Source organism: Enterobacter sp. PTB (assembly GCF_051130085.1).
Taxonomy (GTDB): domain Bacteria; phylum Pseudomonadota; class Gammaproteobacteria; order Enterobacterales; family Enterobacteriaceae; genus Enterobacter; species Enterobacter ludwigii.
The window spans coordinates 1-113,328 of sequence record NZ_JBDKEE010000002.1 but is presented as its reverse complement, the minus strand read 5'-3'; the positions used below and the strand labels follow the sequence as shown (position 1 = coordinate 113,328).

Sequence of the window (113,328 nt, the reverse complement as noted above, 5' to 3'; positions counted from 1 at the left end):
CGCTCGCCTTCCTGACGCGTGAGCTGGTCTTGCCGGTCGAAAGCAGCGCCCTGGATAATGTCGATATTATTGATATTCCGGTCTTTTCAGATAACAGCGCCGATGCACTGAATCAGGCTAAATGCCAGTGGTTGCTGGAGCATTATCGCCAGCAGCTGCAACCGGACGTGCTTGTTATCTGCAATGCGACAGCCCAGCACGAGCAAACGGCTAAAAAAGCCCGGGTGCTGATGAACTGGGTCAAAGAGACTCAGCCGGTTGAAGAATCCGCCCTGCCGGGGCTGGTGTGGGCGATTACGCCTCACGACGCACGTTTTACCACCCGTCAGAACCTTGATGAAACGGTCCAGCACCTGTTGGGCAAACCGGGTGTGCGCTGGGGGACACTGCAGGCGCTGGACAGCCACAGCATGCAGCGCGTGATCGAGTGGTTGTCTCAGGCCACGTTACCCGCTCAGCGGCAGAAGCGTCTTAGCACGCTGAAAGCAATGCTGCGCCAGGAACTCTCGGCCCTGATGAAGGGGTATCTGGCACCGCTGGTTGAGGAACCCGGCGCCAGACGAACTCAGGCCGAAAACATGGTGCGCGTGCTGCAAAGCTCCGCCGCCCGCCACGGTGAACTGCTTGAAGGTCTTCTGCCGCCGCTTAAAGCCTTTGAAACCCTGCTGGCCGTTCAGCAGCCCCGCGAGGAGCAGGTGAACGGACTGTTTACGGATACCATTGACCTGTTTGCCGAGCATGCCCAGGAGAACGCCAGTCCATTCCAGACCAAAGACAAAGCTCGCCTGGCACATAAAGTCTGGATAAACCATCTGCGCCAGTGGAGCCGCAACGATGCCACTGCCGCGCGCCTTGGGCTGGAACCCGCTGTTTTGCAGCAAATTGCCGACGTTCTGGTGGTGGCCAGCTACCGACTGAACCTGCCACAGCAGTTGCAGAACATCGTTGAAACCGACAAGAGCAGCGCTGCTCAACTGCATGCCGTGATGGGCAACTTCATTGGCTGGCTGGGCTACGATCGGACACCCGCAGAGGCACGCCCGGCGAGCCGCATCCGTAAAGGCCAGGCAATCTTTGTCACGCCGGTGGTCAACAGTACCGCGCCGCGCCTGACGCGTCTGGGAGAACAACCCGTACATGCGGCAACGGTGTATGTCTATGACTGGCTGGTCGCCCTCTATAGCCGGGCAATAGAGAACATCGATTTCCACCACCCGCACGATGTACAGCCTGCCGCACGCCAGGCCTTACAAGCCCTGTTACGTTAGCGCTCCTGGCCCGCAGAGATGCGGGCTATTCTTTCAGGTCGTGGTCATACACTCTGCTAACGTCTGCGCCAGTGCCGACGGATTTTCCCAGGACATGGAGTGTCCGGCCGCTGGGATGATTTTCACTTCAACGCCCCGCTTTTGCAGAGAGTCCACATCATCATCAGGCAGGGACCACTCGCCGAAAATCAACGTCACCGGGCAGCGCAGAGACAAAAACTGAACCTCCCATTCCGGCTCTACCCCTTCCACCAGGCTGGACGCGCCACGCCACACGGCATACGGCGCATTGCTTTGCAGACTGCCCGCCCAGGGTGAGGTTTCCGCACTGAGCAGCGCATCAAACCCCTGCTCCAGGAACTGTTGTTCCGTCTGTGCAGCGATAGAGCGGCTGAACATGCCCCCCCCGGCGTGAAAATTGGGTTCCGACACCATCAACCCTTTTACGCGTGGCGCCATCAGTCCTGCTGCCTCGATAGCAATGCTGCCACCCATACTATGACCATATAGCCAGAAGCTATCGAGTTTGAGATGGTCCAACAGTTCAGCCACCACTCGCGCCTGCTCGCTGGTGCGATAACGATACTGCACGGGTTTGTCGCTGTAACCGCTGCCCGGGAGATCGATAAGAATGGCTCTGCGCGCACCAAACCGGGCGTCAGAGACGATACGAGGATATTCATAAGAAGAGGCGCAGCCTAACCCGTGAATAAACACCACAGGATCGCCAGAGCCGGGAAGATCGTGCCAGCGCACAACGCAGCCGGCCTGCTGCGAGTAAAAACTGTTCATAAGCACTCCTTTAACGATTCACTGTGTATTTATACAGTCTTCGTGTCTGGAATGCTATGTTCATCTTTTAAAACGGGAAGCGTGCTTCAGAAAAGCGAGATCAACAGCGCAACGGGAAAGCTCATTGGCCAGGTTGAACCCACCAGAAAAGCACTGAGCAGTCGGATACGTTTGCGGTCTTTAGAGAGGAACCAGGTAATTAATGCACAGACAGAAGCCATGATTGCGTAAAAAACCAACATCTTTTGATACAACGTCATTCTGTTTACCAGAGCCGAAAAAATAACCGCACGCAATATGCGTTATATGTTGATACAGATCAAGTTTTTTCGTTACAGAATAACCATTTGAATACTATGGATAATATACTGAAAGGAGAGAATGCCCGGCGCTGAATGCGACCGGGCATGGGGGCTTAGTGCTTTATCATCACGTGGCGAACAACGGTATAATCTTCAAGGCCGTACACCGACATATCTTTGCCGTAGCCGGATAACTTCATCCCGCCGTGCGGCATTTCGCTCACCAGCATAAAATGGGTATTAACCCAGGTGCAGCCGTACTGCAGACGCGCGCTCATCCGGTGGGCACGCCCTACATCGCGGGTCCAGACCGATGACGCCAGGCCGTACTGCGAATCGTTCGCCCATGCCAGCACCTGCGCTTCGTCATCAAACTCGGTGACACTTACAACCGGGCCAAACACTTCACGCTGAACGATAGCATCGTCCTGTTTTGCCCCTGCCAGAAGGGTTGGCTGGAAATAGTAGCCTGCCCCCTCTTTTTTGCTGCCGCCGGTCACCACGCGAATATGGCTCAGGGCTTTAGCCTCATCAACCGCCTTACAGACGCGTGAAAGATGGGCTTCGGAACTGAGCGGGCCCAGCTCGGTGGTTTCCTCCTCCGGCGCACCCATTTTCAGGCTCGCCACCGCGGCACCCAGTTTTTCCACCAGCGCGGCACAAACGCCTTTCTGCGCATAAATACGACAGGCTGCCGTACAATCCTGCCCGGCATTGTAGAAACCGAAAGTACGTACCCCTTCAACAACCGCATCAAGATCGGCGTCGTCGAAAACGATAACCGGGGCTTTGCCGCCCAGCTCCATATGGGTGCGTTTAATCGAGGACGCCGTGTGTCCAATAATATGTTCGCCGGTGGCAATAGAACCGGTGAGCGACACCATACGCACCTTTTCGTGGCCGGTCAGCGGATCGCCGACCGTTTTTCCGCGGCCAAACAGAACGTTCAGAACGCCTGCCGGGAAGATGTCTTTCGCCAGTTCCGCCAGCTTGAGGGCCGTCAGTGGGGTAATCTCCGAAGGTTTGATCACCACACAGTTACCCGCGGCCAGCGCGGGTGCCAGCTTCCATGCCGCCATCATCAACGGATAGTTCCATGGCGCAATGGAGGCGACCACGCCCACCGGATCGCGGCGTATCATCGATGTGTGACCGTCAAGATATTCGCCGGCGGCCAGCCCGTTCAGGCAGCGGGCGGCGCCGGCAAAGAAGCGGAAAACGTCGACCACAGCCGGAATTTCATCTCCCAACGCACAGTGCAGCGGCTTACCGCAATTGAGCGATTCGAGACGGGCAAATTCTTCGCCGTGGGCTTCAATCACGTCAGCCAGCTTCAGCAGGCACTCGGCACGCGTTTTAGGCGTGGTTTGTCCCCATTCAATGAATGCGCGATCGGCGGCCTGGACCGCCGCGTCGACCTGCGCTGCTGACGCTTCAGCAATCTCCAGAAGTACCTCTCCGGTGGCAGGGTTATAGACCGGCTGTTTTTCCCCGTCCCCGGCGACCAGTTCACCATTTATCAGCAGTTGTGTTTGCATAGCATTGTCCTGTTGAAATCAATGTTATTTCCCGCTTCCGGCACTGTTTTCGCCGTCGCGGGTTAGCCACCAGGCTCCCAGAATGGGTAGGGTTGTGACCAGCATCACCAGCAATGCGACGACGTTGGTGACCGGCACGTCGCGCGGACGCCCGAGCTGATTAAGCAACCACAGCGGTAACGTGCGCTCGTGTCCCGCGGTAAATGTTGTGACGATGATTTCGTCAAACGAGAGTGCAAACGCCAGCATCCCCCCGGCCAGCAACGCCGAACCGAGATTCGGCAGGACCACGTAACGGAAGGTTTGCCAGCCGTCGGCCCCCAGATCCATTGACGCCTCGACCAGACTCCAGGAGGTGCGTCTGAAACGGGCAATCACGTTGTTAAACACCACCACCACGCAGAACGTGGCGTGACCGACCACGATGGTGAAAAAACCCGGCTCAAGGTCAATGGTTTTAAATGCCGTCAACAGCGCCAGACCGGTGATAATCCCCGGTAACGCAATCGGCAACAGCAGCAACAGCGAGATCGCATTTTTGCCAAAAAACGCGCTTCGCCACAGCGCCGCTGCAGCAAGCGTGCCAAGCACCAGCGCGATAGCCGTCGACAGCGCAGCGATTTGAAGTGACAACGTCACTGATTCAATGATGTCGCCACGCCCTGCGGCCACGGTGAACCACTTCAAGGTCAACCCCTGCGGCGGAAAACTGAACGCGGCGTCTTCGGTGTTAAAGGCGTAGGTCGCAATAATCAGCAGCGGGAAATGAAGGAAGATAACGCCTCCCCAGGCTGCCACTTTGAGGAACAACGGTGCGCGTTCAGAGTGCATCGAATGCTCCCAGACGTTTCACGAACGCCAGATAAAGCGAGATGAGGACAATTGGTACCAGGGTGAAGGCCGCGGCCATGGGCATATTGCCGATAGCGCCCTGCTGGGAATAGACCATATTGCCAATAAAGTACCCCGGCGGCCCCACCAGCTGTGGAACAATGAAATCGCCCAGCGTCAGGGAAAAAGTGAAGATTGACCCTGCGGCAATGCCCGGGATTGCCAGCGGCAAAACGACGTAACGAAAAGTCTGGTGTGGTCGCGCGCCGAGATCGGCTGAAGCCTGCAGTAACGACGCGGGCAGCCGCTCCAGCGCCGCCTGTACCGGCAGGATCATAAACGGCAGCCAGATATAGACGAACACCAGAAAACGCCCCAGCCCGGAGGTAGAAAGCGTGTTTCCGCCAATGGCCGGTAGCGTAAGGATCGCGGTCAGGATCGGCTCCAGCCCCAGGTGACTCAGAAACCACTGCGCTACCCCGTCTTTCGCCAGCAGCAGCGTCCAGGCATAGGCTTTAACAATATAGCTGGCCCACATTGGCAGCATCACGGCAATATAGAAGAACGCCTTCCACTTGCCGCGGGTGTAACGTGCCATGTACCAGGCCATCGGAAACGCGAGGATAGCGCTGGCGATGGTCACCGCAATGGCCATCATCAGCGTACGCAGGATGATGTCATAGTTTGCCGGATTAAAAAGCGCCAGGATATTGGCAAACGTCAGTTCCGGCGTGACCGCCATGGTGAAATCGTCAAAGGTATAAAACCCTTGCCATAAAAGCGTGAGAAGCGATCCCAGATAAACGATGCCAAACCACATTAGCGGCGCGAGCAGCAGCAGGAACAGCCCAAGCGATGGCTTACGCCAGAACAGTGCGGTAAGGCGGCTCATGCGGCTACGGTGGGCAGGAGGCGGCGCGACATGCGTGTTCATGTCACCTCTCCTCTTGCAGGCGAACCATGGCATCACGTGACCACGACGCCATCACCGCCTGCCCCGGCGTCACGCCGCTCAGCGTTGCGGCATCGCTAAAATTGGCCTGGCTGACCAGCAGTTTTGCACCGTCAGCGAGTTTTAGTTCAAGTCGCGTTGCCGCCCCCTGATACTGTACTGCCTGCACCACGCCCTCAACCTGAACCTCACCGCTCTCATTGAGGCGAATATGTTCCGGTCGTAAAGAATAGATGCCTTCCATCCCGCACACGTTGTGTGCCATACCGGCGTCAAACACGTTTGAGGTCCCGACAAAGCTCGCCACGAAGGGCGTTCCTGGACGCATATAGAGATCGCGCGGGGTGTCGACTTGCTCAATGCGGCCATTATTGAAAACCGCGACCCGGTCAGACATCGACAGGGCTTCCCCCTGATCGTGAGTGACGAAAATAAAGGTGATGCCGAGCTCCTGCTGCAGCTTTTTCAGCTCGAACTGCATCTGCTCACGCAGTTTAAGATCGAGCGCGCCGAGCGGTTCATCCAGCAGCAATACCCGGGGTTCATTGACCAGCGCCCGCGCGATGGCGACACGTTGACGTTGCCCGCCGGAAAGCTGCGAAGGCTTACGCGTGACAGCAAAGCTTAGTCCCACTTTTTCCAGCGCTTGACGCGCCTGCGCATGCCGCGTTTTCTTGTCGATACCTTTGACCATGAGCCCGTACGCGACGTTGTCGAGGATCGACATATGCGGGAACAACGCATAATCCTGGAACACGGTATTCACATCGCGTTCCCAGGGGGGAAGTGCGCTCGCCTCTTTACCGAAGATTTTGATTGCGCCGCCTGACAGCTGCTCAAAACCGGCTATCAGACGCAGGCAGGTGGTTTTGCCGGAGCCCGAAGGCCCCAGCATGGAGAAAAACTCTCCGTCATGAATAGCAATGGTGACCCCATCCACCGCCCGCACGTCACCGTACAGACGGGAAACGTCATTAAACTCTACTGCGTACGTCATGTTCTGCTCCTGCGATTAACGGCCGCCCATGATGGCGATGTAATCCTGTGTCCAGCGGCTGTAAGGAACGAATTTGCCGCCTTCTGCAATCGGGGTTTTCCAGAACATGATTTTGTCGAAATAGTTGTAGCCGTTCGTTTCGCAGCCTTTATCGCCGAGCAATGTGCTGGCTTTACACCCTTCCGGTACCACGGGCAGCGAGCCAAACCAGGCCGCCAGATCGCCCTGCACTTTAGGCGTCAGCGACCAGTTCATCCATTTGTAGGCGCACATCGGGTGCTTGGCCTGCGCGTGCAGCATGGTGGTGTCCGCCCAGCCGGTTACCCCTTCTTTCGGGAAAACAGTGGCGACAGGCTGGTTCTCCGCTTTCAGGGCATTGGCCTGATAGGGCCAGGCGCTGGAGGCCACTACGCCTTCATTTTTAAAGTCGCTCATCTGAACGGTGGTGTCATGCCAGTAGCGGTGGATCAGCGCATGCTGGTCACGCAATACCTTCAGTACGGCGGCATACTGTTTTTCTGTTAGCTGGTACGGGTCGGTGATACCCAGCTGCGGCTGCGTGGCTTTGACAAACAGCGCCGCATCGGCGATGTAAATCGGGCCATCATAGGCCTGCACGCGGCCCTGATTGGTTTTACCGTCAGGTAAATTCTGTTTCGTAAAGACGACGCTCCAGCTGTCCGGCGGCGTCGGGAACGTTTTGCTGTTGTACATCAGCAGGTTTGGCCCCCACTGATACGGCGTGCCGTAGACGTTGCCGCCGACGTTAAACCATTCACCTTTGACGATCCGCGGGTCGAGAGTTTTCCAGTTTGGGATAAGGTCGGGGTTAATCGGCTGAACGCGTTTCCCCATGATCAGGCGCAGTGAGGCATCGCCCGAGGCAGTGACCAGATCGTATCCGCCTTTCGCCATCAGGCTAACCATTTCATCCGAGGTGGCCGCGGTTTTAACGTTCACCGCGCAGCCGGTCTCTTTTTCGAACTGCGTGACCCAGTCATAATTTTTATCGGTTTGTCCCCGTTCGATGTACCCGGGCCAGGCAATAATATCCAGTCGTCCTTCCCCGTCGCCGATTGCCTTCGGTGGCTCTGCGGCGTGCGCTGTCATGAGGGTCATGCCGAGCGCGCACAGGCTGCTGCGGGCAAATTTTTTGCTCATAAGAATTACTCCTGTCGCAATGAAATTTAGCGGCAGCCGTGCCGTAAAAATATCTCCCTTATTAAACGTAGACCGCGCAAATGCGCCGCACCGTGCGGCTTAAAGAAATTTCATCAAGGTGTGACCGAGGGCGCATTCCCCGTTAACTGGATTATAGACAAGGAGTTAGCGTTGAGAGGCGGTATGCAGATTTCCTATGATGCGGTACTGCGGAATATTCGCCCTACCGCCATCAGGATAAGGAATGATTATTTTAGAAAGGTGCGGAGATTATTATTCGAGCATGCTGCTAATTAATTTCCCTAACTGAATCACAGCCTGTTCTTCCCGCTCCCCCCACGCCCAGGAGGTATTAAACCGGAAGAACGGTGTCCAGGCGTCAGAGGTCGAAAACATCTTACCGGGGGCAATACTGATGTGGTGCGTTAGCGCTTTCTCGCTCAGCAGCCCGGCATCCAGCTGCGCCGGGAGTTCCAGCCACAAAAAATAGCCGCTGTCGTTGTGATGAATTTTGACGCCTGCCGGCATATGGCGCAAAAGCGACTGCCACGCCTGCTGTTTGCGTTCGGCCAGCGTGCGGCGCAGGCGGCGAAGATGGGCGTCATAGCGTTTTGTCGCCAGGTAATCCACCAGCGCCAGCTGCATGGGTGAACTGGTCGATAAGGTGCTCATCAGCTGTAGCTGCTGAATGCGTCGCGCATGTTTACCTGCCGCCACCCATCCGATGCGAAACCCCGCCACCAGACATTTCGAGAAGGACGAGCAGTGCAGCGTCATATCGTCACGATCCCAGGCTTTCGCTGGCAGGGGTTTCTCCCGGCCAAAATAGAGTTCGCTGTAGACATCATCTTCGATCAGGGTGACGTTGTGCCTGGCGAGAAGCGCGACCAGGTGCGCTTTTTTCTCTGCGCTGAGCGTGAAGCCGAGGGGATTTTGACTGTTGGTCATGAGCCAGCAGGCTTTGACCGGATACTCATTGAGCGCCTGCTCAAGCGCATTCAGATCGATCCCTTCGCGGACGTCCGTCGCCACCGACAGCGCTTTGAGTTTCAGGCGTTCAAGCGCCTGCAGTGCACCATAGAAACAGGGGTTTTCGACAATCACCCAGTCACCAGGCTCGGTAACGGCCTGCAGGCTAAGATTCAGGGCTTCGAGTGCGCCTGCGGTAATGACAATCTCATCCGGCGAGATATTCATTCCCTGCTGCGCATAGCGGCGGGCAATGGCGTGGCGAAGGTCAACGTTACCTGGAGGCAGGTTTTCAATTACGCTCATTGCTGTGGCGGTTTTACTGACATTGGCCAGCGAACGGTTAAGTTGCTGCAGCGGGAAAAGCCGGGGGTCGGGGAAGGCAGAAGCGAAAGGAACCACCGACGGGTCGCGGCTGGCCTGTAATACGTCGAAGATATAGGTGTTGATATCTACCACTTCGTCCCGCATCACCTGGGCAGGCGGCGCAGGTTGGTGGGCGGTCGGGCGCGAGGCAACGTAATAGCCCGACTGCGGCCTGGCGACGATACGCCCCTGGCTTTCCAGCATCTGATACGCGTGGCCCACGGTCATAAAACTCATGCCGCTGCTCGCGACCTGCTCTCGCAGAGAAGGCAGCTTATCGCCCGGCAACCATACGCCAAGCTCGATCTGCGAGATAATTTGTTGCGCCAGACGCTGGTATTTTTTCATCAGATTCTCCTTATGACCGACAGTGTATATCAGCAGGAGAAAAAGAGAAGATTTTGCTAACTGTTATAGTTAGCCAGATGCATTACTTACGCAGTTCGGTGACGTTACGCTGAGCGTGGCGGGCAGCGGCCAGATGATCGAGGGTAATCATCGACGATTTGCAAAAAATGCATTTTGCACCGAACGGGTTTTTCTCAGACACATCAAAAGCTGAGGTACGGTACTGCGAACCATGGCAGCATGGGCAGCGGAAATGGATATAAGAAGTCATAGGATTCTCCTGTAAACGTAAAAACGTTAATTGCTTAATGGGCCCTTCAGGCGATAGTGGTTTGAAACAAAAACTAATCGGAGTGTAGAAAAAGACCCAAGAGAGGCTGCGGAGAGGCACAACGTGATGAGAACTGCTTTATAAAACTACGTCAGATGTTTATTTGGACTCAAACCCAGAGAGTCATTAACGCATGTTGTTGATAACAAGGCAAGCTGTTTAATGCATAAATATCATAAAAATAATTTTTTTATTCTTTCACGCAAGCTATATCAGATGTGCAAAGCGTGATGTTTTCATGAACTGTTATAGGTAAATTTCGCTTTTCTGCGTCTGATACTCGTTATTTCGCCCCTATACCATAACAGCACACCGTTTGACATTGAGGTTGTGCATGTTTGGTTTAGATGCTTTTCATCTTGCACGGATACAGTTTGCCTTTACCGTATCCTTCCACATTATTTTCCCGGCTATTACCATCGGTCTGGCGAGTTATCTCGCTGTGCTAGAAGGCCTGTGGCTGAAAACCAAAAACCCGGTCTGGCGTTCGCTGTACCATTTCTGGTCGAAGATTTTTGCCGTTAACTTCGGTATGGGCGTGGTCTCCGGGCTGGTCATGGCCTACCAGTTTGGGACCAACTGGAGTGGGTTTTCACAATTTGCCGGCAGTATTACCGGCCCGCTCCTGACCTACGAAGTGCTTACTGCCTTCTTCCTCGAGGCAGGATTCCTCGGCGTTATGCTGTTCGGCTGGAATAAAGTCGGGCCGGGTCTGCATTTCTTTGCAACCTGTATGGTGGCACTGGGGACCATTATCTCAACCTTCTGGATCCTCTCATCAAACAGCTGGATGCAGACGCCACAGGGCTTTGAAATCGTCAACGGACAGGTGGTGCCGGTAGACTGGTTTGCCGTGGTGTTTAACCCCTCCTTCCCGTATCGCCTGCTGCATATGTCGATAGCGGCCTTCCTGAGTAGCGCCCTGTTTGTCGGCGCATCCGCAGCCTGGCATTTGCTGCGCGGAAACAACACCCCCGCCATCCGCGCGATGTTTTCCATGGCGCTGTGGATGACCCTGATTGTGGCTCCCCTTCAGGCGATGGTGGGTGATATGCACGGGTTGAACACCCTGAAGCACCAGCCCGCCAAAATAGCAGCCATTGAAGGCCACTGGGAGAACCCACCGGGTGAACCCACCCCGCTGCTGCTGTTTGGCTGGCCGGATATGGAACAGGAGCGCACCCGCTTTGGGCTGGAGATCCCGGCGCTTGGCAGCCTTATTCTGACGCACAGCCTCGACAAACAGGTTCCGGCACTGAAAGAATTTCCAAAGGAAGACCGGCCAAATTCCACCATCGTCTTCTGGTCATTCCGCATTATGGCGGGCTTAGGCATGCTGATGCTGTTGCTTGGGGTAACGGCGCTCTGGTTACGTTATAAAAAGCGCGTGTACGCTTCGCGTCCCTTCCTGTGGTTTGCCCTCCTGATGGGACCCACCGGGCTGATTGCCATCCTGGCCGGATGGGTCACTACCGAAGTGGGCCGCCAGCCGTGGGTCGTCTACGGGCTTCAGCGAACAAAGGATGCGGTTTCTGCGCATGGTGACTTGCATATGAGCGTGAGTCTGCTGGCCTTCTTCGTCGTCTACACCTCCGTATTTGGCGTGGGTTACAGCTATATGGTCCGCCTGATTAAAAAAGGACCTCAGCCTCATGAATCGTTTGCCACCGAGTCCGATGGACGTCCCGCACGCCCGCTTTCTGCCGTTACTACTGAACATAAGGAGCAACCATAATGGGTATCGATCTTTCCATTATCTGGTTTGTTATCATCGTCTTTGCCACGCTGATGTATATCGTGATGGATGGTTTTGACCTGGGGATAGGTATCCTGTTCCCGGCTACGCCTGATGCCGACGATCGCGATGTGATGGTGAACAGCGTTGCGCCGGTCTGGGACGGCAATGAAACCTGGCTGGTGCTCGGCGGTGCAGCGCTGTTTGGCGCATTTCCGCTGGCCTATGCGGTCATTATTGATGCCCTCACTATTCCGCTGACGTTAATGCTGATCGGACTTATTTTCCGGGGCGTGGCATTTGAGTTTCGTTTTAAAGCCACGCCGGCACACCGCCCTTTCTGGGATAAAGCGTTTATTGGCGGCTCGATCCTGGCGACCTTTACCCAGGGCATGACGGTGGGCGCGGTGATTAACGGCTTTAGCGTCACCGGGCGTGCCTACAGTGGCGGACCGTTCGACTGGCTGACCGTTTTTAACCTGTTCTGCGGCGCAGGTCTGGTGGTGGCCTACGCGCTGTTAGGCTCGACATGGCTGGTGATGAAAAGCGAAAACGCGCTGCAACAGCGAATGCGACGGGTATCCAGAACGCTCCTGACCCTGTTTCTGGTATTCATTGCAGTAATCAGCCTCTGGACGCCACTGGCGCAGCCGGCCATCGCCGCGCGCTGGTTTACCCTGCCGAATCTCTTCTTCCTGCTGCCCGTGCCGGCGCTGGTGGTGATCCTGAGCCTGTGTCAGTGGCGTTGCCTGAAGAACCCAGAGAGCCATCATCTGCCGTTTATCCTGACGTTAGGGCTGATTTTTCTCGGCTTTAGCGGACTTGGGATCAGCATCTGGCCGCACATTATTCCCCCGTCAATCACGCTCTGGCAGGCGGCGGCTCCGACACAAAGCCAGGGCTTTATGCTGGTGGGCGCGTTGTTGATCATTCCCGTGATTCTGGTCTACACCTTCTGGAGTTACTACGTGTTTCGCGGAAAAGTACAGCATGGAGAGGGTTATCACTGATGCAACAACCTTTCTGGAAAAGAGTCATGTGGCTGGCCATTATCTGGGGCGGCAGCGTACTGGCACTGGCGGCGGTCAGTATGCTCTTTCGCATGTTAATGACGGCCGCAGGGTTTAAGTCGCACTGATCGTATTGCGGGCAACGCCAACGTTGCCCGGTACCCGCCCGCACTTTCAGATAAACCCCATTAACGCACGGCAGAGTATCGTTACACTGAAAAAAGATTCACAGTATCTATCGTCTGAGAAGAAAAATGAAAAAGCTCATTGCGTTAAGTGTTATCAGTCTTGTCCTCACCGGGTGCGTTAATCCTGGTAAAGCCTCCGTTCAGCCGGACCAACTTAAGAGCCACCGTTTTGTGCTGGAGAATGTGGACGGGAAAGCCGTTAAGGCCACGACAACGCAACCAGAGATCAGCTTCAAAGCCCTGTCTGATATCAGTCTGGTTAATAACATTAGCGTTTCCGGCGTGATGTGTAACACGTTTAACGGACAGGGGAAATTGTCCGAAGGTGAGCTCAAGGTCAAAACGCTCGCCATGACGCGCAAGCTCTGTACCGAACCACAGTTAAACGAACTGGATCAGGCCATTGGCGACATGCTGCGCAAAGGGGCGCAGGTCGACCTGACTGAAGACCAGTTAACGCTGGCGACAGCCGATAAAACGCTAATGTTTAAGCGTGCGGAGTAATCAGTAGTTTCCGCAGGATCCTACGGCAAGCGACTGTTCACTGCAGCGTTTGCCGTTTGGCAATGCGCACATCCCGATAGCTGAGCCGTCAAGCTGGCGGGCAACAGACAGCGAGCCGCCAATCATCGCGCAGTTGGCTTGTCCGGAGCTGGACATCGCCGCTTTCATTCCCGGCGTTACGTGTGCCGCCGTTGCCTGCTGAACAGGTTCACTGCTGCATGCCGATAATAATAACGCGGCACACCCGACCCAAAATGCTGAACGCATGCTCTCTCTCCCCCATTAATAATGCGAAACCTATGCATAATAGGCATCACATGCCGTGTCGTCGAGAGCGAAAGTGCGTATTTATGCGCTCCTGAAACAATTTCTCGCAATTTTTTCGCCAAAAGATTGATCTACTCATTGATGTCGAGAATACCGAGGACACAAAAGCGAAAATCGTAAAATCCGACCTTTGCTAAACTAAGGGAATAATATTCAAAACCCGTTGTGTTTTTTTCGGGCTCCTTTTTTTGCGCAATGTAAGGGTGTTGTCCTATGCAAACTATTGACGGTAATGGTGCAGTCGCGTCCGTCGCGTTTCGCACCAGTGAAGTTATCGCCATCTACCCAATTACGCCAAGTTCTACGATGGCCGAACAGGCCGATGCCTGGGCGGGCAACGGACTGAAAAACGTCTGGGGCGACGTCCCAAGAGTCGTGGAAATGCAGTCTGAGGCTGGCGCTATCGCGACCGTCCACGGGGCGCTGCAGACCGGTGCTCTGTCGACGTCATTCACGTCGTCGCAGGGATTATTGTTGATGATCCCGACGCTCTATAAACTGGCAGGACAACTCACCCCGTTTGTGCTTCACGTTGCCGCACGAACCGTTGCGACACACGCCCTCTCCATCTTTGGCGATCACTCAGACGTGATGGCCGTCCGCCAGACCGGTTGCGCCATGCTGTGCGCCAGCAGCGTTCAGGAAGCACAGGACTTCGCGTTAATTTCGCATATGGCGACGCTGAAGAGTCGCGTGCCCTTTATTCATTTCTTTGATGGTTTTCGTACCTCTCACGAAATCAATAAAATCGTTCCGCTGGCTGACGACACCCTCCTCAATCTTCTGCCGCAGGCGGAAATCGACGCACATCGCGCCCGTGCGCTGAACCCGGAACACCCGGTGATCCGCGGGACATCGGCCAACCCGGATACCTATTTCCAGTCCCGGGAAGCAACGAACCCGTGGTACAACGCCGTTTATGATCACGTTGAGCAGGCGATGGATGATTTTGCCGCGGCCACCGGACGGCAATACAAACCGTTTGAATACTACGGTCATCCGCAGGCGGAACGGGTCATTGTGCTCATGGGGTCAGCCATTGGCACCTGTGAAGAGGTAGTGGATGAACTGCTGACCCGTGGTGAAAAAATCGGCGTGCTCAAAGTGCGGCTCTACCGGCCGTTTTCCGCGCGACATTTGCTCTCGGCACTGCCGGAAAGTGCGCGCACCGTGGCGGTGCTCGATCGCACTAAAGAGCCTGGCGCCCACGCAGAACCTCTGTATCTGGACGTCATGTCCGCGCTGGCTGAAGCGTTTAATTGCGGTGAGCGCGAAACACTGCCGCGCGTGATCGGGGGTCGCTATGGGTTGTCCTCCAAAGAGTTTGGCCCGGACTGTGTGCTGGCGGTGTTTAATGAGCTGAGCGAGGCTAAACCAAAACCGCGCTTTACCGTCGGTATTTATGATGACGTGACCAACCTCTCTCTGCCCCTGCCGGAAAACACGCTGCCTTCCACCGCAAAACTTGAGGCGCTGTTTTATGGGCTGGGCAGCGACGGTAGCGTCTCCGCGACCAAGAACAACATTAAGATCATCGGGAACTCCACGTCGTGGTATGCCCAGGGGTATTTTGTCTACGACTCCAAAAAAGCAGGCGGGCTGACCGTTTCCCACCTGCGCGTCAGCGAGCACCCTATCCGCTCGGCATACCTTATCTCGCAGGCTGATTTTGTGGGCTGTCACCAGCTGCAGTTCATCGATAAGTACCAGATGGCAGAGCGCCTGAAACCGGGCGGTATTTTCCTGCTCAATACGCCATACAGCGTGGATGAAGTCTGGTCGCGGCTGCCGCAGGAAGTGCAGGCGGTGCTGAACCAGAAAAAAGCCCGCTTCTACGTCATTAACGCTGCAAAAATTGCCCGCGAGTGTGGCCTTGCCGCGCGAATCAACACCGTGATGCAAATGGCCTTCTTCCACCTGACGCAGATCCTGCCGGGAGACAGCGCGCTAATGGAACTGCAGGGGGCGATTGCCAAAAGCTACAGCAGTAAAGGTCAGGTGCTGGTCGAGCGTAACTGGCAGGCGCTGGCGCTGGCACGCGAGTCTTTATTTGAAGTACCGCTGCAAGCGGTTGATGCGTCCAGCCCGAACCGTCCACCGGTGGTTTCTGACGCGGCACCGGATTTCGTGAAAACCGTGACGGCAGCCATGCTGGCCGGGCTGGGTGATGCCCTTCCCGTCTCCGCGCTGCCACCGGATGGCACCTGGCCGATGGGCACCACGCGCTGGGAAAAACGCAACATCGCCGAAGAAATCCCCATCTGGAAAGAGGAGCTGTGTACCCAGTGCAACCACTGCGTAGCAGCCTGCCCGCACTCGGCCATTCGTGCCAAAGTGGTCTCCCCGGAAGCGATGGAAGACGCCCCGGCCAGCCTGCATTCACTTGATGTGAAATCCCGTGATATGCGCGGACAGAAGTATGTTCTGCAGGTCGCTCCGGAAGATTGCACCGGATGTAATCTGTGCGTTGAGGTCTGTCCGGCGAAAGCTCGTCAGGATCCGGACATCAAAGCCATCAATATGATGTCGCGCCTCGAGCATGTCGAAGAAGAGAAGGTAAATTATGACTTCTTCCTGAACCTGCCGGAGATCGACCGCAGCACGCTGGAGCGTATTGATATTCGTACCTCGCAGCTCATTACTCCGCTGTTCGAGTATTCAGGCGCCTGCTCTGGCTGCGGTGAAACACCGTATATCAAGCTGCTCACGCAACTGTACGGCGACAGAATGTTGATCGCTAACGCCACGGGCTGTTCATCAATCTATGGCGGTAATCTGCCTTCCACGCCGTACACCACCGACGCCCATGGCCGCGGTCCGGCATGGGCGAACTCGTTGTTTGAGGATAACGCCGAGTTTGGTCTGGGCTTCCGTCTGACCGTTGACCAGCACCGCGCACGCGTGATGCGGTTACTGGAACAGTTTGCCGGCCACATCCCGGCGGAGCTGAATGAGGCGTTGCACGCCGATGCAACGCCAGAACGTCGTCGTGAGCAGGTTGCGGAACTGCGCAACGCTCTGCAGTGCGTAGAAGGTGCCGGGCAGCTGTTGACCGACGCTGACGCGCTGGTGGAAAAATCAATCTGGCTGATTGGCGGTGACGGCTGGGCGTATGACATCGGCTTTGGCGGGCTGGATCACGTGTTAAGCCTTACCGAAAACGTCAACATTCTGGTTCTGGATACGCAGTGCTATTCCAACACCGGTGGCCAGGCGTCAAAAGCTACCCCGCTTGGCGCAGTAACTAAGTTTGGTGAACACGGCAAGCGCAAGGCGCGTAAAGATCTCGGCGTCAGCATGATGATGTACGGCCATGTGTATGTCGCGCAAATCTCGCTGGGCGCGCAGCTGAACCAGACGGTGAAAGCCATTCAGGAAGCGGAAGCCTACCCGGGTCCGTCGCTGATCATTGCCTACAGCCCGTGTGAAGAGCATGGCTACGACCTGGCACTCAGCCACGATCAGATGCGCCAGCTGACCGCAACCGGTTTCTGGCCGCTCTACCGGTTCGACCCGCGCCGCGCCGATGAAGGTAAATTGCCTCTGGCGCTGGATTCACGTCCGCCTTCCGATGCGCTGGCCGAAACGTTAATGCAGGAACAACGTTTCCGTCGCCTCAACGCGCAACAACCAGAGGTGGCCGAGCAATTGTGGAAAGATGCCGCCGCCGATCTGCAAAAACGGTATGATTTCCTGGCGCAAATGGCCGGAAAAGCGGAAAAACCCACCCGCGACTGACTCTCCCTCTGCCCGGCTTGTCCGGGCATTTTTTTGCCATAAAAAAAGCCCGATGTATTCACACCGGGCGAGTCCAGATAATTAATGAATATCACGTTAATTCACTAAATGACATTCACATAAATTATGGATGAAAAATCTTAAAGGCATATAACGCCGCTGAGATTATCTGATTTAAGGGGCAATTAATAATTTTTATTTAATATGATTAGCTTTAAATCATTCATAAAACCAATGACTATTTCCGTCGCATAATCCGGTTAAGAATTAACTTAACTCGTAACAATTATATTTTATTATTCTTGGTCAGGAGTGATTTAGCATGAGACAGCTTTCTCGTGCGGAAAGTTCAATACGTAATTAAATAAAAACAACTGCAAAGGAATTCCAAAATGCAAAGAAAAGTACTGGCCCTGATGATTCCAGCGCTGTTAATGGCTGGCGCTGCGCATGCTGCAGAAATTTATAATAAAGACGGCAACAAATTAGATCTGTACGGAAAAGTAGATGGTCTGCATTACTTCTCCGACGATGCCTCTAAAGATGGCGATCAAACTTACATGCGTCTGGGCTTCAAGGGTGAAACCCAGATCAATAACATGATGACCGGTTACGCCCAGTGGGAATACAACATCCAGGCCAATAACACTGAAGGGTCTGATAACCAGTCATGGACGCGTCTGGCCTTCGCCGGTATTAAAGTCGGTGACTATGGCTCCTTCGATTACGGTCGTAACTACGGCGTTCTGTACGACGTGGAAGGCTGGACCGATATGTTGCCTGAATTCGGTGGTGACTCTTACACCAATGCAGACAACTTTATGACTGGCCGTGCCAACGGGGTCGCAACCTACCGTAACACTGACTTCTATGGTCTGGTACAGGGTCTGAACTTTGCCCTCCAGTATCAGGGTAAGAACGAAGATGCCAGCAACAACCAGGAAGGCACCAACAATGGTCGCGACACGCGCCATGAGAACGGTGACGGCTTCGGTATCTCCACCACCTATGACTTTGGCATGGGTATCAGCGCGGGTGCTGCCTATACCTCTTCTGACCGTACCAACGAGCAGGTGATGAATACCACTGCCGGTGGTGATAAAGCGGATGCCTGGACTGCAGGCCTGAAATATGACGCCAACAATATTTATCTGGCGGCAATGTATTCTGAAACCCGCAATATGACCCCTTATGGCGATAATACGGATGCCGTGGCCAATAAAACGCAAAACATTGAAGTGACCGCGCAATATCAGTTCGACTTCGGCCTGCGCCCGGCAATTTCTTATCTGCAGTCTAAAGGTAAAGACCTGGCCAACGGTCAGGGCGATCAGGATCTGGTTAAATATGCTGACGTAGGCGCAACCTACTACTTCAACAAAAACATGTCCACCTACGTTGATTATAAAATCAACCTGTTGGATGAAGATGACAGTTTCTACAAAAATAACGGCATTAGCACGGATGATGTCGTTGCATTAGGTCTGGTTTACCAGTTCTGATCCCAAGAGCCCGCATCGTGATGCGGGCTCGTTATTTTCGTTGCGACGCCTGAAGCCAGCCCTCCTCTTCTCTCCCATCATATTTCCCTCTCTTCGCGCCTGTCGGCTCAGTGAATGTGTGAATCATCTCAAAAGGAAAATTTATGACGGTGTCGTTAAGGGTAAGTTTAAAGAAACCCGTGTACACTCACCTTATAGACTTTGCTTCATTAAGGATAACTGCATTGTTTGGTCGTGTATCAGTTGCCGTACTTACCCTTCTGGCGATTATATGGATGGCGTTAATTTTTGATTTTGGTGGTGTCGTTGGGCATCTCGGCGCGCTGTTGAACCATCTGGATGGCAGTTAAGGTTTCCCCCAAACAATACGCCACCAGCAGGGCCGGTGGCGGGAAACGTATCAACGGACTATTTTTTGACCGGCTGAGGCTTTTTATCACCTGACTCAGGCGCCTCACGCGGATCGTCTTTCTCAACATACAGCATATTTCTCTCCTGTTTCGGATACCCACTCCCCACTATAGGCCGCATTGTTAAAATCTGGCCAGGCGGCAGTTATGCTTCTTTTTGACGAAAAGAGAGGTAGCCGAAAACCCCGCTGTCGCCATCCGCGGGATGATTAACGCCGTCCATCACCGCCACTTCGGCAAAATCAAAGGGGGTCACATTTTCAAAACAGGCCACATTCACGCCGTATTCGTTGGGATTTGAACGCCGCTGATGGAAGGTATAAATCCCGCAGACCGAGCAGAAGAAATGGCGGGCTGTTCCTGTGTTAAAACGATATTCCGTGAGCTTATCCGCCCCTTTTGTTACGGTAATGCCTGACAGCGGTGCCGAGACCACCACGGCGCCCCGCATCCGGCAAAAAGAGCAGCTGCAGCGCCGGGCGGTATTTAATCCGTCTGAAAGTTCAACGGTAAACGCCACCGCGCCACAATGGCACTGTGCATGACGAATATCAGCCATCGGTTACACCCCCTTTCTCACGAGCTCGGCAGCCTTAACGAAAACCTCGTCTTCAACGCCATCGCCTTTCTGTCTGCCGAGTCTGACCAGTTCACTCACAATACTGTCTCGATGGATGGGTTGCTGTGCTGAAACAAGACCGATAACGGCGGCACCAATTGCCAGTCCCACTAATCCCGTTTGTTCATCTTTGTTCTTCATGTTTGTGCTCCCTTGTACAACACAAAAAGCGTAGCAGGATTGTGGTAAAACGTGGCGTTGTCACGGATGCTATTTATTCTGTGATACAGGGCGTAACCCCTACGCTAACAGGCGATGAGGTCGAGGTGTACGTGTCAGAATCGCGGCGCGAGGCCGTATTTGGGCGCATTAATGTTCGCAGCCCAGACCTTGATGTCGTTTTGAAGAAGTAAGGTAAAATCCGATTTCAGATGGTTAACCATGCCGTTAACGCTCTGCGCATCTTTCACCGAAAAATGCTCTATCCGGTTCTGCCCGACCTGAACACAATAATACGTGGCCGGAAGCACTTTGCCATTCACGCTAAGTTCTTGGCGGGTCCCGTCACAGCGCCCTTCGGTGATATAGGAGACCAGCAAATTTGCTGATTTCCGCTCAGGCTGAGAGATGCTCAACATGACCGGGAAACCGTCTGAAGTCTGGGTCATATCGTAAAGAACAGCATTTTTTATATACCAGGTATTATATTCCCGTTCCTGAAAAGCTGACCTCGAAGGCGCAGAAACGACCACCAGCATTGCCAGTGTAATAGTTTGAATTTTCATGAGATGTTGTCATCCGTGTCGTTGCACACATTATTCAGATCGTGCAAAAAACAGCAACACCTTAAGAATATTCCTACTACTATTGGCAGTCGTTTTTAGTTATCTACCGTGGTCAGCGCGTTATTGCATTCCGTTTGTACACGCTCAGTACGTTAAAACAGGAAAGAGTTGGTACACCGCCACCATCGCTGAAATACTGACGATGACACTGACAATGAAGTAGGTTTTGAAGGGCTGCTTTTGCGTTTTATGGCGAAACAGTTGCTGACCTATAATCGCCCCGGGCCATCCGCCGATAAGGCCAAATACCAGCAGTGTGGCTTCCGGCACTCTGCGCATGGCCCTTCGCGCCGCCATTTTGTCGGCGCCATACATCGCTAACGTCAGTACGTTGATAAGCAGGAGCCACAGGATGAACGGATGCGAGGTGAATAGACTTCCGATTGCGGCGATCAACAGAAGCAAATAACAAAAGCGATTGAGGGTCATAGCACAAGCCACTGGAATGTTCAGAGTATGTCGAAGCCGCATTATACGCGATATCACAAAGCAAGGTTGCTGCCGTCCACAATTCAAAATCCTGTAAAACGTGCTGGCATTCGGCGCAACAATCCGTACCATACACGGCACACTTTCGCATGCTGGTGGTTAACCGCAGGCGCTGACCCGTCTTTTATTGCCAGTCAGATGGGGCACTAAAATGCGCAGAGGGTGTTTGAAATCTAAGCTTCATAGAGTGAAGAGATGAACAGCAAAGAGAGGGCAATGCTGACAGAAGCTGCCCCTCTAAACCGTTTGCCCCACTGGTGCCCCATTTGAAATTTGAGTACAGATTAAATGCAACAAAATCAAGAAATTAATAAGAAAGAGCAATACAACCTGAACAAACTGCAAAAGCGTCTGCGCCGTAACGTTGGTGAAGCCATTGCAGACTTCAATATGATTGAAGAAGGCGACCGCATTATGGTCTGCCTGTCAGGTGGTAAAGACAGTTACACCATGCTGGAGATCCTGCGTAATCTTCAGCAAAGCGCGCCGGTGAAGTTTTCGCTGGTGGCGGTTAACCTCGATCAAAAGCAGCCTGGTTTCCCGGAACACATTCTGCCGGAATACCTGGAAAAACTGGGCGTTGAGTACAAAATCGTAGAAGAAAATACCTACGGGATTGTGAAAGAGAAGATCCCGGAAGGCAAAACCACCTGCTCGCTCTGCTCTCGTCTTCGCCGCGGCATCCTGTACCGTACCGCGACAGAACTGGGTGCAACCAAAATCGCACTCGGCCATCACCGCGACGATATCCTGCAGACGCTGTTCCTGAACATGTTCTACGGCGGCAAGATGAAAGGCATGCCGCCAAAACTGATGAGCGATGACGGCAAACACATTGTGATCCGCCCGCTTGCCTACTGCCGCGAGAAAGATATCGAGCGGTTCTCTCAGGCCAAAGGGTTCCCGATCATTCCATGTAACCTGTGCGGCTCTCAGCCGAACCTGCAGCGTCAGGTGATTGGTGACATGCTGCGTGACTGGGACAAACGCTACCCGGGCCGTATCGAAACCATGTTCAGCGCGATGCAGAACGTGGTGCCTTCTCACCTCGCGGACGTTGAGCTTTTCGATTTCAAAGGTATCAACCATGAGTCGGAAGTGGTGAATGGCGGCGATCTGGCGTTTGACCGGGAAGAGATCCCCGTGAAACCTGCTGGCTGGCAGCCAGAAGAAGATGACAATCAGTTTGAAGAACTGCGCCTGAATGTCGTGGAAGTGAAATAGTGGAATAATGCAAACGCGTCTCAGACCACCGTCTGAGACGCGTTTAAACCTTATTTCAGCAGACGAACGCGACAGGTTTTACCCTTGATTTTCCCGTTCTGCAGCTGTTTCCAGGCCTTATGGGCAACCGACTGGCGAACAGCAACATAAACATGTGCAGGATGTACCGCAATCTTGCCGATATCCGCCCCATCCAGCCCCACGTCTCCGGTCAGCGCACCGAGCACATCACCCGGACGCATCTTGGCTTTTTTACCGCCATCAATACACAGCGTTGCCATTTCGGCTTCCAGCGGAACGAGACTGACGTTGCCCGGTGCATTCACCCAGTTAAGCTTAATCTGCAGCATTTCAGACAGAATATTGGCGCGCTGCGCCTCTTCCGGTGCGCAGAAACTGATGGCCAGACCGCTGTTTCCGGCACGCGCAGTACGGCCGATACGGTGAACGTGTACTTCAGGATCCCATGCCAGCTCGTAGTTCACGACCAGCTCAAGCGATTTAATATCCAGACCGCGCGCCGCCACGTCGGTGGCAACCAGCACGCGGGCGCTGCCGTTGGCGAAACGGACCAGCGTCTGATCGCGATCGCGCTGTTCCAGATCGCCATGCAACGATAACGCGCTCTGACCTGCGGCATTCAGGGCGTCACAGACCGCCTGACAATCTTTTTTGGTGTTACAGAACACCACGCAGGAAGCGGGCTGATGCTGACTGAGCACCTTCTGCAGGAGCGCGATTTTTCCATGCTGGGACGTTTCATAAAACTGCTGCTCGATAGCAGGCAGCGCATCAACACTGTCAATTTCGATGGTGAGCGGATTTTTCTGCACGCGGCCACTGATTGCGGCGATCGCTTCAGGCCAGGTCGCCGAAAATAACAGCGTCTGACGGTCTGCAGGCGCGAAACGGATCACTTCATCGATAGCATCGCTAAAGCCCATATCCAGCATCCGGTCTGCTTCATCCATGACCAGCGTGTGTAATGCATCCAGCGAGACCGTACCTTTTTGCAGGTGGTCGAGCAGTCGGCCAGGCGTCGCCACAATGATGTGTGGTGGATGCTGAAGCGAATCACGCTGTGCGCCAAACGGTTGTCCGCCACAGAGGGTTAAAATCTTAGTATTAGGCAGGAATCGCGCCAGACGACGCAGCTCGCCCGCGACCTGGTCCGCCAGTTCGCGGGTTGGGCACAGCACCAGAGACTGCGTCTGAAACAGCGCAGCATCAATATGCTGTAGCAGACCCAGACCGAAAGCCGCCGTTTTTCCGCTCCCTGTTTTAGCCTGAACGCGTACATCACGCCCCTCAAGAATGGCGGGCAATGCGGCCGCCTGAACAGGCGTCATGGTGAGGTATCCCAACTCGTTGAGGTTATCGAGTTGGGCGGCGGGCAGTACATTCAGGGTTGAAAAAGCGGTCACAATAGTCTCTCGTGGTCATCTTTGCGGTCAGATGGCGCGTATCCTCGCAGATCTCGGGGTTCGATGCGACAATTTAATCGGTTCTTCATCGGGCGGCGGGTCAGGCATCGGTTGCGGACGCGGAACAGGATCGGGCATCGGTGTCGGATCGGTGGGGATCGGATCGGACTGACGTGAATACTGCAGTTGCAGAGCGAGTAAGATGCTCATCATTCCCTCCAGGTTTTACTGACGTCCCTTTTAGGGTAGACGCTGGGGAACAGGAGGCAAAAAAAAGCCGACTAGTTAAGTCGGCGTCGTACGAATCAATTGTGCTATGCAGTAATTCAAAAAAAGGAAGTAAGACAATATGGAGCGCAACGCCCATCGCTTGACGTTGCATTCACCTGCGGGAGTAATATTGCACCTTACGCGGTCATTGTTTATTGACTTCGCTCAATTAAAAGAGCGTTTTGATCTCCGTAAAAGCTGAAAAAAGCGTAAATTTACAGCCATTTACTACGATGCAACCACCATGCAACACCACCGATCAAAACAACTAACATGACGCAAAATGCGGTAAAGCCATAATGGGCCGCGCCGCCGGGAATTCCGCCCAGGTTCACGCCAAACAATCCCGTCAGAAATGTGCTCGGCAGGAAGACCATTGCCATCAGCGACATCGTATAGGTTCTTCTTGCCAGCGACTCCTGCATCACCTGCGCGATTTCATCCGCCATGACGCCCGTCCGGGCAATACAGGAATCGATTTCATCAAGTCCGCGGCCCAGCCTGTCGGCAATATCCTGCATTCGGCGTCGCTGATCGTCATTCATCCAGTTGAGCCTTTCGCTGGACAGACGCGCGTATACGTCCCGCTGTGGCGTCATATAGCGGCGCATAACAATTAACTGCTTACGCAGGAGCGCCAGAAAACCGCGCGGCGGGATCTGCTGATCGAGCAGGTTATCTTCGAGGTCGATGATTTTATCGTGCAGCTCTTCGATAAACTCACTCGCATGGTCAGTCAGCGCGTCGCAGACGTCCACCAGCCAGCTTCCGCAATCGGTCGGTCCGGTGCCCTCTTTCAGATCGTTCACGATATCATCCAGCGCCAGAACTTTACGCTGACGGGTGGAGACAATCAGACCATCGTCCATATAAACACGCATCGCGACCAGCTGGTCAGGACGTTCATCGGTGCTGCCGTTAATGCAACGCAAAGTGATGAGCGTGCCGTCCCCCATTCTGCTCACACGTGGCCGCAGGCTTTCACCCGCCAGCGCATCACGCACGTTGTTCGGCAGGAGCGGCGTCGTGGCCAGCCAGTCGGCACTGTCCGGATGGGTATAGTTAAGGTGTAGCCAGCAGGGATGCTCATTATCAATAACATCGTTGTCTTCCAGCGGTCGGGCACCGCCACGACCATCCAGCACCCAGGCAAAAACTGCATCAGGAACGTTTAGTTCTGATCCTTTTATACTCTCCACCGCGCCTCCCCCTTTTCAGCTCTTTCGTTGTCAGTCTAGCTTTCATCAGGGGTTAAGCAACAACTATGTTTCGCATCGCGCTGAATTCGCTCAGGAAATAACCGTATTCCGCCAGGCGCCTTTTCAGACCGCACGGGAGGATAATTCAGCGGCGAGAAGTCGGGATAAAAGAGCCCGGTGACCAGGCTCTTTTCGCGCATCAGAGGGAGTGACCGGGACGCGATTGGAATGACAGCGGGCCAGCATGAGAAGGCGTGGATTCAGCCTGATACCCCTTTTCGAGCCGGAAGTTACGCGTCCGCGCCTGCAGTTCACTTACCTGATTACGCAGTACATCAGAGGATCCGTTGAGTTCTTCTGCCATCGTAACGTTACTTTGCGTGACCCGTTCCAGCTCAGACAAGGCCAGCGTAATCTGGGAAATGCCTTTCTCCTGCTCTGACGTCGAGGTGAAAATGTCATCCATCAACTGGCTGACATTGCCGGAGCCGGTCACAATTTCTTGCATATTCTTTTCAGCTTCGGACACAACGGTCACGCCCTGAGTAACGTTATTGCTGGTCACTTCAATCAGCGTTTTGATGTTTTTGGCGGCGTCCGCGCTGCGGTGGGCCAGGTTTCGCACCTCTTCTGCCACCACCGAAAACCCTTTGCCGTGGTCACCGGCTCTGGCCGCCTCAACGGCCGCGTTTAGCGCCAGGATATTCGTCTGGAAGGCAATGCCGTCGATCATCGAGATAATCTCCGTCATTTGCTGTGCACATTCGGTAATGGATTGCATATTGGTGGCCACCTGCCCCATCAACTCGCCACCTTTGCGCGCCTGCAGTGTCGCCCTGTTTGCCTGCTCGCTGGCCAGTCGGGTGTTATCGGCATTATTTCGGGTACTTGCTGCCATCTGCTCCATGCTGGCAGCCGTTTGCACCAGCGATGCAGACTGCTGCTCTGTTTTCACCGAAAGCTGCGCGCTACGCGCGGAGAGTTGATCGGACAAGGTCATGGCGGTTTGCGACGAGGCCCTGATCTCGCGTACCAGGGTCGCGATGTTGCTGGAGAGGCTGTTAATCCCGGGGATTAAACGCCCTGCACAGTTATTGCCAAATTCAGGGATAGTCACGCCAAGATTGCCTGCAGTCACTTCTTCAATACTTTTTTTCACCGTATTGATCGGCGTCACAAGATACTTTGTCATGTAGCCCCAGAGCAAAAATAGCGCAACGAAATTAATGATATTGAGTGAAATAAAGAGAGAGGATTTGCTGGAAAATAGAACAACGACACCTGCATCAACCAGGAAAAGACATAAAAGGAACCCGGCAATGAAGGTTCTGACACTAATATTTCTTAGCATGATTATATCCACGATTTTATATTTAGGTCGGCATTAAGATTTATAGCATTCGTGTTGTTGTTTGTCCTGATGAACAACGCTGGTTTCACCTTTCGCCGTTAGCCACCTGAGATTTAACTTAAGTCAGATAAAAACAGGGTATTAGTGAAAATGTTATATGCAGCATCCTGTGATACTGGTTTCCTGCCACTTTAAGCGATACCATCGCCTGCGATGAGACAATATGGCCGCGCTCATATTTAAGGAGCTTTGCTGCAATTATTCGCCTTTGTTTAGCAATGCTTAATAGGTGCCGGAAAGAATATATTTTATATTCACCGCCAGCCTTAACGTTTTAATATGACCGGTCGTTTTGCACGATACCTAACTCATATTATTTGAATGCGCATGTACGTTGCCAGTTAAAGACGTGCCCGGCAGGCGAAATCGGTAACCCTCTTTGGCGTGGGATTGCATAATGCTCAATATATCGTGGGACCCTGTGTTAATAGCCCTCTCGTATCTGGTGGCCTTTATCGCCTCATTTGTGGCCCTGGACAGCGCCGGAAAAATCCCGCTTTCCAGCCGTAAAACGGCGATGTTCTGGCGTATCGCCGGAGGCGTCACGCTTGGGATCGGGATCTGGTCAATGCACTTCATCGGCATGCTGTCGATGCAAATGCCGATGATAATGAGCTATAACCTCTGGTTAACCCTCGCCTCACTGGGCGTGGCGGTGGTTGCATCCACGGTCGCCATCAATATTGCCGTAACGGGTAAAACCCTTTCCCCTTTTCGATTGATCGTTGCCACGGTGCTCCTGAGCGCTGGCGTGGTCTGTATGCACTTTATCGGTATGGCCGCACTGATGCTGGACAGCCATATTCTCTGGGATCGACGCATTGTTGCCGTGTCCGTGTTGATTGCCGTTATGGCCTCCGGCGCGGCGCTGTGGCTGGCATTTCGCCTGCGGGATATGCGCAAAGGGGTGTTTATCAATCGTATTCTCGCGGCCTGCGTGCTGGGTGTCGCCATCTGCGCGATGCACTACACCGGCATGCGTGCCGCCCATTTTCAGGAAATGACGCATACCCTGCCCGGCGGTATCAGCGAGTTGGGGTTATCGGTCTGGGTTTCTGTCACCACACTGTGCCTGCTCGGCGGTATGTTAATGATTTCGCTCATCGACTCGCACCGGCGGACGAACCGACTGACCGACAACCTACGCCAGCTTAATCGTCAGCTTGAACTGCAGGCGCGGTTTGATGCGCTTACCGGTCTCGCTAATCGCCACCAGATGGACATTCGGATGCAGGATTGCCTGCGCAGCGCATTGCTCAGCAAGAAGCCATTCGCCGTGATTTTCCTCAACGTCGATCATTTCAAACGCATCAACGATACCTGGGGCCACAACACCGGGGATGAGTTGTTAATCTCTCTCGCGCAGCGCATTACCGCCCGCCTTACCCGCGAGATGACCCTCGCCAGGCTTGGCGGCGACGCCTTTATCCTGCTGGTTCCCGAGTGTGACGACGATAAACTCAACGCGCTGCTCACGACATTGCTGGAGGATATGCGCCGCCCGTTTTCACTTTGTGGGCACACGCTGAGCACAACAATCAGCGCGGGGGTCAGCCTCTACCCGCAGGATGGCGAGACGCTGCATGAGCTGAAGCTGAAAGCCGATGCGGCCCTGAATCGCGTCAAAGAGGATGGACGAAACGGCTGGGCCGTCTACCGGAACGAGATGTCTACGGCTATTCCGGCTAACCCCGGCTTCCTGCAGGAGTTAACTCAGGCGCTGGAACGCGATCAGTTTGAACTGTGGTATCAGCCGACCTGGCATGCAAAAGACTCCACTATTCACGGTTTTGAAGCCCTTCTGCGCTGGCGGCACCCTGAGCAAGGGGTGTTGCTGCCTAATCTGTTTTTACCGTCGCTGGAACAAACGGGGCTGATCATCCCGGTGGGGAACTGGGCGATTGAAGCGGCATGCCGTCAGCTTCATTTCTGGACAGAACAAGGTTTCAGCCAGTGGACATTGTCCTTTAACCTCTCCCCCGTCCAGTTCGAACAGCCGGATATCTTCCACATCATTTCGTCGATGTTGCATAAATATAATCTGTCGCCCTCCCGGCTTATCCTTGAGGTGACAGAAAGTACCGCACTGAAAAATCTCGACCGCAGTATTGAATTACTCAATGCGTTCAATCAAGCCGGGATTACCGTCTCGATTGATGATTTTGGCACCGGCTATTCCAACCTGTTGATGTTGAGCGTTCTGCCCGCTAAAGAGCTAAAAATCGACAAGAGCTTTGTGCACTCGATGCTGGTAAATGAAAAAAGCCGCAAGCTGGTGGAAACCATTATTAATATCGCCAGGACCATGGAAATGAATGTGGTTGCGGAAGGGATCGAGACGGAAGAACAACAGGTGGTGCTGACGGACCTCGGCTGTGATTACCTGCAGGGGTTCCTTTTCTCCCGTCCTTTACCTGCCGAACAGGTTCCCTGGCTGCTGCTGCAAAAAAACTCAGACAAACAAATTATACCCATTGGTAAAATTCACGCGGAACCCGCATATATTTCACAAAAAAATCATGCCTGACCGGGTTAAGTAGAGTATGTTTCAAAGGAGTCCACTCCCGTTAATTCTGTCATGATCCTCAGGCACATGGTGCCGATGTACAGGAATACGCTATGTCGCAAAATTGTTTTGATGCGCTGAATTTAATTAAAACCCCCGTGTGGCTCATTTCACCTGCTTCAGAACAGATCATTTTTGCAAATGTGGCCGCCGCTCAGATCATGGGCGATAAAACCCTGGATGACCTACGCAAAGGTACCTATTCCGCCAATGCGTATCACGTGCTGTCGATGTATGTGCCTGAACTGAAGAGTGAGCAGGAGATCGTCGAAATCTGGACCATCTCCCGCGATGGACATGAAACCGCGCTGAGCTGCCGTCTCTCGCTTGCCCATTTCGTGCCCCAGGGGAATGTTATTGTTTTTGAAGGGCTGACGCAGCAGGTTCTCTCCGGGCTTAAGGCCAGCCGCTCCGCGACCTACCAGCGCAAAAAACAGGGATTTTACGCGCGTTTTTTCCTGACCAACAGCGCGCCAATGCTGCTTATCGATCCGTCCCGGGATGGCCAGATTGTGGATGCCAATCTGGCGGCGCTGACTTTTTACGGTTATGCGCATGATGAAATGTGCAGAAAACATACCTGGGAAATCAATACTCTGGGGCGGGATGTGATCCCCGTAATGACGGAAATTGCCGCGTTGCCGGGCGGCCATAAGCCCCTCAACTTTATCCACCGTCTGGCCGATGGCTCCACCCGCCATGTTCAGACCTATGCCGGGCCGATTGAAATTTACGGTGACAAATTGATGTTGTGCATTATCCACGATATCACCGAGCAAAAAAGGCTGGAGCAGGAGCTGGAACACGCGGCACTGCGTGATTCCATGACGGGCCTGCTCAACCGGCGTCAGTTCTATATCATCACCGACCAGGCCAACACCCATCATCTTCCCGCGCAGCAGCAATTTAGCCTGCTGCTGGTGGATACCGATCACTTCAAAAATATCAACGACCTCTTCGGCCACCTGAAAGGTGATGAGGTACTGATCTCGCTCTCGCGCACGCTGGAAGCCTGTAGCCGCAAAGAGGACCTGGTCTTCCGCTGGGGCGGTGAGGAGTTCGTCATCCTGCTGCCGCGCACCCCGCTCGACACCGCCCTGCAAATCGCCGAAACTGTGCGCGATGCGGTCGCCCGCATCACGATCCCGGGTTTACCTCGCTTCACCGTCAGCATTGGCGTGGCGCGACATAATCCGGGCGAGAGTATGGATGAGCTGTTTAAACGTGTGGACGATGCGCTTTATCGCGCCAAAAGTGATGGGCGCAATAAAGTCCTGGCGGCATGAAACTGGTGTATCTTCGTAAGCCCCGTTACAATGCCCCTCTCGAATAAATGGACCACAGGTGGGTAGATGTGCAATGGGAAAAACAGAAATAATACTCACCATAATTATTTTATTCGTTATTATATTTGGCTTCTGGTTTATTTTCAGCGGTGAGATCTGGTTTCTGGTGGAATACCTTGAGAACAGTATCTACCCCACCTTCGATGCGCTATGACGCATGTTTAATTCCTTGTTTCACCTACCGAATTTGTCAGGTATCAGCACCGGTAAGAGGTGCGTAAAATACGCAACGTTATCCTCCAACAAGTTGATAACGAATCATTAAATCATTTGCTTATTTCGCCCGTTCTCTGACGGGCTTTTTTTATTTCCGGCAATTCAGCTGTGCCAGGCTATATCTTAAACATCGTTAAACCTAAAGGTGAGAAATGATGAGCAAGAAAATCCTGATGTTGGTCGGCGATTACGCCGAAGATTATGAAACAATGGTGCCCTTTCAGGCTTTACAGATGATTGGCCATCAGGTGGACGCCGTCTGCCCGGACAAATCCCGTGGCGACTACATCATGACGGCGATCCATGATTTCGACGGCGCCCAGACCTACAGTGAAAAGCCGGGCCACCGTTTTATCCTCAATGCCGATTTTTCCGCCGTAAAAGAGCAGGATTATGACGCGCTGCTAATCCCGGGCGGACGAGCCCCTGAATATCTCCGGCTAAATGATGACGTGCTGAAACTGGTGCAGGCCTTCGACGCCGCGCGCAAACCGATTGCTGCGGTTTGCCACGGACCGCAACTGCTCGCTGCTGCCGGCATATTAAAGGGACGAACCTGTAGCGCCTATCCCGCCTGTGCGCCTGAAGTCCGCCTCGGCGGCGGGCACTATGCCAATATTGGTATCGATCAGGCGCACGTAGACGGTAATCTGGTCACTGCCCCCGCCTGGCCTGCGCATCCGCAATGGCTGGCGAAATTCAGTGCATTGCTAGAATAACGTTGCCCTGCTCCCGCCAGCAGCGCCTGGCGGGAGCAATCCGCTGGGAATAATGTGTCCCCCGGCGATTTAGCGATCCTGCCGCTCCCACTTCGCTTCCCGCTCACGCGCTTTTCTGCGGGCTTCCTCTTTTTCACGATACAGTGGCGGATAGTAGATGTTCCCCCAGTCCCATTTACCGAACCAGAGACTCATCAGCGTACTAAAGATGAGTATAAGTACGGTATAAAACAGAACGGTTCCGCTTTCACCACCGTGACTGAACAGATCGATGACCAGCGAATGCTGCTCATCGCTAAACCACTGCGGATGGTCATCAAGCATCATGAAAAACAGGATCCCAAAGAGTAAATCCCCGACTTTAAATCGTTCATGAAATTTCGTGCGCCATTTTGCATTATGTTTTTCATAATAATTCAGCAGGAACTGGTTGTTTTCCTTCAACGCTAAATCAAGTACTTCGCCTGAAGGAACTTCACCCGACCTCTTCTGATAATCACTCTGCGCGCGCAAGAAATCCGGGAAGATACTGCTGTAGATGAGCTCATTGAGTAATAGCCTGACGATATTGGCTATAAAAGGCATCAGGGTAGTGGCAATCAAACCTAAGGCGGCGAGCGCCACGCAGAAAAAACCCAGATGTTCGGTCCAGTTAAGTGTCTGAACAGGCCAGGCCAATATTCCTTGCCCGCTGTATACCAGCAGCGCCAGATCGGCGAAAAGGACAATATAGATGAAGCGGATAATCCATTGCCATTCCCAGATTTTATCCATAATCCCTAACCCTGCCGGGAAAGACGCTTTCTCTTTCTTTTCATCCGTCATCATTTACCTCCCCTTTGACTCACGGAACAAACATCCCTCGTTCAATAAAGAAAAACTGGCGCAAATGCGCCAGCTCTTAATTTAACGTTCACAACGAAGACCGGCGGTTCCCGGCTTGTCAGTGTTTCTCAATATACATCGTCCGGCTATAAGCCACGTCTTCCGGGTTATTAATGGGGTAACCTTTCACCCATGGTTTGATCAGGCGGCCGTTGGTGTACTGGTAAATAGGTGCGATTGGCGCTTTTTCCGTGAGGATTTTCTCCGCCATGTTGTAGTCTGCGTTACGGGCTTTCGCCGTGTTTTCGAGCGTCGCCTGATGGATAATTTTATCGTACGCCGGATCGTTGAAACGCGAGATATTGCCGCTGTGGGTTGAGGTCAATAACGACAGGAAGGTCGATGGCTCATTGTAATCCCCGACCCATGACGCGCGGATCACATCGAAATTACCGGTATTACGGCTATCGATGTAGGTTTTCCACTCCTGGTTCTGCAGTTTGACGTCAACGCCGAGGTTTTTCTTCCACATCGAGGCCACCGCAATCGCGATTTTCTGATGGTTTTCTGACGTGTTGTACAACAGGTTCAGCTTCAGCGGGCGCTGAGGGCCATAGCCCGCGGCCTGAAGCAGCGTTTTCGCCTGGGCATTAAGTTCCTGCTGTGACATCTGTTCAAACGGCGAGGTTTCTGGCGTAAACCCTGCCGTCACGTCTGGCGTGAAATGCCAGGCGGGCTTCTCACCGGTTCCTAACACTTTGTCCGCCATGATGCGGCGATCGATGGTCATGCTCAGGGCGAGGCGTACACGGGCATCGGCCGTGGGTCCTTTTTGCGTATTAAACGCATAGTAATAGGTGCCCAGCTGAGGCGGTGTATACACCTGTCCCGGAATGTCCTTGAGCAGCTTCTGATACATGTTTTTCGGGAACGATTCGGTGATATCAATATCATCCGCGAGATAGCGTTTAGTGGCTGAGGATTCCTGGTTAATCGGTATGAACGTCACTTTTTGCAGGACGGTTTTGGCGTTATCCCAGTAGTGTGTATTCGGCACCACAACCAGTTTTTCATTCACCACGCGATCTTTCAGAATGTAGGCGCCATTTCCGACCAGAGCCCCCGGACGCGTCCACTCTTTGCCGCTCTCCACATTGGCCTTTTGCACCGGATAGAAGGCAAAGTTTGCCGTCAGATTGCTAAACCACGGCAGCGGTTTATCCAGCTGCACACGTAAGGTTTTTGCATCTACGGCCGTCACGCCCAGCGTATCTGGCGCGGCTTTACCATCAATTATCGCCTGTGCGTTATGGATACCCGCCAGCGCCGCAAACCAGGCAAACGGAGACGTGGTTTTCGGATCAACCAGACGCTGCCAGCTGTAGACAAAATCCTGAGCGGTAACTGGAGAACCGTCAGACCATTTCGCGTTATCACGTAAGGAGAAGGTCCAGATACGGTTATCGTTACTCTGCCAGCGCGTCGCCACGCCTGGGGTCAGTTCACCTTTCTCATTCTGATTAACCAGCCCTTCAAAAAGGTCGCGAATGACCTGTATCTCGGGTAATCCCACGGCTTTTGCCGGATCAAGGGAAGCCGGCTCATCTTTAATGTGTCTGACCAGCTCCTGTTTTTGCGCCAGTACCGTGCCCTGTGGCACATCAGCGGCGTACGAAAGTGAAGAGAGTCCGCACAGCAACAGTGCAGCACAGAGACGCGAAACAGGATGCTTCATAAGATCCCCTTTTATGAATTCAGGTAATAAGCAGATGCGTAATTATTTGTTTCGACAATGAGAATTGCAAATACCTTCCTCCGGAAAGTTGATATCCGGCAATTTTCCCGCCATACGGAAACTATTTGATTAACCGCGAGTTTTGCACAACACTGCCAGTAGAGACTTCTTTATCAGGATTTCCTATGGCAATCACCCGACCCAGAGCGGAACGCGGCGCCTTCCCGCCAGGTGCAGAGCAGTATGGCCGTTCATTTTTAGGCGCATCGCTGATTTGGTTTCCGGCCCCCGATGCCGATCGCAACAGCGGTTTGATCATTGCCGGCACGCACGGCGACGAGAACTCTTCTGTCGTCACGCTCTCGTGCGCGCTGCGCACGTTGACGCCCAGCTTACGACGTCATCACGTGATTCTGGCCGTCAACCCGGATGGGTGTCAGCTTGGGTTACGCGCCAATGCGCGAGGCATCGATTTAAACCGTAATTTCCCTGCAGCAAACTGGCGCGCCGGTGAGACGGTTTATCGCTGGAACAGCTCCGCTGAAGAGCGTGACGTTGTCTTACTGACCGGCGACACGCCGGGCTCGGAGCCGGAAACACAGGCGCTGTGCCAGTTAATCCATAAGATCCACCCGGCCTGGGTTGTCACCTTTCACGATCCGCTGGCCTGCATCGAAGATCCGCGGCACACCGAGCTGGGCGAATGGCTGGCGAATGCTTTCGCCCTGCCGCTTGTCTCCAGCGTGGGCTATGAAACCCCTGGCTCATTCGGCAGCTGGTGTGCCGACCTGGGATTACCTTGCATCACCGCGGAATTCCCGCCGATATCGTCAGATGAAGCCAGCGAAAAATATTTAAAAGCCATGGTGGAGCTTCTGCGCTGGCAACCTCAAAAATGAAGGACGCCGCTGGTAAACGTGAGTGCCGGTGAAACGTCAACCGCCAGCCATGTCGGGCCATCAAGATCGGCAAAACTGACATGATTTACCAGCGGCAACGCCGCGTTGATCGCCCGGGATGTACACAGCATACATCCCAGCATGATTGAAAACCCCTGAGCCTGCGCCTGTTCTGCCAGCGCCAGCGCCTCTGTCAGCCCGCCGGTCTTGTCGAGCTTGATATTGACCATCTCGTAACGACCCTGCAGTTCAACCAGGCTATCGCGCGTATGGCAGCTTTCATCCGCGCAGATAGGCAGCGGGTGGATAAAATTCTTCAGCGCCGCATCATCCTGTGCCGGCAGAGGCTGTTCCAGCATGGCTACGCCCAGGTCGGCCAGCAGCTGACATCGTGCGGCAAGGCCTTCGGGATGCCATGACTCATTCGCATCCACAATTAACGTGGCTGTCGGGACTGCCGAGCGGATAGCGACCATACGCTCGCTGATCAGACGATCGTCAAGCTTCACCTTTAACAGCGTCGCCCCCGCATCAAAGAGTGCTTTTGCGCTGGCGGCCATGTGTTCAGGCTCGCCAATCACCACCGTTTGCGCCGTGACAACCGATGTCGGCAACGTGACGCCTAGCAGCGTCGTCAGCGAGGTTTGCTGTTTGGCAGCCTCCAGGCTCCAGAGTGCGCAGTCAATCGCATTACGCGCCGCGCCGGCGGGTATACGCTGCTGTAACGCCTCGCGGGTGAGCCCTTTTTCCAGATCGGGAACGAGCGTCATGATAAGTGCCATTACCGACGCCAGACTTTCGCCATAGCGCGGGTACGGCGTGCACTCGCCGGCGCCCTTAATGCCGTCCTCTTCTATCTCCACCACGACCACACTGGCTTCGCTTCGACTGCCGCGGGAGATCACAAACGGGGTATGCAATGGCCAGGCTTCTTCATAGACCTTAACGCTTCTCATCACTGACTCCTTGCGGCCCGGAAAGGCGAAAAAATTGGTTTGCCGTGTTATCCGCTGATGGCATACACTAGCCCCGACGTTAACTATATGTAAACAGGAAGATATCTATGTCACAACTCGTTCATTTCCAGGGCAACCCGGTTACTGTTGCAGGTTCCATTCCACAGGCTGGCAGCAAAGCACAGGCTTTTACTCTGGTGGCTAAAGATCTGTCTGACGTCACACTGTCTCAGTTTGCTGGCAAACGCAAAGTCCTGAACATTTTCCCAAGCATCGACACCGGCGTCTGTGCTGCATCCGTGCGCAAATTCAACCAACTGGCGACGGAAATGGACAACACCGTTGTGCTGTGTATTTCTGCCGACCTGCCGTTCGCCCAGTCCCGTTTCTGCGGTGCTGAAGGCCTGAGCAACGTCATTACCCTCTCCACCCTGCGCAGCCCGGATTTCCTGGAAAACTACGGCGTGAGCATCGCGGAAGGCCCACTGAAAGGCCTGGCAGCGCGCGCTGTACTGGTTATCGATGAAAATGACAACGTCGTGTTCAGCGAACTGGTTAACGAAATCACCACCGAGCCGGATTACACTGCCGCGCTGGACGTGTTGAAAGCATAATGAATGCTTAGCATTCTATATAGCTTAGCAATCTAATGAAATAACAGGGTTTATTTCTCTTTGCAGGCTCTGGAAGACGACACATGACAAACCTCGCACTGGCGGGGTTTTTTATTCCCTTTAAGCTGAATCGTTAAAGCTAAAACTTTCACCGTTCACATTTACTGTGCAATTAATTGTATTGAAGTTAACTTAATTGCGATCTTATTCTCATATTAGACCTTAAATATTCATATTTTCTTCCCCAGTGAAGCACATCACATTTCCCTTCAGGTCAAAACATTAGATTTGCTGACGAAAGCAAATAATCGTTTCAGCAAAAAGGAAAGGATATGAAAACTAAACTGGCTATTACGCTCCTTGCGGCTTTGATTTCGGGTCATGCTGCGGCGAAAACCTGGGTGCTGAAAAGCGCTGAAAGCGGCGTGGAGAAAGGAAACTGGAAGATAACGAGCGATGAGCTGAAGGTAAAAGATCAGGCGTTCAGCATTGAACAAAAAGTGTTGCACGGTGGGAAACAGGAAGGCAGCAAAATCCTTGTTATCAGCAGTAAAAGTGGCCTGACCATTACCTTAAGCCCCTCTCGCGGCATGAACCTGCTCCATGTGGAAGGCTTCGGCACCAGAATGGGCTGGGATTCCCCGGTAAAAGAGGTCGTGAACCCGGCATATATTAATCTGGAAAGTCGCAACGGGCTTGGCTGGCTGGAAGGTTTCAACGAGATGATGGTGCGCTGTGGCTATGAGTGGACGGGGCATCCGGTCACGGCTGACGGCCAAATCTATACGCTTCACGGCAAGGCGGGCAATACGCCTGTATCGCAGGTTGAAGTGGAGGTGGCTGACGCTGCCCCCCATGAAATTCGAATTCGCGGTTTGATCAAAGAGAGCACGTTCAAAAAAGCAGATTTGCAGACCATGACCGAACTGCGTTACGTCCCAGGAACCAACCAGTTCAGTTTGCATGATGTTCTGACAAACCATGCTGATTACCCGCATGATTATCAAATCATCTACCACAGCAACTTTGGTACCCCGATCCTCGAAGAAGGTGCGCGCTTCCTTGCCCCGGTCGCGAGCGTCAGTCCATTCAATGACTACGCGAAAGCCGGTGTCAACGACTGGCAGACCTATGCCGGGCCAACGAAAGGCTTTGATGAGATGGTGTTTAACCTCAAACCGCTTGCGGATAACAACCACGAAACCCTCGCGGCCGTGGTGAATAAAGCCGGTGATAAAGGGGCGTCCATTCAGTTTGATACCCGCCAGTTGCCGGTGCTGACCTTATGGAAAAACACCGACACCCTGAAGCAAGGTTATGTCACCGGTATTGAACCGGGTACCAGCTACGCCTACCCGGTCACCATTGAGCGCGAACAAAAACGCGTTAAGCAACTGCAACCGGGAGCCAGCACACAGTTTGATCTGACCTATACACTGCTCCATAACCCGCAACAGGTGAAAGACGTGGAGAACCGAATTGCATCGATTCAGGGAGAGACAAAGGTCGACATTAATAGCACCCCTATCGCAAAAGAATGAGTAAAAAAAAGCCTCTTTACAGAGGCTTTTTACCGTTATTCGTCACCCTTCTTCTGATTCAAACCATACTCTCGCAACTTATTGGCAATCGCGGTGTGTGAAACGCCAAGGCGTTTTGCCAGCTTACGGGTGCTTGGATAGCTACGGTATAGTTGCGTCAGCACGGAGCGCTCAAAACGGCTGGTAATGTCATCCAGCGAACCTTCCATCGCCTCTTCACCTACTGACACCGTCCCGGCATCGTAATCCGGTAACAGAATATCCTGCGGACGCAGTTCATAACCTTCCAGCTGCGTCAGCGCGCGGTAAACGGCGTTCTTGAGCTGGCGAATGTTGCCCGGCCAGCCGTAGCGCATGAGCACCGTGCCGAGATCGGCTGAAAGCTTCGGACGCGGTACCCCCTGCTCGTCGGCAAAGCGCGCCACAAAGAGTTCGGTCAGCGGCATGATATCCTGCGGGCAATCGCGCAGCGGTGGGATATTCAGGGTCAGGACATTCAGGCGGTAGTAGAGATCCTCGCGGAATACCCCTTTTTGCACCAGTTCGACCAGGTTTTTCTGCGTCGCACAAATCACACGCACATCCACATGAACTTCGTGATCCTCACCTACACGGCGGAACGTGCCATCATTGAGGAAGCGCAGCAGCTTGGCCTGCATGCGTGGCGACATTTCACCAATCTCGTCCAGCAGCACGGAACCGCCGTTAGCCTGCTCGAAGAACCCTTTTTTACCTTCCGGCGCGTGACCAAATAATTCGCTTTCGACGGCATCTTCCGGAATCGAGGCGCAGTTAAGGGCCAGATACGGTTTTGCCGCTCGCGGGCTGGCCAGATGCACAGCGTGCGCCAGCAGGTCCTTTCCAGTACCGGTATCGCCGGTAATCAGCAGTGGCGCGGTCAGACTCGCGAGTTTACGCGCCTGATCCACCACATGCCGCATTTTCGGGCTGACGGCAATAATCTGGCTGAATGCCCCCACATCCTGACTGGAGATATTTTGCAGCTGACGGCCCATGCGCACGGTGGAACGCAGCATGATCACGGCACCGGTCAGAACGCGCGCGTCGGCCTCGCCTTTCAGATAGACCGGCGTTATCTCCATTAAGAAATTCTGTCCGTGGATAACCACATGCTCGCTGTGGGTGTTCTGCGGGTTGCTGTCCAGCCAGCGCTGGAAGTTAAAGCCGGGAATCAACTGTGCTGCGTTGTGGTTGCTGAGTTTTTCCTGACTCTGCGCGAACAGCTGGCAGCTGGCATGGTTAACACGCTCAACCTTACTTTTTAAATCCAGGGAGAGGAAAGGCTCTGGCATGGCTTCAAGCAATGCGCTCAATGCCAGATGCTCACGCTCCGACGGCATCCAGGGGATGGTGCGTACATCCGTAACGCCAGCGATACGGCGTATTTCTGCCATCAGGCTACTGAACGTATTAAATTCAATTTCGGCAAAATTGAGGTAAATTCGCCCGACAGGATCGATCTCAATGCCACGTAAATCAATGCTACGTAAAACAAGAAGATCGAGTAATTCGCGGGTCAGACCGAGACGGTCTTCACAAAAGACTTCAAGACGCATGGGAAATTCACCGTTTTAAGCCAATGACATTAAAATGATATGTCAGAACACGGTGATCGGGAAGATGGCTGTCAACAAATATTGACAGCCAGCACGATTAATGACCAAACCGGCTACTGAACCGGTTTTTTATTGAGCGTCTCTTTGAGCTGACCGATTAACTCACGTCGGAAATCCCCCAATCGCGGCTTATCGCCATCAATCCACGGCAGTGGACGGCACACTTCCATCGCTTTGATGCCCAGGCGGGCGGTCAACAAACCGGCGCCAATACCCTGCGCGGCACGGGCAGAGAGACGCGCCGCCAGATCCTGCGACATCCAGTCCATCCCCACTTCCCGCACGAGCTCGCTTGCTCCGGCAAAGGCGATGTTGAGCAATACCAGACGGAACAAGCGAAGGCGGCTGTAGTACCCCAACTCAATGCCGTATAAAGCAGCAATCCGGTTAATCAGACGCAGGTTACGCCAGGCGATAAACGCCATATCCACCAGCGCCAGCGGGCTGACGGCAATCATCAGGGTTGATTCCGCAGCAGAGCGGCTGATTTCGCGCCGCGCCTGGGCATCCAGCACCGGCTGCACCATGTGGGAATACAGCGTCACCACTTCACGATCGTTCTGAGTTTCATGGATAGCGGCATACCAGCGCTGAAGCGCCGGGTGCGACTGGTCAATACCCGCCTGACTGGCCAGCTTTTCACAAAACGCGCGGCCTTTGCCGGTTCCGTGACTGTGGAGCAGATCCCGCGCTTCATCACGCTCATGGGCGCGCTGTCGCAGGCGCCACAGGCGACGCCACTCGGTCGCAACAGACCCGACACCCGCCCCCACAATCAGAGCACCGGCAGCGCAGCCGCCCAACGCGACCCAGTCCTGGGTTTGCCAGGCGTTGACCGCCCACTGGACGCCTTGCCCAACCACGCTAACGCCAAACAATGCCAGCCCGGCAGTCACCATCTTTCGCCACAGGCTGCGTTTTGGGCGTAGCGCGGCTTCCACGACCGCTTCAGCCGGCCCCTCTTCAACAAGCAGCTCTTCGGTCAGCGCCGGGGCAAAGTTATCTGCCTGCGGGCCATTAAACGTCTGCGCGGTTTTAAACGCCTCCGGATGCTCTTGCTCAAGCGTTCCGGTAAAATCAATGCGCGGTTTTAACGGTTCCGTCATCGCAATTTATCTCCAATCAAAAACTCCAGCGCCGCATCCAGACGGATATGCGGTAACGGCTGATCGACCGTCATGGCCTGCGGGCGGAAGGCTTCAAACTGGAAGCCCTGGTTCTGCCAGAAGGCCGGCCCCGGAAGGCGGGCGGGCACTTCGCCCGGATAGACAGTAAGCGGTTCGCCATCGCTGAGACGATTCCCGCGCAATGCCGGTATTTTCTCGCCATTAAGGTCAATCAACCCACTCTGTGTCGCCTGTACGGAAGCCAGTCCGAGGCAATCCATGCTGATCCCTTCGAACGCGGCATTCTGCCAGGCGTCCTGCACCAGTTGCTGCAGCAGCGACACCATATTGGCATGCTGATCGACCGTCACGTGATCGGCTTTTGTGGCCGCAAACAGCAGCTTGTCGATAACGGGTGAGAAGAGACGGCGAAACAGCGTGCGCTGCCCGTAGTGAAAACTTTGCATTAACTGTGTCAGCGCCAGGCGCATATCGTTGAAGGCCTGCGGCCCGCTGTTCAGCGGTTGCAGGCAATCCACCAGCACAATCTGGCGATCAAAACGTAAAAAGTGGTTTTTATAAAAACCTTTCACCACTTTTTCACAGTAGTAATTGTAACGCTCGCGCAGCATTCCGGCGTTAGTGTGTTTGTCCGCCTGGGCCAGTTTTGATTCCCCGATGCCATCCACGTCCGGCCACGGGAAAAACTGCAGCGCAGGTGCGCCCGCCAAATCTCCCGGCAGAACAAAACGGCCCGGCTGGATGAAATGCAGCCCTTCCTGCTTACACTGATGCAGATACTCCGTCCAGGCCTCGGCAATCGCCGCCAGCCGGTTTTCATCGGCAGGCGCCAGCGGATCCAGGCCTTCGCACAGTTTTCGCCATTTCGTCGACCACTCGGCGCGGTTGCCCTGCAACAGCACCGTCATCTGCCGTGACCAGCTGAGATAGTCTTGTGCCAGCATAGGTAAATCGAGCAACCACTCACCGGGGTAATCCACAATTTCCAGATACAGGGTGGAGGTATCCTTGAAGTGGCGCATCAGGGATTCATTAGAGCGAAAACGCAGCGCGAGGCGAATTTCACTCACCCCGCGCGTCGGCGTCGGCCAGGCGGGCGGTTCACCATAAAGCTGAGCCAGCCCTTCATCATAGGTAAAGCGGGGAATGCCAAAATCGCGCTGAGGCACACGTTTACCCCCCAGCAGGCGCTCTTCCCGCACGGCGCTCAGCAGCGGCAGCCGCGCCCCACTGTGCAGGTTAAGCAGCTGGTTCACCATCGCGGTGATAAACGCCGTCTTGCCGCTGCGGCTCAGCCCCGTCACCGCCAGACGCAGATGACGGTCAACGCCACGGTTCACCAGTGAATTGAGTTCGTTCTTAAGTCGCTTCATCGCCGTCCTTCATTGCCCGGAAGCCTCAAATACATTGCTTCAGAATACAATAAATGGGGGCAGATCGTTGATTATCAATTCTTATTTATTGCTATTGCCGTTTTCTCTCCAGTAAGATGAACGACATTGCTGTTAGTCAGGAGTGAGTAAGGTGTATGTCACCCACCATCTATGATATCGCACGGGTTGCCGGCGTTTCGAAATCAACCGTCTCCCGCGTTCTGAATAAACAAACGAATATTTCTCCTGAAGCGCGTGAAAAAGTGTTGAAGGCGATTGACGAATTAAATTATCAACCCAATAAACTCGCCCGCGCCCTGACCTCTTCTGGCTTCGACGCCATTATGGTTATTTCGACACGCTCGACGAAAACCACCGCCGGCAACCCTTTTTTCTCTGATGTTCTGCATGCCATTACAGCCAAAGCTGAAGAGGAAGGTTTTGATGTTATTTTGCAAACCTCGAAAAGCAGTGAAGACGATCTGCTGAAATGCGAAAGTAAAATAAAACAAAAAATGATTAAAGGGATCATCATGCTGAGCTCACCGGCAAATGAATCCTTTTTCACAACGCTGGATGCTTATGGCGTACCGGTGGTCGTCATCGGGAAAGTCGAAGGTGATTTTCAGAATATTTACTCGGTCGACACGGATAATTTTCACGACAGCGCCACGCTAACAGAAACCTTTATTAAAAATGGCCGACGTAACATTGCCTGTCTGCATGCGCCGCTCAATTATCATGTTTCGATTGATCGTCTTGCCGGTTATAAAACCAGCCTTGAAAAGCACGGCATCGCCATTAACCCGGCGTGGATCATCGACGGCGGATATACCCATGAAAGCGCGCTTGCCGCGGCCACAGAATTGCTCTCCTCGGCCACGCCACCTGATGCGGTATTTGCCACCGACAGCATGAAGTTACTCAGCCTTTATCGCGCGGCGGATACTCTGGATCTGAGGATCCCCGAGCAGGTTGTGATTGCAGGATACAGTGACCCGATGCTCTCCCTCATTTTAACGCCAGCACCCGGGGGCTTTGATATCCCAACCCGCAAGCTGGGTGAAGAGAGCTGCAATCTTCTTTTCAGGCGTATCGCCGGTCAGCCTGCGCCACAAAAAGTGCTTGTCGATACCCGCTTTACGTTAGCGCCCTCTCTTCGCTAAAACCAGGGGCTGAAAGCCCCTGGCATCCGGTCTGTCAGAACGCGTAATTAACGCCAACACCCGCGTAGTGGAAACGGTCGCTGTCGCCTTCGTCATGGTTTTCCCATTCGTAGGCGTATTCCAGCGTCATGGATAATCCATTGTTGAAGTCATACGCGTACAGTAAACCCAGTCGGTTGAAATCGTGTCCTTCACGATCGGGATCGTCCTGCCAGTCCCAGTTCGACCAGCGATCCAGCCCCAGACGGGTATATGGCGTGAGCGTCGTCTGGCCTAATGAAACAGGCAGATACGCGCGAATTTCCTGCGTTGAAAACTCGCCGTTATTACGTGAACTGTCCATATTGAAACCGCGCTCAAGATAATAGTTCACTTTTGCAGAGAAGGTTTCATTAATGGTCCAGGTAAAACCCGTTTCCGTTTCTACACGGCTGTCGGCATAACCGGTTTTTTCCAGGTCATTCGCAAACTGATACATGGCAAACCAGCCACCAAAACGCCAGTCGTCGGACAATTTAATATCCCAGTCGGGCTGAATTTTGTAACGCTGCATATTTGCGCTACCGTCTTTGGCACCGTGTTCATCTTTAAAGTGGTAACCGTAATTACGGAAACCGCCGGTCAACCCGAGTGTAAAATCATCGGTGCCAATAAAGCGATAGCGTAATTCAAATTCCGGACGGTCAAAATAGGTCCCACGGGTCATGCTGCTGTAATCAACCGGTCCTTCCTGATACATTGCCAGCGAAAGGGTCCAGGCATCCCACGTGGCATTAAACCACACAGAGGGTTCATATAATCCATCTTTATCGTCGCCCTGACCTTCGACGTTTTCAATTTCATACATGGCACCGATATTAAATTCCCAGTGTTTTGCTGATTCCGTTGCGTGCGCACAGCTAACCCCTGCGCACAGAACGAGCGCAGCACGTCTTAGTAGAGTACTCATTTAAATGTTCCCTTTATAATTAACTCAAATAAAACCGGAAATTTGCATTTCCGGCGAACGCCTTTCTTATCTAATAGCCACTTCAGTATCAGCGTCGAAGAAATGACATTTATTCATATCGAACTGGATGCCGATATTATCCCCGGCCGCATAATCATTTACCGCTCCTGCACGAACGACAAGCTCATGCCCGCCCACGGTGGCATAGAGCATGAACTCAGCCCCGGTCAGTTCGGCCACGCTGACTTTTGCCGCAATATCATCCCCACGGCTTTGCAGCGTCAGAATATCTTCCGGCCGGATCCCAAAGACCACGGCTTTACGCTGATATCCGGCGGCATTCACCGCCGCCAGCGTGTCTTCAGGTATCTCCAGACGCAGCGTTTCCGTCACGAAATAGCGATCGTCTATCGCGCCCCGAATAAAATTCATTGCCGGTGATCCGATGAAGCCCGCCACAAACATATTCGCCGGTTCGTTGTAGACCTGCTTAGGTGCCCCCACCTGCTGAATAACGCCATCCTTGAGGATCACAATGCGGGTCGCCATCGTCATCGCTTCCGTCTGATCGTGGGTCACGTAAATCATTGTGGTGTTGAGCTTCTGGTGCAGCTTGCTGATTTCAGCGCGCATTTGCACACGCAGCTTGGCGTCCAGGTTAGAAAGCGGTTCATCCATCAGAAAGACGCCGGCTTCGCGCACAATCGCCCGTCCTAACGCCACGCGCTGACGTTGCCCACCCGACAATGCGCCAGGTTTACGCGTGAGGTAATCACGCAACCCCAGGATTTGTGCCGCCCAGTTCACACGCTCTTCAATGACCGCGGGGGGAATTTTCTGCATCTTCAGGCCAAACGCCATGTTGTCGTAAACCGTCATATGCGGATAAAGCGCATAGTTCTGGAAAACCATCGCAATGTCGCGGGACTTGGCGGGCACATCGTTCATGCAGACACCGTCAATCACCAGCTCACCGGCAGAGATCTCCTCCAGCCCGGCAATCATGCGAAGCGTTGTCGATTTACCGCACCCCGAGGGACCCACAAAGACGATAAACTCCTTGTCCTCAATTTCGAGGTTAAAATCCTTAACCACATGGACCTGGTTATCGTAGATTTTCTGAATATGTTTCAGAGACAGTTGAGCCATTTTTAATTCCTTATCATTACCGTTCGGGATGCCCAGAAATCCGTCAGGCATTTCCAGGTCAGTTCCTGCGTTGAATGAAGTTGTAATCCCGCATGGTTCAGGCCAGGTCCAATCCCGACCGAGAGCATTCCCGCCGCGTTGATTGCCTCAACGCCAGCTGCAGCATCTTCTATTCCGATAGCCTGCTCGGGGCGCACGTTCAGCCCGGCGCAGGCCGCAAGAAAGATCTCCGGGTCCGGTTTTGAGCGGGCAATGCGCGAGGCATCGGCGCAGAAATCAAAAGCCCTCTCAATGCCCAGCGCCTGCAAAATACCGGGGGCGTTAAGGGACACTGAGGCCAGCCCGATTTTGACGTTCGCCGCACGAATTTCCGCCAGCACCTCGCGGATGCCCGGAAGCAGAGAATCCTGCGTCAACGACGCCAGAGACCCGACGTAGCGCGCGTTCTTTTTATCCGCGAGCGCCTGCCGCTGCTGGTCGTTAAACTCCCCCTCTTTTCCGCCATGGCGCAGGATCCGCTGCAGCGATTCCATACGGCTTATCCCTTTCAGCTCGTCGTTGAACACCACGTCGAACGAGATGCCAATTTCCTGCGCCACGGCACGCCAGGCCAGAAAATGCAGATGCGCGGTATCGGTGATCACACCATCAAGATCGAAGACAACGGCCTCAGGCATCATGATTTGCTCCCGTGGTAGCGGTCCCATAAGTAGATGTAAAAAAATCCCTGAAAGAACAGACCTGCCGATCCGTTATGCACAGGGTTTTACCCCACAGCGTTAAGGTCACCGGTGCAGTGGTTTCAATCGTTAAAACATCATTTTCAAACGTGAAGTGCATGCGCGCGTTTCTCCATCGCAGCGGGAAAGCCAGTTTTCGCCAGTGGGCAGGCAGCTTCGGGGCAAGATGCAATTCCCCCTGGACGATCTGCATGCCGGCAAATCCCTGAATAACGCCGGACCAGATAGCCCCGGTGGCGGCAGCATGAATCCCGTCATCGCAGCTGTGCGGATCGTCGCCCAGATCGATGGCGATACCCTCGCGCCAGAAGGCGTAGGCCCTTTCCGTATCGCCACACCGGGCAGCAACAATTCCATGAATCGCTTTGCTCAGCGAAGAGTCGTGTATGGTACGCGGCTCGTAGTACGCCAGGTTGGCAGCACACTGCTGCGGGGTAAACCGTTCCGGCAGCAGGTAGTTGAGCATCACCACGTCGGCCTGTTTAAGAATCTGCATCTCGTTCACTTCCGCGCGGGAGTAATCGAGCAGAATGGTCTGTTTACCCGCTTTCGCCTTATAGCGGCTCAGATCGATTGCCGGTTTCGCCATGAAGGTGTCATCCTGAGGAAGGACCCCTTCTGCGTTGGCTTGCGGTAACCACAAACGGGACATAAACCGGCTGGCATTCTCCATGAAGCCGGCATCTTCACGATTGAACATCGCCATAAACTGGCGCGCACAGGCGACATTGTGCCAGGCCAGATAGTTGGTGTAGGCATTGTTATTGACGTGCTCCGTGTACTCATCCGGCCCGATCACATCGTGGATTTCCAGGCGATCATTGACTTCCGTCGCCCGCCCCATCCAGAACGTTGCCGTCTCTATCAGTAGCGTCAGCCCTTCGTTACGCATAAAAGCGTCATCATGTGTCGCCTGCCAGTAGGCCACGACAGCCCAGGCAATGTCCGCCACAATGTGATGTTCTGCCAGCGCAGAGGCCACTTTCTGGCGCGTGCCCGTGCGGATGTTGATTGCTGCATATTCCGGCGTTTCCTCCTGACCGCTCGCGGCACTCTCCCAGGGGAAAAGTGCGCCAGGCCAGCCGTTGCGACGCGCTTTTTCACGAGCCCCGGCCAGGTTGAGCCAGCGATAACGCAGCAGACTGCGGGCGACCTGCGGACGCGTAAAGAGATGGAAAGGCAGCAGGAAAATTTCGGTATCCCAGAAGACGTGGCCTTTATACCCTTCGCCGGTCAATCCTTTCGCGGCGATACTGCAGCGCTCATTGTCGGCAGGCGTCATGGCGGTCAGATGCCAGACGGTATAATCCAGCGCGAGCTGATCCTGCGGTTCCGCAGACGTTACCGCCACCCGCGCATCTCGCCAGACGTCTTCCCAGGCGCAGGCAGAGCTCTCCAGCAACGATGCGTAGCCTCGCGCTGCGCACACCTTGAGTTCGGCCAGTGCGTTACGCGCAAACGACGACTGCGAAAGGGCTTTGTCACTGCGGTGGGCGACCCAGACGATCTTTTCAAGCGTGACAGTGTCACCCTGCGAAACGTTCAGGTCGTAATGCGCACTGATGCGACGATTTTTAGCGGTAAAGCAGCTTTCGCTACCCGCTGAAAGCCGGCAGAACGCGGATATAACGACGTCAGAGACCCGGTCCTGCGTTTCATACACGCCCTGCATACAGTTCTGGTCGAATACCCGGACTGAAATCTCATCCAGATGCTGCCTGCCGCTGTTGGTTTGCGTCGCATCAATTCCGGTTTTCAACACCACCTGCGAGGGCCCATCAAGGGGAGTGATGGCGAGTTGCATTGCCACTAACGGCAGCTGAGCGAGAGAAACGAAACGACGGCTCTCCAGGCGATAGCGTTTCCCGTCGGGCGAGCGCCAGAGCACGCTGCGACGCAGTTCACCATTGGCAAACGCCAGCTCGCGCTGCCACTCAAGAAGCGCCCCGGAAAGCAGGGTAAAATTCACACCATCCAGTTCAACCTCAATACCGGTAATATCCGGCAGATTGATTAACTCCGTGGTCTCATTGCGACCTGCGCGATGGTAAAGCCCGGCGAGATACATGCCTCTGGTTTGCTGGGTGTAATCCTCTTCGTGTGCCGCGCGAATGCCCATGTAGCCATTGCCGCAAGCCATGATGGAGGCGTATTTATTCAGACTGTGGGGAGAGAAGCCCGGTTCGGTTAAAACAGACACATTCAGCATAACGTCACGCTTTCCCCTGTATCCGCCGATTCATAAAGCGCGGCAACAAGTTGCTGGATAACCAGCCCCTGTTCCGCATCTGCGATCATAACCGGCTCTCCCAGCACATGGCGTACAAACGCCTCCATGCTGCGCAGGTGACGCTGGTCGTCTGCCTCATCACGCTGCATGAGGGTCTGTAAAACGCCCGCCTCATCGTGGTAAATGTGAGCCGGGAAGAGCGTGGCCCCCGCCTTTTCGCCACAGAATGAAACATTCATGATCGACTGCTCGCGGATATTCAGCGCAAACGAGGTATCCAGGCGCAGAACGCCGCCATTGCAGAATTCAATTGTGCCAAACAAAGCATCTTCAACGGTAAACCGGGCGGGATCCCACTCGCCAAACTGTCCACAGTTTTTACGGTTCCCCAGCTTCTGGAAGCTGTGGGCGGTCACCCTTTTTACCGCCGGGAAACCCAGCACATACATCGCGGCATCCAGCATATGAATACCGATATCGATAAGCGGTCCGCCACCCTGTAGCGATTTGTTCGTAAAGACGCCCCAGCCCGGCACGCCGCAACGACGCAGCGCCTGCGCCGACGTAAAGTAGATCTCACCTAACGCCCCGTTTGTGACAGCGTCACGTAGCAGCTGCGTGTCGAGCGCAAACCGATGGTGAAAATCATACGCCAGCACTTTTCCCGCTTTACGGGCCGCCCTGCGCATCTGGTCAGCCTGTTGCGGCGTCATGGCAGGCGGTTTTTCGCACATCACATGACATCCGGCCTCCAGTGCCGTCATGACATGTTCATAATGGAACCGGTTTGGGGAGCAGACGCTGACCACATCAGGTTTTACCGCCTGCAGCATTTCAGATGCATTCTGCCAGACCGAAGGAATTGCATGACGTTCCGCAAACGCCTGTGCCTGTTCAAGGCCGCTGTCCATGACAGCGACCATTTGAACATCACTGCGAGTGGCGTAATACGAGGCATGCACTTTGTCCGCGACCTGCCCGGCGCCAATAATGGCGACGCGCAGAAGCGAAGGTGTTGAAGCACTCATCACGCTCGTCATCCTTAGCATTCACGCAGATACGTGAGTGAATCCTGGTAAGCCTGGGCCGGATCGTCGGCGCGGACACGGCACTCATACACCACGTAGCCCTGATAGTTGTCCGCACGAAGCTGCCCGAACAACGTGGCAAAATCCAGCGTCCCGCTGCAAGGCTGATAGCGATGGTTATCGGCGATATGCACATGACCCAGCAGATCCCGGTTGCGATGCAGCGCCTCTGTTAGCGAATCTTCTTCGATATTCATGTGGTAAAAGTCGCCGATGATCTGCACATGCCTGAGCGCGTTCTCTTCGATATAGCGACGCGCATCCGAGAGCGTGTTGATCATGTGATCCTGGTAGCGGTTGAGCGGCTCAAGGTAAACGGTGGTCCCGGTACGCGCCGCCACCTCATCCAGACAACGCAGCGAAGCACTCACCGCTTCGCGGTCACCCGCCAGGCTGCGTGGAGAGGTCATCGGCGGCAAACGGAAGGTAAACATGCCCCAGGCAGCGGGCACAATAATCCCCTTTCCACCCACTTCAGCCAGCGCTTCCAGGATGCGTTCGATCTGTTTTAATCCGTTCAGACGACGTTCTTCAATGAAGTCACCAATCCAGCCGTCATATCCCCCACAGGCGGTGGTCACCGGCAGGCCCGTGGCGGTGATTGCGGCTTTCACTTCATCGAGATTGTCCACCAGCAATTTGCCGTCAATTTCATAGCCATCAAAACCCATCGCTTTGATGTACTGGAATTTCTCCAGAATAGAAGTCGGGAAAAAGGCCTGGTTTTGCGTTGCGATTTTCATTGATGCTCTCCTTAGCTTAAAAAGTGACGCCCATCTTGATGCTCAGTTCCGGATGCTGATCGACATACTTCATGTAGCTCTCAGCGCTGGTGGTAAAAGTGACAACCGGGTCAATCAGATCTTCGCAGTTCAGATAACCGTTCATCAGCAGTTCCCAGCAGGTCTCTTCAATACGCTTGCGGCTCCAGCGCGGGTAATCCGGGTTGGGTTCGCTGCAGGCGCGCGAGAAAACGATTTTCGCGTTATTGAAGTGGGCTTCGCGCCCCAGATTGAACCCTTCTGCGAACGGTTTCGCGAAAGCCACGTAGGAGATCGTTCCACCGTAGGCGAGCCCGCGCAGCGCAGACTGCAATGCATCGGCAAAACCGCTGGTTTCGATAATCACGTCAGCGCCCTGCTTTCCGGTCAGTTTTTTAATCTCCAGACCGACATCGGTGCCAAACGGATTGAGGCAGTAATCGGCCCCGTGACGGCGGGCAATTTCGCAGCGATGTTCGATAGGGTCGACACCGATGACGATGGATGCACCGGCTTTTTTCGCCAGCTGAATCGCAATCTGCCCAATGGCACCCAGTCCGACTACAACGACAAAATCCCCCACCCGCACGTTAGCATCACGCACGCCGCTCATGGCGAACTGCGCAGGGTCGTAACAGACGGCATTTTTCCAGGAAGACCCTTGCGGTATTTTGCGCAGTTTGTAGTTATTAACGGCATTCACGATGACCGTCTCCTGCAGCGGCCCATAGCAGCAGACACGGTCGCCCGTCTGGTACTCCGTCACGTCATCGCCGCATTCGATAATGTCGCCAACGATCATGTTGCCCAGCTGGAACTTACCAAACTCAATGCCCCGCGCCGCGCCCTCTTCACGCGGGGTAAACATTTGCCACTCCACGTTAAACTCCTCATCAATAAAGGGACTTGCCGCCCGGAAATCTACCACTTCGGTGCCGTGTTTTGGCGCGCCGAAGCGCGCACGAATTTTCACTTCATGGACGGCAACAGGACGATCTTCATATTCCACCAGCGCCGCTACACGAGGCGCTGTCGCAACTAACTTTTTCATGACTGACTCCTAGTTAAAACTGGCCGCCTCAGCCCTTAACGCCACCGGCGGTCAAACCACTTTTGATAAAACGTTCAGACAGTGCGTACATGATGACCACCGGAAGCGCCGTCACCAGCGATGCCGCCATCATGCGACCCCAGATATAATCTGGCGTGCTAAAGAGCGTGTTCAGCCCAACCGGCAAGGTGAAATTGCTGGCGCTGGACAGGAAAATGGATGCAAACAGGTAGTCGTTCCATGCCACCATGAAGCAGTAGACGAACACCGACACGAGGCCGGAAATCGCCAGCGGAACGGTAATGCGGAAGATAATTTGCAGGCGGTTAAGCCCGTCCATCATCGCGGCTTCTTCTATTTCATCCGGAATGGTGTCGAAATAGCTGCGCAGCATAAAGACGGCTGTCGGCAGCGTCTGGGTCACCATGGTGATAATCAGCGCCAGCTCCGTGTCATAGATCCCCAGCGCGGTGATGATTTTGAACAGCGGCACCACCAGCAAAATCCCCGAGAACATATAGACGGTGTAAAAACTCGCATTGATCGTCGTGCGTCCTTTAAAACGCAGTTTGGATAACGCGTAAGCCCCCAGCGTGCCGAGAAAAACAGCAATTACCGACGAGGTCAGCGAGACCACCATGCTGTTTCTGAAGTAGTCCACAAACGGGAAGATCAGCGGATTAAAGATGTCGATGTAATGCTGCAGCGTCCACGCCTGCGGCAGGATGGTCGGATGGAGCGATATCGCCTCTTTCGCGCTCTTGAGCGAGGTCATTAACATCACAAAGAACGGGAACAGCGTGATGATCAGAAACACCGCCAGCCCAAGATAAAAACCGAAACGGCTCAGTACGCGTTTATTTGTTGCCATTGAGGTTTACCCTTTTTCTGGTCAGCAGAATGACGGCGAAGATGATCACGAACAGCACCACGGAGATGGCAGCGGCTTTCCCGAGGTCATTGAAGGCAAATGCGGTCTTGTAGAGATAGACGCCCCAAATATCGACCTTGGTGGTCAGGAGATAAACATCAGCGAACATATAGAACATCCAGATGGTTCGCAGTGTAATCACCGTGGCCAGCACCGGCATAATGGCGGGCAGCGTGACGATACGAAAACGCTGCCAGGCATTTGCCCCATCCATTTCCGCGGCTTCGTACAGCGACTTATCAATGGTCTGCAATATCGCGAGGAACGAGATAAACGCGTAGGGGAAGTAACGCCAGATGGCGAACAGCACCACCAGCACAAAACTGCTGCCCGGGTTGTCGAACCACAGCGGCGCCTGGTCATACAGGTGCAACAGATCGACACCCAGATAGTTCACAATGCCGTAGCCGTTGTTGAACATGTATTTCCATGCAAACACCAGCGAGATGGATGGTGTGACGTAGGACAAAATCACCAGTGAACGTGCCGTTTTCCGCAGACGAAATTCCCGGTTAAAAAAGAGGGCAACGGCCAGCCCCAGCGCCGTGCTGCCCATCACCACCAGGGCGGTGTACCAGAACGTCATCCACAGGGAGTGCCAGAATGCGCCATCGCTGAGGATACGAACATAGTTATCCAGCCCGACAAACACGGCGCTAATGCGCGGGTTAAGCGGCAAACGTAAAAAGCTGATTTCAATATTGGAAATCATCGGCCAGGCCACCAGGCCCCCCAGCAAAATCAGGCTGGGGGCCAACAGCAGCATGGCGAAAGGCATATCTGAACGACCAGAAAACAACGTCTTCATAATTTCCTTCCGCAGAGCGCTCCTATCGTTGTGAAATCAGGTCAGTCAGTCGCTTTTGGCTGTTGCTTAACGTTGCAGTGAGATCCTGTTGACCTACTGTGACGTTATGCACCATGGAACTGATGATGCCGGACCCCGTTACATCACCCATGCGGGTAAAGTTTTTGTCGCCCACGGCGCCAAATACCTGCACATTCGGGAACTGGGCGATAAGCTCATAGGGAAGTTGACCAAACGCTTTAATGACCTCGTTGTCTTTCCAGGAGTCCGTGCCGACGACCAGTTTGTTCACCGGCAGCGCGGCACCCGGGGACATCATCACCCAGTCAGACGCGTTCTGTGCCTGCTCCATCCAGGTGACAAACTTCTGTGCAGCCTGGGTTTCATCTTCTGTTTGACCGGAGGTGATCGTCAGCGATGTGACCATGCCGTAGACCGCTGAAGACGTTTCAGTCGGAACGACAAAGCCCAGGTTGGCCGGGTTGCCGTCTTTATAGACCGCCGGCAGGATATAGGTGGAATACACCGCCATCGGCGCCGAACCATTCATAAAGGCATCTTTAATCTCCATGACATCGTTCGAACCCGGCATGGTGGTCGCGGCCAGTGCTTTATAGAACGCCAGCGCGTTCACCATTTCCGGGGTATCGATGTTGATTTTCCCGTTGGCGTCAAAAACGTTCGCGCCACCGGAAAGCGCAAACTGAGAAAACGCCTGCTCGGTCATCACGCTTTCCGCCGTGGGTAGCGCAATGCCATAGCGTTTTTTAGCCGGATCGCTGAGGCGTTGGCTGGCTTTCAGCAGCTGTTCCCAGTTATGCGGCTCCTCAATACCCGCCGCAGCAAGCACATCTTTGTGATACCAGACACCAGACAGCCAGGCGCTGATTGGCACCCCCGTCCAGGCTGAGCCGTCTTCCGTGCGAACGACACGTAAAATTCCGTCATAGAAGGTGTTTTCGCCCACCGCTTTGATGGCGGCGTTGATCGCATCCCGGTCCAGCAGCTGCTCTTTATCCATGACTTTTGCGTAGTCATGGCTGACCTCAATGACCTCGGGCAGCGCACCGGTGCGGGCCAACGTAATCACTTTGGTGTTGTAGGCATCCTCTTCTACCGGTACCTGTTTCACCGTAATCGTCGGGTTCTCTTTCTCGAATTTTTCAATCAGTTTTGTAATTACCGCCTGACGCTCCTGTTCAACTGAGGAGTGCATAAACTCAATGGTGACAGCAGAGGGTTTGTCATCCTTACAGCCTGACAACAAGGCGCACGAAACCAGTGCTGATATCAGCACAATTTTGGGCATATTCATGTTTAAGGTCCTTTTTTAGTTTTCTTTAATCCACAACACCTGCCATGGATTAAGGGTCAGAGTCGTACCAGTAATATCTTTCCCGGCGATCAATTCCCTGCCGGATGGAATATTCGACTCAAGCGTTTGAACGCGATCGCTGAAATTAAATAACGCGGTAACTTTTTCGCCACTTTGCGCAATACGCATTATTTTTAATACATGCTCGCCTGCCGTACTAAAACAAGCCTGACTGTCAGGGTGGAATGCTTTTTCTGCACGCCTCAGGGCGATTAATTCACGCAATCTATAATAGACTTTCTGCCGCAGGCTATTTTCGTTCTCAAGCTCACTGTCGATTGCACCGGCGAGGTATTTTTTGCGGTTAATCGCACGGTTATATCCCAGGCGCTCCACGCCCTCATAATCATTACGCGAGCCAAGAATACTTTGAATATAGACGGCAGGCACACCGGGGAAACTCAGGAGTACAGCATGAGCCAGAATAAACCGGGCAATACGGTGATTGTCATCGCAGTCCCTTGTGCTTAACGCATCAAGATAAGTGACATTGATTTCATACGGGCTTCGCGTTCCATCCGGATTGTTTTTCCAGTTGACCAGCGCCCCCTCGGCCTGAAGTTTCTCAACCAGCGAGAGGATCTCAGACTCGGGTAAAATTCCGCGTAACGGATTGAGGCCAATCCCGTCATGCGAGGCCAAAAAGTTAAACCAGGTGGTTTTCGTGGAAGGAAGCGTCAACGACGACGCCCACTGACACAGCGCCCGGACATCCTGACGGTGTACCGCATGCAGCACAAGCGGCGGCAAGGAGAACTGATACACCATCTGCGCTTCATTGTTGCCGTCACCAAAGTAGGCAACGTTGTCTTTATGCGGGACATTGGTCTCAGTGATTATCACCGTACCCGGCGCGACAGCCTCGGTAATGGCACGGAAAAGCTGGATAAGCTGATGGGTTTGTTCCAGATGGATACAGCTCGTTCCGGGTATCTTCCACATAAACCCAACGGCATCCAAACGAATGTAGCGCGCCCCTTCAGTCAGGTAGTGCAGCAGCACGTCTACCATCGCAATCAGAACCTGAGGAGAGGCAAAATTGAGATCGACCTGGTCGCTGCTGAAGGTGGTCCACAGGTGGCGTACGCTGCCATCGTGAAGCGTAAACGGCGTGAGGAGGGGCAAAGCACGCGGTCGCGTGACGGCCGACAGATCCGTTTCAGGGTCAACAGAAATGAAGAAATCGTTATACCCCGGCATTTGCTTAAGGTAATTCGCGAACCATTGACTTTGCGCCGACATGTGATTGCAGACGAAATCAAACATCAAACTGGCTGATTGTTTTAATTCGGCGATGTCCTGCCACGTTCCTGTTTCTGGTGCGACGTCGTGGTAATCAATAACAGAAAAACCGTCGTCAGAAGACCACGGATAAAAAGGTAAAAGATGAACATGTGAAAAGGAGTGAGAGAGCCACTTATTATAAAACCGTGTGAAAACCGGCAAGGCTTTCTCCCCTTCTGCCGAAAACTGATCGGCATACGTAATCAGGACAACATCTTTTTCATCCCACCCCACCTTACGCTTATCTGTAATAACAGAAATCGCGTTATCAATCTTTTCCAGCAACACCGAAAAATGGGTATCGGAAAATGATTCCCCGTAAACAAGATTAATGATTTCTTTAATTTTAGCCTGCATTTTATTTTCCATGGTAGCGGTCCCACGGAACGCAATCTACTCCCATGAAAAATATCTGTCAACGGACCGGGACGCAGAAAAAGGCGATTGCAAAGCAGCTCAACGCAGTATTGTGAGCTGCCGCAAAGAAAGAAAGGGAAAGCGAAGAAGTATCGCTAGCCTGCCCCGAAAACGAGAAAGGCTAACGTACGCAGGAATTATTGGGGAAAGTAGCGGCGTGAAAGCCGTTTTGCCACTTTTTGCAGCAGAGGTTCGAGCGCCACAGCCAGCAACATTCTTACCGGCTTGCGGGCAACAGATTTTATCGCCCAACCCGCCACACCTGCCGGGCCGAAACGTAATGCCGTCAGCAGGACCAGTTTACCTGCGATTTTCAGGCCGGGTTTTACCTTCTGACCGGCCTGTTGCCAGTTTTGCTTCATGTATATTCTCTCTTAAAGCTGACGAAAACGGCTTCTCAGCGTGAAGGTGTCAGACGTGACATAGCGCTCCATCTCACGTAACCGCTTCTCCCCAGCGGCGAGTTGATCGTCAACCGCGTTGAGAAGATCGTTGCTGGTCGGTGCGCCTTCTGCGGCCAGTTCACCTTCCGGCATCGGGTCGAGTACAAACGACAGCACGATGTACGCCACCAGGGTGATAAACGCCAGACCGAAGAAGATCGACAGCACCGTTACCACGCGAACCAGTTTGACCGGGACATCAAGATAATGAGCCAGTCCGGCACAGACGCCGCGTACCATTCCCTGCTGCGGAATGCGCCACAATTTTTTGTTCAGGTTCAGTCCAGCCATTAACGGTCTCTCCAGTTTGGATGTTCTGCATCGAGGATATCTTCCAGCGCCTGAATGCGTTCGCGCATTTTATTCGCCTGTTCGGTCAGCTGTACGAGACGCTGTTGTTCACTCTGGGAAAGTTCACCACGTGAAGAACGGTTGCTGTAGTGCAGCCATAACCAAATCGGCAGAACAAACAGCACGAAAATGGTCAGGGGAATAGCCAGAAAAAGCGCGCTCATGTGTACTCCTTGTCTTACGATGCGTGGCGGCACGCTCAGGTGCCGCACAAATTATTATTGGTTGTCTTGCTTCATTTTGGCTTTCAGCGCAGCAAGTTGCTCGCTGATTTCATCGTCCGCTTTCAGGTCAGCGAACTGCTGATCCAGTGACTTTTGTTTACCAATGCTGTGACTTTCCGCTTCCGCTTCCATATGGTCGATACGGCGTTCAAACGACTCAAAACGTGCCATTGCTTCATCCAGCTTACCGCTATCCAACTGGCGACGTACATCGCGGGATGAGCTTGCCGCCTGGTGGCGCAATGCCAGCGCCTGCTGACGCGCACGCGTTTCGTTCAGTTTATTCTCAAGCTCACCAATCTCTTTCTTCATACGCGAAAGGGTATCATCGACCAGTGTGACTTCATGCTCGAGCGTCGCGACCATGCCTGCCAGCTTCTGTTTTTCAATCAGCGCGGCGCGGGCCAGGTCTTCTTTATCTTTACGCAGCGCAAGTTCTGCTTTTTCCTGCCATTCGTTAAGCTGAGCGGTCGCCTGCTCAATGCGGCGCGTTAACTGTTTTTTCTCAGCCAGCGCACGGGCGGAGGTAGAACGCACTTCAACCAGCGTATCTTCCATTTCCTGAATCATCAGGCGCACCAGCTTCTGCGGATCTTCCGCTTTCTCAAGCAGTGAGTTGATATTGGCGTTCACGATGTCGGCGAAACGAGAAAAAATACCCATAATGTGATCCTCATAGTTCTGTTATCGGGCGATGCCCTGCTACATAGCTAATACAAATACCGTGCCAAGTTTTTATCTTGTTGATTTTACTTGATGTGGTTGATTTCCAGGCATCGGCACACTATGCTCACCTGGTGAATATCACTAAGGAGTGGTTAATTTCATCATGGCTGGATACAAAGACAATTTACTCGGCGAAGCCAACAGTTTTCTGGAAGTCCTCGAACAGGTCTCCCGTCTCGCGCCGCTCAACAAGCCAGTGCTTATTATCGGTGAGCGCGGCACGGGTAAGGAACTGATTGCTAACCGTCTGCATTATTTATCCGGACGCTGGGATGGCCCCTTCATTTCGCTTAACTGCGCGGCGTTGAATGAAAATCTGCTCGACACGGAGCTTTTCGGTCATGAAGCCGGTGCTTTTACCGGTGCCCAAAAACGCCATCCGGGTCGTTTTGAACGCGCCGACGGCGGCACGCTGTTTCTTGATGAACTGGCCACCGCGCCCATGCTGGTACAGGAAAAGCTGCTGCGCGTGATTGAATATGGCGAGCTGGAGCGTGTCGGCGGTAGCCAGCCGTTGCAGGTCAACGTGCGTCTGGTGTGCGCGACCAATGCCAACCTCCCGCAAATGGTGGCAGAGGATAAATTCCGTGCCGACCTGCTCGACCGGCTGGCCTTTGACGTCGTTCAGCTCCCGCCGCTGCGCGAGCGAAGAAGCGACATCATGCTGCTGGCAGAGCAGTTTGCGATTCAGATGTGTCGCGAGCTCGGCCTGCCGCTTTTTCCGGGGTTCAGCGAGTATGCAAAGGAGACACTCCTCGCTTACCACTGGCCGGGAAATATCCGTGAGTTAAAAAACGTCGTGGAGCGTTCTGTCTATCGCCACGGCAGCAGTGAGACCGAGCTGGATAACATTATTCTCGATCCTTTTCAGCGTAGCCCGCAGCCAGCTTCCGCCCCGCCCGTGTCCGGGGCTTCCCCTGCACTTCCCCTGGATTTGCGGCAGTTCCAGCATGAACAGGAACAACAGCTGCTTGAGCAGAGCCTGAAGGTGGCGAAATATAACCAGAAACGGGCGGCTGAACTCCTGGGTCTGACCTACCATCAATTAAGGGCATTGCTCAAAAAGCATCAAATGCGCTGACAATATCAGCACTTACCCGCAGACATTTTTACGAAGCAGGCGTAAGTGCGATACACTTTGCAGATCGAACCTAAAAACCTTAAAAATTATGCGTCTGGTTTTATCGTCCTTCTTTGCACTTGGTCTGTTCAGCAGCCTGGCGTTTGCTGCGCCCGAACCCGCTACGCAACCTGATATTCGCGACAGCGGCTTCGTCTATTGCGTAAGCGGTCAGGTTGATACATTTAACCCGCAAAAAGCGGGCAGCGGCCTGATTGTGGATACCCTTGCCGCGCAACTCTATGACCGTCTGCTTGATGTGGATCCCTACACCTACCGTCTGGTGCCAGAGCTTGCCGAAAGCTGGGAAGTCCTGGATAACGGCGCGACCTACCGTTTCCACCTACGCGATGATGTCGCATTTCAGCACACGCCTTGGTTTACCCCAACGCGCAAACTGAACGCAGATGATGTGGTCTTTACGTTCCAGCGTATCTTTAACCGTAATCACCCGTGGCATAACGTTAACGGCAGTAACTTCCCCTACTTCGACAGCCTGCAGTTTGCCGATACCGTTAAAAGCGTTCGCAAGCTGGATAACCGCACGGTGGAATTTTCGCTGAAGCGCCCGGATGCCTCTTTCCTCTGGCACCTGGCCACCCACTATGCGTCCGTTATGTCTGCTGAGTACGCCGCGAACCTGAGCAAAATCGATCGTCAGGAGTTAATCGATCGTCAGCCAGTCGGTACCGGTCCGTTCCAGCTGGCCGAATATCGCTCCGGACAATATATCCGCCTGCAGCGCCATGCGCATTTCTGGCGCGGCACGCCGCTGATGCCACAGGTAGTGGTCGATCTTGGCTCTGGCGGGACGGGGCGTTTATCAAAACTGCTGACCGGGGAGTGCGACGTGCTGGCGTGGCCTGCTGCCAGCCAGCTCACCATTTTGCGCGACGATCCGCGTTTGCGCCTGACGTTACGCCCCGGCATGAACATCGCCTATCTGGCGTTTAATACCGATAAGCCGCCGCTGAACAACCCTGCCGTACGCCACGCGCTGGCGCTGGCCATCAACAACCAGCGTCTGATGCAGTCGATCTATTACGGTACGGCAGAAACCGCCGCCTCTATTTTGCCGCGAGCCTCGTGGGCCTATGACAGTGAAGCTAAAATTACGGAATACAACCCGGCAAAAGCGCGTGAACAGCTGAAAGCGCTGGGGGCGGAAAACCTGACGCTGCAACTCTGGGTACCGACCAGCTCTCAGGCCTGGAACCCAAGCCCGCTGAAGACCGCCGAGCTGTTGCAGGCAGATATGGCGCAGGTGGGGGTGAAAGTGATCATCGTGCCGGTTGAGGGTCGTTTCCAGGAGGCGCGCCTGATGGACATGAACCATGATTTAACCCTGACAGGCTGGGCGACCGACAGTAATGACCCGGACAGCTTCTTCCGTCCGTTGCTGAGCTGTGCGGCGATTAACTCCCAGACCAACTACGCCCACTGGTGCAACCGGGAATTTGACGGCGTGCTGCAAAAAGCGCTGGCGTCCCAACAGCTGGCGTCACGCATAGACGCCTATGATGAAGCGCAGAAGATCCTTGCCGAAGAGCTGCCCGTGCTGCCGCTGGCCTCGTCACTGCGCCTGCAGGCCTATCGCTATGATATTAAAGGCCTGGTGTTGAGTCCGTTCGGCAACGCCTCCTTCGCTGGCGTGTCTCGCGAAAAAGAACAAGAGGTGAAAAAACCATGATCATTTTTACCTTGCGCCGCCTTCTGCTGCTGTTGGTGACGCTCTTTTTCCTGACCTTTGTTGGTTTCAGTCTGAGCTATTTCACCCCGCACGCCCCGCTTCAGGGGTCGTCGCTGTGGGATGCGTGGCTCTTCTGGTTTAACGGTCTGCTGCACTGGGATTTCGGTGTTTCAAGCATCAACGGACAGCTCATCTCCGAGCAGCTGAAAGAGGTTTTCCCGGCGACAATGGAGCTGTGCATTCTGGCATTCGGTTTTGCCTTAATGGTTGGTATTCCGGTAGGGATGCTGGCAGGGATTTATCGCAACAAATGGCAGGATAAATTTATCAGCGCCCTCGCCCTGCTCGGCTTCTCGATCCCGATCTTCTGGCTGGCGCTGCTGCTGACGCTTTTCTTCTCCCTCAACCTGGGCTGGCTACCGGTTTCTGGCCGTTTTGACCTGTTGTATACGGTAAAAACGGTGACCGGGTTTGCTATCGTTGACGCCTGGCTGTCTGATTCAGCCTGGCGACATGAGATGATCGTTAGCGCCGTACGCCATATGGTCTTGCCGGTACTGACGCTGGCGGTGGCACCGACAACCGAAGTGATCCGCCTGATGCGCCTGAGTACCATCGAGGTGTTCGATCAGAACTATGTCAAAGCGGCCGCCACGCGCGGCTTATCGCGCCTGACTATCTTGCGCCGTAATGTGCTGCATAACGCCCTGCCGCCTGTTATCCCGCGACTGGGGCTCCAGTTTTCCACCATGCTCACCCTGGCGATGATTACCGAAATGGTCTTCAGCTGGCCGGGGCTGGGTCGATGGTTGATCAACGCTATCCGCCAGCAGGACTACGCCGCCATTTCGGCGGGCGTCATGGTGATTGGCTCTCTGGTGATTATTGTTAACGTGATTTCCGATATTTTGGGTGCTATGGCCAACCCGTTGAAGCATAAGGAATGGTATGCCCTACGATAACGTATACAGTGAAAAGCGCACGCCCGGTGCGCTGCGTACCGTGTGGCGTAAATTCTATGGTGACACCACGGCAATGATTGGCCTTTATGGCTTCGCCGGGCTGGTGTTGCTCTGCGTTTTTGGCTCCTGGTTTGCGCCCTATGGTATTGATCAGCAGTTCCTTGGCTATCAGTTGCTGCCCCCATCCTGGTCGCGCTACGGTGAGGTCTCTTTCTTCCTCGGTACGGACGACCTCGGGCGTGACGTATTGAGCCGCCTGTTGAGCGGCGCGGCGCCGACGGTCGGCGGTGCATTTGTGGTGACGTTTGCTGCCACCATCTGCGGTCTGGCGCTCGGCATCTTTGCCGGGTCGACGCATGGCCTGCGCTCGGCGGCACTGAACCACATTCTCGACACCCTGCTCTCTATTCCGTCCCTGCTGCTGGCCATTATTGTGGTGGCGTTTGTCGGGCCACACCTGTCGCATGCCATGTTCGCGGTCTGGCTGGCGATCCTCCCTCGCATCGTGCGTTCGGTATACAGCATGGTGCATGACGAACTGGAAAAAGAGTATGTCGTCGCAGCTCGCCTGGACGGTGCAACAACCTTAAACATCCTTTGGTTTGCCGTACTGCCGAACATCGCTGCCGGGCTGGTCACGGAGATCACCCGCGCCCTGTCGATGGCGATTCTGGACATCGCGGCGCTCGGTTTTCTCGATCTCGGCGCGCAGCTGCCGTCGCCTGAATGGGGCGCGATGCTCGGTGACGCGCTCGAGCTTATCTACGTTGCGCCGTGGACAGTCATGTTACCGGGCGCAGCCATTATGGTGAGTGTGCTGCTTGTCAACCTGCTGGGCGATGGTATTCGCCGTGCAATTAATGCGGGGGTGCAATAATGCCGCTTCTTGATATTCGCAACCTGACCATCGAGTTCAAAACCGGTGAAGGCTGGGTGAAAGCCGTCGATCGCATCAGTATCACCCTTGCTGAGGGTGAAATTCGCGGGCTGGTGGGTGAATCCGGTTCAGGGAAAAGCCTGATCGCCAAAGCCATCTGTGGTGTGGCGAAGGATAACTGGCGCGTCACCGCTGACCGTATGCGTTTTGATGATATCGACCTGCAACGCCTCTCTCCCCGCGAGCGTCGCAAGCTTGTCGGCCATAACGTATCGATGATTTTCCAGGAGCCGCAATCCTGTCTTGACCCGTCCGAGCGCGTGGGCAAACAGCTGATGCAGAACATTCCCGGGTGGACCTATAAAGGCCGCTGGTGGCAGCGGTTTGGCTGGCGTAAGCGTCGTGCTATTGAGCTGTTGCACCGCGTCGGGATCAAAGATCATAAAGATGCCATGCGCAGTTTTCCGTACGAACTGACCGACGGTGAGTGTCAGAAAGTGATGATTGCCATCGCGCTGGCCAATCAGCCGCGTCTGCTGATTGCGGATGAACCGACCAACGCGATGGAACCGACCACGCAGGCGCAGATTTTCCGCCTGCTGACGCGTCTGAACCAGAACAACAACACCACCATTTTGTTAATCAGTCACGACCTGCAAATGCTCAGCAAATGGGCTGATAAGATTGATGTGATGTACTGCGGGCAGACGGTCGAAACCGCCCCGAGTGAAGACCTCATCACCGCGCCGCATCATCCGTATACGCAGGCGCTGATCCGCGCCATTCCAGATTTTGGCAGCGCCATGCCACACAAGAGTCGCCTGAACACCCTGCCCGGGGCTATCCCGCTGCTGGAGTCCTTGCCGATTGGCTGTCGTCTGGGGCCGCGATGCCCGTATGCGCAGCGTAAATGTATTGAGACGCCACGCCTGACAGGGGCCAAAAATCATCTATATGCCTGTCATTTCCCGCTGAACATGGAGAGAGAGTGAAATGGTCGAAACCTTACTGGAAGTCCGTAACCTGAGTAAGACCTTTCGCTACCGTACCGGGCTGTTCCATCGTCAGACCGTTGAAGCCGTGAAGCCGCTCAGCTTTACCCTGCGCGAAAAACAGACGCTGGCGATCATCGGTGAGAACGGTTCCGGTAAATCCACGCTTGCGAAGATGCTGGCAGGCATGGTTGAACCCTCCGGCGGCGAAGTGCTGATAGATGACCATCCGCTGGAATTCGGTGATTACTCTTTCCGCAGCCAGCGTATCCGCATGATCTTCCAGGATCCGTCGACATCGCTCAACCCGCGTCAGCGTATTTCGCAAATCCTCGATTTTCCGCTGCGTCTGAATACCGATCTCGAGCCAGAAGCGCGACGCAAACGCGTTTTTGAAACCCTGCGGATGGTTGGGCTGCTGCCCGATCACGAGAGCTATTACCCGCACATGCTCGCCCCCGGCCAGAAACAGCGTCTTGGGCTCGCGCGTGCGCTGATATTGCGCCCGAAAGTGATCATCGCCGACGAAGCGCTCGCCTCGCTGGATATGTCGATGCGGTCGCAGTTAATTAACCTGATGCTCGAATTACAGGAAAAACAGGGTATCTCGTATATCTACGTGACCCAACATCTGGGGATGATGAAACACATCAGCGACCAGGTGATGGTCATGCATCAGGGTGAGGTTGTTGAACGTGGCAGTACCGCGGATGTTATGGCCTCTCCGCTTCATGAACTGACTAAGCGATTGATCGCCGGCCATTTCGGTGAAGCATTAACCGCGGATGCGTGGAGAAAAGACCGCTAGCGCGTTGGTGCAAGGGGCGAATTAACAACGCTCACTACACGCGAAATCCTCGCGGCGTTTTAACGCCCCTTATCCGACAAAAATGCCCCCGGCACACCCATTCCTTTAAGGGTTAAATGGCAGCTCGCGCGCGTTAACCCTTTCCTTTCACTGATGGCGTAACCCGCTTGCAAGCATGACAAACACCTCAATCGCATGTGGCAACGTCTTCTGTGGATCGTCACTGGCGGCTATCAACAGTGCAGCATTGAGCGCAGCGCCATTTAACAGCTGTGCAGCGACGTTTGCATCCATATCTTTCAGGACCTTGCGTTCAATCATTTTTTCTATGGTCTGACGGGTAGATTCCAGGCAGCTATTCTGGCTGGGCCAGTGGGCCGGGTCACCCAGAACAGCCGGACCATCACGCAGTACAATACGCTGCACTTCCGGATCGAGCGCCATTTTGATGTAAGCGACGCCTTCCGCCAGCAGTCGTTCCCAGTCATTCTCGGCGCTGGCGGCAATTTCCTTCGCCTTTCGTGCCATTTCGCTGTCTATCTGGGCGACCACCGCAGCCAGCAAGCCTTTCTTGTCAGTGAAATTATGGTATAGCGCTCCACGTGTTAACCCCACGCTTGCGGTCAACTCATCCATGGAGGCTGCGGCATAGCCTTTCTCGGCAAAAGCTTTGCGCCCTGCCTGTATCATTTTTTCGCGATTTTCCTGGGCCGTTTCGGCACGGCTTTTTGCAGCCATAAGACGTCCTTGGTTACGTTGTGTTTTTCCGTTTGACATACGTGGCGTATGTGGTTTAGATTTTGACATACGCCGCGTATGTTAATACGACCGCGTGATCTCAACAATACCCCCAATCGAAAAGGAAATGCCATGCACCCACGTGAACCTGTATTTCCCGCTAATCGTCATGCCCTCTATGAAGAACATGGCTATTCTGCTGCCATTCGCTCTGGCGATCTGTTATTTGTCTCAGGCCAGGTTGGAAGCCGCAGCGATGGCACACCTGAAACGGATTTCGGCGCTCAGGTACAACTGGCTTTTGATAATCTCCAGGCTACGCTTTCTGCCGCAGGATGTACGTTTGATGATGTGATCGACGTGACGACGTTTCATACCGATCCTGAAAATCAGTTTTCAACCATCATGGAAGCCAAAAAATTAGCGTTCCCCCGCCCCCCTTATCCAAACTGGACGGCCGTGGGGGTAAACTGGCTTGCGGGCTTTGATTTTGAAATTAAGGTCATTGCCAGAATCCCACCGCAATAAAGCAAGTATTCGGCATAGGTCCCACCGGCAATTTATTAATTACGTCATGACGCCACACGCTGTAGATATCGAATGAAAGAAAGTATTAGTAAATATATTCTCACCTGGGTAGAGAAAAATAACTTTTCTATTTTACATATTGATCAACTGGTTAAAGATACCGGGTATAGCAGAAGAACCATGGAAACATGGTTTAAAGAGAAATATCACCTCTCTTTAGGTGAGTACATCCTAAGGAGAAGGCTGAGCCTTGCAGCCATCATGCTCAGAATGACGTCGCTTCCCGTTACGGACATTGCTTATTTATTTCACTACCAAAGCAGCCAGGGGTTTTCAAGAGCCTTTAAAAAGATGTCGGGACTCACCCCTTCTGAATACAGAAATGCAAAAGAGTGGGATTTTGATATCCTTCAGCCCTCATTTTTATTAGACGATCTTCAAACACCCAAAATAACACTCTGTGAACTCAATGAGATTTTTCCGTATACCCATGAGATTATAGAGCACGATCATCTTTTTGATACTGCGGTGCACGATGTCACTAAAAAAATCAAAAAACTCCTGCTTGAGAATCGCGATCGGATCCAACAGCTTGCCATAGTGCCGCGCCGACCAGAACGTCTGGGTAAAAGCCGTTCCTATCTGGTAGAAGTCTTAATTTCATATTGTTTAGACAGCACTAAAACAACAAAGAAAGACACACTTTTACTTACCGGAAAATATGCAAAAATGTCCTTTGAAGGCAGCTGGGAATGTTATAGCGCCTATAACAAAATTGCGTTTGTTAAGGCAATGGTGACGAACCGCCTGACGTTGCGCGATGGCATTCATTTAATGCGTTTTAACGCCTGCAGCGATGAGCGCGTTAACTTTGATATTTACATCCCTGTGTTATAACCCCGTTTTTTCTTGCGCGTAAATCACACCGCGGGAGGCGCGCAACGCCGGTTCAGACCGACCCTGCGGCCTGTCTGCACACGGTTCTGTTTTTACCACCGTGCTTGGCCTCATACAGTGCTTCATCCACATCACGAATGATATCGCTACTGTTGACGTTTTCCTGAATGGCTGAGCACACGCCAATACTTAACGTTACCGTCAGGGGCACCGCGTACAGGTTACCCTGCCCGGTGCGTTGCTCAACATTCTTGCGAATACGTTCTGCGACGACTACGGCCATACTCCTGTCCGTGTCGGGCAACAGCAGGCCAAACTCTTCACCTCCCAGTCTGGCAAAGACGTCGTTATCACGAATACTGTCTTTAATAATATCCACGACCGCCAGAATGACGCGGTCCCCCACAGGATGTCCCCAGGTGTCATTAATGGTCTTAAAGTTATCGATATCCAGCATCATAATGCTGGTGCCCTTTTCTGTTCTGAGCATGCGGAGCCGCTGAAGTGCCTCAAAAAAATACTTGCGGTTGAAGATCTGCGTAAGGGGATCGCGGTTAACCCGATCGCCAAAAAATCTCAGCAAGCTGAAGACATGTAACAGTAAGGTACAGATAACAAATAGTTTACTGAACACTTCTACCGCCCGGCTGATATACCAGAGCGACAGGTTATACGTATCGAGTAAGAGCAGGAAAAAGTTATAGGTGATCGCAGAAAGGCACACCACGATGATGCTGTTCCAGACGCCAGATGAAAAGCGTGTCACGTAAGTCATGTAGCAGGCCAGGGCCGACCAGAGCACTATCAGAGCGTTAACGTAGCGGACATCCCAGACAGGATGATACTGATCGGGGCGATACGCGGCTATCGTTAATGTCCAGGTTGGATTGTAGCTGCTCAACGCATGGGCCAGCACCGGGAACATAACCAGGGGGATTAACGATATTAGCGCCAGCCAGACCTTATTCCGTAATGTGAACCGTCGCCGTGCCGTGTGTTTCTCCACCCATACAGCAAGCCCCAGCAAAAAAATAAAACTTAACTGGCGGAAAAAATAAAATACCGCCGTATCGTTAGTTTTTAGCGTATGGGTTAACCCTGCGTCTTCAGGAAGCTGAATGACGATAATCGTTTCTATGAAATAGATGAGACCGCTCAGAAACGCCATGCTCAGGATTAACAGGGATAAATGAGATCGGTCAGACGCATACTGCATCTGGATAAAAATAGAGATAATGGTATCCAGAAAAAATAGCGCAATCATGACGATCAAATAGGTTGTCATGGGTACCCTGAAACCTGGATTATCATTAACAAAAAAGGAGTTCACCGCGATCATCAGTGCAAACAGCAGCGCACCGGACAGCACGATCATTTTCTCAGCCAACGTAATGTTATTCATGTTCATTAATACCGCATAAATAAAAGACGTGAAACGGCAGAGCGATTTACACCATTCTCTGCTTAACATCGAGGGGCAAACCGGTCAGGCTTGCCACCCTCTTTTCAGATGCTTCAGTTAACCGACCTCAGTCTGTTGAAGTGGATTATCCCGGTCGATGTCGTACCGAACCGGGATATTCCCTACTGCGCTTTACTCACCAGTGAGATCACTCTTACCTGCTTGTTGCGATAGGCTATCGCCAGCGCTGAATAGGCCCTCGCCGGTAACGTATGATGTTTGTATTGTGAATAGACGTTGATAACCTCATTATCTTTACCGGCCCACAGGGCGATTTGCATCCAGTCGGCGACCTGAGACTCATCAAGCCGATGGTGGCCTGAAAACCAGGACAAGGCTGGTTCCGTATTGCCTTTTCTCGCCTCGATAATCAGAGCGTCATACTGACTATGTTCCGCTGGTGTCATGGCCGACACCGTCGCGTAAGGAAAAGAAACCGTTCCGACAATTAACGTCTTAACTAATAACTGTGCAATCCTCATGCATGCATTCCATATATCCGTATATGTTAAACTTAGTGATGCGTTTTATTCTGTAAAAGAAAATGTGAAAAATACTCCTCCCCTGAAGCATATTGAAAGAAATGGCGAAACTCCTCTAACTTTCGCTCATATTCCCCCTGTCCTCCTCCGAAATTCTTGTCAGGGCACAATCCTGCAGATTATCGATACCGAGCCATTCGCTAAATGCGACGGAATAGGCAATTGAGTCGATATCATCATCATCGAATCGATACAATTCTTCTTTCATCGTTCACAACTCCATTTGTAAAACATCTGTTTTGCGAGGAATATATAGCGTCAGGGCTCACAGACGAGAGCCCGTACTGACTGATTCGTTTTAATTACGAGACGGTGCCAGACTCAGACTATGGGTATATAAATATCAAATACGACCTTATCTTCGGAGCAGGAATGGAACGTCATTAAATGGGTTTCATTACGCAGCCTGAATTGATGATAAGACATTACCCACAAATAGTTCTTTTTGCTGAGCTTACCGTAGGCGCTCCAGGTACCGTCATACCGCATAACGGCATATTTACCGGAAAAATGATATTCCTGTTTTTGGTGCGACGTATTATCCGGTGACAGATAATCAATTATGACTTCAGCCATGTTTTCCCGGCTTTTATCCAGGCCTTCTGGACGCCGTCCCCTGATGGCGATTTCTTTTACCTCCCCACGATGATCAAGCAAAAGTTTTCTCAGTCTTTTGGTCACATCCTGTATCGCAGGATTAAAAATATGATCATATTCCGTCAGGGTATCGTTATAGGAAAACGTCCGCGCCAGCCGACATATCTTCACGTCAGGTTTACGGAGCCCTTCTAATAACAGTGAAGGATGGTAACGCTGGAAGTCCCATATTTCATCGCTTCGATATTGAGACGGTGTTTTCCCGGTCAATTTCTTAAACGCGCGGGCAAAACCCTGTCCACTATGATACTGAAAAATGTGAGCGATTTCGGTGACCGGCAGCGACGTCATCCTTAATAAAGACGCGGCATAGCTCATTCGTCTCCTGAGCATATACTCACCCAGCGACTGGTGGAATTGGTGTTTAAACCAGATTTCGAGCGTCCTTCTGCTGTAACCCGTTTTTACGACCAGCCGATCGATATGCTCCAGAGATAAAATATTATCTTCAACCCAGTCTATAACGTGTTTGTTAATGATTTCTTTCATGTTTTGACTCTAACTGGATTGTAATACGTAAAATCCACTGAACGGATCATTTTGCGCAAAAACGCCCGCCTCTGGTTGGATGAGGCGAACCGGCCGCGCAGTGATATAATGGACGGATGCCTGTGAAACAGCGTGATAACGCGTTCGCTCACCCCCTTCCATGACATACGTCACGGGCTTTGAGCGAGAAATAGCGTGACACAAGGGGCACTGAGTGGGATATAATTTCGAGCTAATTTCGAATGACTTTGAAATGTTGCCTGTAATGCTATGATTTACAAGGCAAAAAATAAGCAATGAATATAAGGATTAAATCTATGGGTTTTCTTTCCGGTAAGCGCATTCTGGTAACTGGCGTTGCCAGCAAACTGTCCATCGCATACGGCATCGCACAGGCTATGCATCGCGAAGGCGCTGAGCTGGCGTTCACCTACCAGAACGACAAGCTGAAAGGCCGTGTAGAAGAGTTTGCCGCGCAGCTGGGTTCCAGCCTTGTTCTGGAATGCGACGTTGCACAAGACGAAAGCATCGATGGCATGTTTGCTGAACTGGCAAAAGCATGGCCGAAATTCGACGGTTTCGTTCACTCCATCGGCTTCGCTCCTGGCGATCAGCTGGACGGCGACTACGTGAACGCGGTAACCCGTGATGGCTTCAAAATCGCTCACGACATCAGCTCCTACAGCTTCGTGGCAATGGCTAAATCTTGCCGTGCGATGCTGAACCCAGGCGCAGCTCTGCTGACCCTGTCCTATCTGGGCGCAGAACGTGCTATCCCTAACTACAACGTTATGGGTCTGGCTAAAGCGTCTCTGGAAGCAAACGTCCGCTACATGGCGAACGCGATGGGTCCAGAAGGTGTGCGTGTGAACGCTATCTCTGCGGGTCCAATCCGTACCCTGGCAGCTTCCGGTATCAAAGATTTCCGTAAAATGCTGGCGCACTGCGAAGCGGTTACTCCGATTCGTCGTACCGTTACCATTGAAGATGTGGGTAACTCTGCAGCGTTCCTGTGCTCTGACCTTTCCGCGGGTATCTCCGGCGAAGTGGTTCACGTTGACGGCGGCTTCAACATCGCTGCAATGAACGAGCTGGAAATTAAATAAGCTGTGACTCTCTTCCCTCACGGGAAGAGAGTTTTCCTTCCTCCGCCCGACCCCTTCGTTATTCCGTTCAGCTATTTGTTATCACCTAACAATATTTTTCCCCACATCTGCCTTACGCCAGGATATTGATCGCCATTTTGAGATCAAGGAACGCCCATGGAACAACGCCGTTTTTCCGGCAAAGGCCACTGGTACCACGAAACCCAGTCAAACCACGCGCAGACGGATGTTCTGCCTCTGGTGCCCGAAGCCGCTAACGTCGACGATCGTTTTTTGCTCGATTTAGCCCTGCCTGACGAGATTGTCGCCGCCTGTACTGGCTGGCTCACCCCTGCCAGAACCTTATGCCACCTGTTGTTTCCGCTCTCAATCTCCGTTAACCGGCTGCATACGCTCAGCGCCTACGACAGATTGAGTACTGCATTAACGGTCGCGCAGGCCTGTGGCGTCCAACGGTTGTGTAACCACTATGCCGCCCTCCTCGCCCCGCTTCCCGGCCCTGACTCCTCACGCGAAAGTAACCGCCGCCTGGCACAAATCACCCAGTACGCCCGTCAGCTCGCCAGCTCACCTGATGTCATCGATGATAAAGCACAGCAGCAGCTTGATGAGGTGGGCCTGACAACCTACGACATGGTGCTTATTAATCAGATTATCGGCTTTATCGGTTTTCAGGCACGCGTGGTGGCCGTCTTTCAGGCCCTGCTGGGGCATCCTGTACGCTGGCTGCCCGGCCATCATATTCAGCCGCACACGCTGCCAGCTGCTCCTGAGTCCTGGGTGGCGCTTTTACCTGTCGTTGAACTGCGTTATGCCAGCGCGCATCAGCTTGAATCGCTTTCCCGCTGGCAGGCCGAACCCGCCCTTGAAGCGCTGACGCCGGTACTCAGCCATGAGCCCATCCTGCTCGACCTGACGGGTGAGATCCTGGTAAACAGCCATGATGATATTTCTCTTGATTCGCCGGCGCTTTCGGCGGCAATCGACTTGTTGACGCGTTCTCCGGACCGCTTCAGTGCCGCACAGTTCACCCCGCTCACTGAACAAGGACTGCCTGCGGTACGGGCGATAAAACTGCTCACCCGGAGCGCGATGGATGGCTGGCTTGAACGCCTGAAAGTCGCGTTTGGCAAAGGGGAATAACCATACTAATTACCCAAAGACCGCTTGCTGTGACAGTGAGAATCGCGTAAAACTGTCAGCCGCTCAATGGCTACGAAAATAGAACATTATGTTTCAGGACAACCCGCTGCTAGCGCAGCTTAAACAGCAACTGCATTCCCAGACGCCGCGTGCAGAAGGGGTCGTAAAAGCCACGGAAAAGGGCTTTGGCTTCCTTGAAGTTGATGCGCAGAAAAGCTACTTCATTCCGCCACCGCAGATGAAGAAAGTGATGCATGGCGACCGCATTACGGCCGTCATTCATACCGAAAAGGAACGTGAGTCCGCCGAGCCGGAAGAACTGATCGAACCGTTCCTGACCCGCTTCGTGGGCAAGGTCCAGCGAAAAGACGATCGTCTTTCTATCGTGCCGGATCATCCCCTGCTGAAAGATGCCATTCCTTGCCGCGCCGCCCGTGGTGTTGAGCATGATTTCAAAGAAGGTGACTGGGCCGTAGCAGAAATGCGCCGTCATCCTCTGAAAGGCGATCGTGGCTTTTATGCTGAACTGACCCAGTTCATCACCTTTGGCGACGACCATTTCGTGCCATGGTGGGTGACGCTTGCACGCCATAATCTTGAGAAAGAAGCGCCAGACGGCGTAGCGACTGAAATGCAGGACGAAGGCCTGACGCGTCGCGACCTCACTGCCCTGGAGTTTGTCACTATCGACAGCGCCAGCACAGAAGATATGGATGATGCGCTGTATGCGGAAGAGAGCGCTGATGGCAAAGTGCATTTGACCGTCGCCATTGCCGATCCCACCGCCTGGATCGTTGAAGGCAGCAAGCTGGACGATATGGCAAAAGTCCGATCGTTCACTAACTACCTGCCGGGCTTCAACATCCCCATGTTGCCGCGCGAACTGTCAGATGACCTCTGCTCACTGCGTCCAAATGAAGTGCGTCCGGTCCTTGCCTGCCGCATGACCATCGCCGCCGATGGCGCGATCGAAGACGATATTGAATTTTTTGCCGCAACCATCGAATCGAAAGCCAAGCTGGCCTACGACAATGTTTCCGACTGGCTTGAGAATACCGGCACCTGGAAACCGGAATCAGACGCGATTGCCGCACAGATCCGCCTGCTGCACCGCATTTGTCTGAACCGCGGCGAGTGGCGTAAAACCCATGCGCTGGTCTTTAAGGATCGTCCGGACTATCGCTTTGTGCTGGGTGAAAAAGGCGAAGTGCTGAATATCGTGGCCGAACCGCGTCGCATTGCGAACCGCATTGTTGAAGAAGCGATGATTTCTGCCAACATTTGTGCCGCTCGCGTCCTGCGTGACAAGCTGGGCTTTGGTATTTACAACGTCCACACCGGTTTTGATCCGGCCAATACCGAAGCGCTGGCGGCCCTGCTGAAGAACCACGATGTGCACGTTGACCCTGAAGAAGTGCTGACGCTGCAGGGCTTCTGTAAGCTGCGCCGCGAGCTGGATGCACAGCCATCCGGTTTCCTCGACAGCCGTATCCGTCGTTTCCAGTCCTTTGCTGAAATCAGCACCGAGCCGGGTCCACACTTTGGCCTCGGCCTGGAAGCCTACGCGACCTGGACGTCACCTATTCGTAAGTATGGTGACATGGTCAACCACCGTCTGCTGAAGGCGATCATTAAGGGTGAGTCCATTGCGCGTCCGCAAAATGACACCACCCTGCAGATGGCCGAACGACGTCGCCTGAACCGTATGGCGGAACGTGACGTGGGAGACTGGCTGTACGCACGCTACCTGCAGGATAAAGCGGGTACAGATACTCGCTTCGCCGCAGAAATCATTGATATCAGCCGGGGCGGTATGCGCGTTCGCCTGGTGGATAACGGTGCCGTCGCCTTTATCCCTGCCCCGTTCCTGCATGCCGTCCGTGACGAACTGGTCTGCAGCCAGGAAAATGGTACTGTGCAAATCAAAGGCGAAACAGTTTACAAAGTCACAGACGTGATTGACGTAAACATCGCTGAAGTTCGCATGGAAACCCGCAGCGTTATCGCGCGCCCGGTCGCCTGATAACCGCTTAAATTGTCGGCCGTTTCCCTTCGGGAAGCGCCGACAATTTTTCTTTTGAACCCCCGCCGCAAAATCATTATTTTTTCGTACTATTTTCAGCGTCTTCCCGCCCAAAATTGCCATAATTATCTACAGTAAAAGAGTGCCGTTATATTCGGTTACGTGAATTTTTATACAATAAATACCCTTTTTCGCCAGACGCGTTTTTTATAAGAAAACCGGGAAAAAACACGACGTTCATTTTGGGGTTGCCGCTGTTTCACAACGGAAAAGTCGACGGCAAATGAATAATTTGTGCGCTAATGAGCAGCTGCGGGAGAAAACATGATGGACGATCTGGAGCAGAATTTGCTGTTTCGTTACATGGGTACGCATAGCCCCTGGTGGCGAATGACAGCTGACAGCAATGCTCTGCACCTTGCCGCCAGCGAAAATGCCGATGTGACTGAGGTGGTGGCGCTGGATGATGAACAAGCCGAACTTATCCGCCAGTTAACCGTCATTACCTCCAGCATCTCCATGACGCTCTCGTTGTACGGGGAAGATGTCCCGGTTCATCTTGTGGGGCGCAAAATAACCCGAAATGAATGGGCCGGCACCGCGTCAGCGTGGAACGATACGCCCTCCGTGGCCCGTGACCTGGCTCAGGGCCTCTCTTTTGCTGAACAGGTTGTCTCTGAAGCCAACTCCGTCATCGTTATTCTCGATCATAACGGCAATATTCAGCGTTTTAACCGGCTGAGTGAAGAATATACCGGTCTGAAAGAACAAGAAGTTATTGGCCAGAACGTGTTCAAGCTGTTTATGAGCCGCAGCGAAGCGGCAGCTTCAAAGCGCAATATCACCGGTTTTTTTCGCAACGGCAGCTCCTACGAGGTCGAACGCTGGATCAAAACGCGTAAAGGGCAACGGCTGTTTTTGTTCAGAAACAAGTTTGTTCATAGCGGCAGCGGCAAAAATGAAATTTTCCTTATCTGTTCCGGCACCGACATTACCGAGGAGCGCCGCGCCCAGGAGCGTCTGCGCGTGCTGGCCAATACCGACACCATTACCGGTTTACCAAACCGTAATGCGATCCACGAACTGATTTCTGATGCCATCGCCAGCCGCGGTGAAACGCAGGTAGGCGTGGTGTATCTCGACCTGGATAACTTTAAAAAGGTCAACGATGCCTACGGCCATATGTTTGGCGACCAGCTATTGCAGGCTGTCGCTCTGGCCATTCTGAGCTGTCTGGATGACGGTCAGGTGCTGGCGCGACTTGGCGGTGATGAGTTTATTGTCATGGCCACAGATACCTCTCAGGGCTCTCTGGAAGCGATGGCGTCGCGGATCTTAACCCGTCTGCGCCAGCCGTTCAGAATCGGCCTGATAGAAATTTACACCGGTTGCTCGCTCGGTATCGCCCTCGCGCCACAGCACGGTAACGACAGGGAAAGCGTCATCCGTAATGCCGATACCGCCATGTACACGGCGAAAGAGAATGGCCGGGGCAAGTTCTGCGTCTTCTCACCTGAGATGAACCAGCGCGTATTTGAATATCTCTGGCTGGATACCAACCTGCGTAAAGCGCTGGATAACGATCAGCTTCTGATTCATTACCAGCCTAAAATTACCTGGCGGGGTGAAATCCGAAGTCTGGAAGCGCTGGTGCGCTGGCAGTCGCCGGAACGCGGTTTAATCCCTCCGCTGGAGTTTATCTCTTATGCCGAGGAGTCGGGATTGATTGTCCCGCTGGGCCGCTGGGTGATGCTTGATGTGGTGCGCCAGGTGGCTAAATGGCGCGATAAGGGGATTAACCTGCGCGTGGCGGTCAACGTCTCCGCACGTCAGCTGGCCGACCAGACCATTTTCAGCGATTTAAAGCAGGCGCTGAAGGATCTGGATTTTGAATACTGCCCCATCGACGTTGAACTCACGGAAAGCTGTCTTATCGAAAACGAAGAGCTGGCGCTCTCTGTGATCCAGCAGTTCAGCAAACTTGGCGCGCAAATTCATCTTGATGATTTCGGTACCGGCTACTCGTCTCTGTCGCAGCTGGCGCGGTTCCCTATCGACGCCATTAAACTCGATCAATCCTTCGTCAGGGATATACATAAACAATCGATCTCCCAGTCTCTGGTGCGGGCCATCGTCGCGGTGGCACAGGCATTAAACCTGCAGGTCATTGCTGAAGGGGTCGAGAGCGCGAAAGAAGACGCCTTTCTGACCAAGAACGGCGTCAACGAACGGCAGGGCTTTCTCTTCGCTAAGCCGATGCCCGCTGCCGCATTAGAGCGATGGCTAAAGCGATATCAGTCGCGAAAACAACGTTAACTGGCTTTGCGTAACGCCCCATGATGGCGGTTTTGCAGCATCACCAGACGCTCCATATAGGCGATATCTTTTGGCTCGAGGCAAAACGCCGCATCAACCCAGTCTTCCGTGATATCCATCAGTTCACTGCGCGGCAGTTGCAGTACCCGGGTTCGGGCGCGCAACATCGCCCTTACCCCGTTCAGCTTCGGCCGCAGCGTGTCGATGAAGGTTCTGACGGAGACGTAGCTCTGCCCGGGCTCAAACAGCACATCGACCAATCCATGTTGTTCGTACCATTCTGCCGTATGCGACTCCCCCTTGTAGATGAGTTCTTCCGCCAGTTTCATCCCTGCCCGACGTGCGACCAGCGAATATGCCCCCATGCCCGGGAACAGGTTGAAGGCAATTTCCGGGAAGCCCAGACGGGCATCGCGCTGAGAGAGAACAAAATGGTGTGCCAGCGCAGCCTCAAACCCACCGCCTAGCGCGCTGCCTTCAACCATTGCCAGAGAGACCGCGCCCGTATCAAACCCCCGCGACGCTGCGTGCACACAGTCGACGCAGGCACGTGCATACGCGCGTAACGCTTCACGTCGTCCATTTTGAATGCACTCTACGAAGAACTGTAAATCGCCTCCCGCATTATACATTTCAGGAACCAGTGACCCGGTTACCCAAAAATCGACCAGATACCCGGACTGGCGAACCAGCCAGGAGAGGTTCATGATCTCCTCAATTAACGCATGATTAAAACAAGGACGAGGTTGCGCCCGTAGCATCATCCAGATGGTGTGCCGCTCTTCCTCGTAGTAGGCTGACAACTGTGTGAAACGTTCAGTATCGGTAAACAGGGTGCAGGTAGGCTGGTTGATAACTGTCATAGTCTAATTCCTCACAGAAAAAGCGCCTTGCGCGCAGTTTTAGACTAATCCACTCATTAAGCCCGCAGCATGTGGGGGAATAAATTTATCACTTTCATTTATGTGATTTAGTTATTGCATTTTTTCCCTTCTCTTTTGATCCCATTTTCTGCATCATTGAAAATATTACCTTTTCGCACCTGGGGTGAGATTATGTCTACTATTGATGCACAAGCTGTAGCACAACGTATTGATACCGTGCTGGATATCCTGGTGGCAGGCGATTATCACTCGGCGATCCGTAATCTGGAGATCCTGAAGTCTGAACTTCTTGCTCAGAAGGGTGCTGAAAACGCGCCCGAGAACGGACAGCCAAAAGCGCCGTGGGAAGTTTGATCCTGCTGTTTTCGAACCTGTTTCGCTTTATTAATTGGATGCTATGAATTCCCGACAACAAATCATTTTGCAGATGGTCATTGACCAGGGACGCGTCAGCGTAGTCGATCTCGCTAAAACCACCGGCGTTTCAGAAGTCACCATCCGCCAGGATCTTAACCTGCTGGAGAAACAGAGCTACCTGCGTCGTGCGCATGGATATGCGGTCCCGCTCGATAGCGAGGATGTTGAGACGCGCATGATGAACAACTACGCCCTGAAGCGTGAGCTGGCGGAATTTGCCGCGTCTTTAGTTAACAATGGCGAGACGGTGTTTATCGAAAACGGCAGTAGCAATGCCTTACTGGCGCGCACGCTTGCCGAACAGAAAGACGTTACTATCATCACGGTCAGTAGCTATATCGCGCACCTGCTCAAAGAGACCCGCTGCGAGGTGATCCTGCTGGGCGGCATTTACCAGAAAAAAAGCGAAAGCATGGTTGGCCCCCTGACCCGCCAGTATGTTCAGCAGGTCCATTTCAGTAAGGCCTTTATTGGTATTGATGGCTGGCAGCCAGAAACGGGCTTCACCGGCCGCGATATGATGCGTTCTGATGTGGTGAATGCGGTGCTGGAAAAAGAGTGTGAGGCCATTGTGCTGACTGACAGCTCAAAATTTGGCGCCGTCCACCCTTATACCATGGGGCCAGTCTCTCGCTTTAGCCGCGTAATTACCGACGAACGTTTGAGCGATGAGCATCGTATTAAACTGGAAGATGACGGTCTTATCGTCAATATTATTAAAAAGTCGTCCTGAGTCCTTTAAGCGCCCGAATGTCGGGCGCCTATGTCCCTACTGTCTGAGATGATTCCTAACCCTCCTTTAAGAGTTTTTACCTGTTTAACCCGCCTTAAAGTCGTAAAATTAATGTTAGCGATATAACAGGAAGTGACTATCACCTGCGTGATTACGTAACGCCTGCGCGACCAGCTTTCACGGAAAACAGTTTTTAAGTATTCAATTCGTCTATACTTAAAGCGTAGCTCTTTCCGTGAATCGATAATTCAGGAGAAAGTATTATGACCTTAACCAGCAAAAAATTAGCCGCCGCTGTTCTGGCAATCACTGTAGCAATGTCCCTGAGCGCTTGCTCTAACTGGTCTAAACGTGACCGCAACACCGCAATTGGTGCCGGTGCTGGTGCTCTGGGCGGTGCGGTATTAACAGATGGTAGTACGCTGGGTACATTAGGTGGCGCTGCTGTCGGTGGTATTATCGGTCACCAGGTCGGCAAATAATTATTAAATAAGCCTCCACCGGTACTGCGATATTAGAACGCATTTCAGGTCTGACTTACGCACGTAAAAAAAAGAGCCACGGCAAATGCCGTGGCTCATCTATTTTAGCCGCCCGCCAGTTTCACTTTCATGCCTTTGGCTTCGAGCAGGGATTTAATTAAATCACGTTTATCGCCCTGGATTTCGATAATGCCGTCTTTCACGGCACCACCGCAGCCACATTTCTTTTTCAGATCGGCGGCCAGCTTAACCAGTTCCGCGTCGTCAAGATCAATGCCGGAGATAAGGCATACGCCCTTACCTTTGCGCCCACTGGTCTGACGCTGGATACGAACAATACCGTCCCCCTTCGGGCGCTCGGCTTTCGCTTTTGGTTCGTCTATACGCCCACTTTCTGTTGAGTAGACCAGACGACTGTTGGAATCAGTCATTATGCCCCCTTTTTCAGTGATGCATTGATCGCCTTGAGCGTCTCAGACGGGTTAGCAGACTGCGTCACAGGACGCCCAATGACCATATAGTCTACCCCTGCCGCCAGCGCCTGTTCAGGCGTCATAATGCGACGCTGATCGCCTGCCTCGCTGCCGGCCGGGCGAATACCTGGGGTAACAAGTTTGAAAGCCTGGCCCAGTTCTGATTTGAAACGCACGGCTTCCTGCGCGGAACAGACGACACCATCAAGCCCGCAATTTTGCGTCAGGCGCGCGAGACGCTCTGCATGCTCGGCAGGTGACAACGTCACGCCGAGATCGCGTAAATCACTCTCATCCATACTGGTCAGCACGGTAACCGCAATCAGCAACGGTGCGTCGCTGCCGAACGGCAGGAGCGCTTCACGGGCTGCGGTCATCATTCTTGCCCCACCCGATGCATGCACATTGACCATCCACACCCCCAGTTCTGCAGCAGCAGCCACGGCGTGCGCGGTGGTATTCGGAATATCGTGGAATTTAAGGTCGAGGAAAACGTCAAAACCACGCTGTTGCAGGTCGCGTACGATTTGCGGTCCAAACAGCGTGAACATCTCTTTGCCAACTTTCAGACGGCAGTCGCGAGGGTCTATACCGTCGACAAAGGCCAGTGCCGCGTCACGTTTATTGTAATCAAGCGCAACAACAACAGGAGAATCAGTAATTACGTGGGAAGCGGAGGAAGTAACAGACGTCATGACCAGCCCTTTTCGTCTATGGGCGCGCAGCGGCGCGGAACAGATAAACGGCGAGCATTCTACCTGCCAGCGCTGCAAATTGACAGGATCGATTTACTCTCCTGCCTGGCCGGCAAACCGCACGGACTCGATGGGTTCTGAAAACCCATCAGTATGTTGTAACTAAAATAGATCGTTTTTAAAAATTACTGCCCATCAAGGCCTCGGATTGGCTTGATGGTCGACCATGCCCGGCATGAAGGACAGTGCCAGTACAGCGTATACGCCGTAAACCCACACTTCTGGCAACGATAGCGCGGTTTGCTTCGTACCTGCTCGCCTACCATGTCGCGCAGTACCATCAGGCTCTCTTTGGCGCGCCCTTCCTCTGCATCGTTGAGGTGGTAGTCCATCAGCTTATGGAAAACCCGCATGGTCGGATGACGCTGCAGCTGACGCGTAATATAGACCTGCGCGGTATCACTGCCCTCATACTGCTCAACCACGTCCGAGAGCATCAGTTCGGCAGTCGCGCCGGTGTTCTCTTCCACGCAACGACGCAGGAACGCCACCCATTCATCCTGCTTATCCAGTTGTTGATAGCAGGTTTGCAGCATGTCGAGGGTTTCACTGACCAGCTCTTTATCCTGGTCAATAACCCGCAACAGGCTCTCTACAGCTTTGGCATAGTCGCCGTTCGCCATAAAGACGCGCCCCATCATGATGGAGATACGCGCGCTGTTACGGTCAGCGGCTGCACCCTTTTTAAGCAACGCCATGGCTTTGTCCATGTCGTCGTTGCCCATTTGCTGAAGGGCCAGTTCACAGTAGAAGTGGGCTATCTCAACTCGCTGCTTATCTTTGCCCAGCTTCACCAGACGCTCGGCCGTATCAATGGCTTTCTGCCAGTCACTGGTGGCCTGATAAATCTGCAGCAGCTGCTGCAAGGCACTGACGCGGAAATCCGTTTCATCCACCAGCTGCGAGAACATGTCTTCTGCACGGTCGTACAGCCCCGCCGCCATGTAATCACGACCCAGCTGTTGTACCGCCAGCAGGCGTTGATCGTAGGTCAACGAGGCGCTTTCCATAAGGGTCTGGTGAATACGAATGGCGCGGTCAACCTCGCCGCGCGAGCGGAACAGGTTTCCCAGGGTGAGATGCGCTTCAACGGTGCCCGTATCCTCTTTGAGCATATCGAGGAACAGGTCTACTGCTTTGTCCTGTTGATTGCTCAGGAGGAAGTTCACCCCAGCAACGTAGTCGCGGGAGAGTCGGTTAGCCTCATCCTGTTTTGTTTGTTGCGCACTTCTGCGGCCCATATACCAGCCATAGGCTGCGGCTACAGGCAAAAGCAGAAACAACAACTCCAGCATAGTCGATTATTCCTTGACGACCGGCACACCAGAGCTTTCCGGAATGTCGGACGCAGGCGCAATTTGATGTTCGAGTCGTTTAATTTTACGTTCAGCGCGCGCAAGTGAAACACGAACTTTCAACCAGAAAAGACCGCATACCAGCCAGCCAATCGCAAAGCCCGCGGCGAATAAAACCGCCAGAAGGCTCGATACACGATACTCGCCCTGCGCCAGCAGATAGTTAAACGTCACCTGTTGATCGTTTTGTGCACCCAATGTGACTGAAATGACAAAAATCGCCAATACCAGTAAGAAAATGAGTAAATATTTCACATTACTTCCCGTTATGTGGTTCAAGCGAATAAAGTGTGTTCAACTCATCGCAATCAGCCTTATAAACTACCATTTTAGTGACGTGCGCGAAACGGAAAAAGTGACGCGCCAGTCATGGATTTATGGGCAAAACACGGAATATCAACCGTCAGGCGTCGCTTTGGTCCCTTTCGGCGATCTCTTCTTCCTCGACAGGCGGTGGCGTTAACGGACCGCAGATGCGTTCAGCAAGCCATGTTGCCAGCGTCACAAGCAGCCATGAGATCAGCGTAGCCACCACCAAATCCCGCGGCCAGTGCATACCCAGCAGCAAACGACTGCCCATCACCCCTGTGGCCCAGACCAGTAAAATCGCGATCGTGACAGTACGTCGCCGTGGCCAAAGCAGCCCTACACCCAGTAACGCCCAGCTGGCGGCAAACATGGTATGGCCGGAAGGAAAAGCAAACCCGGTCTCTTTTTGCCAGTGTTTACGTAAGAACTTCGGGATATCCTGCTGTTCCGCAAGCTGTTCTTTGACCAGCGCACCACGATCTTTACGTTTTAAATTGTAGAACTCATCCACCGGAACATGGTGCGCTTTTTCCAGCCAGACGACAAAAGGACGCGGCTCCTGGACATGATCTTTAACCCAGGACTTCACGCCCTGACCGATGAGGATCGCCCCACCCAGTATCGCAAAGAGCATCAGCGCCGCACGCAGACGAAAGCGCAAACACCACAGAAACCAGGCGCAAAGGATCACATGCGTGATAATTCCCCACGGCTGGGTGACCGTCTCCGTTATCCAGTATAATGTTTTCAGCCATGTGGCGTTCTGCCCCGGCTGCCACATCCAGCCTGAGACCCATACGGCCAGCGGCATAATAAGTAGAATGGCCGCACCTGCTGCCGTACGTCTGGCGATTGAAAGCATGTCTTCTCCTTTTTCGCTAAGCACCACAATCATAACTGAAATTCATCTGTTGGGTGGATATGTCGGATCGTGCGTTTAACGTCCATATAGCATGGCGCCCATTAGGCGAACGTGCTGAGCTTGTGGCAAAATGAACAGATACAGAAAGCCAAACAGGCGAAAGGCACGAAACGTGTCAGCCTACTCTGGAGAATCACATGCAGCTTAAACGTGTGGCAGAAGCCAAACTGCCAACCCCATGGGGCGATTTCCTGATGGTGGGATTTGAAGAACTGGCAACCGGACAGGATCATGTCGCGCTGGTGTTCGGTGACATTTCAGGACAGACGCCGGTACTCTCTCGCGTACATTCGGAGTGTCTGACTGGCGATGCCTTGTTCAGCCTGCGCTGTGATTGCGGTTTCCAGCTTGAAGCAGCCCTTTCTCACATCGCTGAAGAAGGTCGTGGGGTGCTGCTTTATCACCGTCAGGAAGGTCGTAATATTGGCCTGCTGAATAAAATCCGCGCCTACGCGCTGCAGGATCAGGGATACGATACGGTTGAAGCGAACCACCAGCTCGGGTTTGCCGCCGATGAGCGCGACTTTACCCTGTGCGCCGATATGTTCAAGCTTCTTGGGGTAGATGAGGTCCGTCTGCTGACCAATAACCCGAAAAAGGTGGAAATCCTGACCGAAGCGGGGATCAATATCGTCGAACGTGTTCCGCTGATTGTCGGCCGTAACCCGAAAAACGCCCACTATCTTGATACCAAAGCCGCCAAAATGGGTCACCTCCTGAGCGAGTGATCGCGAGATGCCCGGCATCGCCATCGCGAGCCGGGCTGAGTGCGTCAATCCAGCATTTTACGAATTACGTAATGTAATATGCCGTCGTTCTGGTAGTAAGTCAGCTCGGTTGCCGTATCAATGCGACACCGGCATTCAAGCACTTCCGTTTTACCGTCTGCTCGCGTTAACGTCACCGGAACCGTTTTACCCGGCTGCAGGTTTTGCAGACCACTAATATCAATCTGCTCTTCCCCGGTCAGCCCCAGCGTTTTACGGGTGACGCCCTGCGGGAACTCTAGCGGCAGGATCCCCATCCCGATAAGATTCGAACGGTGAATACGCTCGAAAGATTCGGCAATGACCACGCGTACCCCAAGCAGGCGCGGACCTTTCGCTGCCCAGTCTCGACTGGAGCCGGAGCCGTACTCTTTACCGGCAATCACCGCCAGCGGCGTGCCTTCCTGTTGGTATTTGACGGCGGCATCATAAATCGAAACCACTTCCGTGCCAGGTAAATGACGCGTCATGCCCCCTTCCACGCCTGGAACCATTTCGTTGCGGATGCGGATGTTGGCAAACGTCCCGCGCATCATCACTTCGTGGTTACCACGACGCGATCCGTAGGAGTTGAAGTCCCGGCGTTCCACCCCACGGCTTTGCAGATAGCGCCCTGCCGGACTGTCGGCTTTGATACTGCCCGCCGGCGAGATGTGGTCCGTGGTAACGGAATCGCCCAGCATCGCCAGAATACGCGCCCCGTGGATATCCTTAAGCGGAGCAGGTTCAGCCAGCATGTCATCGAAGAACGGTGACAGACGAATATAGGTCGAATCATCCTGCCAGTCATAGGTATCCGAGCCCACGACGTTAATTGTTTTCCATTCCGGCGTGCCCTCAAACACTTCCGCATACTCTTTGCGGAACATTTCGGTTGAGACCTTTTCAACGGCTCGCGCGATGTCGCGTGAAGACGGCCAGATATCTTTCAGGTAAACAGGCTCGTTCTTGCGATCTTGACCAATCGGGTCTGTCGTGAGATTGATATTCATGTTTCCCGCCAGCGCGTAAGCCACAACCAGCGGCGGCGAGGCCAGCCAGTTGGTTTTCACCAGCGGATGAATACGCCCTTCAAAGTTGCGGTTACCGGAAAGAACCGCACCCACGGTAAGATCGCCCTGCTTGATCGCCGTTTCAATCGGCTCAGGCAGCGGACCGGAGTTACCGATACAGGTAGTACATCCGTAACCCACGAGGTTAAAGCCCAGCTCGTCAAGGTACGGGGTGAGTTTTGCCTGCGCCAGGTAATCTGAAACCACTTTAGAGCCCGGGGCCAGCGAAGCCTTAACCCACGGCTGCGGTTTCAGGCCAAGCTCAACGGCTTTTTTGGCCAACAGTCCCGCGGCCATCAAAACGCTTGGGTTCGAGGTGTTGGTGCAGGAGGTGATAGCGGCAATAACCACCGCGCCATCCGGAAGTTGATACTGATGTCCGTTCAGGACATAGTCTATTGGACGGTGATCTTTTTTCGCGACATTAACTTCCAGTTCATTGCTGGCGGCAAAAGCTTTCGGTACGTCCGGTAACGCGACCCGATCCTGCGGACGTTTTGGCCCGGCAAGGCTCGCCTCGACGCTTCCCATATCCAGCTCAAGCGTGCTGGTAAATACCGGCTCATCACCCGGGTTTCGCCACATCCCCTGCGCTTTAGTGTAGGCCTCGACCAGCGCGACCTGCTCTTCACTGCGACCACTCAGGCGCATATATTCCAGCGTGACGTCATCGATGGGGAAGAAGCCACAGGTCGCGCCATATTCCGGCGCCATATTGGCGATCGTGGCGCGATCGGCCAGCGGCAGCGAATCCAGCCCGTCACCGTAGAATTCAACAAATTTACCCACCACGCCATGCTTACGCAGCATCTGGGTGACGGTCAACACCAGGTCGGTGGCGGTAATGCCTTCCGACAGCTTACCGGTGAGTTTGAAGCCCACCACATCAGGAATGAGCATCGACACCGGCTGACCAAGCATAGCCGCTTCCGCTTCAATACCCCCGACGCCCCACCCCAGCACACCGAGGCCGTTAATCATGGTGGTATGTGAATCCGTCCCGACCAGCGTATCCGGATAAGCCACCCACTCTTTATCCTGCAATTCACTCCAGACGGCTTTGCCCAGATATTCGAGGTTAACCTGATGGCAAATACCGGTTCCAGGCGGAACCACGCTAAAGCGGCTGAACGCCTGTTGCCCCCATTTCAGGAAGACATAGCGCTCGTGGTTACGTTCCATCTCCAGACGTACGTTTTCGCCAAAAGCGTCATCATCACCGAAGTGGTCAACGGTCACGGAGTGGTCAATCACGAGGTCAACGGGAGAAAGCGGATTCACTTTTGCCGTATCGCCACCGAGGCGCTTAACGGCTTCGCGCATGGCGGCTAAATCAACCACGGCGGGAACACCGGTAAAGTCCTGCATCAGGACCCTCGCCGGGCGATAGGCTATTTCTCTGTCGGCATGGGCACTCTTCAGCCACCCCGCCAGCGCCTGGATATCCTCGAGGGTGACGGAATCGCCATCCTGCCAGCGTAAGAGGTTTTCCAGCAAAACTTTCAAGGACTTGGGTAAACGCGAAATGTCCCCAAGCGTTCTGGCAGCCAGTGGCAGGCTATAGTAATGCCAGGTTTTGTTTTCTGCCTGTAATGTGTCCTTACTGGCTTCGCGTAGGGTTAACGACATAAGCTCCTCCTTAATTACAGAGATGTCCTGACAATCATCAGGGCTGTAATTAAAGATAACACAAAGATGTCGTAACGTTTTGATAACAACCCGAATTGATAAATTTAGGAATGGTCCAGTGAAGTGCGAAAACAAAAAACCCCGCCGCAGCGAGGTTTTGGATTTACAGGAAGGCCAGCCAGATGAGCTGAGACCAGAACAGGATCGACACAGAAAAAACGCCGAGCCATGACCAGTATTTGTGAGACATCATGTTATTCATCATAGGGTACACCAGGCATTATTTTTAAAAAGGCTCCGAGGTTTGCCCTCAGTTCTATATTGCTGATGTGTATTTATTAAAGAGTACAAAGGTGCAGAGTCTTTATTCAGACTATTTGCATCATTACGCAATTAACTAAATTATTGTTTTTTGGGTTCGTCTTCTGCGAACACATCAATAAAGGCTTGCTGCTGTGGCGTCAGTTTCCAGGACGCGGGGACAACGGTCGCAGGTGCTTTGCGTCCTTTGTGACCACTGTCACGATGCTGACACATCTGTTTTACCGTTTCTGTACGTACCGTCACTGCCATATTCAACCCCAATATTTCCAGGCAAGGAGAGCAACCACTACCCAAAACAGGGCGGAGACGAGAAAGACCGCCAGCCAGGCTTTACGCTTGAGCGCAGGATCCCTTTGCGGTTCTTCACTTCCTGAAGGCATTGCTAACCTCATACAATCGATATCGCTTATCATTTAGGACCAAACAATTGGTACAATTAATCATCTGTTGAGATAAATCCTAAAGAAACTTTAGCCGAAAAGCCAGTGAATTTACGCATCAATTGGTGGGAAATATTCAATCTTTTGACCAGAAATAAATAATTGAAAAGAAATATTTGCGTAGCCGTAAATTAGTTTCTACTTTTGTCGCCAATTCACGACATTAAAACCATACAGATTAAATGGGTAATGACATTATATGGCAGGGAAAATGTAGATGATGATAATTATGATTTAGCTTTGAGGAGTTAATTCGGTATCTTTCCGTGAGGGAAAGATACCGGGAGTGATTATTTTGCCGGAAGTTTGATGTCTTTAAACATCTCTTCAATATCTTCATTTGAGCGTAATGCAACCGCCGTATCGACCACGTCACGCGTTAAATGCGGGGCAAAGCGTTGAATAAAATCATACATATAGCTGCGCAGGAAGGTGCTGCGACGGAAACCAATTTTGGTCGTGCTGTGGCTGAAAATATCGTGCGCATCAAGACGAACCAAATCCGGATCTGAAACCGGGTCGACGGCCATGCTGGCAATCACCCCAACGCCCAGGCCAAGCCGCACATAGGTTTTAATGACATCAGCATCCGTGGCGGTAAAGACAATGCGCGGCGTTAATCCCGCCCGGTTAAAGGCCGTATCAAGCTCAGAACGTCCGGTGAAGCCGAAGGTGTATGTCACTAAAGGATATTGCGCCAGCTCTTCAATAGTCACCGACCCTTTCCCCGCCAGCGGATGATCCGGGGTCACTACGATAGAACGGTTCCAGTGGTAGCACGGTAGCATAACCAGATCGTCATACAGGTGAAGCGCTTCTGTCGCGATGGCAAAGTCCGCGTTGCCCTTTGAAACCGCTTCAGCGATTTGCGTGGGCGAGCCCTGATGCATATGCAAAGAGACGCGCGGATAACGTTCTATAAAGCCCTTAATAACGCCTGGCAGCGCATAACGCGCCTGAGTATGCGTTGTGGCAATATAAAGCGAGCCTTTATCCGGCCAGGTATGTTCACCCGCCACGGACTTAATAGCGTCAACTTTGGAGAGGACTTCCCGGGCAATACGAATGATTTCCTGCCCGGCGGGTGTCACCTGCGTGAGGTGCTTACCGCTGCGAGCGAAAATCTGGATACCTAATTCGTCCTCCAGCATACGAACCTGTTTGCTGATGCCCGGTTGCGAGGTATATAACCCCTCAGCGGTAGAAGAGACGTTGAGGTTGTGATTCACCACCTCAACGATATAACGAAGCTGCTGTAATTTCATGCCAGACCATCCGATTTAGCGCACGCGGTCAATCGCTTAAGACGATTTGATAATAAGAAAAGGGTTAACTATAACCACTATATCATTTATAGCCTGACTGTATAGTACGGAACAAAAAATAATAACAAGGTAATAAAAAAGGGCCGGAAGTCCGGCCCTTTTACAGGTAAGTTACGGTAAGGGAAGATTATTTCTTGCCTTCAACCCATTTTCCGTCGACAAAGAAGGCGGACCAGCCGGTCGCTTTCCCCTCTTTCTCAGCCGCAACGTACTGCTGTTTTGTTTTACGGCTAAAACGTACCACCGTTTTATTGCCTTCAGGATCCTGCTGTGGCGCATCGGCCAGATAACGCAGTTTCTCAGGCAGACGGTCGCGGAAGCGATGCAGCTCTTCCACCAGCGGCGCGCGGGTTTCACGCGATTTCGGGAAGGTGTTTGCCGCGAGGAAGACCCCGGCAGCACCGTCACGCAGCACGAAATAGGCGTCAGACTTCTCACACGGCAATTCTGGCAGCGGAACCGGATCTTCCTTCGGCGGCGCGACTTCACCGTTACGCAGAATCTTACGGGTGTTCTTACACTCGTCGTTGGTGCACGCCATGTATTTCCCGAAACGCCCCATTTTCAGGTGCATTTCCGAGCCACACTTCTCGCACTCAACGATAGGGCCGTCATAGCCTTTGATGCGGAACTCACCCTCTTCGATCTCATAACCATCACACGTTGGGTTATTCCCGCAGACGTGCAATTTGCGTTTCGGATCGATCAGGTAGCTGTCCATCGCCGTGCCACATTTCTTACAACGACGTTTGGCACGCAGGGCATTGGTTTCTGCATCGTCACCTTCCAGCACGTTAAGAACTTCGTTCTCAGGTACCAGGTTGATGGTGGTTTTGCAGCGCTCTTTCGGCGATAACGCATAGCCAGAGCAACCGAGGAAGACGCCTGTTGTCGCAGTACGGATCCCCATCTTACGGCCACAGGTTGGGCAATCGATGCTGGTCAGTACCATCTGGTTAGGCAGCATGCCGCCCTCTTCAGGATCTTTCTCCGCTTTTTCAAGCTGGTTGGTAAAGTCGCTGAAGAAGCTGTCGAGCACTTTCTTCCATTCCGCCTGATGACTGGCAACCTGGTCAAGGCTGTCTTCCATCTGTGCGGTAAAGTCGTAGTTCATCAACTCGCGGAAGTTGGCTTCCAGACGGTCGGTTACGATCTCACCCATTTTTTCAGCGTAGAAACGGCGGTTTTCAACACGCACATAACCACGATCCTGAATGGTCGAAATGATTGACGCATAGGTTGACGGACGACCAATACCGCGTTTTTCCAGCTCTTTTACCAGCGATGCTTCGCTAAAGCGCGCAGGCGGCTTGGTAAAGTGCTGAGCTGGCACGAGGTCAACCAGAGAGAGTTCATCCCCTTTGTTCACCGCCGGCAGCGTTCGGTCTTCGTCGCCTTTACGCAGTGCAGGCATGACTTTCGTCCAGCCGTCGAAACGCAGGATACGGCCACGCGCTTTCAGACGGAAATCACCCGCCCCGACGGTAAGCGTAGTGGAATCGTACTGCGCGGGTGTCATTTGACACGCGACGAACTGGCGCCAGATAAGCTGGTACAGCTTCTGGGCGTCGGCTTCCATATCCTTCAGCGAGTCCGCTAACACAGAGACGTCAGAAGGACGAATGGCTTCGTGCGCTTCCTGTGAGTTCTCTTTGCTGGCGTACTGGTTAGCGCTTTCCGGCAGGTATTTCTTACCGAAATTGTCACCGATATAGCCGCGCACCATGTTAACCGCATCCTGACTCAGGTTAGTCGAGTCGGTACGCATGTAGGTGATGTAACCCGCTTCATACAAGCGCTGGGCCATCATCATGGTTTTCTTCACGCCATAACCCAGACGCGTGCTTGCGGCCTGTTGCAGCGTAGAGGTAATAAACGGTGCGCCAGGCTTACTGCTAGTCGGTTTGTCTTCACGCTCCAGAACCTGATAGCGTGCTTTTTCCAGCAGCGCCACCGCGGCCATGGTCTGGTCACGGTTTTCAGGACGGAAAGGCTTGTCGTTCTGATGGCTCACCTGCAGCGGCAGAGCATCCCCGCCCGGCGTGGTGACATTCGCGTCGACTTCCCAGAACTCTTCTGGCACAAACGCTTTAATTTCGCGTTCACGTTCAACGACAAGACGCACGGCAACGGATTGCACACGGCCTGCGGACAGACCACGGGCAATCTTTTTCCACAGCAGTGGAGACACCATGTAGCCCACAACACGGTCCATAAAGCGACGTGCCTGCTGCGCGTTTACACGGTCAATGTTCAGTTCGCCCGGCTTTTCAAACGCCTGACGAATCGCATTCTTCGTAATTTCGTTAAACACTACACGGCTGTAGCGTTTGTCATCACCACCGATCACTTCCCGCAGGTGCCACGCAATGGCTTCCCCTTCGCGGTCAAGGTCGGTTGCGAGATAGATGTGGTCTGCTTTTTCAGCAAGCTGCTTCAGCTCATTAACGACTTTTTCTTTACCGGGCAGCACTTCGTATTGTGCATCCCAGTTGTGCCATGGGTTAACACCCATGCGGTTGACAAGCGCGCTACGTTCATCCTTTTTAGGCTTTTTAGCCCCTTTGGTGGAGGTAGAGTCTGCGCTCTTTTTGCTGGCTGAGCCACTGGTCGGCAAATCGCGGATATGACCCACGCTGGACTTAACCACGTAGTCATTACCCAGATACTTATTGATCGTTTTGGCTTTTGCCGGGGACTCAACGATGACGAGAGCTTTACCCATATTCACCTTTACCTAATTTAATTCTTCCAGGAATACGCCGCACGTTGATTTCCCTTCCACTGACGACGCGTCATTGATATTGCGACTGCGTCAGGGGATATCAACCCCTTTGTCTTACCGAACGTCAGAGAAATGACGCCCAGGTGATTGAGTTTTCGGGTATTTTTCTCACGCCTCATATGATTCGTGACGAATTACCGGTCGAATGTCAAGCAATTCTGTTGCCAGAATGACGAAAGCGCACACTCTACCTGATAAAATCCGTTACGCAACTTTATTAGCATGCAAAAGCAAATCACGCCAGCCAGGCTCCTGCGCCTTATCCCCTCAGATTACAGGGAAAATTTGCCCCCAAAGCGCCCTCGGCGTAGACTATTGTCACTGTTTAAGGAGTGGATTATGCACAATACGACCCAACCAATTGACCGAGTCTCTCTGCTTATCGAAGCAAACAAGCTTATCCGTGATCATGAAGATACTCTGGCGGGCATTGAAGCCACCGGCGTAGAACAGCGTAATGGCGTGCTGGTTTTCAGCGGCGAATACTTCCTTGACGAACAGGGGCTACCTACCCCGAAAAGCACCGCCGTGTTTAACATGTTTAAATACCTGGCGCATACGCTTTCAGAGAAATATCACCTGGTTGATTAATGCAAAACGCGAGGCCTGAGCCTCGCGTTTTTGTTTACAGCAACGGTTTTTGTCCGCGCTGTAGCCAGCGGAGCAACAGCCGATCGGCACTTTCTGCCGCACTGTTGGTAAAGCGATCGAGCAGACGCTTGCGCTGCGTAAAGCGCACGCCCACCAGCTCACGGCCATCCATCAGGTTCAACAGCAGGTCATCGCTGGTGCCCACTTCATCTACCAGTCCTTTCTCCTGGGCCTGGATACCGTACCAGTGCTCCCCCGTCGCGACCTGCTCAATATCGAGCGATGGGCGCATGCGGTGCACAAAGTCTTTAAAGAGGTGGTGCGTTTCATTGAGATCTTCACGGAATTTCTGACGCCCCTCTTCCGTGTTTTCCCCCAGCAGCGTCAGAGTGCGTTTGTACTGCCCGGCCGTGTGCAGTTCAATGTCGATCTCTTTGTTTTTGAGGAAGCGGTTAAAGTTAGGGATTTGCGCAACCACACCGATTGAACCAATAATAGAAAACGGTGCCGCCACAATTTTATCCGCGACGCAGGCCATCATGTAGCCACCGCTCGCCGCGACTTTATCCACCGCAACGGTCAGCGGGATCTGTTTTTCACGCAGGCGCTGCAGCTGTGACGCAGCCAGCCCGTAACCGTGTACCACACCGCCCGGGCTTTCAAGACGCACCACCACCTGATCCTGCGGTTTTGCCACGGCAAGAACGGCAGTGACCTCTTCGCGCAGAGAAGAAACTTCATGCGCATCCATGCTGCCTTTAAAGTCGAGCACATAGACGCGTGGCTTTGCCTCATCCTGCGGTGCATTGAGCTTGGCTTTCGCTTTTGCCGCTTTGGCTTCCTGTTTATGCTTTTTCTTCTGCGCTTTAAGCCACTGCTTCTGTTGATGGCTATCGAGCAGCGACAGAGACATATCTTCCTGCATCTCTTTATACTGCTCACTCAGGCGGGTAATGCGTAACTCCCCACGCTGACGCTTACGCTGCGTCAGGTTTACAATCAGAACGGCAATCACCGCAATGGCAATCACCACCGTTGCGATTTTGGCCAAAAACAACCCATACTGAGAAAGTAATTCCACGCGTTCCACCTTGTTTAACCACGATTCTTTCACGGCAGTGTACAACAGCCCTGCCCATGCGTCTCGCTCGTGACATTACCTCTGCGAGCCTGCTTCAGGAATCCCCTCATAGGGGTTTAAATATTTGCAAATTGTTAATTTTACAGTAATGCCTCCTGTAGACTGATTGAATTCTCATGCTAATTCGGGCATAAAGCCGAAAAGTCATAAAGAAGGCGTCATTGCGTCACTGCGCGCCAGAGGAGTCCCCGTGCATTATCAACCGCAAAAAAATCTGCTGCAAAATCGCATCATTCTGGTCACCGGTGCCAGCGACGGAATTGGTCGCGAGGCGGCCCTGACCTACGCTGACTATGGCGCGAGCGTTATTCTTATTGGTCGTAACGAAGATAAACTGAAAAGCGTCGCGCAGGAAATAGAGGCGGCAGGCGGCATTCCGGCCCCGTGGTATACCCTCGATTTACTCACCTGCACGCCAGCGGTGTGCCAGGAACTTGCTCACCGTATTAGCGCCCACTATCCGCGGCTGGACGGTGTCCTTCACAATGCGGGTTTGCTGGGAGAAGTCCGTCCTATGGATGAACAGGATCCCGATATCTGGCAGCAGGTGATGCAGGTCAACGTCAACGGCACGTTTTTCCTGACGCAGGCATTGCTTCCTTTATTACTTAAATCTGAGTCCGGCTCGCTGGTCTTTACCTCCTCAAGCGTAGGCCGCGAAGGTCGAGCCAACTGGGGGGCATATGCCGTCTCGAAATTCGCGACTGAAGGGATGATGCAGGTGCTGGCGGAAGAGTATCAAAGCCGCCATCTGCGCGTAAATTGCATTAACCCGGGAGGAACACGCACCAAAATGCGCGCCAGCGCCTTCCCGTCGGAAGACCCGCAGAAACTAAAAACACCCGCAGACATTATGCCGCTCTATCTCTGGCTGATGGGCGACGACAGCCGTCGTAAAACGGGGATGACCTTCGATGCCCAGCCGGGCCGTAAACCAGGGATTTCGCAATGAGTGAAGAACGTCATCAACAACGCCAGCAGCGTCTGAAGGAACAGGTCGATGCGCGCGTTGCGGCCGCACAGGACGAGCGCGGGATAATTATCGTCTTTACCGGTAACGGCAAAGGTAAAACTACCGCGGCATTTGGCACCGCCACGCGTGCTGTCGGTCACGGGCAGAAAGTGGGCGTCATTCAGTTCATCAAAGGCGAATGGCCGAACGGCGAACGTAATCTGCTTGAACCGCATGGCGTTGAATTTCAGGTGATGGCGACAGGTTTTACATGGGATACGCAGAACCGGGAAACCGATACTGCAGCTTGTCTTGCAGTCTGGGAGCACGCCAAAAGAATGCTGGCAGACCCCGCCCTGAATATGGTTTTGCTGGATGAGATAACCTATATGGTGGCCTACGACTATCTCCCGCTGGATGCGGTACTGGAGGCGTTACGACAACGCCCGGCGCACCAGACGGTTATCGTCACGGGGCGTGGCTGTCATCGGGAAATACTGGAGCTTGCTGATACTGTCAGCGAACTGCGTCCGGTCAAACACGCGTTTGACGCGGGAATCAAAGCGCAAATCGGTATTGATTACTAAGAAAAAAGCCCGGTGATATTCACCGGGCTTTTATGTTAACCGTTGTTGTTGCGGCTGCCAGAGCGGCGGTTGCTGCTCACCTGGCTATGGCGTTTCACCGCACGACGGATCTGATTCGCCTTCATACGACGACGATCTTTTTCCACCGCCACTTTAGAGGTGGTTTCTGGCGTCAGGCCAACCAGTTCACGCAGGTAGTTAGTCTGTGTCAGATCCAGCTCGGTATAACCACCCCGTGGCAGACCTTTTGGCAGCAGGATGTCGCCATAACGGACACGGATCAGACGGCTCACCTGCACACCTACCGCTTCCCAAAGACGACGCACTTCGCGGTTACGGCCTTCAGTCAGGGTAACGTTGTACCACTGGTTAATGCCTTCGCCACCGGTAAATTTGATGGTTTTAAATGCCGCAGGACCGTCTTCCAGCTGAACGCCGCGTGACAGATCGCGCAGTTTATTCTCATCAACCTGGCCGAAGACACGCACGGCGTATTCGCGTTCCACTTCACGGCTAGGGTGCATCAGACGGTTTGCCAGTTCACCATCAGTGGTAAACAGCAGCAGGCCGCAGGTATTCACGTCCAGACGCCCCACGGCAATCCAGCGAGCGCCGCGCAGTTTAGGCAGACGGTCAAACACCGTCGGGCGACCTTCAGGGTCGTTGCGCGTACACAGCTCGCCTTCTGGCTTGTAATACGCCAGCACGCGGCAGATCTGCTCAGCGGACTCTTTCACGGAAATAAGATGACCGTCGATGCGGATCTTCAATCCCGGTACGATTTCTACGCGGTCACCCAGCGTGGCGATTTTACCGTCCACACTCACGCGACCCGCTTCAATAATGGCTTCGATTTCACGGCGTGAACCGTGGCCGGCACGCGCCAGCACTTTCTGTAACTTCTCGCTCATTGAGCTTCCTCAGGTGTCGCCTTCACAGGCGTCGAATCAGGTCAAAAGAGGGCTCAGCCCTGCTTTGATGGCCGCGTAGTATATCTGCTTACACCCTTACAAGAAAGGCTTAACATCACCCACGCCTTCACGAATCACTTCTGGCGCATCTTCGGTTAAGTCAACAACGGTGGTTGGCTGCTGACCAAGGTAGCCGCCATGAATAATCAACTCGACCACCTTTTCCAGACGGTCTTTAATCTCTTCGGGATCGGATTCGGTGAACTCGCTGCCAGGCAACATTAAAGAGGTCGAAAGCATCGGCTCGCCGAGGGTTTCCAGCAGCGCCTGCGCAATCGGGTTGGACGGTACGCGCATCCCGATGGTTTTACGCTTTTCCTGTAACAGACGACGCGGCACTTCCTTGGTTCCTTTAAGAATAAAGGTGTAGTTGCCCGGTGTGTTATTTTTGATCAGACGAAACGCCACGTTATCGACATACGCGTAGGTCGACAGCTCAGAAAGATCGCGGCACATCAGGGTAAAGTTATGGCCGTCCGGCAGCTGACGAATGCGGCAAATGCGCTCCATCGCCCCTTTGTCTTCAATTTTACAGCCCAGCGCGTAGCCAGAATCGGTCGGGTAGACAATCACGCCGCCTTTGCGAACGATCTCCACGGCCTGATTAATTAAGCGTGGCTGCGGGTTATCCGGATGAATATAGAAAAACTGACTCATACTTCCCTCTCTTCAATTTTCTGCGGCTGTTCCCAGAGCTGCCAGACGGGTTCAACGCCTGCGGGCAACCAGAGCTTGCGTCCCAGCTCGATCCACGCACAGGGTTGATGGAAATCCGACCCTTGCGAACCCAGCAGACCGAACTGACGAGCGTAGGTCGCGAGCTGCGCACGCTCATTGGGCGCCTGCTGACACTGGGCGACTTCCATCGCCTCACCGCCACATTCGGCAAAGTGTGCCAGCAGTCTTTTCAGCCACTTAGCAGAAAGATTATACCGCCCCGGATGGGCGAGCACGGCCTTACCGCCAGAATGATGAATGACATCAATAGCTTGTTTTATTGTACACCACTGTGGCGGAACGTAACCGGTTTTCCCGCGTGCCAGATATTTTTTAAACACGTCCGCCATCGTTGTGGCTTTGCCCGCCTCAACCAGAAAACGGGCAAAATGGCCGCGCGTCACCGCCCCACCGTTTGCCAGTTTCTGTGCACCTTCCAGCGCTCCGGGAATATGCGCTTTTTCCAGTCGCTCACCAATCATTTCGGCGCGTTCGTTGCGGCGCGATTTTTGTTCTTGCAAAAACGCACGCATTGCCGGATGTTCAATATCGATATTGAGGCCAACAATGTGAATTTCGTGATTTTCCCAGACTGTCGAAATTTCGACGCCGGGCACCAGATTCAGCGCCAGTCCGCTGCGGGCAATTTCGGCGCGCGCCGCGGGAATAGCATCTGTCGTATCGTGATCGGTTATCGCCAGCGTGCCAACACGCATTTCAACGGCGCGATGAACCAGGGCTTCGGGTGTCAGCAGGCCATCAGAGGCCTGAGTATGGCTGTGTAAATCATAAATTACGGCGTAGGTGGTATCGCTCAAAGCACTTCCCATAGCAGGTTAAAGACATCCGAAACCCCTATGATAACGGCTTGGCGCGAAATTCTGAAATCAAGGGTTGACAACTTGCCATTGAACTAGTTAACTAGTACGCAAGTTCACACGAGAAAGGTATCTGAAAATGACAGCACATTTCACTCTGCACGGTTGGTGGCGCACATCCTGATTATCGGGCAGTGTCACACGTCTGCGAAATGCAAACAGATACCCAGCCCGCGACTAAGCGGGCTTTTTTTTGAACAGAATAAATGAGAACAACATAATGCAAACAGCCAAACCACACCTCGAATTGCTGACCTGCGAGGCGGTCTATCGCCACAACCCAACCGCGCTGTTTCATCAGGTCTGCGGTGCGCGTCCGGCAACGTTGCTGCTGGAATCCGCGGATATTGACAGTAAAGACGATCTTAAGAGCCTGCTGCTGGTCGACAGCGCATTGCGCATTACCGCGCTGGGTGACACTGTCACGATTAAGGCGCTCTCTGAGAACGGTGCCGCGTTGCTGCCACTGCTGGACGCCTCCCTGCCAGCGGGCATCGAGAATGAACGTCACCCGGAAGTGCGGGTACTGCATTTCCCGCCGGTCAGCCAACTGCTGGACGAAGATGCACGCCTCTGTTCTTTGTCAGTCTTCGATGCCTTCCGCCTGCTGCAAAACCTGGTCTCGGTACCAGAAGATGAACGCGAAGCGATGTTCTTTGGCGGGCTGTTTGCTTACGATCTGGTCGCCGGTTTCGAAGACCTGCCGGAAACCGAACAGGGCAACCGCTGCCCTGACTACTGCTTCTACCTGGCCGAAACCCTGCTGGTGATCGACCATCAGAAAAAATACACCCGTATTCAGGCGAGCCTGTTCACCCCATCCGTGACCGAGAAAACACGTCTTGAGCAGCGCATTGCTCAGCTGCAACAGCAAATGACCGAAGCGCCACCCGCACTGCCGGTTCAGCATGTAGAGAAGATGACCTGTGAGGTTAACCAGACCGACGATCAGTACGGTGCCGTGGTGCGTCAGATGCAAAAGGCGATTCGCGCCGGGGAAATTTTCCAGGTCGTCCCGTCCCGTCGTTTCTCACTGCCCTGCCCGTCGCCGCTGGCGGCCTATGACGTGCTCAAAAAGAGCAACCCAAGCCCGTATATGTTCTTTATGCAGGACAACGAGTTCACCCTGTTTGGTGCGTCACCGGAAAGCTCCCTGAAATACGACGCCACCAGCCGCCAGATCGAGATCTACCCGATTGCCGGTACACGTCCGCGCGGGCGTCGCGCCGATGGCTCTCTGGATCGCGATCTCGACAGCCGTATCGAACTGGAAATGCGCACCGACCACAAAGAGCTCTCCGAGCACCTGATGCTGGTCGACCTGGCGCGTAACGATCTGGCCCGTATTTGTACTCCCGGCAGCCGCTATGTGGCTGACTTAACGAAAGTCGACCGTTACTCCTTCGTGATGCACCTGGTCTCCCGCGTGGTGGGTGAACTGCGCAACGACCTCGACGTGCTGCACGCCTATCGCGCCTGCATGAACATGGGCACCCTGAGCGGTGCGCCGAAAGTCCGTGCGATGCAGCTTATCGCCGCCGCCGAAGGGCGTCGTCGCGGCAGCTATGGCGGTGCGGTGGGTTATTTCACCGCACACGGTGACCTTGATACCTGCATCGTTATCCGCTCTGCCTATGTTGAAGACGGCATTGCCACCGTCCAGGCGGGCGCCGGGGTGGTTCTTGATTCTGTTCCGCAGTCTGAAGCTGACGAAACGCGCAATAAAGCTCGCGCGGTATTGCGCGCCATCGCTACCGCACACCATGCACAGGAGATTTTCTGATGGCTGACATTCTGCTGCTCGATAACATCGACTCCTTTACCTATAACCTGGCAGATCAGCTGCGTGCGAATGGTCACAACGTCGTTATCTATCGTAACCACGTGCCGGCGCAAACCCTGATTGAGCGTCTGGCAACCATGCAAAACCCGGTGCTGATGCTCTCTCCTGGCCCCGGCGCCCCCAGTGAAGCGGGCTGTATGCCTGAACTGCTGACCCGTATGCGCGGCAAGTTGCCTATTATCGGCATCTGCCTGGGGCATCAGGCGATTGTTGAAGCCTATGGCGGATACGTCGGTCAGGCGGGTGAAATCCTGCACGGTAAAGCCTCCAGCATTGAACATGACGGTCAGGCGATGTTTGCCGGGCTGCCGAATCCGCTGCCGGTGGCGCGCTACCACTCGCTGGTCGGCAGCAACATCCCGGCAGGCCTGACCATTAACGCCTCGTTCGAAGGCATGGTGATGGCCGTACGTCACGATACCGATCGTGTCTGTGGAATGCAGTTCCATCCGGAGTCAATCCTCACCTCTCACGGCGCGCGTCTGCTGGAACAGACCCTGGACTGGGCGCTGCAGAAACTGGAACAGACCAACACCCTGCAACCTGTTCTGGAAAAATTGTATCAGGCACAGACCCTGAGCCAGCAGGAGAGCCACCAGCTCTTCTCCGCCGTGGTTCGCGGTGAACTGAAGCCTGAACAACTGGCGGCCGCGCTGGTGAGCATGAAAGTTCGCGGTGAAAGCCCGCAGGAAATTGCCGGTGCGGCAACGGCGCTGCTGGAAAATGCCGCCCCGTTCCCGCGCCCGGACTACATGTTTGCGGATATCGTCGGTACCGGTGGTGATGGCAGCAACAGCATCAATATCTCCACCGCCAGCGCCTTCGTGGCGGCTGCCTGTGGTTTGAAAGTGGCGAAGCACGGTAACCGCAGCGTCTCAAGCCGGTCGGGATCGTCAGATCTGCTGGCCGCATTCGGCATCAACCTCGAGATGAACGCCGAACGTTCGCGTGAAGCCCTGGACGACCTGGGCGTCTGCTTCCTGTTTGCGCCGAAATATCACACCGGTTTCCGCCATGCGATGCCGGTTCGCCAGCAGCTTAAAACCCGCACGCTGTTTAACGTGCTCGGCCCGCTGATCAACCCGGCCCATCCGCCGCTGGCGCTGATTGGCGTCTACAGCCCGGAGCTGGTTCTGCCGATTGCAGAGACCCTGCGCGTGCTGGGTTATCAACGTGCCGCGGTGGTTCACAGCGGGGGAATGGATGAAGTGTCGCTGCATGCGCCAACGCTGGTGGCCGAACTTCGCGACGGTGAAATCCTGAGCTATCAGCTGGAGGCGAGCGACTTTGGTTTAACGCCTTACCATCAGGAAGCGCTGGCGGGCGGCACGCCTGAAGAAAACCGTGACATTCTGACGCGCTTATTACAAGGTAAAGGAGAGGTCGCCCACGAGGCCGCCGTGGCTGCCAACGTCGCGATGCTGATGCGTTTGCACGGCGAGGAAGACCTCAAAGCCAACGCACAAAAAGTTCTGAACGTACTGCGCTCAGGTGCAGCTTACGATCGCGTTACCGCACTTGCGGCAAGAGGGTAAAGAATGCAGACCGTTTTAGCGAAAATCGTTGCCGATAAGGCCATCTGGGTGGAAGCACGTAAAGCACAGCAGCCGCTGGCCAGCTTCCAGAATGACGTTGTCCCAAGCAGCCGTCGTTTCTATGATGCTCTGCAGGGCGCACGCACCGCGTTTATTCTTGAGTGCAAAAAAGCGTCCCCGTCGAAAGGCGTTATCCGTGACGATTTCGATCCGGCGCGAATTGCCGGTATCTACAAACATCATGCGTCAGCCATCTCCGTGCTGACGGATGAAAAGTATTTCCAGGGCAGCTTCGATTTCCTGCCCGTTGTCAGCGGGATCGCGCCACAACCGATCCTGTGCAAAGACTTTATTATCGACCCGTATCAGATCTGGCTGGCACGCTTTTACCAGGCCGATGCCTGCCTGCTGATGCTCTCAGTGCTGGATGACGAACAGTATCGCCAGCTCGCTGCGGTCGCGCACAGTCTGAACATGGGCGTGCTGACCGAAGTGAGCAACGAAGAGGAGCTGGAACGCGCCATTGCGCTGAAAGCCAAAGTGGTCGGCATCAACAACCGCGATCTGCGTGACCTGTCGATTGACCTGAACCGCACGCGCCAGCTGGCGCCGCGTCTGGGCTCTGGCGTCACCGTGATCAGTGAATCCGGTATTAACAGCTACGCTCAGGTCCGCGAACTGAGCCATTTCGCCAACGGTTTCCTGATTGGTTCTGCAATGATGGAACATGACGATCTCAATGCCGCGGTGCGCCGCGTACTGTTGGGTGAAAACAAAGTGTGCGGCTTAACCCGTGAAGAGGATGCCCTGGCCGCGTATGAAGCCGGTGCGATTTACGGCGGGCTGATTTTTGTCGCCTCCTCCCCGCGCGTGGTGACCGAAGCGCAGGCGCGTCAGGTGATGACGGCAGCGCCACTCAGTTATGTGGGGGTCTTTCGCAACGCGGATATCGCCGACGTGGTAGCAAAAGCCGAAGCGTTATCTCTGCATGCGGTACAGCTTCATGGCAACGAAGATCAGGCCTATATCGATGCCCTGCGCAGCGCACTGGCACCTCAGGTGCAAATCTGGAAAGCGCAGAGCGTGGGCGACAGGTTGCCTGAGCGGAACCTGAATCATGTTGATAAATACGTACTCGATAACGGCCAGGGCGGCACGGGACAGCGTTTTGACTGGTCCCTGTTGCACGGCGAAGTGCTGGACAATGTTTTGCTGGCGGGTGGACTTAGCCCGGATAACTGCGTGGAAGCCGCCAAAGCGGGCTGCGCGGGCCTCGATTTCAATTCAGGCGTAGAGTCGCAACCGGGCATCAAAGATGCCAGTAAGCTGGCCTCGGTATTTAAAACTCTGCGTGCATATTAAGGAAGAGAAGATGACGACATTACTAAACCCCTATTTTGGTGAGTTCGGCGGGATGTACGTCCCGCAAATCCTGATGCCCGCCCTGCGCCAGCTGGAAGAAGCGTTCGTGAGCGCGCAGAAAGATCCGGCGTTTCAGGCTGAGTTTACCGACCTGCTGAAAAACTACGCCGGCCGTCCAACGGCCCTGACGAAATGCCGTAACCTGACCGAAGGCACCAAAACCACGCTGTATCTTAAGCGTGAAGATTTGCTGCACGGCGGCGCGCATAAAACCAACCAGGTGTTGGGTCAGGCGCTGCTTGCAAAACGGATGGGTAAAACCGAAATCATCGCTGAAACTGGCGCAGGCCAGCACGGAGTGGCATCTGCCCTTGCCAGCGCCCTTCTCGGTCTGAAATGCCGCATTTACATGGGCGCAAAAGACGTTGAGCGCCAGTCGCCTAACGTATTCCGTATGCGTCTGATGGGCGCAGAAGTGATCCCGGTGCACAGCGGCTCCGCGACGCTGAAGGATGCGTGTAACGAAGCGCTGCGCGACTGGTCTGGCAGCTATGAAACCGCACACTATATGCTCGGCACCGCTGCAGGCCCGCACCCGTTCCCGACGATTGTGCGTGAATTCCAGCGCATGATTGGCGAAGAGACCAAAGCGCAGATCCTGGAAAAAGAGGGTCGCCTGCCGGATGCGGTGATCGCCTGCGTTGGCGGTGGCTCTAACGCTATCGGCATGTTCGCTGATTTCATCGACGAAACCAGCGTCGGGCTGATTGGCGTTGAACCTGCAGGCCACGGAATTGAAACCGGTGAGCACGGCGCACCGTTGAAACATGGTCGCGTCGGGATTTACTTCGGTATGAAAGCGCCGATGATGCAGACCGATGACGGCCAGATTGAAGAGTCATACTCTATCTCGGCAGGTCTGGATTTCCCTTCCGTTGGGCCTCAGCACGCCTTCCTGAACAGCACCGGTCGTGCGGACTACGTTTCCATTACCGATGACGAAGCCCTGGAGGCGTTTAAAACGCTCTGTCGCCACGAAGGGATCATTCCTGCCCTGGAGTCCTCTCACGCCCTGGCGCATGCGCTAAAAATGATGAAAGAGAACCCGGAAAAAGAGCAACTGCTGGTGGTTAACCTTTCCGGTCGCGGTGATAAAGACATCTTCACCGTTCACGATATTTTGAAAGCACGAGGGGAAATCTGATGGAACGCTACGATAACGCATTTGCAGCACTGAAATCTCGCCAGGAAGGCGCGTTCGTTCCCTTCGTGACGCTGGGTGATCCGGGTCCTGAGCAGTCGCTGAAAATTATCGACACCCTGATTGAGGCCGGTGCCGATGCGCTGGAACTGGGTATTCCGTTTTCCGATCCTCTGGCCGATGGCCCGACTATCCAGAACGCAACGCTGCGGGCATTCGCGGCCGGTGTCACCCTGGGGCAATGTTTTGAGATGCTGGCCGCTATCCGCCAGAAGCACCCGACCATTCCGATTGGCCTGTTGATGTATGCCAACCTGGTCTTCAGTCGCGGTATTGATACCTTTTATGCAGAATGCGCGCGCGTGGGCGTTGACTCGGTGCTGGTGGCAGACGTACCGGTTGAAGAATCTGCGCCGTTCCGCCAGGCGGCGATGCGCCATAATGTGGCACCTATCTTCATCTGCCCGCCAAACGCCGATGATGAACTGCTGCGCCAGATTGCCTCTTATGGTCGCGGGTATACCTACCTGCTCTCCCGTGCGGGTGTAACCGGCGCGGAGAACAAAGCGGCGCTGCCTCTGCATCATCTGGTCGAGAAGCTGGCTGAATACCACGCGGCCCCTCCGCTGCAGGGCTTTGGGATTTCATCTCCCGATCAGGTCACGGCGGCAATTAACGCTAACGCAGCCGGTGCAATCTCAGGCTCCGCTATCGTTAAAATCATTGAGAAGAACGTGGACAAGCCAGAGCAAATGCTGGCTGAGCTGAAAACGTTTGTGAGCGCAATGAAAGCGGCAACGCGTAAAGCGTAACCTCTCCACCGTCTGGCTCCCCGCCAGACGGTGTTTCTGCCGATCAGTTATCCGGGTTCATCGTAAGCACTATCCGGTAGCGCGCCTTTCCCTGCCGTAACCTGTCGAGCGCCTCATTTGCCTGTTCAAAGGGCATCAGCTCTGTAACTGGCAGCGTCTGAAAGAGGTGGCTGAAACGCAGCGCGCGTTCGGTTTGCGACGGGGTGCTGACAAATGAACCGGTCAGGGTGCGTTCCGCGCCAATCATCATACCCGGCATGACCTGCAACGGTGTGCGTCCGGCACCCAACAGGATCGCTTTTCCTCTGGGGGCCAGGGCTGGCAATAACGCTGAAACCGCGTCTGCATCCGGGGCAGTGGCCACAATAATCTCGACGCCGCCTTCCGCTCTCAACCGTTCCGCCGCGTTTTCCGTCTGCGCATCGATATAGTGATGGGCGCCCAGCTGTAAAGCGTCATGCGCCTTTTCACTGCCGCGCGCAATCACGATAACCTCAAACCCCATCCTACGGGCGTACTGAATCGCCATATGGCCTAAGCCACCAATACCGAGAATAACCACCCTGCCTCCCGCGCTGGCACCGGATTGACGCAACGCGTTAAAGGTTGCCGTACCGGCGCACAAGATCGGGGCCGCGTGAACGGAAGTGAGCGCTGAAGGAATGGCAATCAGCGCGGTATGTCGGATAACAACATACTCGGCGTAACCTCCGTCACAGCTCAGCCCCGGCGTTAGCTGATTTTCACACAGGTGAAAAAGCCCGTTACGGCAAGGCGGGCAATGCTGGCAATATCCCCCAAGACGCCCGACGCCCACGCGCTGACCGGTGTGCCAGATCCCGGGAACTGCATCTCCTTTCCGGGTAATGTGGCCCACAATTTCATGGCCCGGAATGCGCCCGGGCTGCCCCGCTTCCGGTACCTTCTCCGCATCCTGAAGATCGGCACCACAAACGCCGCATACCTCAATTTTGATCAGTACGTCCTCGGGCCCCGGCTCGGGCAACGGTCTGACGACCATTTCAAGCACGCCCGGCGAGGAAACCTGCATAGCAAGAAAAGTTTTATTCACGGTATCACCTGTGATGAGCGGTGTATTATGCGTTACGGCCAGCCATGACGCCGCCGTCAATGTCCCAGATTGCGCCGGTGACCCAGCCTGTCTTGTCAGAAAGCAGGAAGGCAACCGTTTCAGCCACATCGCCCGGCGTACCCACGCGGCCAATCGGATGGAAGCTGTCGAAGCTGTTCATCACCTCTTTTACATCGTCTTTCGGGATGAAGCCTTCATAAATTGGCGTGTGAACAACGGCCGGAGACACGGCATTGACGCGAATGCCTTTCCCGCCCAGCTCAATAGCCAGGTTTTTGGTCCATGCATGCAGGCCGGCTTTCGCCATGGAATATGCGGAAGACGGCGTGGCCCCGATGGCCTGCTGTGCCCACATAGAGCCGATATTGACGATGGAGCCTTTAATACCGGCATCAACCATATTGCGCACCACATCACGGGTGATGAAGAAGGTCGCGCGGTTGATGCTCATGTACATGTCGTAATCTGACGCTTCATGTTCAGTAAACGGTTTCGGGAAGAACACGCCAGCGGCATTGACCAGCAGGCTGATGTCTTTGTGTTCAGCATTGAGGGTATTCATCACGTGCTGCATACCCTCTTCTTTCATCAGGTCAGCCACGATGATGGATACCGGCCCGTCGACCGCCAGCGCCTGACGAGCCTGCTCCGCTTTGTCCTTGCGGTTCCCCACCAGCACCACGCTGCCACCGTTTTTCAGAACCCGCTTCGCCGTTTCGAAGCCCATACCGCTTGTACCACCGACCACTAACAGCTTTTTACCGGCAAAAGATGCGTTCATCGCTAACCTCTTTTAGAACATTTGGTTGTCATTGATGAAAAGCCTCGCTCCTCATCGTGTGCATCCAGAATGCCACCCTGCACCAGGGTTGACGACTGAGAAGAAATTGCGACACAGGAAAGAAAATCTTCTTCGCTCAGGTATACTGAAAGAAAGAATAAATCGGAGTACCTGCAATGCGTTCCCTGAACAGACTTAAATGGCTACATGCTTTTGAAGCGACCGCCCGTCACGGTAGCTTTACCGGTGCGGCACAAGAGCTTGGCGTGACGCCTGCCGCAGTAGGCCAGCTTGTTCGTTCGCTCGAAGACTGGGTTGGCCACCCGCTGCTTCGCCGTACGCGTTCGGGTAAGGAGCGTCTGACGCTGGTGGATGAGGCTCAGGATGCGCTGCAGGACATTACGCAGGGCCTGGACAAGCTGGAAAGCGGGTTAAACAAACTGCGCGGGCGTCGCGCACGTTCTGTCGTGGTCGTCACCGCCTCTCAGGTATTGATGATGAACTGGCTGATGGAGCGTCTTAACCGGTTCTCAGAAGCGCATGACACAATCGATCTGCGGCTTAACGTCACGGAAAAGCTGATGGACGTATCGCACGGCGAGGCGGATATCGGCATTCGCTGCGGACAGGGAGACTGGCCCGGCGTGAATAAAACCTGGCTGATGGATGAAGAGGCGGTGCTGGTCTGTAGCCCCCGCCTGGTGCCTCCGGAGAAAATTGCCTGTGGTGACTGGCTCGCCACGCAGAAGCTGATCCACGATGACACGCCGCACCCGGGCGCGAATTTTCCCTCATGGGACGACGTTCTCCGTACCGTCAATGCCCCTGGCGCGCTGGAAAGCAGGCTGCATATTAACTCCACCTCCGCGGTTATTCTCTCGGCCCTGAGCGGCCGGGGGGTGGCGATTGTGCGTCACGCGCTGGTGAAACAGCTGATTGAAACCGGGCAACTGGTTCAATTGCATCCAGACCATCGCTGGCCGTTAACATGGTCTTACTACCTGGTGACCCCGCAGCACACCGCCATGCGTGAAGAAGTAAAAATATTTCACGACTGGCTTCTTCATGACGTGGTCTCTGATAATCCATAACCCCCCCTTTTTTAAGCATCATGCGGCAAGGGTCATCGCGTACCGGCATGGTGCTTCTCTCTTCAGACGCCCGACATAGTTTTTCTTTTCTGCAACGCAAGATTAACTGATTTGTTGAAGATAACCGGCTTTCTCATAATCGCCCTCAACGAACGGTAAAGCAGACCGGTACCTTATCCGGCCGCCTTGCCTTAACCCTGAGCGAAGGAGAGAACGATGGCTTATCTGCAAATCAGCCTTGATATCAGTAATGAAAACCGTGCGGCAGCCGCCGGGGTCTACCAGCAATACAAAACCCCGTTCCTGACCACCATCGACGGTGCCACCTCTAAAGAACTGCTTGTTCGTGATGAGGACGTACAGGTCCTGCACGGATTTAAAACCGTGTCCCAGGCACAGGCGTATCTCAGCAGTCCGCTTTTCACCCAGGACGTCGTTGAAGCACTGAAACCGTATCTGAACAGCGCGCCTGAAATCCGCATTTACGACGTCCTGTAACGGGCATTTTCTGAAACCTACACGTACCGGAGCTATGAATGTTTTTAAACTGGAATGAATATCGCACCAGCCTGCTGGCCACCGTCGGGAAATTTGCCAGACTGCAGCCTGAATTTATGAAAGGCTTACAGCAGATGGATAAAGGGGCTTCTGAAAATCAGCACCTTGATCCCAAGACCCACGAACTGATTGCGCTGGCTGTTGCCGTTACCACTCGCTGTGATGGTTGCCTGGCGGTACATGTGGAAGCTGCGGTTAAGAAAGGCGCAACGCGTGAAGAGATAGCTGAAGCGCTTTCCGTTGCCATCAGTCTCAACGCCGGTGCTGCGTTAACCTATACCGCCCGGGCTCTGGATGTTTTTGACAACCTGCCAACAAAATAAACCTGCATACGGCACCGCCTGCGGTGCCGTTTAATGACTGACTATGATGTTACTGAATTCTGATTTTTCACAGCGAGCCATCATTAATCCTGATGACTACCGCTGGGTGCCTTCGCCGCAACCCGGTGTGGAGCGCGTCATGCTTGATCGCATTGGCCGAGAGCAGGCCCGCGCAACCAGCCTTGTCAGGTATGCCCCTGATTCTGTGTTTCCTGAGCACACCCACCCCGGCGGAGAAGAGATTCTGGTGCTGAGCGGTACCTTTACGGAAAACGGAACCGATTATCCGGCTGGCTGGTATCTGCGCAGCCCGGACGGCTCGTCGCATCGACCGTCCAGTCGTGACGGCACCACCCTTTTCGTTAAGCTGCGCCAGTTCACCGCCGAAGAACAGGAACCGGTCAGGATCAATACCAACGAGGCGAGTCGCTGGCACGGCCAGCCGCACAGACTCATTTGTCCCCTGTTCGCAAGCGTAGCGGAAACCACCCAGCTTCAGAGGATCGCACCGGGTGAACGACTCTTCTGCGCTCCGCTCGCCGGAGGAGCCGAGCTTCTGCTTCTCGAAGGGGAAATCAGCGCACCGGAAGGTCGTTACCCGAAAGGAAGCTGGCTCAGATTTCCTGAAGGCGATTTGCCGGCGCTGACGGCCGCCGCCTCTGGGGCACTTTTTTATCTTAAAACGGGACATCTCAGCCCGACCACACTGACCGGAGCGATACCATGAAAGGCAGCGTTATTATCATTGGTGCGGGTGTCAGCGGCCTGTATGCGGGCACACTGCTTGAAAAAGCGGGAGTGGATTACGTGATACTGGAAGCGAGGAAAAGAACCAGCGGTCGCGTGCTTTCAGGTCAGGCGTTAGCAAACACGCCTGATGGGGTTCATGTGGACATGGGCGCGACCTGGTTCTGGCCGGAAATTCAGCCAGACTTCGCACACCTGGTTCATCAACTTGGATTAACGCCTCTCCCTCAGGGGCGACCGGGGGATATGCTTTATGAACGCCAGACGACGTCCCCCGCGCAACGTTATCCTGCCTATGTGACATCACCGGAGTCGTTCAGGCTTCAGGGTGGAATGCAGACGCTGACGAGCGCATTAACACGCCAGATCCCGGCGCAGAAGATTAAGTCAGACCATCAGGTGGTTTCTATTTCCCGTCTCGGCGAGGGTGTGCAGGTCGCGACGCAGTCCGAAACGGGCGAAGGCTCACTTTTCTCCGGTGAACACGTTTTCCTCGCCCTGCCTCCCGCGCTGGCAGCAAAAATGACGTTCGAGCCGGCATTGCCGGAGCAGGTACTTTCACACTGGCGTAAAACGCCAACCTGGATGGCGCCTCACGCAAAATATGTCGCCCTGTACCATGCCGACTTTTTGCAGTCACAGCATTTCTCCGGCGACGTAAGCAGCCGTGTGGGTCCGATGGTTGAAATTCACGATGTGTCAGAGCCCGATACCGGCAAAACGGCTATCTTTGGTTTTATTGGCGTACCGGCAAAATCGCGATGGACGGTGAGCGAGGCCGAACTCAAGCGACTGTGCCGGGAGCAACTGGTGCGACTCTTCGGAGAAGACGCGGCAGAGCCTGAAGCCGAGTGGATAAAAGACTGGGCCGCCGATCCGTTTACGACGACAGAATTTGACCTGCAGCAGGACGTCGGGCACGCACAGCCTCAACAGGTTCCGGCGCAGGAAGAATGGGCTGATAAATTAACCGGGATTGCCAGCGAATGGTCACCGCAATTTTCGGGTTATCTGGCCGGCGCAATTGACGCTGCTGCTGAAGGCGTTGGGCACTGGTTACGCCACGTTGCCAGACCCTGAGGCCTGTATCTGCCGATAACAAACATTTTGCTTCCCGGACCGGATTAATGAAATTTATTCATTTTTCTATTCTGATAACGCCTATTAACACGCGGTTTATTTCTGTTAAGAATAGTTGCCAATGACTGCAGACGAATGCCGGCTGGCGCAACGAACTCATACAGGAACACCCGATGAAGATAAAAATTATACTGAACGACAAGACGCTGACCGCAACGTTAAATAGCAGCCAAACCAGTCGTGACTTTATCGCACTGTTGCCCCTCACGCTGCAGCTGAAAGATTATGCCGGGGAAGAGAAAATCGGCGATCTTCCTCGCCGCCTGTCCACGGCCGGCGCACCTGCGGGTACCGCGGCCGCTAAGGGTGATATCACGCTATATGCCCCGTGGGGAAATCTGGCGATTTTCTATAAAGCACACGGATATGCGTCGGGATTAATTACGCTGGGGCAATTAGACGAACCGGATGCCTTGCCCGTATCACCTGCTGAATATACTGCCCGATTTGAGCTACTGACGGATAAGTAGACGCCCGAATATGTATTTCCGGCACAGCCGGTAAATCTCATCACAACACATTTATCCCCTTCTCTTTTTCCCGGTACCGGGTTTGCCGTTTCATTCACAACAGGAGAGTATGATGATCCGTTTCACCTCTGTAGCAGCATCACTATTGGTATTTGCAGGTATGTCCGCACACAGCGAAACCACCCCTTCAGCTCAAATGACCGTGTCTGAAACGGGCAGTCGCGCGACGATTGCCGAACCCGCTGACCACTTTACCGGACGTGCTTACATTGACCCCCTCTTCTCACCTGTCGCCCCGCAAAGAGCTGGCGCCGCGTATGTCACCTTCGTGCCCGGCGCACGTTCCGACTGGCATACCCATCCGCTTGGGCAAACACTGGTGGTCACGTCCGGGACGGGCTGGGTGCAGGAGTGGGGGCAGGAGCGAAAAACCGTGCACGCCGGGGATGTCATTCAATGCCCGCCAGGGGTTAAACACTGGCACGGCGCAACGGATAAAACCACGATGGTGCATATGGCCATTCAGGAATCGAATGAGCAGGGGCAAAACGTGAACTGGCTTGAAAAAGTCAGCGATGCGCAGTACCTGCAGGCGGGAGGGCATTAATGCTGAAAAGAACCGCCCTGCTTATCGTTTCACTCTTATTGATTAACGGATGTGTCTCCCAGACTACTCAAAACAGGAGTTCGACAATGAAACCGGAAGACTCACGGGACGCTGTAGCCCAGGTCGCGCCAGCAATGGCTGCCTATTCAGAACAGTTTATTGAAAAAGATCTCTGGAATCGCCCGGAACTGTCGCGACGCGATCGAAGCCTGGTGACGGTTGCAGCGCTGATCAGCCGCAATGATACGGCGGAACTTCCCCACTACCTCAACGTGGCGCTGGACAGCGGCGTAAAACCTGCGGAAATCTCAGAGACAATCACCCACCTGGCTTTTTACGCCGGCTGGCCGAACGCCACCTCTGCGGCGCTGATCGCGCGTCAGCTGTTTGCGCAACGCCATATCGATACCGCTTCCTTGCTAGGCGGAAAGGTGGATTTCCTGCCGCTGGATGAAGAGTCGGAAAACAAGCGTGCCACGCTGGTTGAATCAAACTTTGGCAAGGTCTCGCCGGGCGTAGTGAAATACACGACCGACGCGCTATTCCAGAACCTGTGGCTCAGGCCCGGACTGGCGCCTCGGGACAGAAGTCTGATCACGGTCAGTGCGTTGGTCACTGCCGGCCAGGTGGCCCAGGTTCCTTACCATCTCAACCGCGCCATGGACAATGGTTTAACCCGGACCCAGGCGTCCGAAGTCCTGACGCAACTGGCCTTTGTTGCGGGCTGGCCCAATGTTTTCTCGGCGATGCCGGTCTTTAAAGAGGTGTTTGCCGGCAGGGATAATGCCTGACATTTAGCCACGCAACTGTAAACGCCAGGCACCGGATGAGGGGCCTGGCTTTGCGTTGCTGACAAACGTCTCTCTTCAGGGATGTTTGTAATGGCGTAGCGCGTCGACCACCAGCTGGAATGCTTTCGATAGATTTCGGTTCTCGGGATAGTAAATATAATAGCCATCCCAGTAGAGGCACCAGTCGTCGAGCACGCTAATAAGCTCCCCACGGGCAATATGCTTTTCTGCGATATCACGCGGAACATGCGCCAGGCCGTACCCTTCCACTGCAGCCTGAAGGCACTGATAGATCCGGCTAAAGACCAGCTGGCCAGTGACTTTCACGTTCAGGCTTTTACCCTCTTTTTCAAATTCCCAGACGTATAAATTGCCATGCGTAGGAAACCGCAGGTTGATGCAGTTGTAATCAATCAGATCGTTAGGGTGCTGCGGCTGAGGATTGCGGGAAAAATAATCAGGTGAGCCGACCACGGCAAAACGGACATCCGGGCCAATACGCACGGAAATCATGCCGTTGGAGATCTGTTCCCCCAGACGGGTTCCTGCATCAAACCGCCCGGAAACAATATCCGTCAAGGCATAGTCATCAATCAGCTCCAGACTAATGTCAGGATATTCTTTAAGCAGCGGTTCCAGCTTCGGCCAGATAACAGACCCGATAGCATAATCTGACGTTGATATGCGCACCGTACCCGCGGGTTTGCTGTTGAGATCTTTCAGGGACTGCAAACGACCCTGAATACCATCGATGTAAGGCCCCAGGTCATCCAGCATGGACTGACCAATATCGGTTAACGCAATACTGCGCGTGGTGCGAGTCAGCAGTTTCATCCCCAGACGAGATTCGAGGGTACGCATAGTATGGCTCAGGGCTGACTGCGACACGCCTAATTGGGCCGCAGCTTTGGTGAAGCTTTTTTCGCGCGCAACGGTAATAAAAGCCATTAAGTCATTAAGATTTTCTCGTGCCAATCTGGGCCTCTGATATCCGGAAAAAAGGGGGGGCTGATTCATCCCAATACACTGTCTCTTCAGACGAAAAGCGTTCTGGCGGTATGGCGTTCATTATAAATGACGGCCGCCTGCGCTGTACGAGAAACAGTCTATCTAATTTATGAAAATTCCTCATTACTGCATTTTGATTTAGTCAGTTTTAACAACATCACATTTCCCGCAGAATACTTTTACACAACGTGAGACGTCTTCATTGCACGTGATTCCACGGTAAGAGGTATCAAATGGTTAAGTATGATTTTAGTGGCAAGGTGGCGCTGGTCACCGGCGCGGCTTCCGGTATGGGGCTCGCGACCGTCAGGGCATTTTGCGAATCTGGCGCAACGGTGGTGATGGCAGATATTCGCGAGGATGCGTTATCTCGCGAAGCGGATGCGCTACTGGCCGAAGGGTATACCGTTAAACCCGTCGTCTGCGACGTGACTGACGAAGAGCAGGTCAGACGCATGATCGAGAATGCAGTACAGGCGTTTGGTCAGCTCGACGCCGCCTATAACAACGCCGGTATTCAGAGCCCCATTGCAGAAACCGCAGATGCCAGCGGCGAAGAGTTTGATCGCGTCAACGCGATTAACCTGCGGGGTATCTGGAACTGCATGAAATATGAGCTGCAACAAATGCGCCGTCAGAAAAGTGGCGCTATCGTTAACTGTTCGTCTCTGGGCGGGCTGGTCGGCATTGCCGGGCGCGGCGTTTATCATGCGACAAAGCATGGCGTCCTCGGGCTGACCAAAAGCGCAGCACTGGAATATGCCGCGCGTGGAATACAGATCAACGCCGTTTGTCCCGGCATTATCCGCACGCCAATGGTCGAAAATATGCTGAACAGCGAGCCTGACGCAATGGCCGAGCTCATGAAGCTGCAGCCAATTGGTCGCCTGGGCGAGCCCGAAGAGATCGCGCGCGCCGTCTTATGGTTGTGCAGTTCCGATGCCAGTTTCGTCACCGGACAGGCTCTGGCAATTGATGGCGGTTATACGGTTCAGTAATCAGATGTCATTCTGGTTTATTCCCGACAGGGTGTAGACCAGCGTATTCAGCGATTTGAAAGAATAAAGACGATTACCACGGGTTCGTCGTGGTTCTGTTTATACTTTTGAATGGTGTCTAAACAGGGTGGAGGGACTGTAAGCGTAAAGCCACTGCCGCCTGTGATTCTGGTCCCGGGATCGTTAGGTTAG

115 protein-coding genes, 1 pseudogene and 1 other annotated feature (1 of these 117 only partly in view) are annotated in these 113,328 nt (G+C 53.8%); of the genes and pseudogenes, 52 read left to right on the top strand and 64 right to left on the bottom strand.

Annotation, left to right across the window (positions count from 1 at the left end):
• A protein-coding gene (locus tag AAIR21_RS02715; RefSeq protein ID WP_183516327.1) for a virulence factor SrfC family protein crosses the window boundary here: on the top strand, nt 1-1,268 show its 3' portion. It extends 907 nt beyond the left edge of the window; the window shows 1,268 of its 2,175 coding nt (coding positions 908-2,175); its start codon lies off the left edge, out of view; it ends in the stop codon at nt 1,266-1,268.
• A 33-nt stretch (nt 1,269-1,301) separates the two neighbouring features.
• On the opposite strand, the gene AAIR21_RS02710 is transcribed toward AAIR21_RS02715, so the two are convergent.
• From AAIR21_RS02710 to ymcF, 9 genes are all read right to left on the bottom strand, one after another.
• On the bottom strand, nt 1,302-2,060 hold the full coding sequence (locus AAIR21_RS02710) for an alpha/beta fold hydrolase (protein ID WP_151887456.1): 759 nt from the start codon (nt 2,058-2,060) through the stop codon (nt 1,302-1,304).
• Nucleotides 2,061-2,146: 86 nt separating this feature from the next.
• Entirely contained in the window at nt 2,147-2,320 is a 174-nt protein-coding gene (locus AAIR21_RS02705; protein WP_032670341.1) for a GhoT/OrtT family toxin, read from the bottom strand.
• 155 nt (nt 2,321-2,475) lie between these two features.
• Complete coding sequence (gene patD, locus AAIR21_RS02700) at nt 2,476-3,900, bottom strand: aminobutyraldehyde dehydrogenase (RefSeq protein ID WP_032678249.1); 1,425 nt, start codon at nt 3,898-3,900, stop codon at nt 2,476-2,478.
• Between the two features lie 24 nt (nt 3,901-3,924).
• Entirely contained in the window at nt 3,925-4,731 is an 807-nt protein-coding gene (locus AAIR21_RS02695; protein ID WP_032680927.1) for an ABC transporter permease, read from the bottom strand.
• Nucleotides 4,721-5,623, bottom strand: coding sequence for an ABC transporter permease (locus tag AAIR21_RS02690; RefSeq protein ID WP_181216550.1), 903 nt, complete (start codon nt 5,621-5,623; stop codon nt 4,721-4,723). The genes AAIR21_RS02695 and AAIR21_RS02690 overlap by 11 nt, the downstream gene beginning before the upstream one ends.
• Nucleotides 5,624-5,666: 43 nt before the next feature.
• Nucleotides 5,667-6,680 (bottom strand): ABC transporter ATP-binding protein, encoded by a 1,014-nt coding sequence (locus AAIR21_RS02685; RefSeq protein WP_020884017.1) that lies wholly within the window; start codon nt 6,678-6,680, stop codon nt 5,667-5,669.
• 15 nt (nt 6,681-6,695) lie between these two features.
• Nucleotides 6,696-7,841 carry a putative ABC transporter substrate-binding protein YdcS gene (gene ydcS / locus AAIR21_RS02680; protein WP_020884016.1) on the bottom strand — a complete coding sequence of 382 codons (1,146 nt, stop codon included), beginning with the start codon at nt 7,839-7,841 and terminating at the stop codon, nt 6,696-6,698.
• Between the two features lie 273 nt (nt 7,842-8,114).
• Complete coding sequence (locus tag AAIR21_RS02675; protein WP_183516326.1) at nt 8,115-9,524, bottom strand: PLP-dependent aminotransferase family protein; 1,410 nt, start codon at nt 9,522-9,524, stop codon at nt 8,115-8,117.
• Between the two features lie 82 nt (nt 9,525-9,606).
• Nucleotides 9,607-9,795 (bottom strand): cold shock small protein YmcF, encoded by a 189-nt coding sequence (gene ymcF, locus AAIR21_RS02670; protein ID WP_020884014.1) that lies wholly within the window; start codon nt 9,793-9,795, stop codon nt 9,607-9,609.
• A gap of 394 nt (nt 9,796-10,189) precedes the next feature.
• Between ymcF and AAIR21_RS02665 the strand changes: the two genes are divergently transcribed.
• The 4 genes from AAIR21_RS02665 to hslJ all read left to right on the top strand — a co-directional run bounded on the left by AAIR21_RS02665 (nt 10,190) and on the right by hslJ (nt 13,292).
• Nucleotides 10,190-11,590, top strand: a complete 1,401-nt coding sequence (locus AAIR21_RS02665) for a cytochrome ubiquinol oxidase subunit I (RefSeq protein ID WP_032680924.1) — start codon at nt 10,190-10,192, stop codon at nt 11,588-11,590.
• A complete protein-coding gene (gene cydB / locus AAIR21_RS02660) occupies nt 11,590-12,600 on the top strand; it encodes a cytochrome d ubiquinol oxidase subunit II (RefSeq protein WP_086532467.1) in 1,011 nt (336 codons plus the stop codon). The genes AAIR21_RS02665 and cydB overlap by 1 nt, the downstream gene beginning before the upstream one ends.
• The gene (locus AAIR21_RS02655; protein WP_014170274.1) at nt 12,600-12,728 is read left to right on the top strand and encodes a DUF2474 domain-containing protein; all 129 of its coding nucleotides are present in this window, start codon (nt 12,600-12,602) and stop codon (nt 12,726-12,728) included. Before cydB ends, AAIR21_RS02655 begins: the two co-directional genes overlap by 1 nt.
• 126 nt (nt 12,729-12,854) lie before the next feature.
• A complete protein-coding gene (hslJ, locus tag AAIR21_RS02650; RefSeq protein ID WP_014170275.1) occupies nt 12,855-13,292 on the top strand; it encodes a heat shock protein HslJ in 438 nt (145 codons plus the stop codon).
• Here the strand turns inward: hslJ and AAIR21_RS02645 are convergent, their stop codons facing one another.
• Nucleotides 13,293-13,559 (bottom strand): putative hemolysin, encoded by a 267-nt coding sequence (locus AAIR21_RS02645; RefSeq protein ID WP_014170276.1) that lies wholly within the window; start codon nt 13,557-13,559, stop codon nt 13,293-13,295.
• 273 nt (nt 13,560-13,832) lie between these two features.
• Here AAIR21_RS02645 and nifJ point away from each other — a divergent pair, with 273 nt between their 5' ends.
• The 3 genes from nifJ (at nt 13,833) to AAIR21_RS02630 (ending at nt 19,209) form a co-directional block, all read left to right on the top strand.
• A complete protein-coding gene (gene nifJ, locus AAIR21_RS02640) occupies nt 13,833-17,357 on the top strand; it encodes a pyruvate:ferredoxin (flavodoxin) oxidoreductase (protein ID WP_183516325.1) in 3,525 nt (1,174 codons plus the stop codon).
• Nucleotides 17,358-17,749: 392 nt separating this feature from the next.
• Nucleotides 17,750-18,859, top strand: coding sequence for a porin OmpC (gene ompC / locus AAIR21_RS02635; RefSeq protein ID WP_032680921.1), 1,110 nt, complete (start codon nt 17,750-17,752; stop codon nt 18,857-18,859).
• A gap of 143 nt (nt 18,860-19,002) precedes the next feature.
• Nucleotides 19,003-19,209, top strand: coding sequence for a hypothetical protein (locus AAIR21_RS02630; protein ID WP_063934306.1), 207 nt, complete (start codon nt 19,003-19,005; stop codon nt 19,207-19,209).
• A 58-nt stretch (nt 19,210-19,267) separates the two neighbouring features.
• On the opposite strand, the gene AAIR21_RS02625 is transcribed toward AAIR21_RS02630, so the two are convergent.
• From AAIR21_RS02625 to AAIR21_RS02605, 5 genes are all read right to left on the bottom strand, one after another.
• Nucleotides 19,268-19,345 carry a hypothetical protein gene (locus AAIR21_RS02625; protein WP_223263916.1) on the bottom strand — a complete coding sequence of 26 codons (78 nt, stop codon included), beginning with the start codon at nt 19,343-19,345 and terminating at the stop codon, nt 19,268-19,270.
• A gap of 69 nt (nt 19,346-19,414) precedes the next feature.
• On the bottom strand, nt 19,415-19,828 hold the full coding sequence (locus AAIR21_RS02620; RefSeq protein WP_020884007.1) for a GFA family protein: 414 nt from the start codon (nt 19,826-19,828) through the stop codon (nt 19,415-19,417).
• A gap of 3 nt (nt 19,829-19,831) precedes the next feature.
• The gene (locus AAIR21_RS02615) at nt 19,832-20,029 is read right to left on the bottom strand and encodes a hypothetical protein (RefSeq protein ID WP_014170281.1); all 198 of its coding nucleotides are present in this window, start codon (nt 20,027-20,029) and stop codon (nt 19,832-19,834) included.
• A 134-nt stretch (nt 20,030-20,163) separates the two neighbouring features.
• A complete protein-coding gene (locus tag AAIR21_RS02610) occupies nt 20,164-20,613 on the bottom strand; it encodes a hypothetical protein (RefSeq protein WP_025204100.1) in 450 nt (149 codons plus the stop codon).
• Between the two features lie 144 nt (nt 20,614-20,757).
• Nucleotides 20,758-21,102: a DUF1294 domain-containing protein gene (locus tag AAIR21_RS02605; protein ID WP_020884005.1), complete on the bottom strand. Its 345-nt coding sequence runs from the start codon at nt 21,100-21,102 to the stop codon at nt 20,758-20,760.
• A 90-nt stretch (nt 21,103-21,192) separates the two neighbouring features.
• Between AAIR21_RS02605 and AAIR21_RS02600 the strand changes: the two are divergent.
• Together AAIR21_RS02600 and ttcA are read left to right on the top strand one after the other, a co-directional pair.
• Nucleotides 21,193-21,309, top strand: a pseudogene (locus AAIR21_RS02600) (site-specific integrase); the annotation flags it as partial.
• Nucleotides 21,310-21,450: 141 nt separating this feature from the next.
• Complete coding sequence (gene ttcA, locus AAIR21_RS02595; protein WP_138013879.1) at nt 21,451-22,386, top strand: tRNA 2-thiocytidine(32) synthetase TtcA; 936 nt, start codon at nt 21,451-21,453, stop codon at nt 22,384-22,386.
• 50 nt (nt 22,387-22,436) lie between these two features.
• Here ttcA and dbpA read toward each other — a convergent pair whose 3' ends face one another.
• The 4 genes from dbpA to AAIR21_RS02575 all read right to left on the bottom strand — a co-directional run bounded on the left by dbpA (nt 22,437) and on the right by AAIR21_RS02575 (nt 26,630).
• Nucleotides 22,437-23,810, bottom strand: coding sequence for an ATP-dependent RNA helicase DbpA (gene dbpA / locus AAIR21_RS02590; protein WP_014170312.1), 1,374 nt, complete (start codon nt 23,808-23,810; stop codon nt 22,437-22,439).
• 27 nt (nt 23,811-23,837) lie between these two features.
• Nucleotides 23,838-24,020: a proline-rich small protein YnaL gene (gene ynaL / locus AAIR21_RS02585; RefSeq protein WP_020882481.1), complete on the bottom strand. Its 183-nt coding sequence runs from the start codon at nt 24,018-24,020 to the stop codon at nt 23,838-23,840.
• Between the two features lie 275 nt (nt 24,021-24,295).
• Nucleotides 24,296-25,279, bottom strand: coding sequence for a zinc transporter ZntB (gene zntB / locus AAIR21_RS02580; protein WP_014170313.1), 984 nt, complete (start codon nt 25,277-25,279; stop codon nt 24,296-24,298).
• A gap of 199 nt (nt 25,280-25,478) precedes the next feature.
• Nucleotides 25,479-26,630: a methyl-accepting chemotaxis protein gene (locus tag AAIR21_RS02575; protein WP_072031442.1), complete on the bottom strand. Its 1,152-nt coding sequence runs from the start codon at nt 26,628-26,630 to the stop codon at nt 25,479-25,481.
• A 457-nt stretch (nt 26,631-27,087) separates the two neighbouring features.
• Between AAIR21_RS02575 and AAIR21_RS02570 the strand changes: the two genes are divergently transcribed.
• The 4 genes from AAIR21_RS02570 (at nt 27,088) to AAIR21_RS02555 (ending at nt 31,537) form a co-directional block, all read left to right on the top strand.
• Nucleotides 27,088-29,217: a putative bifunctional diguanylate cyclase/phosphodiesterase gene (locus tag AAIR21_RS02570; RefSeq protein WP_183516306.1), complete on the top strand. Its 2,130-nt coding sequence runs from the start codon at nt 27,088-27,090 to the stop codon at nt 29,215-29,217.
• A 92-nt stretch (nt 29,218-29,309) separates the two neighbouring features.
• Nucleotides 29,310-30,542: a sensor domain-containing diguanylate cyclase gene (locus tag AAIR21_RS02565; RefSeq protein WP_183516305.1), complete on the top strand. Its 1,233-nt coding sequence runs from the start codon at nt 29,310-29,312 to the stop codon at nt 30,540-30,542.
• Between the two features lie 73 nt (nt 30,543-30,615).
• Entirely contained in the window at nt 30,616-30,756 is a 141-nt protein-coding gene (locus tag AAIR21_RS02560; RefSeq protein WP_020882478.1) for an Ecr family regulatory small membrane protein, read from the top strand.
• A 217-nt stretch (nt 30,757-30,973) separates the two neighbouring features.
• On the top strand, nt 30,974-31,537 hold the full coding sequence (locus AAIR21_RS02555; RefSeq protein ID WP_025204027.1) for a DJ-1/PfpI family protein: 564 nt from the start codon (nt 30,974-30,976) through the stop codon (nt 31,535-31,537).
• A 69-nt stretch (nt 31,538-31,606) separates the two neighbouring features.
• Here the strand turns inward: AAIR21_RS02555 and AAIR21_RS02550 are convergent, their stop codons facing one another.
• Both AAIR21_RS02550 and AAIR21_RS02545 read right to left on the bottom strand, forming a co-directional pair.
• Nucleotides 31,607-32,365, bottom strand: coding sequence for a hypothetical protein (locus AAIR21_RS02550; protein ID WP_183516304.1), 759 nt, complete (start codon nt 32,363-32,365; stop codon nt 31,607-31,609).
• Between the two features lie 115 nt (nt 32,366-32,480).
• Nucleotides 32,481-34,097 (bottom strand): peptide ABC transporter substrate-binding protein, encoded by a 1,617-nt coding sequence (locus tag AAIR21_RS02545; RefSeq protein ID WP_113656273.1) that lies wholly within the window; start codon nt 34,095-34,097, stop codon nt 32,481-32,483.
• A gap of 185 nt (nt 34,098-34,282) precedes the next feature.
• Between AAIR21_RS02545 and mpaA the strand changes: the two genes are divergently transcribed.
• Complete coding sequence (gene mpaA / locus AAIR21_RS02540) at nt 34,283-34,996, top strand: murein tripeptide amidase MpaA (RefSeq protein ID WP_020882474.1); 714 nt, start codon at nt 34,283-34,285, stop codon at nt 34,994-34,996.
• Here the strand turns inward: mpaA and ycjG are convergent.
• The gene (gene ycjG, locus AAIR21_RS02535) at nt 34,987-35,952 is read right to left on the bottom strand and encodes an L-Ala-D/L-Glu epimerase (protein ID WP_113656274.1); all 966 of its coding nucleotides are present in this window, start codon (nt 35,950-35,952) and stop codon (nt 34,987-34,989) included. The two genes, mpaA and ycjG, sit on opposite strands and share 10 nt — an antisense overlap.
• Before the next feature lie 107 nt (nt 35,953-36,059).
• On the opposite strand from ycjG, the gene tpx reads away from it, so the two are divergent.
• Together tpx and AAIR21_RS02525 are read left to right on the top strand one after the other, a co-directional pair.
• Complete coding sequence (tpx, locus tag AAIR21_RS02530) at nt 36,060-36,566, top strand: thiol peroxidase (protein ID WP_020882472.1); 507 nt, start codon at nt 36,060-36,062, stop codon at nt 36,564-36,566.
• Nucleotides 36,567-36,898: 332 nt separating this feature from the next.
• A complete protein-coding gene (locus AAIR21_RS02525; protein ID WP_183516303.1) occupies nt 36,899-38,107 on the top strand; it encodes an aldose 1-epimerase family protein in 1,209 nt (402 codons plus the stop codon).
• A 35-nt stretch (nt 38,108-38,142) separates the two neighbouring features.
• Here AAIR21_RS02525 and tyrR read toward each other — a convergent pair whose 3' ends face one another.
• The 3 genes from tyrR to AAIR21_RS02510 all read right to left on the bottom strand — a co-directional run bounded on the left by tyrR (nt 38,143) and on the right by AAIR21_RS02510 (nt 42,244).
• Nucleotides 38,143-39,684, bottom strand: coding sequence for a transcriptional regulator TyrR (gene tyrR / locus AAIR21_RS02520; RefSeq protein ID WP_050736878.1), 1,542 nt, complete (start codon nt 39,682-39,684; stop codon nt 38,143-38,145).
• A 113-nt stretch (nt 39,685-39,797) separates the two neighbouring features.
• Nucleotides 39,798-40,850, bottom strand: coding sequence for a YcjF family protein (locus AAIR21_RS02515; protein WP_020882470.1), 1,053 nt, complete (start codon nt 40,848-40,850; stop codon nt 39,798-39,800).
• A complete protein-coding gene (locus AAIR21_RS02510) occupies nt 40,847-42,244 on the bottom strand; it encodes a YcjX family protein (protein ID WP_434679874.1) in 1,398 nt (465 codons plus the stop codon). The genes AAIR21_RS02515 and AAIR21_RS02510 overlap by 4 nt, the downstream gene beginning before the upstream one ends.
• A 155-nt stretch (nt 42,245-42,399) precedes the next feature.
• On the opposite strand from AAIR21_RS02510, the gene AAIR21_RS02505 reads away from it, so the two are divergent.
• Complete coding sequence (locus tag AAIR21_RS02505; RefSeq protein WP_183516302.1) at nt 42,400-43,410, top strand: LacI family DNA-binding transcriptional regulator; 1,011 nt, start codon at nt 42,400-42,402, stop codon at nt 43,408-43,410.
• 34 nt (nt 43,411-43,444) lie between these two features.
• Here AAIR21_RS02505 and AAIR21_RS02500 read toward each other — a convergent pair whose 3' ends face one another.
• The 15 genes from AAIR21_RS02500 to pspA form a co-directional block, all read right to left on the bottom strand.
• The gene (locus AAIR21_RS02500) at nt 43,445-44,359 is read right to left on the bottom strand and encodes an OmpG family monomeric porin (RefSeq protein ID WP_020882467.1); all 915 of its coding nucleotides are present in this window, start codon (nt 44,357-44,359) and stop codon (nt 43,445-43,447) included.
• 66 nt (nt 44,360-44,425) lie between these two features.
• Nucleotides 44,426-45,508 (bottom strand): ABC transporter ATP-binding protein, encoded by a 1,083-nt coding sequence (locus AAIR21_RS02495; protein ID WP_113656277.1) that lies wholly within the window; start codon nt 45,506-45,508, stop codon nt 44,426-44,428.
• A 2-nt stretch (nt 45,509-45,510) separates the two neighbouring features.
• A complete protein-coding gene (gene pgmB, locus AAIR21_RS02490) occupies nt 45,511-46,188 on the bottom strand; it encodes a beta-phosphoglucomutase (RefSeq protein ID WP_059305683.1) in 678 nt (225 codons plus the stop codon).
• Nucleotides 46,178-48,457, bottom strand: a complete 2,280-nt coding sequence (locus tag AAIR21_RS02485; RefSeq protein WP_113656278.1) for a glycoside hydrolase family 65 protein — start codon at nt 48,455-48,457, stop codon at nt 46,178-46,180. The genes pgmB and AAIR21_RS02485 overlap by 11 nt, the downstream gene beginning before the upstream one ends.
• Nucleotides 48,451-49,509: a Gfo/Idh/MocA family protein gene (locus tag AAIR21_RS02480; protein WP_113656342.1), complete on the bottom strand. Its 1,059-nt coding sequence runs from the start codon at nt 49,507-49,509 to the stop codon at nt 48,451-48,453. The genes AAIR21_RS02485 and AAIR21_RS02480 overlap by 7 nt, the downstream gene beginning before the upstream one ends.
• Before the next feature lie 11 nt (nt 49,510-49,520).
• Nucleotides 49,521-50,309 carry a sugar phosphate isomerase/epimerase family protein gene (locus AAIR21_RS02475; RefSeq protein WP_183516301.1) on the bottom strand — a complete coding sequence of 263 codons (789 nt, stop codon included), beginning with the start codon at nt 50,307-50,309 and terminating at the stop codon, nt 49,521-49,523.
• Between the two features lie 16 nt (nt 50,310-50,325).
• Complete coding sequence (locus tag AAIR21_RS02470; RefSeq protein WP_410379955.1) at nt 50,326-51,378, bottom strand: zinc-dependent alcohol dehydrogenase; 1,053 nt, start codon at nt 51,376-51,378, stop codon at nt 50,326-50,328.
• Between the two features lie 28 nt (nt 51,379-51,406).
• Nucleotides 51,407-52,249, bottom strand: a complete 843-nt coding sequence (locus tag AAIR21_RS02465) for a carbohydrate ABC transporter permease (protein WP_183516299.1) — start codon at nt 52,247-52,249, stop codon at nt 51,407-51,409.
• Nucleotides 52,236-53,117: a carbohydrate ABC transporter permease gene (locus AAIR21_RS02460; RefSeq protein WP_434679867.1), complete on the bottom strand. Its 882-nt coding sequence runs from the start codon at nt 53,115-53,117 to the stop codon at nt 52,236-52,238. Before AAIR21_RS02460 ends, AAIR21_RS02465 begins: the two co-directional genes overlap by 14 nt.
• A gap of 22 nt (nt 53,118-53,139) precedes the next feature.
• A complete protein-coding gene (locus tag AAIR21_RS02455; RefSeq protein ID WP_032678282.1) occupies nt 53,140-54,432 on the bottom strand; it encodes an ABC transporter substrate-binding protein in 1,293 nt (430 codons plus the stop codon).
• A gap of 15 nt (nt 54,433-54,447) precedes the next feature.
• Entirely contained in the window at nt 54,448-56,145 is a 1,698-nt protein-coding gene (locus AAIR21_RS02450) for a sugar phosphorylase (protein WP_032680896.1), read from the bottom strand.
• A gap of 185 nt (nt 56,146-56,330) precedes the next feature.
• A complete protein-coding gene (pspD, locus tag AAIR21_RS02445; RefSeq protein ID WP_014170342.1) occupies nt 56,331-56,555 on the bottom strand; it encodes a phage shock protein PspD in 225 nt (74 codons plus the stop codon).
• A gap of 12 nt (nt 56,556-56,567) precedes the next feature.
• Nucleotides 56,568-56,927, bottom strand: coding sequence for an envelope stress response membrane protein PspC (pspC, locus tag AAIR21_RS02440; RefSeq protein WP_014170343.1), 360 nt, complete (start codon nt 56,925-56,927; stop codon nt 56,568-56,570).
• On the bottom strand, nt 56,927-57,151 hold the full coding sequence (gene pspB / locus AAIR21_RS02435) for an envelope stress response membrane protein PspB (protein WP_025204011.1): 225 nt from the start codon (nt 57,149-57,151) through the stop codon (nt 56,927-56,929). The genes pspC and pspB overlap by 1 nt, the downstream gene beginning before the upstream one ends.
• Before the next feature lie 54 nt (nt 57,152-57,205).
• Nucleotides 57,206-57,874, bottom strand: coding sequence for a phage shock protein PspA (gene pspA / locus AAIR21_RS02430; RefSeq protein ID WP_183516298.1), 669 nt, complete (start codon nt 57,872-57,874; stop codon nt 57,206-57,208).
• A gap of 166 nt (nt 57,875-58,040) precedes the next feature.
• Between pspA and pspF the strand changes: the two genes are divergently transcribed.
• The 6 genes from pspF (at nt 58,041) to sapF (ending at nt 64,386) form a co-directional block, all read left to right on the top strand.
• Nucleotides 58,041-59,018, top strand: coding sequence for a phage shock protein operon transcriptional activator (gene pspF, locus AAIR21_RS02425; RefSeq protein WP_044866560.1), 978 nt, complete (start codon nt 58,041-58,043; stop codon nt 59,016-59,018).
• An 88-nt stretch (nt 59,019-59,106) separates the two neighbouring features.
• Nucleotides 59,107-60,747: an ABC transporter substrate-binding protein SapA gene (sapA, locus tag AAIR21_RS02420; RefSeq protein WP_020882454.1), complete on the top strand. Its 1,641-nt coding sequence runs from the start codon at nt 59,107-59,109 to the stop codon at nt 60,745-60,747.
• Nucleotides 60,744-61,709 (top strand): putrescine export ABC transporter permease SapB, encoded by a 966-nt coding sequence (gene sapB / locus AAIR21_RS02415; RefSeq protein ID WP_014170348.1) that lies wholly within the window; start codon nt 60,744-60,746, stop codon nt 61,707-61,709. The genes sapA and sapB overlap by 4 nt, the downstream gene beginning before the upstream one ends.
• On the top strand, nt 61,696-62,586 hold the full coding sequence (sapC, locus tag AAIR21_RS02410) for a putrescine export ABC transporter permease SapC (protein ID WP_014170349.1): 891 nt from the start codon (nt 61,696-61,698) through the stop codon (nt 62,584-62,586). Before sapB ends, sapC begins: the two co-directional genes overlap by 14 nt.
• Nucleotides 62,586-63,578: a putrescine export ABC transporter ATP-binding protein SapD gene (gene sapD, locus AAIR21_RS02405; RefSeq protein ID WP_014170350.1), complete on the top strand. Its 993-nt coding sequence runs from the start codon at nt 62,586-62,588 to the stop codon at nt 63,576-63,578. Before sapC ends, sapD begins: the two co-directional genes overlap by 1 nt.
• 1 nt (nt 63,579) lies before the next feature.
• Nucleotides 63,580-64,386, top strand: a complete 807-nt coding sequence (sapF, locus tag AAIR21_RS02400; RefSeq protein ID WP_014170351.1) for a putrescine export ABC transporter ATP-binding protein SapF — start codon at nt 63,580-63,582, stop codon at nt 64,384-64,386.
• Between the two features lie 147 nt (nt 64,387-64,533).
• Here sapF and AAIR21_RS02395 read toward each other — a convergent pair whose 3' ends face one another.
• A complete protein-coding gene (locus AAIR21_RS02395; protein ID WP_183516297.1) occupies nt 64,534-65,124 on the bottom strand; it encodes a TetR/AcrR family transcriptional regulator in 591 nt (196 codons plus the stop codon).
• A 132-nt stretch (nt 65,125-65,256) separates the two neighbouring features.
• On the opposite strand from AAIR21_RS02395, the gene AAIR21_RS02390 reads away from it, so the two are divergent.
• Complete coding sequence (locus AAIR21_RS02390; RefSeq protein ID WP_020882451.1) at nt 65,257-65,652, top strand: RidA family protein; 396 nt, start codon at nt 65,257-65,259, stop codon at nt 65,650-65,652.
• A 72-nt stretch (nt 65,653-65,724) separates the two neighbouring features.
• Nucleotides 65,725-66,549 carry a helix-turn-helix domain-containing protein gene (locus AAIR21_RS02385; protein WP_434679857.1) on the top strand — a complete coding sequence of 275 codons (825 nt, stop codon included), beginning with the start codon at nt 65,725-65,727 and terminating at the stop codon, nt 66,547-66,549.
• A gap of 52 nt (nt 66,550-66,601) precedes the next feature.
• On the opposite strand, the gene AAIR21_RS02380 is transcribed toward AAIR21_RS02385, so the two are convergent.
• From AAIR21_RS02380 to AAIR21_RS02365, 4 genes are all read right to left on the bottom strand, one after another.
• Nucleotides 66,602-67,951, bottom strand: a complete 1,350-nt coding sequence (locus tag AAIR21_RS02380; RefSeq protein ID WP_032679689.1) for a sensor domain-containing diguanylate cyclase — start codon at nt 67,949-67,951, stop codon at nt 66,602-66,604.
• Nucleotides 67,952-68,133: 182 nt separating this feature from the next.
• On the bottom strand, nt 68,134-68,418 hold the full coding sequence (locus AAIR21_RS02375) for a hypothetical protein (protein WP_032678287.1): 285 nt from the start codon (nt 68,416-68,418) through the stop codon (nt 68,134-68,136).
• Nucleotides 68,419-68,608: 190 nt separating this feature from the next.
• Nucleotides 68,609-68,761: a hypothetical protein gene (locus tag AAIR21_RS02370; RefSeq protein ID WP_154816610.1), complete on the bottom strand. Its 153-nt coding sequence runs from the start codon at nt 68,759-68,761 to the stop codon at nt 68,609-68,611.
• A gap of 113 nt (nt 68,762-68,874) precedes the next feature.
• Entirely contained in the window at nt 68,875-69,699 is an 825-nt protein-coding gene (locus AAIR21_RS02365) for a helix-turn-helix transcriptional regulator (protein ID WP_183516295.1), read from the bottom strand.
• A gap of 317 nt (nt 69,700-70,016) precedes the next feature.
• Between AAIR21_RS02365 and fabI the strand changes: the two genes are divergently transcribed.
• From fabI to pdeR, 4 genes are all read left to right on the top strand, one after another.
• A complete protein-coding gene (fabI, locus tag AAIR21_RS02360) occupies nt 70,017-70,805 on the top strand; it encodes an enoyl-ACP reductase FabI (protein WP_020882447.1) in 789 nt (262 codons plus the stop codon).
• A 156-nt stretch (nt 70,806-70,961) separates the two neighbouring features.
• Nucleotides 70,962-71,948 (top strand): CMD domain-containing protein, encoded by a 987-nt coding sequence (locus tag AAIR21_RS02355; protein WP_014170359.1) that lies wholly within the window; start codon nt 70,962-70,964, stop codon nt 71,946-71,948.
• An 88-nt stretch (nt 71,949-72,036) separates the two neighbouring features.
• Nucleotides 72,037-73,971, top strand: coding sequence for an exoribonuclease II (locus AAIR21_RS02350; RefSeq protein WP_032678288.1), 1,935 nt, complete (start codon nt 72,037-72,039; stop codon nt 73,969-73,971).
• Between the two features lie 324 nt (nt 73,972-74,295).
• Complete coding sequence (pdeR, locus tag AAIR21_RS02345) at nt 74,296-76,287, top strand: cyclic di-GMP phosphodiesterase (protein WP_183516294.1); 1,992 nt, start codon at nt 74,296-74,298, stop codon at nt 76,285-76,287.
• On the opposite strand, the gene AAIR21_RS02340 is transcribed toward pdeR, so the two are convergent.
• On the bottom strand, nt 76,284-77,150 hold the full coding sequence (locus tag AAIR21_RS02340) for a crotonase/enoyl-CoA hydratase family protein (RefSeq protein ID WP_014170362.1): 867 nt from the start codon (nt 77,148-77,150) through the stop codon (nt 76,284-76,286). The genes pdeR and AAIR21_RS02340 overlap by 4 nt on opposite strands.
• Before the next feature lie 192 nt (nt 77,151-77,342).
• On the opposite strand from AAIR21_RS02340, the gene AAIR21_RS02335 reads away from it, so the two are divergent.
• The 3 genes from AAIR21_RS02335 (at nt 77,343) to osmB (ending at nt 78,803) form a co-directional block, all read left to right on the top strand.
• Nucleotides 77,343-77,525, top strand: a complete 183-nt coding sequence (locus AAIR21_RS02335; protein WP_025204000.1) for a YciZ family protein — start codon at nt 77,343-77,345, stop codon at nt 77,523-77,525.
• Nucleotides 77,526-77,568: 43 nt separating this feature from the next.
• Nucleotides 77,569-78,321, top strand: coding sequence for a DNA-binding transcriptional regulator YciT (gene yciT / locus AAIR21_RS02330; protein ID WP_020882444.1), 753 nt, complete (start codon nt 77,569-77,571; stop codon nt 78,319-78,321).
• A gap of 263 nt (nt 78,322-78,584) precedes the next feature.
• Nucleotides 78,585-78,803: an osmotically-inducible lipoprotein OsmB gene (osmB, locus tag AAIR21_RS02325; protein WP_008501216.1), complete on the top strand. Its 219-nt coding sequence runs from the start codon at nt 78,585-78,587 to the stop codon at nt 78,801-78,803.
• A 104-nt stretch (nt 78,804-78,907) separates the two neighbouring features.
• Here the strand turns inward: osmB and yciH are convergent, their stop codons facing one another.
• The 5 genes from yciH to pgpB form a co-directional block, all read right to left on the bottom strand.
• Nucleotides 78,908-79,234 carry a stress response translation initiation inhibitor YciH gene (gene yciH, locus AAIR21_RS02320; protein WP_014170365.1) on the bottom strand — a complete coding sequence of 109 codons (327 nt, stop codon included), beginning with the start codon at nt 79,232-79,234 and terminating at the stop codon, nt 78,908-78,910.
• Nucleotides 79,234-79,971, bottom strand: coding sequence for an orotidine-5'-phosphate decarboxylase (pyrF, locus tag AAIR21_RS02315; protein ID WP_183516293.1), 738 nt, complete (start codon nt 79,969-79,971; stop codon nt 79,234-79,236). Before pyrF ends, yciH begins: the two co-directional genes overlap by 1 nt.
• A 185-nt stretch (nt 79,972-80,156) precedes the next feature.
• Nucleotides 80,157-81,326: a lipopolysaccharide assembly protein LapB gene (gene lapB / locus AAIR21_RS02310; protein ID WP_014170367.1), complete on the bottom strand. Its 1,170-nt coding sequence runs from the start codon at nt 81,324-81,326 to the stop codon at nt 80,157-80,159.
• Between the two features lie 6 nt (nt 81,327-81,332).
• Nucleotides 81,333-81,641 (bottom strand): LapA family protein, encoded by a 309-nt coding sequence (locus AAIR21_RS02305; RefSeq protein WP_013096374.1) that lies wholly within the window; start codon nt 81,639-81,641, stop codon nt 81,333-81,335.
• A gap of 148 nt (nt 81,642-81,789) precedes the next feature.
• Complete coding sequence (pgpB, locus tag AAIR21_RS02300) at nt 81,790-82,557, bottom strand: phosphatidylglycerophosphatase B (protein ID WP_020882442.1); 768 nt, start codon at nt 82,555-82,557, stop codon at nt 81,790-81,792.
• Between the two features lie 197 nt (nt 82,558-82,754).
• Here pgpB and ribA point away from each other — a divergent pair, with 197 nt between their 5' ends.
• Entirely contained in the window at nt 82,755-83,345 is a 591-nt protein-coding gene (gene ribA, locus AAIR21_RS02295) for a GTP cyclohydrolase II (protein ID WP_003856813.1), read from the top strand.
• A gap of 44 nt (nt 83,346-83,389) precedes the next feature.
• Here the strand turns inward: ribA and acnA are convergent, their stop codons facing one another.
• The 6 genes from acnA to topA form a co-directional block, all read right to left on the bottom strand.
• Nucleotides 83,390-86,065, bottom strand: coding sequence for an aconitate hydratase AcnA (gene acnA, locus AAIR21_RS02290; protein ID WP_183516292.1), 2,676 nt, complete (start codon nt 86,063-86,065; stop codon nt 83,390-83,392).
• Between the two features lie 163 nt (nt 86,066-86,228).
• Nucleotides 86,229-86,327: a small membrane protein YmiC gene (gene ymiC / locus AAIR21_RS02285; RefSeq protein WP_032669830.1), complete on the bottom strand. Its 99-nt coding sequence runs from the start codon at nt 86,325-86,327 to the stop codon at nt 86,229-86,231.
• A gap of 140 nt (nt 86,328-86,467) precedes the next feature.
• On the bottom strand, nt 86,468-86,638 hold the full coding sequence (locus tag AAIR21_RS02280) for a hypothetical protein (RefSeq protein WP_032669764.1): 171 nt from the start codon (nt 86,636-86,638) through the stop codon (nt 86,468-86,470).
• Nucleotides 86,639-86,640: 2 nt separating this feature from the next.
• Nucleotides 86,641-86,781, bottom strand: coding sequence for a YmiA family putative membrane protein (locus AAIR21_RS02275; RefSeq protein ID WP_214579162.1), 141 nt, complete (start codon nt 86,779-86,781; stop codon nt 86,641-86,643).
• Nucleotides 86,782-87,119: 338 nt separating this feature from the next.
• Nucleotides 87,120-88,094 carry an HTH-type transcriptional regulator CysB gene (cysB, locus tag AAIR21_RS02270; protein WP_006175683.1) on the bottom strand — a complete coding sequence of 325 codons (975 nt, stop codon included), beginning with the start codon at nt 88,092-88,094 and terminating at the stop codon, nt 87,120-87,122.
• 187 nt (nt 88,095-88,281) lie between these two features.
• A complete protein-coding gene (gene topA, locus AAIR21_RS02265) occupies nt 88,282-90,879 on the bottom strand; it encodes a type I DNA topoisomerase (protein ID WP_121339605.1) in 2,598 nt (865 codons plus the stop codon).
• Nucleotides 90,880-91,278: 399 nt separating this feature from the next.
• Here topA and AAIR21_RS02260 point away from each other — a divergent pair, with 399 nt between their 5' ends.
• A complete protein-coding gene (locus AAIR21_RS02260) occupies nt 91,279-91,530 on the top strand; it encodes a YciN family protein (protein WP_020882438.1) in 252 nt (83 codons plus the stop codon).
• A gap of 34 nt (nt 91,531-91,564) precedes the next feature.
• Here the strand turns inward: AAIR21_RS02260 and sohB are convergent, their stop codons facing one another.
• Nucleotides 91,565-92,611, bottom strand: a complete 1,047-nt coding sequence (gene sohB / locus AAIR21_RS02255; protein WP_020882437.1) for a protease SohB — start codon at nt 92,609-92,611, stop codon at nt 91,565-91,567.
• Between the two features lie 250 nt (nt 92,612-92,861).
• Here sohB and AAIR21_RS02250 point away from each other — a divergent pair, with 250 nt between their 5' ends.
• Both AAIR21_RS02250 and cobO read left to right on the top strand, forming a co-directional pair.
• Nucleotides 92,862-93,623 (top strand): YciK family oxidoreductase, encoded by a 762-nt coding sequence (locus AAIR21_RS02250; RefSeq protein WP_181240683.1) that lies wholly within the window; start codon nt 92,862-92,864, stop codon nt 93,621-93,623.
• On the top strand, nt 93,620-94,210 hold the full coding sequence (gene cobO / locus AAIR21_RS02245) for a cob(I)yrinic acid a,c-diamide adenosyltransferase (RefSeq protein ID WP_183516290.1): 591 nt from the start codon (nt 93,620-93,622) through the stop codon (nt 94,208-94,210). The genes AAIR21_RS02250 and cobO overlap by 4 nt, the downstream gene beginning before the upstream one ends.
• A gap of 35 nt (nt 94,211-94,245) precedes the next feature.
• Here cobO and rluB read toward each other — a convergent pair whose 3' ends face one another.
• The 3 genes from rluB to rnm all read right to left on the bottom strand — a co-directional run bounded on the left by rluB (nt 94,246) and on the right by rnm (nt 96,728).
• The gene (gene rluB, locus AAIR21_RS02240; protein ID WP_008502809.1) at nt 94,246-95,121 is read right to left on the bottom strand and encodes a 23S rRNA pseudouridine(2605) synthase RluB; all 876 of its coding nucleotides are present in this window, start codon (nt 95,119-95,121) and stop codon (nt 94,246-94,248) included.
• A gap of 96 nt (nt 95,122-95,217) precedes the next feature.
• Nucleotides 95,218-95,838: an L-threonylcarbamoyladenylate synthase gene (locus tag AAIR21_RS02235; RefSeq protein ID WP_003856793.1), complete on the bottom strand. Its 621-nt coding sequence runs from the start codon at nt 95,836-95,838 to the stop codon at nt 95,218-95,220.
• Nucleotides 95,835-96,728 carry an RNase RNM gene (gene rnm / locus AAIR21_RS02230; protein ID WP_020882434.1) on the bottom strand — a complete coding sequence of 298 codons (894 nt, stop codon included), beginning with the start codon at nt 96,726-96,728 and terminating at the stop codon, nt 95,835-95,837. The genes AAIR21_RS02235 and rnm overlap by 4 nt, the downstream gene beginning before the upstream one ends.
• A gap of 127 nt (nt 96,729-96,855) precedes the next feature.
• Between rnm and trpL the strand changes: the two genes are divergently transcribed.
• The 6 genes from trpL (at nt 96,856) to trpA (ending at nt 103,529) form a co-directional block, all read left to right on the top strand.
• Entirely contained in the window at nt 96,856-96,900 is a 45-nt protein-coding gene (trpL, locus tag AAIR21_RS02225) for a trp operon leader peptide (protein WP_106993556.1), read from the top strand.
• Nucleotides 96,877-96,971: a sequence feature (Trp leader region), on the top strand. It overlaps the preceding gene by 24 nt.
• Nucleotides 96,972-96,996: 25 nt before the next feature.
• Entirely contained in the window at nt 96,997-98,559 is a 1,563-nt protein-coding gene (locus AAIR21_RS02220) for an anthranilate synthase component 1 (protein ID WP_025203978.1), read from the top strand.
• A complete protein-coding gene (gene trpD, locus AAIR21_RS02215; RefSeq protein ID WP_014170382.1) occupies nt 98,559-100,154 on the top strand; it encodes a bifunctional anthranilate synthase glutamate amidotransferase component TrpG/anthranilate phosphoribosyltransferase TrpD in 1,596 nt (531 codons plus the stop codon). Before AAIR21_RS02220 ends, trpD begins: the two co-directional genes overlap by 1 nt.
• 3 nt (nt 100,155-100,157) lie before the next feature.
• Nucleotides 100,158-101,516 (top strand): bifunctional indole-3-glycerol-phosphate synthase TrpC/phosphoribosylanthranilate isomerase TrpF, encoded by a 1,359-nt coding sequence (gene trpCF / locus AAIR21_RS02210; protein WP_014170383.1) that lies wholly within the window; start codon nt 100,158-100,160, stop codon nt 101,514-101,516.
• 10 nt (nt 101,517-101,526) lie between these two features.
• Nucleotides 101,527-102,720 carry a tryptophan synthase subunit beta gene (gene trpB, locus AAIR21_RS02205; protein WP_020882431.1) on the top strand — a complete coding sequence of 398 codons (1,194 nt, stop codon included), beginning with the start codon at nt 101,527-101,529 and terminating at the stop codon, nt 102,718-102,720.
• Complete coding sequence (trpA, locus tag AAIR21_RS02200; protein WP_185791161.1) at nt 102,720-103,529, top strand: tryptophan synthase subunit alpha; 810 nt, start codon at nt 102,720-102,722, stop codon at nt 103,527-103,529. Before trpB ends, trpA begins: the two co-directional genes overlap by 1 nt.
• A 43-nt stretch (nt 103,530-103,572) precedes the next feature.
• Here trpA and AAIR21_RS02195 read toward each other — a convergent pair whose 3' ends face one another.
• The gene (locus tag AAIR21_RS02195; protein ID WP_194372993.1) at nt 103,573-104,580 is read right to left on the bottom strand and encodes a zinc-binding dehydrogenase; all 1,008 of its coding nucleotides are present in this window, start codon (nt 104,578-104,580) and stop codon (nt 103,573-103,575) included.
• A gap of 46 nt (nt 104,581-104,626) precedes the next feature.
• Nucleotides 104,627-105,403, bottom strand: coding sequence for an SDR family NAD(P)-dependent oxidoreductase (locus AAIR21_RS02190; RefSeq protein WP_014170387.1), 777 nt, complete (start codon nt 105,401-105,403; stop codon nt 104,627-104,629).
• Between the two features lie 176 nt (nt 105,404-105,579).
• Between AAIR21_RS02190 and AAIR21_RS02185 the strand changes: the two genes are divergently transcribed.
• From AAIR21_RS02185 to AAIR21_RS02150, 8 genes are all read left to right on the top strand, one after another.
• Entirely contained in the window at nt 105,580-106,494 is a 915-nt protein-coding gene (locus AAIR21_RS02185; RefSeq protein ID WP_434679834.1) for a LysR substrate-binding domain-containing protein, read from the top strand.
• A 216-nt stretch (nt 106,495-106,710) separates the two neighbouring features.
• On the top strand, nt 106,711-106,992 hold the full coding sequence (locus AAIR21_RS02180) for a hypothetical protein (RefSeq protein WP_014170391.1): 282 nt from the start codon (nt 106,711-106,713) through the stop codon (nt 106,990-106,992).
• 38 nt (nt 106,993-107,030) lie between these two features.
• Complete coding sequence (locus AAIR21_RS02175; protein WP_014170390.1) at nt 107,031-107,375, top strand: carboxymuconolactone decarboxylase family protein; 345 nt, start codon at nt 107,031-107,033, stop codon at nt 107,373-107,375.
• A 43-nt stretch (nt 107,376-107,418) separates the two neighbouring features.
• Nucleotides 107,419-108,102 carry a cupin domain-containing protein gene (locus tag AAIR21_RS02170; RefSeq protein ID WP_199802822.1) on the top strand — a complete coding sequence of 228 codons (684 nt, stop codon included), beginning with the start codon at nt 107,419-107,421 and terminating at the stop codon, nt 108,100-108,102.
• Nucleotides 108,099-109,202 (top strand): flavin monoamine oxidase family protein, encoded by a 1,104-nt coding sequence (locus AAIR21_RS02165; RefSeq protein ID WP_183516287.1) that lies wholly within the window; start codon nt 108,099-108,101, stop codon nt 109,200-109,202. Before AAIR21_RS02170 ends, AAIR21_RS02165 begins: the two co-directional genes overlap by 4 nt.
• Before the next feature lie 173 nt (nt 109,203-109,375).
• Entirely contained in the window at nt 109,376-109,732 is a 357-nt protein-coding gene (locus AAIR21_RS02160) for a cyclophilin-like fold protein (protein WP_020882425.1), read from the top strand.
• 109 nt (nt 109,733-109,841) lie between these two features.
• Complete coding sequence (locus AAIR21_RS02155) at nt 109,842-110,339, top strand: (R)-mandelonitrile lyase (protein ID WP_228175334.1); 498 nt, start codon at nt 109,842-109,844, stop codon at nt 110,337-110,339.
• Nucleotides 110,339-111,130 carry a carboxymuconolactone decarboxylase family protein gene (locus tag AAIR21_RS02150; RefSeq protein ID WP_183516286.1) on the top strand — a complete coding sequence of 264 codons (792 nt, stop codon included), beginning with the start codon at nt 110,339-110,341 and terminating at the stop codon, nt 111,128-111,130. The genes AAIR21_RS02155 and AAIR21_RS02150 overlap by 1 nt, the downstream gene beginning before the upstream one ends.
• Before the next feature lie 75 nt (nt 111,131-111,205).
• Here the strand turns inward: AAIR21_RS02150 and AAIR21_RS02145 are convergent, their stop codons facing one another.
• Entirely contained in the window at nt 111,206-112,105 is a 900-nt protein-coding gene (locus AAIR21_RS02145; RefSeq protein ID WP_183516285.1) for a LysR family transcriptional regulator, read from the bottom strand.
• 266 nt (nt 112,106-112,371) lie between these two features.
• On the opposite strand from AAIR21_RS02145, the gene AAIR21_RS02140 reads away from it, so the two are divergent.
• A complete protein-coding gene (locus tag AAIR21_RS02140; RefSeq protein ID WP_014170397.1) occupies nt 112,372-113,136 on the top strand; it encodes an SDR family NAD(P)-dependent oxidoreductase in 765 nt (254 codons plus the stop codon).
• The last annotated feature ends 192 nt before the right edge of the window (nt 113,137-113,328 follow it).

Bases quoted from the DNA above. Each gene is read 5' to 3' on its own strand.
- AAIR21_RS02710 (WP_151887456.1), bottom strand. From the start codon at position 2,060: ATGAACAGTTTTTACTCGCAGCAGGCCGGCTGCGTTGTGCGCTGGCAC.
- AAIR21_RS02705 (WP_032670341.1), bottom strand. From the start codon at position 2,320: ATGACGTTGTATCAAAAGATGTTGGTTTTTTACGCAATCATGGCTTCT.
- patD (WP_032678249.1), bottom strand. From the start codon at position 3,900: ATGCAAACACAACTGCTGATAAATGGTGAACTGGTCGCCGGGGACGGG.
- AAIR21_RS02695 (WP_032680927.1), bottom strand. From the start codon at position 4,731: ATGCACTCTGAACGCGCACCGTTGTTCCTCAAAGTGGCAGCCTGGGGA.
- AAIR21_RS02690 (WP_181216550.1), bottom strand. From the start codon at position 5,623: ATGAGCCGCCTTACCGCACTGTTCTGGCGTAAGCCATCGCTTGGGCTG.
- AAIR21_RS02685 (WP_020884017.1), bottom strand. From the start codon at position 6,680: ATGACGTACGCAGTAGAGTTTAATGACGTTTCCCGTCTGTACGGTGAC.
- ydcS (WP_020884016.1), bottom strand. From the start codon at position 7,841: ATGAGCAAAAAATTTGCCCGCAGCAGCCTGTGCGCGCTCGGCATGACC.
- AAIR21_RS02675 (WP_183516326.1), bottom strand. From the start codon at position 9,524: ATGAAAAAATACCAGCGTCTGGCGCAACAAATTATCTCGCAGATCGAG.
- ymcF (WP_020884014.1), bottom strand. From the start codon at position 9,795: ATGACTTCTTATATCCATTTCCGCTGCCCATGCTGCCATGGTTCGCAG.
- AAIR21_RS02665 (WP_032680924.1), top strand. From the start codon at position 10,190: ATGTTTGGTTTAGATGCTTTTCATCTTGCACGGATACAGTTTGCCTTT.
- cydB (WP_086532467.1), top strand. From the start codon at position 11,590: ATGGGTATCGATCTTTCCATTATCTGGTTTGTTATCATCGTCTTTGCC.
- AAIR21_RS02655 (WP_014170274.1), top strand. From the start codon at position 12,600: ATGCAACAACCTTTCTGGAAAAGAGTCATGTGGCTGGCCATTATCTGG.
- hslJ (WP_014170275.1), top strand. From the start codon at position 12,855: ATGAAAAAGCTCATTGCGTTAAGTGTTATCAGTCTTGTCCTCACCGGG.
- AAIR21_RS02645 (WP_014170276.1), bottom strand. From the start codon at position 13,559: ATGCGTTCAGCATTTTGGGTCGGGTGTGCCGCGTTATTATTATCGGCA.
- nifJ (WP_183516325.1), top strand. From the start codon at position 13,833: ATGCAAACTATTGACGGTAATGGTGCAGTCGCGTCCGTCGCGTTTCGC.
- ompC (WP_032680921.1), top strand. From the start codon at position 17,750: ATGCAAAGAAAAGTACTGGCCCTGATGATTCCAGCGCTGTTAATGGCT.
- AAIR21_RS02630 (WP_063934306.1), top strand. From the start codon at position 19,003: ATGACGGTGTCGTTAAGGGTAAGTTTAAAGAAACCCGTGTACACTCAC.
- AAIR21_RS02625 (WP_223263916.1), bottom strand. From the start codon at position 19,345: ATGCTGTATGTTGAGAAAGACGATCCGCGTGAGGCGCCTGAGTCAGGT.
- AAIR21_RS02620 (WP_020884007.1), bottom strand. From the start codon at position 19,828: ATGGCTGATATTCGTCATGCACAGTGCCATTGTGGCGCGGTGGCGTTT.
- AAIR21_RS02615 (WP_014170281.1), bottom strand. From the start codon at position 20,029: ATGAAGAACAAAGATGAACAAACGGGATTAGTGGGACTGGCAATTGGT.
- AAIR21_RS02610 (WP_025204100.1), bottom strand. From the start codon at position 20,613: ATGAAAATTCAAACTATTACACTGGCAATGCTGGTGGTCGTTTCTGCG.
- AAIR21_RS02605 (WP_020884005.1), bottom strand. From the start codon at position 21,102: ATGACCCTCAATCGCTTTTGTTATTTGCTTCTGTTGATCGCCGCAATC.
- ttcA (WP_138013879.1), top strand. From the start codon at position 21,451: ATGCAACAAAATCAAGAAATTAATAAGAAAGAGCAATACAACCTGAAC.
- ynaL (WP_020882481.1), bottom strand. From the start codon at position 24,020: ATGAGCATCTTACTCGCTCTGCAACTGCAGTATTCACGTCAGTCCGAT.
- AAIR21_RS02575 (WP_072031442.1), bottom strand. From the start codon at position 26,630: ATGCTAAGAAATATTAGTGTCAGAACCTTCATTGCCGGGTTCCTTTTA.
- AAIR21_RS02570 (WP_183516306.1), top strand. From the start codon at position 27,088: ATGCTCAATATATCGTGGGACCCTGTGTTAATAGCCCTCTCGTATCTG.
- AAIR21_RS02565 (WP_183516305.1), top strand. From the start codon at position 29,310: ATGTCGCAAAATTGTTTTGATGCGCTGAATTTAATTAAAACCCCCGTG.
- AAIR21_RS02560 (WP_020882478.1), top strand. From the start codon at position 30,616: ATGGGAAAAACAGAAATAATACTCACCATAATTATTTTATTCGTTATT.
- AAIR21_RS02555 (WP_025204027.1), top strand. From the start codon at position 30,974: ATGAGCAAGAAAATCCTGATGTTGGTCGGCGATTACGCCGAAGATTAT.
- AAIR21_RS02550 (WP_183516304.1), bottom strand. From the start codon at position 32,365: ATGATGACGGATGAAAAGAAAGAGAAAGCGTCTTTCCCGGCAGGGTTA.
- AAIR21_RS02545 (WP_113656273.1), bottom strand. From the start codon at position 34,097: ATGAAGCATCCTGTTTCGCGTCTCTGTGCTGCACTGTTGCTGTGCGGA.
- mpaA (WP_020882474.1), top strand. From the start codon at position 34,283: ATGGCAATCACCCGACCCAGAGCGGAACGCGGCGCCTTCCCGCCAGGT.
- ycjG (WP_113656274.1), bottom strand. From the start codon at position 35,952: ATGAGAAGCGTTAAGGTCTATGAAGAAGCCTGGCCATTGCATACCCCG.
- tpx (WP_020882472.1), top strand. From the start codon at position 36,060: ATGTCACAACTCGTTCATTTCCAGGGCAACCCGGTTACTGTTGCAGGT.
- AAIR21_RS02525 (WP_183516303.1), top strand. From the start codon at position 36,899: ATGAAAACTAAACTGGCTATTACGCTCCTTGCGGCTTTGATTTCGGGT.
- tyrR (WP_050736878.1), bottom strand. From the start codon at position 39,684: ATGCGTCTTGAAGTCTTTTGTGAAGACCGTCTCGGTCTGACCCGCGAA.
- AAIR21_RS02515 (WP_020882470.1), bottom strand. From the start codon at position 40,850: ATGACGGAACCGTTAAAACCGCGCATTGATTTTACCGGAACGCTTGAG.
- AAIR21_RS02510 (WP_434679874.1), bottom strand. From the start codon at position 42,244: ATGAAGCGACTTAAGAACGAACTCAATTCACTGGTGAACCGTGGCGTT.
- AAIR21_RS02505 (WP_183516302.1), top strand. From the start codon at position 42,400: ATGTCACCCACCATCTATGATATCGCACGGGTTGCCGGCGTTTCGAAA.
- AAIR21_RS02500 (WP_020882467.1), bottom strand. From the start codon at position 44,359: ATGAGTACTCTACTAAGACGTGCTGCGCTCGTTCTGTGCGCAGGGGTT.
- AAIR21_RS02495 (WP_113656277.1), bottom strand. From the start codon at position 45,508: ATGGCTCAACTGTCTCTGAAACATATTCAGAAAATCTACGATAACCAG.
- pgmB (WP_059305683.1), bottom strand. From the start codon at position 46,188: ATGATGCCTGAGGCCGTTGTCTTCGATCTTGATGGTGTGATCACCGAT.
- AAIR21_RS02485 (WP_113656278.1), bottom strand. From the start codon at position 48,457: ATGCTGAATGTGTCTGTTTTAACCGAACCGGGCTTCTCTCCCCACAGT.
- AAIR21_RS02475 (WP_183516301.1), bottom strand. From the start codon at position 50,309: ATGAAAATCGCAACGCAAAACCAGGCCTTTTTCCCGACTTCTATTCTG.
- AAIR21_RS02470 (WP_410379955.1), bottom strand. From the start codon at position 51,378: ATGAAAAAGTTAGTTGCGACAGCGCCTCGTGTAGCGGCGCTGGTGGAA.
- AAIR21_RS02465 (WP_183516299.1), bottom strand. From the start codon at position 52,249: ATGGCAACAAATAAACGCGTACTGAGCCGTTTCGGTTTTTATCTTGGG.
- AAIR21_RS02460 (WP_434679867.1), bottom strand. From the start codon at position 53,117: ATGAAGACGTTGTTTTCTGGTCGTTCAGATATGCCTTTCGCCATGCTG.
- AAIR21_RS02455 (WP_032678282.1), bottom strand. From the start codon at position 54,432: ATGAATATGCCCAAAATTGTGCTGATATCAGCACTGGTTTCGTGCGCC.
- AAIR21_RS02450 (WP_032680896.1), bottom strand. From the start codon at position 56,145: ATGGAAAATAAAATGCAGGCTAAAATTAAAGAAATCATTAATCTTGTT.
- pspD (WP_014170342.1), bottom strand. From the start codon at position 56,555: ATGAAGCAAAACTGGCAACAGGCCGGTCAGAAGGTAAAACCCGGCCTG.
- pspC (WP_014170343.1), bottom strand. From the start codon at position 56,927: ATGGCTGGACTGAACCTGAACAAAAAATTGTGGCGCATTCCGCAGCAG.
- pspB (WP_025204011.1), bottom strand. From the start codon at position 57,151: ATGAGCGCGCTTTTTCTGGCTATTCCCCTGACCATTTTCGTGCTGTTT.
- pspA (WP_183516298.1), bottom strand. From the start codon at position 57,874: ATGGGTATTTTTTCTCGTTTCGCCGACATCGTGAACGCCAATATCAAC.
- pspF (WP_044866560.1), top strand. From the start codon at position 58,041: ATGGCTGGATACAAAGACAATTTACTCGGCGAAGCCAACAGTTTTCTG.
- sapA (WP_020882454.1), top strand. From the start codon at position 59,107: ATGCGTCTGGTTTTATCGTCCTTCTTTGCACTTGGTCTGTTCAGCAGC.
- sapB (WP_014170348.1), top strand. From the start codon at position 60,744: ATGATCATTTTTACCTTGCGCCGCCTTCTGCTGCTGTTGGTGACGCTC.
- sapC (WP_014170349.1), top strand. From the start codon at position 61,696: ATGCCCTACGATAACGTATACAGTGAAAAGCGCACGCCCGGTGCGCTG.
- sapD (WP_014170350.1), top strand. From the start codon at position 62,586: ATGCCGCTTCTTGATATTCGCAACCTGACCATCGAGTTCAAAACCGGT.
- sapF (WP_014170351.1), top strand. From the start codon at position 63,580: ATGGTCGAAACCTTACTGGAAGTCCGTAACCTGAGTAAGACCTTTCGC.
- AAIR21_RS02395 (WP_183516297.1), bottom strand. From the start codon at position 65,124: ATGGCTGCAAAAAGCCGTGCCGAAACGGCCCAGGAAAATCGCGAAAAA.
- AAIR21_RS02390 (WP_020882451.1), top strand. From the start codon at position 65,257: ATGCACCCACGTGAACCTGTATTTCCCGCTAATCGTCATGCCCTCTAT.
- AAIR21_RS02385 (WP_434679857.1), top strand. From the start codon at position 65,725: ATGAAAGAAAGTATTAGTAAATATATTCTCACCTGGGTAGAGAAAAAT.
- AAIR21_RS02380 (WP_032679689.1), bottom strand. From the start codon at position 67,951: ATGAATAACATTACGTTGGCTGAGAAAATGATCGTGCTGTCCGGTGCG.
- AAIR21_RS02375 (WP_032678287.1), bottom strand. From the start codon at position 68,418: ATGACACCAGCGGAACATAGTCAGTATGACGCTCTGATTATCGAGGCG.
- AAIR21_RS02370 (WP_154816610.1), bottom strand. From the start codon at position 68,761: ATGAAAGAAGAATTGTATCGATTCGATGATGATGATATCGACTCAATT.
- AAIR21_RS02365 (WP_183516295.1), bottom strand. From the start codon at position 69,699: ATGAAAGAAATCATTAACAAACACGTTATAGACTGGGTTGAAGATAAT.
- fabI (WP_020882447.1), top strand. From the start codon at position 70,017: ATGGGTTTTCTTTCCGGTAAGCGCATTCTGGTAACTGGCGTTGCCAGC.
- AAIR21_RS02355 (WP_014170359.1), top strand. From the start codon at position 70,962: ATGGAACAACGCCGTTTTTCCGGCAAAGGCCACTGGTACCACGAAACC.
- AAIR21_RS02350 (WP_032678288.1), top strand. From the start codon at position 72,037: ATGTTTCAGGACAACCCGCTGCTAGCGCAGCTTAAACAGCAACTGCAT.
- pdeR (WP_183516294.1), top strand. From the start codon at position 74,296: ATGATGGACGATCTGGAGCAGAATTTGCTGTTTCGTTACATGGGTACG.
- AAIR21_RS02340 (WP_014170362.1), bottom strand. From the start codon at position 77,150: ATGACAGTTATCAACCAGCCTACCTGCACCCTGTTTACCGATACTGAA.
- AAIR21_RS02335 (WP_025204000.1), top strand. From the start codon at position 77,343: ATGTCTACTATTGATGCACAAGCTGTAGCACAACGTATTGATACCGTG.
- yciT (WP_020882444.1), top strand. From the start codon at position 77,569: ATGAATTCCCGACAACAAATCATTTTGCAGATGGTCATTGACCAGGGA.
- osmB (WP_008501216.1), top strand. From the start codon at position 78,585: ATGACCTTAACCAGCAAAAAATTAGCCGCCGCTGTTCTGGCAATCACT.
- yciH (WP_014170365.1), bottom strand. From the start codon at position 79,234: ATGACTGATTCCAACAGTCGTCTGGTCTACTCAACAGAAAGTGGGCGT.
- pyrF (WP_183516293.1), bottom strand. From the start codon at position 79,971: ATGACGTCTGTTACTTCCTCCGCTTCCCACGTAATTACTGATTCTCCT.
- lapB (WP_014170367.1), bottom strand. From the start codon at position 81,326: ATGCTGGAGTTGTTGTTTCTGCTTTTGCCTGTAGCCGCAGCCTATGGC.
- pgpB (WP_020882442.1), bottom strand. From the start codon at position 82,557: ATGCTTTCAATCGCCAGACGTACGGCAGCAGGTGCGGCCATTCTACTT.
- ribA (WP_003856813.1), top strand. From the start codon at position 82,755: ATGCAGCTTAAACGTGTGGCAGAAGCCAAACTGCCAACCCCATGGGGC.
- acnA (WP_183516292.1), bottom strand. From the start codon at position 86,065: ATGTCGTTAACCCTACGCGAAGCCAGTAAGGACACATTACAGGCAGAA.
- ymiC (WP_032669830.1), bottom strand. From the start codon at position 86,327: ATGAATAACATGATGTCTCACAAATACTGGTCATGGCTCGGCGTTTTT.
- AAIR21_RS02280 (WP_032669764.1), bottom strand. From the start codon at position 86,638: ATGGCAGTGACGGTACGTACAGAAACGGTAAAACAGATGTGTCAGCAT.
- AAIR21_RS02275 (WP_214579162.1), bottom strand. From the start codon at position 86,781: ATGAGGTTAGCAATGCCTTCAGGAAGTGAAGAACCGCAAAGGGATCCT.
- cysB (WP_006175683.1), bottom strand. From the start codon at position 88,094: ATGAAATTACAGCAGCTTCGTTATATCGTTGAGGTGGTGAATCACAAC.
- topA (WP_121339605.1), bottom strand. From the start codon at position 90,879: ATGGGTAAAGCTCTCGTCATCGTTGAGTCCCCGGCAAAAGCCAAAACG.
- AAIR21_RS02260 (WP_020882438.1), top strand. From the start codon at position 91,279: ATGCACAATACGACCCAACCAATTGACCGAGTCTCTCTGCTTATCGAA.
- cobO (WP_183516290.1), top strand. From the start codon at position 93,620: ATGAGTGAAGAACGTCATCAACAACGCCAGCAGCGTCTGAAGGAACAG.
- rluB (WP_008502809.1), bottom strand. From the start codon at position 95,121: ATGAGCGAGAAGTTACAGAAAGTGCTGGCGCGTGCCGGCCACGGTTCA.
- AAIR21_RS02235 (WP_003856793.1), bottom strand. From the start codon at position 95,838: ATGAGTCAGTTTTTCTATATTCATCCGGATAACCCGCAGCCACGCTTA.
- rnm (WP_020882434.1), bottom strand. From the start codon at position 96,728: ATGGGAAGTGCTTTGAGCGATACCACCTACGCCGTAATTTATGATTTA.
- AAIR21_RS02220 (WP_025203978.1), top strand. From the start codon at position 96,997: ATGCAAACAGCCAAACCACACCTCGAATTGCTGACCTGCGAGGCGGTC.
- trpD (WP_014170382.1), top strand. From the start codon at position 98,559: ATGGCTGACATTCTGCTGCTCGATAACATCGACTCCTTTACCTATAAC.
- trpCF (WP_014170383.1), top strand. From the start codon at position 100,158: ATGCAGACCGTTTTAGCGAAAATCGTTGCCGATAAGGCCATCTGGGTG.
- trpB (WP_020882431.1), top strand. From the start codon at position 101,527: ATGACGACATTACTAAACCCCTATTTTGGTGAGTTCGGCGGGATGTAC.
- trpA (WP_185791161.1), top strand. From the start codon at position 102,720: ATGGAACGCTACGATAACGCATTTGCAGCACTGAAATCTCGCCAGGAA.
- AAIR21_RS02195 (WP_194372993.1), bottom strand. From the start codon at position 104,580: ATGCAGGTTTCCTCGCCGGGCGTGCTTGAAATGGTCGTCAGACCGTTG.
- AAIR21_RS02190 (WP_014170387.1), bottom strand. From the start codon at position 105,403: ATGAACGCATCTTTTGCCGGTAAAAAGCTGTTAGTGGTCGGTGGTACA.
- AAIR21_RS02185 (WP_434679834.1), top strand. From the start codon at position 105,580: ATGCGTTCCCTGAACAGACTTAAATGGCTACATGCTTTTGAAGCGACC.
- AAIR21_RS02180 (WP_014170391.1), top strand. From the start codon at position 106,711: ATGGCTTATCTGCAAATCAGCCTTGATATCAGTAATGAAAACCGTGCG.
- AAIR21_RS02175 (WP_014170390.1), top strand. From the start codon at position 107,031: ATGTTTTTAAACTGGAATGAATATCGCACCAGCCTGCTGGCCACCGTC.
- AAIR21_RS02170 (WP_199802822.1), top strand. From the start codon at position 107,419: ATGATGTTACTGAATTCTGATTTTTCACAGCGAGCCATCATTAATCCT.
- AAIR21_RS02165 (WP_183516287.1), top strand. From the start codon at position 108,099: ATGAAAGGCAGCGTTATTATCATTGGTGCGGGTGTCAGCGGCCTGTAT.
- AAIR21_RS02160 (WP_020882425.1), top strand. From the start codon at position 109,376: ATGAAGATAAAAATTATACTGAACGACAAGACGCTGACCGCAACGTTA.
- AAIR21_RS02155 (WP_228175334.1), top strand. From the start codon at position 109,842: ATGATGATCCGTTTCACCTCTGTAGCAGCATCACTATTGGTATTTGCA.
- AAIR21_RS02150 (WP_183516286.1), top strand. From the start codon at position 110,339: ATGCTGAAAAGAACCGCCCTGCTTATCGTTTCACTCTTATTGATTAAC.
- AAIR21_RS02140 (WP_014170397.1), top strand. From the start codon at position 112,372: ATGGTTAAGTATGATTTTAGTGGCAAGGTGGCGCTGGTCACCGGCGCG.